Source organism: Halorarum halophilum, assembly GCF_013401515.1.
Lineage (GTDB): Archaea > Halobacteriota > Halobacteria > Halobacteriales > Haloferacaceae > Halorarum > Halorarum halophilum.
Genome location: NZ_CP058529.1, coordinates 1,663,010 through 1,774,203, shown reverse-complemented (window position 1 = coordinate 1,774,203; position 111,194 = coordinate 1,663,010). Strand labels below are relative to the sequence as shown.

At 68.5% G+C, this 111,194-nt stretch carries 114 protein-coding genes, 1 tRNA gene and 2 pseudogenes (2 of these 117 running past the window's edge); 59 read left to right on the top strand and 58 right to left on the bottom strand.

The genetic code is table 11. The annotated features are described in order from the left end of the window. The 4 genes from HUG10_RS09040 to pstB form a co-directional block, all read left to right on the top strand. Positions 1–145, top strand: the 3' portion of a protein-coding gene (locus HUG10_RS09040; protein WP_179169262.1) for a PstS family phosphate ABC transporter substrate-binding protein. 869 nt of this gene lie to the left of the window's left edge; the window shows 145 of its 1,014 coding nt (coding positions 870–1,014); the start codon falls outside the window, past its left edge; the stop codon is at positions 143–145. Positions 146–247: 102 nt separating this feature from the next. Next, positions 248–1,222: a phosphate ABC transporter permease subunit PstC gene (pstC, locus tag HUG10_RS09035; RefSeq protein ID WP_179169261.1), complete on the top strand. Its 975-nt coding sequence runs from the start codon at positions 248–250 to the stop codon at positions 1,220–1,222. Next, positions 1,219–2,826, top strand: a complete 1,608-nt coding sequence (gene pstA / locus HUG10_RS09030) for a phosphate ABC transporter permease PstA (protein WP_179169260.1) — start codon at positions 1,219–1,221, stop codon at positions 2,824–2,826. Before pstC ends, pstA begins: the two co-directional genes overlap by 4 nt. 71 nt (positions 2,827–2,897) lie before the next feature. Continuing rightward, positions 2,898–3,692: a phosphate ABC transporter ATP-binding protein PstB gene (gene pstB, locus HUG10_RS09025; RefSeq protein ID WP_218780695.1), complete on the top strand. Its 795-nt coding sequence runs from the start codon at positions 2,898–2,900 to the stop codon at positions 3,690–3,692. Positions 3,693–3,793: 101 nt separating this feature from the next. Here pstB and HUG10_RS09020 read toward each other — a convergent pair whose 3' ends face one another. Beyond that, positions 3,794–3,994 carry a hypothetical protein gene (locus HUG10_RS09020; protein WP_179169258.1) on the bottom strand — a complete coding sequence of 67 codons (201 nt, stop codon included), beginning with the start codon at positions 3,992–3,994 and terminating at the stop codon, positions 3,794–3,796. 160 nt (positions 3,995–4,154) lie between these two features. Here HUG10_RS09020 and phoU point away from each other — a divergent pair, with 160 nt between their 5' ends. Further along, entirely contained in the window at positions 4,155–4,829 is a 675-nt protein-coding gene (phoU, locus tag HUG10_RS09015; protein WP_179169257.1) for a phosphate signaling complex protein PhoU, read from the top strand. Positions 4,830–5,064: 235 nt separating this feature from the next. Here the strand turns inward: phoU and HUG10_RS09010 are convergent, their stop codons facing one another. Together HUG10_RS09010 and HUG10_RS09005 are read right to left on the bottom strand one after the other, a co-directional pair. Continuing rightward, positions 5,065–5,466 carry a double zinc ribbon domain-containing protein gene (locus HUG10_RS09010; RefSeq protein WP_179169256.1) on the bottom strand — a complete coding sequence of 134 codons (402 nt, stop codon included), beginning with the start codon at positions 5,464–5,466 and terminating at the stop codon, positions 5,065–5,067. A 304-nt stretch (positions 5,467–5,770) separates the two neighbouring features. Then, the gene (locus HUG10_RS09005) at positions 5,771–7,996 is read right to left on the bottom strand and encodes a CDC48 family AAA ATPase (protein WP_179169255.1); all 2,226 of its coding nucleotides are present in this window, start codon (positions 7,994–7,996) and stop codon (positions 5,771–5,773) included. Positions 7,997–8,305: 309 nt separating this feature from the next. On the opposite strand from HUG10_RS09005, the gene larC reads away from it, so the two are divergent. After that, positions 8,306–9,733, top strand: coding sequence for a nickel pincer cofactor biosynthesis protein LarC (gene larC / locus HUG10_RS09000; RefSeq protein ID WP_179169254.1), 1,428 nt, complete (start codon positions 8,306–8,308; stop codon positions 9,731–9,733). Positions 9,734–9,746: 13 nt separating this feature from the next. Next, positions 9,747–9,908: an FmdB family zinc ribbon protein gene (locus HUG10_RS08995; protein WP_179169253.1), complete on the top strand. Its 162-nt coding sequence runs from the start codon at positions 9,747–9,749 to the stop codon at positions 9,906–9,908. Here the strand turns inward: HUG10_RS08995 and HUG10_RS08990 are convergent, their stop codons facing one another. Then, positions 9,909–10,658, bottom strand: coding sequence for a hypothetical protein (locus HUG10_RS08990; protein ID WP_179169252.1), 750 nt, complete (start codon positions 10,656–10,658; stop codon positions 9,909–9,911). Between the two features lie 87 nt (positions 10,659–10,745). On the opposite strand from HUG10_RS08990, the gene radB reads away from it, so the two are divergent. Both radB and HUG10_RS08980 read left to right on the top strand, forming a co-directional pair. Further along, positions 10,746–11,438 carry a DNA repair and recombination protein RadB gene (radB, locus tag HUG10_RS08985; RefSeq protein ID WP_179169251.1) on the top strand — a complete coding sequence of 231 codons (693 nt, stop codon included), beginning with the start codon at positions 10,746–10,748 and terminating at the stop codon, positions 11,436–11,438. A gap of 130 nt (positions 11,439–11,568) precedes the next feature. Beyond that, positions 11,569–11,946: a 30S ribosomal protein S8e gene (locus tag HUG10_RS08980; RefSeq protein ID WP_179169250.1), complete on the top strand. Its 378-nt coding sequence runs from the start codon at positions 11,569–11,571 to the stop codon at positions 11,944–11,946. Positions 11,947–11,991: 45 nt separating this feature from the next. Here HUG10_RS08980 and HUG10_RS08975 read toward each other — a convergent pair whose 3' ends face one another. Then, positions 11,992–12,321 carry a cupin domain-containing protein gene (locus tag HUG10_RS08975; protein ID WP_179169249.1) on the bottom strand — a complete coding sequence of 110 codons (330 nt, stop codon included), beginning with the start codon at positions 12,319–12,321 and terminating at the stop codon, positions 11,992–11,994. 226 nt (positions 12,322–12,547) lie between these two features. Continuing rightward, a complete protein-coding gene (locus tag HUG10_RS08970) occupies positions 12,548–13,342 on the bottom strand; it encodes a hypothetical protein (protein WP_179169248.1) in 795 nt (264 codons plus the stop codon). A 235-nt stretch (positions 13,343–13,577) separates the two neighbouring features. Here HUG10_RS08970 and HUG10_RS08965 point away from each other — a divergent pair, with 235 nt between their 5' ends. Next, complete coding sequence (locus HUG10_RS08965) at positions 13,578–13,937, top strand: hypothetical protein (RefSeq protein ID WP_179169247.1); 360 nt, start codon at positions 13,578–13,580, stop codon at positions 13,935–13,937. On the opposite strand, the gene HUG10_RS08960 is transcribed toward HUG10_RS08965, so the two are convergent. The 3 genes from HUG10_RS08960 to HUG10_RS08950 all read right to left on the bottom strand — a co-directional run bounded on the left by HUG10_RS08960 (position 13,938) and on the right by HUG10_RS08950 (position 17,461). Further along, positions 13,938–14,267: a DUF7126 family protein gene (locus tag HUG10_RS08960; protein WP_179169246.1), complete on the bottom strand. Its 330-nt coding sequence runs from the start codon at positions 14,265–14,267 to the stop codon at positions 13,938–13,940. It lies immediately after the preceding gene. A gap of 618 nt (positions 14,268–14,885) precedes the next feature. After that, positions 14,886–15,803, bottom strand: a complete 918-nt coding sequence (guaA, locus tag HUG10_RS08955) for a glutamine-hydrolyzing GMP synthase (RefSeq protein ID WP_179169245.1) — start codon at positions 15,801–15,803, stop codon at positions 14,886–14,888. Beyond that, entirely contained in the window at positions 15,803–17,461 is a 1,659-nt protein-coding gene (locus HUG10_RS08950) for a CTP synthase (RefSeq protein ID WP_179169244.1), read from the bottom strand. Before HUG10_RS08950 ends, guaA begins: the two co-directional genes overlap by 1 nt. Positions 17,462–17,676: 215 nt before the next feature. On the opposite strand from HUG10_RS08950, the gene HUG10_RS08945 reads away from it, so the two are divergent. From HUG10_RS08945 to cofC, 4 genes are all read left to right on the top strand, one after another. Beyond that, positions 17,677–18,615, top strand: coding sequence for a complex I NDUFA9 subunit family protein (locus HUG10_RS08945; RefSeq protein WP_179169243.1), 939 nt, complete (start codon positions 17,677–17,679; stop codon positions 18,613–18,615). Between the two features lie 327 nt (positions 18,616–18,942). After that, the gene (locus HUG10_RS08940) at positions 18,943–20,124 is read left to right on the top strand and encodes a tubulin/FtsZ family protein (protein ID WP_179169242.1); all 1,182 of its coding nucleotides are present in this window, start codon (positions 18,943–18,945) and stop codon (positions 20,122–20,124) included. Then, the gene (locus tag HUG10_RS08935; RefSeq protein ID WP_179169241.1) at positions 20,093–20,881 is read left to right on the top strand and encodes a hypothetical protein; all 789 of its coding nucleotides are present in this window, start codon (positions 20,093–20,095) and stop codon (positions 20,879–20,881) included. Before HUG10_RS08940 ends, HUG10_RS08935 begins: the two co-directional genes overlap by 32 nt. Before the next feature lies 1 nt (position 20,882). Continuing rightward, complete coding sequence (gene cofC / locus HUG10_RS08930) at positions 20,883–21,506, top strand: 2-phospho-L-lactate guanylyltransferase (RefSeq protein ID WP_179169240.1); 624 nt, start codon at positions 20,883–20,885, stop codon at positions 21,504–21,506. Between the two features lie 170 nt (positions 21,507–21,676). Here cofC and HUG10_RS08925 read toward each other — a convergent pair whose 3' ends face one another. Both HUG10_RS08925 and HUG10_RS08920 read right to left on the bottom strand, forming a co-directional pair. Continuing rightward, complete coding sequence (locus HUG10_RS08925; protein WP_179169239.1) at positions 21,677–22,318, bottom strand: alpha/beta hydrolase; 642 nt, start codon at positions 22,316–22,318, stop codon at positions 21,677–21,679. Continuing rightward, a complete protein-coding gene (locus tag HUG10_RS08920) occupies positions 22,311–23,303 on the bottom strand; it encodes a ring-cleaving dioxygenase (RefSeq protein ID WP_179169238.1) in 993 nt (330 codons plus the stop codon). The genes HUG10_RS08925 and HUG10_RS08920 overlap by 8 nt, the downstream gene beginning before the upstream one ends. A 508-nt stretch (positions 23,304–23,811) precedes the next feature. Between HUG10_RS08920 and cofG the strand changes: the two genes are divergently transcribed. From cofG to uppS, 5 genes are all read left to right on the top strand, one after another. Then, a complete protein-coding gene (cofG, locus tag HUG10_RS08915; RefSeq protein ID WP_179169237.1) occupies positions 23,812–24,960 on the top strand; it encodes a 7,8-didemethyl-8-hydroxy-5-deazariboflavin synthase subunit CofG in 1,149 nt (382 codons plus the stop codon). 173 nt (positions 24,961–25,133) lie between these two features. Next, positions 25,134–26,825 carry a nitrite/sulfite reductase gene (locus HUG10_RS08910; RefSeq protein WP_179169236.1) on the top strand — a complete coding sequence of 564 codons (1,692 nt, stop codon included), beginning with the start codon at positions 25,134–25,136 and terminating at the stop codon, positions 26,823–26,825. Then, the gene (locus HUG10_RS08905) at positions 26,818–28,581 is read left to right on the top strand and encodes a Coenzyme F420 hydrogenase/dehydrogenase, beta subunit C-terminal domain (RefSeq protein WP_179169235.1); all 1,764 of its coding nucleotides are present in this window, start codon (positions 26,818–26,820) and stop codon (positions 28,579–28,581) included. Before HUG10_RS08910 ends, HUG10_RS08905 begins: the two co-directional genes overlap by 8 nt. A gap of 117 nt (positions 28,582–28,698) precedes the next feature. Next, positions 28,699–29,568 (top strand): mechanosensitive ion channel family protein, encoded by an 870-nt coding sequence (locus tag HUG10_RS08900; RefSeq protein WP_179169234.1) that lies wholly within the window; start codon positions 28,699–28,701, stop codon positions 29,566–29,568. Between the two features lie 97 nt (positions 29,569–29,665). Then, entirely contained in the window at positions 29,666–30,598 is a 933-nt protein-coding gene (gene uppS, locus HUG10_RS08895; RefSeq protein ID WP_179169233.1) for a polyprenyl diphosphate synthase, read from the top strand. Position 30,599: 1 nt separating this feature from the next. Here uppS and HUG10_RS08890 read toward each other — a convergent pair whose 3' ends face one another. From HUG10_RS08890 to HUG10_RS08880, 3 genes are all read right to left on the bottom strand, one after another. Then, on the bottom strand, positions 30,600–31,244 hold the full coding sequence (locus HUG10_RS08890; RefSeq protein WP_179169232.1) for a hypothetical protein: 645 nt from the start codon (positions 31,242–31,244) through the stop codon (positions 30,600–30,602). Between the two features lie 68 nt (positions 31,245–31,312). Further along, the gene (locus tag HUG10_RS08885; RefSeq protein ID WP_179169231.1) at positions 31,313–31,978 is read right to left on the bottom strand and encodes a hypothetical protein; all 666 of its coding nucleotides are present in this window, start codon (positions 31,976–31,978) and stop codon (positions 31,313–31,315) included. Positions 31,979–32,075: 97 nt separating this feature from the next. After that, entirely contained in the window at positions 32,076–32,684 is a 609-nt protein-coding gene (locus HUG10_RS08880; RefSeq protein ID WP_179169230.1) for an undecaprenyl diphosphate synthase family protein, read from the bottom strand. Between the two features lie 125 nt (positions 32,685–32,809). Here HUG10_RS08880 and HUG10_RS08875 point away from each other — a divergent pair, with 125 nt between their 5' ends. Together HUG10_RS08875 and HUG10_RS08870 are read left to right on the top strand one after the other, a co-directional pair. Then, positions 32,810–34,159, top strand: a complete 1,350-nt coding sequence (locus HUG10_RS08875; protein WP_179169229.1) for a DUF92 domain-containing protein — start codon at positions 32,810–32,812, stop codon at positions 34,157–34,159. Then, entirely contained in the window at positions 34,156–34,629 is a 474-nt protein-coding gene (locus tag HUG10_RS08870) for a GNAT family N-acetyltransferase (RefSeq protein ID WP_179169228.1), read from the top strand. The genes HUG10_RS08875 and HUG10_RS08870 overlap by 4 nt, the downstream gene beginning before the upstream one ends. Here HUG10_RS08870 and HUG10_RS08865 read toward each other — a convergent pair. Then, positions 34,602–35,267: a TVP38/TMEM64 family protein gene (locus HUG10_RS08865; RefSeq protein WP_179169227.1), complete on the bottom strand. Its 666-nt coding sequence runs from the start codon at positions 35,265–35,267 to the stop codon at positions 34,602–34,604. The two genes, HUG10_RS08870 and HUG10_RS08865, sit on opposite strands and share 28 nt — an antisense overlap. Positions 35,268–35,593: 326 nt before the next feature. Here HUG10_RS08865 and HUG10_RS08860 point away from each other — a divergent pair, with 326 nt between their 5' ends. Further along, positions 35,594–35,968 (top strand): DUF5830 family protein, encoded by a 375-nt coding sequence (locus HUG10_RS08860; RefSeq protein ID WP_179169226.1) that lies wholly within the window; start codon positions 35,594–35,596, stop codon positions 35,966–35,968. 56 nt (positions 35,969–36,024) lie between these two features. Here HUG10_RS08860 and HUG10_RS08855 read toward each other — a convergent pair whose 3' ends face one another. Further along, complete coding sequence (locus HUG10_RS08855) at positions 36,025–37,083, bottom strand: DUF7115 domain-containing protein (protein ID WP_179169225.1); 1,059 nt, start codon at positions 37,081–37,083, stop codon at positions 36,025–36,027. 126 nt (positions 37,084–37,209) lie between these two features. Here HUG10_RS08855 and HUG10_RS08850 point away from each other — a divergent pair. Next, a tRNA-Met gene (locus HUG10_RS08850) sits at positions 37,210–37,357 on the top strand. A gap of 614 nt (positions 37,358–37,971) precedes the next feature. Here the strand turns inward: HUG10_RS08850 and HUG10_RS08845 are convergent. After that, positions 37,972–39,078 carry a Gfo/Idh/MocA family protein gene (locus tag HUG10_RS08845; RefSeq protein WP_179169224.1) on the bottom strand — a complete coding sequence of 369 codons (1,107 nt, stop codon included), beginning with the start codon at positions 39,076–39,078 and terminating at the stop codon, positions 37,972–37,974. Between the two features lie 146 nt (positions 39,079–39,224). Next, positions 39,225–39,401 carry a hypothetical protein gene (locus HUG10_RS21660; protein ID WP_218780670.1) on the bottom strand — a complete coding sequence of 59 codons (177 nt, stop codon included), beginning with the start codon at positions 39,399–39,401 and terminating at the stop codon, positions 39,225–39,227. A 203-nt stretch (positions 39,402–39,604) separates the two neighbouring features. On the opposite strand from HUG10_RS21660, the gene HUG10_RS08835 reads away from it, so the two are divergent. Then, positions 39,605–40,456 carry a CPBP family intramembrane glutamic endopeptidase gene (locus HUG10_RS08835; RefSeq protein WP_179169223.1) on the top strand — a complete coding sequence of 284 codons (852 nt, stop codon included), beginning with the start codon at positions 39,605–39,607 and terminating at the stop codon, positions 40,454–40,456. Positions 40,457–40,700: 244 nt separating this feature from the next. Here the strand turns inward: HUG10_RS08835 and HUG10_RS22165 are convergent. Further along, positions 40,701–40,817 (bottom strand): annotated as a pseudogene (locus HUG10_RS22165) (alpha/beta fold hydrolase); the annotation flags it as partial. Between the two features lie 73 nt (positions 40,818–40,890). Between HUG10_RS22165 and tuf the strand changes: the two are divergent. Next, entirely contained in the window at positions 40,891–42,162 is a 1,272-nt protein-coding gene (tuf, locus tag HUG10_RS08830; RefSeq protein WP_179169222.1) for a translation elongation factor EF-1 subunit alpha, read from the top strand. Between the two features lie 46 nt (positions 42,163–42,208). On the opposite strand, the gene HUG10_RS08825 is transcribed toward tuf, so the two are convergent. After that, on the bottom strand, positions 42,209–42,865 hold the full coding sequence (locus HUG10_RS08825) for a trimeric intracellular cation channel family protein (protein WP_179169221.1): 657 nt from the start codon (positions 42,863–42,865) through the stop codon (positions 42,209–42,211). Positions 42,866–43,115: 250 nt separating this feature from the next. Between HUG10_RS08825 and HUG10_RS08820 the strand changes: the two are divergent. Beyond that, positions 43,116–43,274: pseudogene (locus HUG10_RS08820) on the top strand (site-specific integrase); the annotation flags it as partial. 294 nt (positions 43,275–43,568) lie between these two features. On the opposite strand, the gene HUG10_RS08815 reads toward HUG10_RS08820, so the two are convergent. Beyond that, positions 43,569–43,727, bottom strand: a complete 159-nt coding sequence (locus HUG10_RS08815) for a hypothetical protein (protein WP_179167594.1) — start codon at positions 43,725–43,727, stop codon at positions 43,569–43,571. Between HUG10_RS08815 and HUG10_RS08810 the strand changes: the two genes are divergently transcribed. Beyond that, positions 43,704–44,366 carry a glycosyltransferase family protein gene (locus tag HUG10_RS08810; RefSeq protein ID WP_246310242.1) on the top strand — a complete coding sequence of 221 codons (663 nt, stop codon included), beginning with the start codon at positions 43,704–43,706 and terminating at the stop codon, positions 44,364–44,366. The genes HUG10_RS08815 and HUG10_RS08810 overlap by 24 nt on opposite strands. Positions 44,367–44,473: 107 nt before the next feature. On the opposite strand, the gene HUG10_RS08805 is transcribed toward HUG10_RS08810, so the two are convergent. Next, positions 44,474–45,118, bottom strand: a complete 645-nt coding sequence (locus HUG10_RS08805) for a helix-turn-helix domain-containing protein (protein WP_179169220.1) — start codon at positions 45,116–45,118, stop codon at positions 44,474–44,476. A gap of 74 nt (positions 45,119–45,192) precedes the next feature. Continuing rightward, positions 45,193–45,615 (bottom strand): ester cyclase, encoded by a 423-nt coding sequence (locus HUG10_RS08800; protein WP_179169219.1) that lies wholly within the window; start codon positions 45,613–45,615, stop codon positions 45,193–45,195. 489 nt (positions 45,616–46,104) lie between these two features. Here HUG10_RS08800 and HUG10_RS08795 point away from each other — a divergent pair, with 489 nt between their 5' ends. The 3 genes from HUG10_RS08795 to HUG10_RS08785 are packed head-to-tail and all read left to right on the top strand — an operon-like array spanning position 46,105 to position 50,316. Continuing rightward, the gene (locus HUG10_RS08795; protein ID WP_179169218.1) at positions 46,105–46,731 is read left to right on the top strand and encodes a TetR/AcrR family transcriptional regulator; all 627 of its coding nucleotides are present in this window, start codon (positions 46,105–46,107) and stop codon (positions 46,729–46,731) included. Continuing rightward, on the top strand, positions 46,724–49,450 hold the full coding sequence (locus HUG10_RS08790) for a PEP/pyruvate-binding domain-containing protein (RefSeq protein ID WP_179169217.1): 2,727 nt from the start codon (positions 46,724–46,726) through the stop codon (positions 49,448–49,450). The genes HUG10_RS08795 and HUG10_RS08790 overlap by 8 nt, the downstream gene beginning before the upstream one ends. Further along, the gene (locus HUG10_RS08785) at positions 49,447–50,316 is read left to right on the top strand and encodes a hypothetical protein (protein WP_179169216.1); all 870 of its coding nucleotides are present in this window, start codon (positions 49,447–49,449) and stop codon (positions 50,314–50,316) included. The genes HUG10_RS08790 and HUG10_RS08785 overlap by 4 nt, the downstream gene beginning before the upstream one ends. Before the next feature lie 163 nt (positions 50,317–50,479). Here HUG10_RS08785 and epsC read toward each other — a convergent pair whose 3' ends face one another. After that, positions 50,480–51,352: a serine O-acetyltransferase EpsC gene (gene epsC, locus HUG10_RS08780; protein ID WP_179169215.1), complete on the bottom strand. Its 873-nt coding sequence runs from the start codon at positions 51,350–51,352 to the stop codon at positions 50,480–50,482. 382 nt (positions 51,353–51,734) lie between these two features. Next, positions 51,735–52,406 carry a cupredoxin domain-containing protein gene (locus tag HUG10_RS08775; protein WP_179169214.1) on the bottom strand — a complete coding sequence of 224 codons (672 nt, stop codon included), beginning with the start codon at positions 52,404–52,406 and terminating at the stop codon, positions 51,735–51,737. Positions 52,407–53,382: 976 nt separating this feature from the next. Between HUG10_RS08775 and HUG10_RS08770 the strand changes: the two genes are divergently transcribed. Then, a complete protein-coding gene (locus HUG10_RS08770; RefSeq protein WP_179169213.1) occupies positions 53,383–53,775 on the top strand; it encodes a hotdog fold thioesterase in 393 nt (130 codons plus the stop codon). A gap of 25 nt (positions 53,776–53,800) precedes the next feature. On the opposite strand, the gene HUG10_RS22020 is transcribed toward HUG10_RS08770, so the two are convergent. The 4 genes from HUG10_RS22020 to HUG10_RS08755 all read right to left on the bottom strand — a co-directional run bounded on the left by HUG10_RS22020 (position 53,801) and on the right by HUG10_RS08755 (position 56,842). Beyond that, positions 53,801–54,130 carry an FAD-binding oxidoreductase gene (locus tag HUG10_RS22020; RefSeq protein WP_281375730.1) on the bottom strand — a complete coding sequence of 110 codons (330 nt, stop codon included), beginning with the start codon at positions 54,128–54,130 and terminating at the stop codon, positions 53,801–53,803. Further along, on the bottom strand, positions 54,060–55,184 hold the full coding sequence (locus HUG10_RS08765; protein WP_218780669.1) for an FAD-binding oxidoreductase: 1,125 nt from the start codon (positions 55,182–55,184) through the stop codon (positions 54,060–54,062). Before HUG10_RS08765 ends, HUG10_RS22020 begins: the two co-directional genes overlap by 71 nt. Before the next feature lie 38 nt (positions 55,185–55,222). Further along, positions 55,223–55,438, bottom strand: coding sequence for an acyl-CoA synthetase family protein (locus HUG10_RS08760; RefSeq protein ID WP_179169212.1), 216 nt, complete (start codon positions 55,436–55,438; stop codon positions 55,223–55,225). A gap of 405 nt (positions 55,439–55,843) precedes the next feature. Beyond that, on the bottom strand, positions 55,844–56,842 hold the full coding sequence (locus HUG10_RS08755) for a TatD family hydrolase (protein WP_179169211.1): 999 nt from the start codon (positions 56,840–56,842) through the stop codon (positions 55,844–55,846). Positions 56,843–57,016: 174 nt separating this feature from the next. On the opposite strand from HUG10_RS08755, the gene HUG10_RS08750 reads away from it, so the two are divergent. The 4 genes from HUG10_RS08750 to HUG10_RS08735 all read left to right on the top strand — a co-directional run bounded on the left by HUG10_RS08750 (position 57,017) and on the right by HUG10_RS08735 (position 60,519). After that, on the top strand, positions 57,017–57,847 hold the full coding sequence (locus tag HUG10_RS08750; protein ID WP_179169210.1) for an alpha/beta fold hydrolase: 831 nt from the start codon (positions 57,017–57,019) through the stop codon (positions 57,845–57,847). Positions 57,848–57,980: 133 nt separating this feature from the next. Then, positions 57,981–59,150 carry a thiolase domain-containing protein gene (locus HUG10_RS08745; protein ID WP_179169209.1) on the top strand — a complete coding sequence of 390 codons (1,170 nt, stop codon included), beginning with the start codon at positions 57,981–57,983 and terminating at the stop codon, positions 59,148–59,150. Further along, complete coding sequence (locus HUG10_RS08740) at positions 59,147–60,106, top strand: hypothetical protein (RefSeq protein WP_179169208.1); 960 nt, start codon at positions 59,147–59,149, stop codon at positions 60,104–60,106. Before HUG10_RS08745 ends, HUG10_RS08740 begins: the two co-directional genes overlap by 4 nt. After that, positions 60,106–60,519: a Zn-ribbon domain-containing OB-fold protein gene (locus HUG10_RS08735; RefSeq protein WP_179169207.1), complete on the top strand. Its 414-nt coding sequence runs from the start codon at positions 60,106–60,108 to the stop codon at positions 60,517–60,519. Before HUG10_RS08740 ends, HUG10_RS08735 begins: the two co-directional genes overlap by 1 nt. Before the next feature lie 78 nt (positions 60,520–60,597). On the opposite strand, the gene HUG10_RS08730 is transcribed toward HUG10_RS08735, so the two are convergent. Together HUG10_RS08730 and HUG10_RS08725 are read right to left on the bottom strand one after the other, a co-directional pair. Beyond that, positions 60,598–61,557 carry a VOC family protein gene (locus HUG10_RS08730; RefSeq protein WP_179169206.1) on the bottom strand — a complete coding sequence of 320 codons (960 nt, stop codon included), beginning with the start codon at positions 61,555–61,557 and terminating at the stop codon, positions 60,598–60,600. Between the two features lie 273 nt (positions 61,558–61,830). Then, on the bottom strand, positions 61,831–62,046 hold the full coding sequence (locus HUG10_RS08725) for a hypothetical protein (RefSeq protein ID WP_179167593.1): 216 nt from the start codon (positions 62,044–62,046) through the stop codon (positions 61,831–61,833). Positions 62,047–62,357: 311 nt separating this feature from the next. Between HUG10_RS08725 and HUG10_RS08720 the strand changes: the two genes are divergently transcribed. The 5 genes from HUG10_RS08720 to HUG10_RS08700 all read left to right on the top strand — a co-directional run bounded on the left by HUG10_RS08720 (position 62,358) and on the right by HUG10_RS08700 (position 65,975). Continuing rightward, positions 62,358–62,708, top strand: coding sequence for a hypothetical protein (locus HUG10_RS08720; RefSeq protein ID WP_179169205.1), 351 nt, complete (start codon positions 62,358–62,360; stop codon positions 62,706–62,708). Positions 62,709–62,754: 46 nt separating this feature from the next. Further along, positions 62,755–64,521 (top strand): nitrite/sulfite reductase, encoded by a 1,767-nt coding sequence (locus HUG10_RS08715; RefSeq protein WP_179169204.1) that lies wholly within the window; start codon positions 62,755–62,757, stop codon positions 64,519–64,521. A gap of 9 nt (positions 64,522–64,530) precedes the next feature. Then, positions 64,531–64,812: a DUF6360 family protein gene (locus HUG10_RS08710; protein WP_179169203.1), complete on the top strand. Its 282-nt coding sequence runs from the start codon at positions 64,531–64,533 to the stop codon at positions 64,810–64,812. Positions 64,813–64,906: 94 nt separating this feature from the next. Beyond that, positions 64,907–65,143, top strand: a complete 237-nt coding sequence (locus HUG10_RS08705) for a hypothetical protein (RefSeq protein WP_179169202.1) — start codon at positions 64,907–64,909, stop codon at positions 65,141–65,143. An 85-nt stretch (positions 65,144–65,228) separates the two neighbouring features. Further along, positions 65,229–65,975 carry an HpcH/HpaI aldolase family protein gene (locus HUG10_RS08700; protein WP_179169201.1) on the top strand — a complete coding sequence of 249 codons (747 nt, stop codon included), beginning with the start codon at positions 65,229–65,231 and terminating at the stop codon, positions 65,973–65,975. Positions 65,976–66,046: 71 nt separating this feature from the next. Here HUG10_RS08700 and HUG10_RS08695 read toward each other — a convergent pair whose 3' ends face one another. From HUG10_RS08695 to HUG10_RS08685, 3 genes are all read right to left on the bottom strand, one after another. After that, positions 66,047–66,223 (bottom strand): hypothetical protein, encoded by a 177-nt coding sequence (locus HUG10_RS08695; protein WP_179169200.1) that lies wholly within the window; start codon positions 66,221–66,223, stop codon positions 66,047–66,049. Between the two features lie 83 nt (positions 66,224–66,306). Next, positions 66,307–66,858 carry a DUF1684 domain-containing protein gene (locus tag HUG10_RS08690; RefSeq protein ID WP_179169199.1) on the bottom strand — a complete coding sequence of 184 codons (552 nt, stop codon included), beginning with the start codon at positions 66,856–66,858 and terminating at the stop codon, positions 66,307–66,309. A gap of 80 nt (positions 66,859–66,938) precedes the next feature. Continuing rightward, entirely contained in the window at positions 66,939–67,565 is a 627-nt protein-coding gene (locus tag HUG10_RS08685) for a DUF7282 domain-containing protein (protein WP_179169198.1), read from the bottom strand. A gap of 606 nt (positions 67,566–68,171) precedes the next feature. Between HUG10_RS08685 and HUG10_RS08680 the strand changes: the two genes are divergently transcribed. Beyond that, positions 68,172–68,822, top strand: a complete 651-nt coding sequence (locus HUG10_RS08680; protein ID WP_179169197.1) for a helix-turn-helix domain-containing protein — start codon at positions 68,172–68,174, stop codon at positions 68,820–68,822. Positions 68,823–69,327: 505 nt separating this feature from the next. Here the strand turns inward: HUG10_RS08680 and sucD are convergent. From sucD to HUG10_RS08645, 7 genes are all read right to left on the bottom strand, one after another. Beyond that, complete coding sequence (gene sucD / locus HUG10_RS08675; protein WP_179169196.1) at positions 69,328–70,197, bottom strand: succinate--CoA ligase subunit alpha; 870 nt, start codon at positions 70,195–70,197, stop codon at positions 69,328–69,330. Next, the gene (sucC, locus tag HUG10_RS08670; protein WP_179169195.1) at positions 70,194–71,339 is read right to left on the bottom strand and encodes an ADP-forming succinate--CoA ligase subunit beta; all 1,146 of its coding nucleotides are present in this window, start codon (positions 71,337–71,339) and stop codon (positions 70,194–70,196) included. Before sucC ends, sucD begins: the two co-directional genes overlap by 4 nt. Positions 71,340–71,469: 130 nt before the next feature. Further along, positions 71,470–73,050, bottom strand: a complete 1,581-nt coding sequence (locus tag HUG10_RS08665; protein ID WP_179169194.1) for an HAD-IIA family hydrolase — start codon at positions 73,048–73,050, stop codon at positions 71,470–71,472. 234 nt (positions 73,051–73,284) lie between these two features. Next, on the bottom strand, positions 73,285–74,136 hold the full coding sequence (locus tag HUG10_RS08660; protein WP_179169193.1) for a glycerophosphodiester phosphodiesterase: 852 nt from the start codon (positions 74,134–74,136) through the stop codon (positions 73,285–73,287). Positions 74,137–74,280: 144 nt separating this feature from the next. Continuing rightward, complete coding sequence (locus HUG10_RS08655) at positions 74,281–75,465, bottom strand: CDP-glycerol glycerophosphotransferase family protein (protein ID WP_179169192.1); 1,185 nt, start codon at positions 75,463–75,465, stop codon at positions 74,281–74,283. Further along, on the bottom strand, positions 75,456–76,244 hold the full coding sequence (locus HUG10_RS08650; protein ID WP_179169191.1) for a sugar phosphate isomerase/epimerase family protein: 789 nt from the start codon (positions 76,242–76,244) through the stop codon (positions 75,456–75,458). Before HUG10_RS08650 ends, HUG10_RS08655 begins: the two co-directional genes overlap by 10 nt. Positions 76,245–76,387: 143 nt before the next feature. Beyond that, positions 76,388–76,681, bottom strand: a complete 294-nt coding sequence (locus HUG10_RS08645; RefSeq protein ID WP_179169190.1) for a hypothetical protein — start codon at positions 76,679–76,681, stop codon at positions 76,388–76,390. Between the two features lie 144 nt (positions 76,682–76,825). Here HUG10_RS08645 and HUG10_RS08640 point away from each other — a divergent pair, with 144 nt between their 5' ends. Together HUG10_RS08640 and HUG10_RS08635 are read left to right on the top strand one after the other, a co-directional pair. Beyond that, the gene (locus HUG10_RS08640; protein WP_179169189.1) at positions 76,826–77,791 is read left to right on the top strand and encodes an NADPH:quinone reductase; all 966 of its coding nucleotides are present in this window, start codon (positions 76,826–76,828) and stop codon (positions 77,789–77,791) included. Positions 77,792–77,890: 99 nt separating this feature from the next. After that, positions 77,891–78,595, top strand: a complete 705-nt coding sequence (locus HUG10_RS08635; protein WP_179169188.1) for an SDR family NAD(P)-dependent oxidoreductase — start codon at positions 77,891–77,893, stop codon at positions 78,593–78,595. An 80-nt stretch (positions 78,596–78,675) separates the two neighbouring features. On the opposite strand, the gene HUG10_RS08630 is transcribed toward HUG10_RS08635, so the two are convergent. Together HUG10_RS08630 and HUG10_RS08625 are read right to left on the bottom strand one after the other, a co-directional pair. After that, positions 78,676–79,176 (bottom strand): SHOCT domain-containing protein, encoded by a 501-nt coding sequence (locus tag HUG10_RS08630; protein WP_179169187.1) that lies wholly within the window; start codon positions 79,174–79,176, stop codon positions 78,676–78,678. 70 nt (positions 79,177–79,246) lie between these two features. Continuing rightward, the gene (locus HUG10_RS08625; protein ID WP_179169186.1) at positions 79,247–79,393 is read right to left on the bottom strand and encodes a DUF7563 family protein; all 147 of its coding nucleotides are present in this window, start codon (positions 79,391–79,393) and stop codon (positions 79,247–79,249) included. Between the two features lie 806 nt (positions 79,394–80,199). Between HUG10_RS08625 and HUG10_RS08620 the strand changes: the two genes are divergently transcribed. Next, positions 80,200–81,663, top strand: a complete 1,464-nt coding sequence (locus tag HUG10_RS08620) for a sulfatase (RefSeq protein ID WP_179169185.1) — start codon at positions 80,200–80,202, stop codon at positions 81,661–81,663. A 1-nt stretch (position 81,664) separates the two neighbouring features. Here the strand turns inward: HUG10_RS08620 and HUG10_RS08615 are convergent, their stop codons facing one another. Further along, the gene (locus tag HUG10_RS08615; protein WP_179169184.1) at positions 81,665–83,089 is read right to left on the bottom strand and encodes a sulfatase-like hydrolase/transferase; all 1,425 of its coding nucleotides are present in this window, start codon (positions 83,087–83,089) and stop codon (positions 81,665–81,667) included. A gap of 141 nt (positions 83,090–83,230) precedes the next feature. Between HUG10_RS08615 and HUG10_RS08610 the strand changes: the two genes are divergently transcribed. Next, positions 83,231–84,295, top strand: a complete 1,065-nt coding sequence (locus HUG10_RS08610; protein WP_179169183.1) for a Gfo/Idh/MocA family protein — start codon at positions 83,231–83,233, stop codon at positions 84,293–84,295. 24 nt (positions 84,296–84,319) lie between these two features. Here the strand turns inward: HUG10_RS08610 and thiD are convergent, their stop codons facing one another. The 3 genes from thiD to HUG10_RS08595 all read right to left on the bottom strand — a co-directional run bounded on the left by thiD (position 84,320) and on the right by HUG10_RS08595 (position 87,766). Continuing rightward, complete coding sequence (thiD, locus tag HUG10_RS08605) at positions 84,320–85,687, bottom strand: bifunctional hydroxymethylpyrimidine kinase/phosphomethylpyrimidine kinase (protein ID WP_179171033.1); 1,368 nt, start codon at positions 85,685–85,687, stop codon at positions 84,320–84,322. Further along, positions 85,687–86,709: an AIR synthase family protein gene (locus HUG10_RS08600; RefSeq protein WP_179169182.1), complete on the bottom strand. Its 1,023-nt coding sequence runs from the start codon at positions 86,707–86,709 to the stop codon at positions 85,687–85,689. The genes thiD and HUG10_RS08600 overlap by 1 nt, the downstream gene beginning before the upstream one ends. A gap of 133 nt (positions 86,710–86,842) precedes the next feature. Then, positions 86,843–87,766 (bottom strand): A/G-specific adenine glycosylase, encoded by a 924-nt coding sequence (locus HUG10_RS08595; protein WP_179169181.1) that lies wholly within the window; start codon positions 87,764–87,766, stop codon positions 86,843–86,845. A gap of 156 nt (positions 87,767–87,922) precedes the next feature. Between HUG10_RS08595 and HUG10_RS08590 the strand changes: the two genes are divergently transcribed. Both HUG10_RS08590 and HUG10_RS08585 read left to right on the top strand, forming a co-directional pair. Further along, a complete protein-coding gene (locus HUG10_RS08590; RefSeq protein ID WP_179169180.1) occupies positions 87,923–88,075 on the top strand; it encodes a hypothetical protein in 153 nt (50 codons plus the stop codon). A gap of 36 nt (positions 88,076–88,111) precedes the next feature. Next, positions 88,112–88,432 carry a hypothetical protein gene (locus HUG10_RS08585; RefSeq protein ID WP_179169179.1) on the top strand — a complete coding sequence of 107 codons (321 nt, stop codon included), beginning with the start codon at positions 88,112–88,114 and terminating at the stop codon, positions 88,430–88,432. A gap of 222 nt (positions 88,433–88,654) precedes the next feature. Here HUG10_RS08585 and HUG10_RS08580 read toward each other — a convergent pair whose 3' ends face one another. Together HUG10_RS08580 and HUG10_RS08575 are read right to left on the bottom strand one after the other, a co-directional pair. Beyond that, on the bottom strand, positions 88,655–90,004 hold the full coding sequence (locus tag HUG10_RS08580) for an aminotransferase class III-fold pyridoxal phosphate-dependent enzyme (RefSeq protein WP_179169178.1): 1,350 nt from the start codon (positions 90,002–90,004) through the stop codon (positions 88,655–88,657). 113 nt (positions 90,005–90,117) lie between these two features. After that, positions 90,118–91,404, bottom strand: a complete 1,287-nt coding sequence (locus tag HUG10_RS08575; protein WP_179169177.1) for an MgtC/SapB family protein — start codon at positions 91,402–91,404, stop codon at positions 90,118–90,120. A gap of 117 nt (positions 91,405–91,521) precedes the next feature. On the opposite strand from HUG10_RS08575, the gene HUG10_RS08570 reads away from it, so the two are divergent. Continuing rightward, positions 91,522–92,691, top strand: coding sequence for an AI-2E family transporter (locus HUG10_RS08570; protein ID WP_179169176.1), 1,170 nt, complete (start codon positions 91,522–91,524; stop codon positions 92,689–92,691). A 17-nt stretch (positions 92,692–92,708) separates the two neighbouring features. On the opposite strand, the gene HUG10_RS08565 is transcribed toward HUG10_RS08570, so the two are convergent. Further along, on the bottom strand, positions 92,709–92,993 hold the full coding sequence (locus HUG10_RS08565) for a PadR family transcriptional regulator (protein WP_179169175.1): 285 nt from the start codon (positions 92,991–92,993) through the stop codon (positions 92,709–92,711). A 204-nt stretch (positions 92,994–93,197) separates the two neighbouring features. On the opposite strand from HUG10_RS08565, the gene HUG10_RS08560 reads away from it, so the two are divergent. Then, a complete protein-coding gene (locus HUG10_RS08560) occupies positions 93,198–93,473 on the top strand; it encodes an amphi-Trp domain-containing protein (RefSeq protein ID WP_179169174.1) in 276 nt (91 codons plus the stop codon). A 259-nt stretch (positions 93,474–93,732) separates the two neighbouring features. Here the strand turns inward: HUG10_RS08560 and HUG10_RS08555 are convergent, their stop codons facing one another. Both HUG10_RS08555 and coxB read right to left on the bottom strand, forming a co-directional pair. Beyond that, a complete protein-coding gene (locus tag HUG10_RS08555) occupies positions 93,733–93,879 on the bottom strand; it encodes a hypothetical protein (protein WP_179169173.1) in 147 nt (48 codons plus the stop codon). Positions 93,880–94,001: 122 nt separating this feature from the next. Then, the gene (gene coxB / locus HUG10_RS08550) at positions 94,002–94,922 is read right to left on the bottom strand and encodes a cytochrome c oxidase subunit II (RefSeq protein ID WP_179169172.1); all 921 of its coding nucleotides are present in this window, start codon (positions 94,920–94,922) and stop codon (positions 94,002–94,004) included. A gap of 379 nt (positions 94,923–95,301) precedes the next feature. Here coxB and HUG10_RS08545 point away from each other — a divergent pair, with 379 nt between their 5' ends. The 3 genes from HUG10_RS08545 to HUG10_RS08535 all read left to right on the top strand — a co-directional run bounded on the left by HUG10_RS08545 (position 95,302) and on the right by HUG10_RS08535 (position 97,696). Beyond that, a complete protein-coding gene (locus HUG10_RS08545) occupies positions 95,302–96,699 on the top strand; it encodes a heme o synthase (RefSeq protein WP_179171032.1) in 1,398 nt (465 codons plus the stop codon). A 2-nt stretch (positions 96,700–96,701) separates the two neighbouring features. Beyond that, complete coding sequence (locus tag HUG10_RS08540) at positions 96,702–97,379, top strand: DUF7546 family protein (protein ID WP_179169171.1); 678 nt, start codon at positions 96,702–96,704, stop codon at positions 97,377–97,379. A 74-nt stretch (positions 97,380–97,453) separates the two neighbouring features. Next, positions 97,454–97,696 carry a SelT/SelW/SelH family protein gene (locus tag HUG10_RS08535; RefSeq protein ID WP_179169170.1) on the top strand — a complete coding sequence of 81 codons (243 nt, stop codon included), beginning with the start codon at positions 97,454–97,456 and terminating at the stop codon, positions 97,694–97,696. 22 nt (positions 97,697–97,718) lie between these two features. On the opposite strand, the gene HUG10_RS08530 is transcribed toward HUG10_RS08535, so the two are convergent. Continuing rightward, a complete protein-coding gene (locus HUG10_RS08530) occupies positions 97,719–98,429 on the bottom strand; it encodes a class I SAM-dependent methyltransferase (protein ID WP_179169169.1) in 711 nt (236 codons plus the stop codon). A gap of 71 nt (positions 98,430–98,500) precedes the next feature. After that, positions 98,501–99,496, bottom strand: coding sequence for an aldo/keto reductase (locus HUG10_RS08525; protein WP_179171031.1), 996 nt, complete (start codon positions 99,494–99,496; stop codon positions 98,501–98,503). 687 nt (positions 99,497–100,183) lie between these two features. Here HUG10_RS08525 and HUG10_RS08520 point away from each other — a divergent pair. The 3 genes from HUG10_RS08520 to HUG10_RS08510 all read left to right on the top strand — a co-directional run bounded on the left by HUG10_RS08520 (position 100,184) and on the right by HUG10_RS08510 (position 103,312). Further along, positions 100,184–101,200 carry an ABC transporter ATP-binding protein gene (locus tag HUG10_RS08520; RefSeq protein WP_179169168.1) on the top strand — a complete coding sequence of 339 codons (1,017 nt, stop codon included), beginning with the start codon at positions 100,184–100,186 and terminating at the stop codon, positions 101,198–101,200. Continuing rightward, on the top strand, positions 101,197–101,976 hold the full coding sequence (locus HUG10_RS08515; RefSeq protein WP_179169167.1) for an ABC transporter permease: 780 nt from the start codon (positions 101,197–101,199) through the stop codon (positions 101,974–101,976). The genes HUG10_RS08520 and HUG10_RS08515 overlap by 4 nt, the downstream gene beginning before the upstream one ends. A gap of 73 nt (positions 101,977–102,049) precedes the next feature. Beyond that, complete coding sequence (locus HUG10_RS08510) at positions 102,050–103,312, top strand: FAD-dependent monooxygenase (protein ID WP_179169166.1); 1,263 nt, start codon at positions 102,050–102,052, stop codon at positions 103,310–103,312. A 41-nt stretch (positions 103,313–103,353) separates the two neighbouring features. Here HUG10_RS08510 and HUG10_RS08505 read toward each other — a convergent pair whose 3' ends face one another. After that, positions 103,354–104,397 (bottom strand): S1C family serine protease, encoded by a 1,044-nt coding sequence (locus HUG10_RS08505; protein WP_179169165.1) that lies wholly within the window; start codon positions 104,395–104,397, stop codon positions 103,354–103,356. 96 nt (positions 104,398–104,493) lie between these two features. Between HUG10_RS08505 and HUG10_RS08500 the strand changes: the two genes are divergently transcribed. Continuing rightward, positions 104,494–105,153, top strand: a complete 660-nt coding sequence (locus HUG10_RS08500; RefSeq protein ID WP_394354988.1) for a bifunctional 4-hydroxy-2-oxoglutarate aldolase/2-dehydro-3-deoxy-phosphogluconate aldolase — start codon at positions 104,494–104,496, stop codon at positions 105,151–105,153. 36 nt (positions 105,154–105,189) lie between these two features. Here HUG10_RS08500 and HUG10_RS08495 read toward each other — a convergent pair whose 3' ends face one another. Continuing rightward, on the bottom strand, positions 105,190–105,369 hold the full coding sequence (locus tag HUG10_RS08495; RefSeq protein ID WP_179169163.1) for a hypothetical protein: 180 nt from the start codon (positions 105,367–105,369) through the stop codon (positions 105,190–105,192). Positions 105,370–105,579: 210 nt separating this feature from the next. On the opposite strand from HUG10_RS08495, the gene HUG10_RS08490 reads away from it, so the two are divergent. Further along, complete coding sequence (locus tag HUG10_RS08490) at positions 105,580–106,488, top strand: DUF4349 domain-containing protein (protein ID WP_179169162.1); 909 nt, start codon at positions 105,580–105,582, stop codon at positions 106,486–106,488. 67 nt (positions 106,489–106,555) lie between these two features. Here the strand turns inward: HUG10_RS08490 and HUG10_RS08485 are convergent, their stop codons facing one another. Next, complete coding sequence (locus HUG10_RS08485) at positions 106,556–107,044, bottom strand: DUF3237 domain-containing protein (RefSeq protein WP_179169161.1); 489 nt, start codon at positions 107,042–107,044, stop codon at positions 106,556–106,558. Between the two features lie 444 nt (positions 107,045–107,488). Between HUG10_RS08485 and HUG10_RS08480 the strand changes: the two genes are divergently transcribed. Both HUG10_RS08480 and HUG10_RS08475 read left to right on the top strand, forming a co-directional pair. Continuing rightward, positions 107,489–109,645: a S9 family peptidase gene (locus tag HUG10_RS08480; RefSeq protein WP_179169160.1), complete on the top strand. Its 2,157-nt coding sequence runs from the start codon at positions 107,489–107,491 to the stop codon at positions 109,643–109,645. A 159-nt stretch (positions 109,646–109,804) separates the two neighbouring features. Then, on the top strand, positions 109,805–111,037 hold the full coding sequence (locus HUG10_RS08475; RefSeq protein ID WP_179169159.1) for a digeranylgeranylglycerophospholipid reductase: 1,233 nt from the start codon (positions 109,805–109,807) through the stop codon (positions 111,035–111,037). A 66-nt stretch (positions 111,038–111,103) separates the two neighbouring features. Here HUG10_RS08475 and HUG10_RS08470 read toward each other — a convergent pair whose 3' ends face one another. After that, on the bottom strand, positions 111,104–111,194 hold the end of the coding sequence (locus HUG10_RS08470) for a formate/nitrite transporter family protein (RefSeq protein WP_218780667.1). Its footprint extends 755 nt past the window's final position; only the last 91 of its 846 coding nucleotides appear in the window; the start codon falls outside the window, past its right edge; the stop codon is at positions 111,104–111,106.

Here is a 111,194-nt window from a genome sequence, read left to right as displayed (position 1 = left end):
GCACATCGCCGAGTTCGCACGCTTCTACGTGAGACAGAGCGCGAACCGCGAACTCATCGCCGAGAGCATCGGCTACGTGCCCAACACGGACGAGCAGATGCGGGAACAGCTCGACCAGCTCAACCAGTTCATCCAGCAGGCCTGATATGCACGAGCGACCGACGAGCGGGAACGCGTCGTTTTTTGCACCGTCCGCCAGACCACCCACCCATGCACCGGCCCACCGAGCCGCTCACACCCACGCTCCATGAGTGCTGAACCGGCAGATCTGACCGGGGGAACGGAGGCCCGTTCGCTGCGCGAACGGCTCGTTCACGCCGCGTTCCTCCTGTGCGCGATCGTCTCCGTCCTCACCACCGTCGGGATCGTCGGCGCGCTCCTCGTGGACGCCGTCGGGTTCTTCACGAACTACTCGCTGGGCCGGTTCCTCGGCGGGACGAACTGGAGCCCGGGCATCCACCCGGTCTCGTTCGGGGTCCTCCCGCTCGTGTTCGGCACGATCGTCGTGACGATCACATCGGCCGCCGTCGCGCTGCCGATCGGCGTTCTCACGGCGATCTACCTCAGCGAGTACGCGAGCGACCGGGTTCGAACCTACCTCAAGCCCGCGCTCGAGATCCTCGCGGGCGTCCCGACGATCGTGTACGGTATACTCGCGCTCGTCTACCTCACGCCGTTCCTCAAGGCGACGCTGTTCCCGTCGATCTCGACGTTCAACGTCCTCTCGGCGTCGCTGATGGTCGGCATCATGATCGTGCCGATGGTCGCGTCCATCAGCGAGGACGCGATGAACGCGGTGCCGGACTCGCTCCGCCAGGCCGGCTACGGGCTCGGGGCGACGAAGTTCGAGGTGTCGACCGGCATCGTCGTGCCCGCGGCGATCTCCGGCATCGTGTCGTCGTTCATCCTCGCGCTCTCGCGGGCCATCGGCGAGACGATGATCGTCGTCGTCGCGGCCGGGTCGAACGCCCGGCTCCCGTCGGTGCGCTACGACGAGCTCCTCGGGCTCTCGATCCCGTACGTCCACCCGGCGGACGTGTTCCTCGAACCGGCACAGCCGATGACCTCCGCGATGGTCCAGCTCGCGAGTTCGGACATCACGGGCGGATCGCTCGGCTACAACGCGCTGTTCGCCATCGGCATCACCCTGTTCGTCATCACGCTCGCCATGAACGTCGTCAGCGAACTGATCGTCAGGCGCTACCGGGAGGAGTACCAATGACAGCCGCCGAATCCGCCGAGTCACGCGACACGGAGTTCGGCTCGGTCAGCCAGGTGAAGGGCGTCGCCTTCGAGTACCTGACGCTCGCCGCCTCGCTCGTCGGCATCGTCGCGCTCGCGGTGCTGCTCGGCTACGTCTCGGCCGACGCGTTGGGCGTGGGGCCGGCCGAACCGGCGTGGTTCCTCGTGTTCCTCCTCACGCTCGTCGTCCCGGCGATCGGGTTCGTCTGGTACGCGGCGCGGACGCCGGGCGTCGCGGACGTGCTCGAGCGGCTCGTCGTCAGGGTCATCGGCGGCGCCGAACTCGCCGTCGCGCTCGTGGTGCTGTTCATCGTCTCCGACGTCCAGTTCTGGTTCCTGCTCTATACGGTCGGGGTCGTCCCCGCCGCCGCTCTCGTCCTCTACGGCCGCGTCGCGGACGACCCGCGGGTCGAATTCCCGGTGCCGCTGGTCGTCCTCGTCGTCGGCCTCCTGGCGGGGTACCTCCTGAAGGGCCCCGTGGACACGTTCCCGATCGACGTCCTCATCGCGCTCTGGATGCTCGGCGTCCCCGTCGCGTCGTACTTCGGCCTGCGCTGGCGGGCGCGCGCCGGCACCGTCGCCGGCGTGCTCGTCGGCCTCGGGATCCTGGCGGGTGCGACCGCCGCAGGGTTCGGGCTCGCCGCCGTGTCCGGGCTCGGCCCCGAAGCCGGCTTCGTGGTCGCGCTCACGCCCGGCGTGCTCGTGGCCTCCTACGCCGCGGAGGTCGCCCTGGACGAACCGGTCGGTCGTCGCGGGCTGCTGTTCCCGGTCGTCCTGCTCGTCGGCGCGCTCCTGGGCCAGGCCGTCGTCACGGCCCTCGGCCTCGCTGGCCCGGAGCCGTGGCTCGACGCGCAGTTCCTCACGAGCGCGCCGTCGCGGTTCGCAGAGCAGGCAGGGCTGTACCCGGCGATCATCGGCTCGGTGTTCATCATCTCGCTCGTCGCGGTGTTCTCGTTCGTCTTCGGGGTCGGCTGCGCGGTGTACCTCGAGGAGTACGCGCCCCAGTCGGGGTACGGCGGGATGGCCACGAACGTCGTGCAGGTGAACATCGCGAACCTCGCGGGGGTCCCGTCGGTCGTGTACGGCCTGCTCGGCCTCGGCATCTTCGTGAACCTCATCGGGCTCGGGTTCGGTATCGTCCTCGTCGCGGCGATGACGCTGTCGCTCCTCATCCTCCCCATCGTCATCATCTCCTCGCAGGAGGCGATCCGTTCCGTGCCCGACTCGCAGCGGCAGGCCGCCTACGGCATGGGCGCGACACGATGGCAGACCGTGAAGTCGGTCGTCATCCCCGAGGCGGTCCCGGGCATCCTGACGGGCTCCATCCTCGCGCTCGGGCGGGCCATCGGGGAGACGGCGCCGCTCATCATCATCGGGCTCCCGACGACGGTGTTCAACGCGCCGACGGGGCTGTTCGGGAAGGGGTCGGCGATGCCGATGACGATCTACGGCTGGGCGTTCCTCCCGGACGAGGCGTTCCGGGAGGGCGTGCTCGCGGCCGGCGTGGTGACCCTGATGGTCATCCTGCTGTCCATCAACTCGGTCGCCATCTACGTGCGGAACAACTACCAGCGGGGCTCCTGAGAACCATGAACGACGACACGACGACGACCAGCGTGGCAACGGACGATCAACTGATCGAGACCGACCCCGGGATGGGCGGACTCAGCGAGCGCGAGGAGTCCACGCCCGTCACGGAGTCGACGGTCATCGAGAGCCGGCACCTGAACGTCTGGTACAACGACACCCAGGCGATCCGGGACGTCTCGATGGAGATCCCCGAGAACCAGGTGACGGCGATGATCGGGCCGTCGGGCTGCGGGAAGTCGACGTTCCTCCGGTGTATCAACCGGATGAACGACCTCATCGACGCCGCCCGCGTCGAGGGCGAACTGCTGTTCAACGGCAAGGACGTGTACGACGAGGACGTCGACCCGGTGGCGCTCCGACGACGCATCGGGATGGTGTTCCAGCAGCCGAACCCGTTCCCCAAGAGCATCTACGACAACGTCGCGTACGGCCTGCGCGTCCAGGACCGAACGGACAATCTGGACGAGCGCGTCGAGCGGGCGCTGAAGCGGGCGGCGCTGTGGGACGAGGTGTCCGACCAGCTCGACGAGTCGGGGCTCGAACTCTCGGGCGGGCAGCAACAGCGGCTCTGCATCGCCCGGGCCATCGCGGCCGACCCGGAGGTCATCCTGATGGACGAGCCGGCGTCGGCGCTCGACCCGGTGGCGACCTCGAAGATCGAGGACCTCATCGACGATCTCTCGGAGGAGTACACGGTCGTCATCGTCACCCACAACATGCAGCAGGCCGCGCGCATCTCGGACAAGACCGCGGTGTTCCTCACGGGCGGGGAACTCGTGGAGTTCGGCAACACGAACGAGATCTTCGAGAACCCCGAGTCCGACCGCGTCGAGGACTACATCACCGGGAAGTTCGGGTAGCCGTCGTCGTCCGGCCACAGTCCGGGGACGGCCGCGGATCGGTCACTGATTCTCCGTCCACGCGATGTCTCGATCGCGTCCCGTCTCCGCTCGTTCTCGGTTCACGTTTCCTCCGCCGTCGTAACGCCAGTTCCCTCCAGCACACGCGCGGTCACGTCGATGCCGTCGGCGTCGCGTTCGGCGCGGGCGTCGTGGCGGGCCAGGGTCCCGGTTTCCCCCGGAGGTTCGTCGCGACGGTGGGGGAGGCGTCGCCGCCGCTCCCGCATCCGGCCGTCACCAAGAGGGAGTCGCGAGGAACGCACGTCTGTCCACGCCCGACCGTCGGGTGGACGGTACAAAGAACCAACACGTGAACCGCAGCCGCCGCCGACTACTGTTCGCTCCCGAGTGCTCGTGTGGGTTCCGTACCCCAAGGAGGTGTCCGAGGGTAACGCTTACCCGCCGTCCGATGCCATTTCCGGTATGCCCAGGAAACAGTACCAGGAACGCCTCGCGGAGCTCCGTGAGGACGTGCTCTACATGAGCGAACTGGTCGCAGAGCGCCTCCGCATGGGGATGGACGCGCTCGAGCAGAAGGACGAGGAGCTCGCGCGGACCGTCATCGAGAAGGACTCCGAGGTGAACCAGATCTACCTCGAACTCGAGCAGGACTGCGTCGACCTGCTGGCGCTCCAGCAGCCAGTCGCGGGGGACCTCCGGTTCATCGCCGCCTCGTTCAAGATCATCACCGACCTCGAACGGATCGGCGACCTCGCGACCAACCTCGGCGGGTACACGCTCGACGCCGAGCACGACGTGTTCCCCGACGTGGACGTCCAGCGCCTCGGCGATATGACCCTCGACATGCTCGAGAACGCGATGAACGCGTACGCCGACGAGGACACCGACGCCTGCTACGCGGTGGCCGAGTCGGACGACGACCTCGACGCGATGTGCGAGACGGCGAGTTCCGCGGTCGTCCGCGACCTCATCCAGCGCGAGGGCGTCGACACCGAGGAGGACGTCGAGGAGATCATGGCCGACGTCTCGCGCCTCCTGCTCACCATCCGGGACCTGGAGCGCGTCGGCGACCACGCGGTCAACATTGCCGCGCGGACGCTGTACATGCTGGAGAACGACGACGAGCTCATCTACTGAACCTCTTTTGTGGAGGTCCTCCTCGCTCGCTCCGCTCGCTCGTCGAACCCCCGCAAAACCCGTTCATGCTGTGGGATTCCTTCGGAATCCCACTGCTGACGGGAAATCGAAGATTTCCCGTAATGCCAAAAGGCCGCGACCTCGGGCCTTCGGCCCTCACTCGCGGTACAGTCACTGGTGATTCCGCCGCGGCGGACGGTAGATCAACGAACTCGGTGTTCCCGATCGACTACGTTCACGAGAGCTCCCGCCCGCAGTCCGGACACGACTCCGACTCCTCGGGGACCGTGTTCCCACATTTGTCGCAGTAGTACACCTCGCCGTTCGACTTCTTCCGTGCGGGGTTCTCGGGCTCGGCCGTCTCCAGTTCGACGCCGCAGTTCTGACAGTAGTTCGCCGACCGGACGTTGTCCGCTTCGCACTCCTGGCACGACACCTGGTCGGGTTCCAACTCCTCCGTTCGCGTCCGTCTCTGGTCGGCTGTAGCAACGTACACCCCGAATAGTCCGCCGAGCATCGCCCCGAGGGGTCCGAGGAAGAGGAACCCGAACGCGGCGGATGAGAAAATGATGATGACTGCTACGAGCGCCTTCAGAAAGCCGTGGAAACCGCTCTTCGTCCGGGAGGGCCTGGACATGAACGCAGGCTCATGGCGTACGATAATAACCTCTCGGTCGACTCGGCGACCGAATCCCGCCGAGTTCCGTTATTCCGTGACCAACGTCCCGTGGCGGTTGCGGTGGCGGTTCACACCAGCGTTAGTACCGCGAGCGAGGGCCGAAGGCCCGAGGTCGCGGCCTTTTGGCATTACGGGAAATCGAAGATTTCCCGTCAGCAGTGGGATTCCGAAGGAATCCCACAGCATGAACGGGTTTTTGGCGGGGGTCGACAAGCGAGCGACCGAAGGGAGCGAGCGAGGAGGCCCCCGCGAAAAAGAGGTTCTATTGGAACCCGATCCGACCGCCCTTGTCCCTGCGAAGCGAGTCGGTGCCGCCGCCCTTGAACTGCTCCTCGATGCCCTCGTAGTAGCTCATGATGTCCTCGGAGATCGTCGGCCGGACGTTCTCCATCGCCTGGCGGAAGTGGCGCATGCCGACCTCCTCGGCGTCGTCCTCCTCGCGAAGCGCCTCGATGGCGGCCTCGCGCGCGATGGACTCCAGGTCCGAGCCGACGTAGCCGTCTGTGATCTCCGCGAGTTCGCGGAGGCTCACGTCGGCGGCCAGGGGCGTGTCGTCCGTGTGGATCTTGAGGATCTGCTCGCGCCCCTCCTCGTCCGGCTGTGCGATCATCACGAGCCGGTCGAACCGGCCCGAACGGATCAGCGCCGGGTCGATCATGTCCGGCCGGTTCGTCGCGCCGATGACCATCACGTCGCCCATCTCCTCGAGCCCGTCGAGTTCGGTGAGCAGCTGGTTCACGACGCGCTCGGAGACGTTGTTGCCCATCTCCTGTCCGCGGCTCGGCGCGAGGCTGTCGAGCTCGTCGAAGAAGATGATCGTCGGCGACACCTGGCGGGCCTTCCGGAACGTCTGCCGGATGGCCTTCTCGGACTCACCGACCCACTTCGAGAGCAGCTGCGGGCCGCGCACGGAGATGAAGTTCGCGTTCGTCTCGTTGGCGACGGCCTTCGCCATCAGCGTCTTGCCCGTGCCGGGCGGGCCGTACAGGAGGACGCCCTTCGGCGCCTCGACGCCCATGCGCTGGAACTTCTCCGGGTCGGACAGCGGCCACTCGACGGCCTCCTTGACCCGCTGCTTGGGGTCCTCGAGCCCGCCGACGTCGTCCCAGGTGATCTTCGGAAGCTCGACGAGCACCTCCCGCATCGCCGACGGCTCGACGTCCGCGAGCGCGCCGTGGAAGTCGCTCCGCTTGACGATCATGCGGTCGATGAGGCTCGGCGGGATGTCCTCCTCGTCGAGGTCGATCTCGGGGAGGTACCGGCGGAGCGCCTTCATCGCGGCCTCCTTCGTCAGGCTCTCGATGTCGGCGCCGACGAAGCCGTGGGTCTCGTCGGCCAGGCGGTCGAGGTTCACGTCGTCCGAGAGCGGCATCCCCCGGGTGTGGATCTGCAGCACCTCCTTGCGGCCGGACTCGTCCGGGACGCCGATCTCGATCTCGCGGTCGAAGCGGCCGGGACGGCGGAGCGCCGGGTCGACGGAGTCGACGCGGTTGGTCGCGGCGATGACGATGACCTGGCCGCGGGTCTCGAGCCCGTCCATCATCGTCAGCAGCTGGGCGACGACGCGGCGCTCGACCTCGCCGGTCACGTCCTCGCGTTTGGGCGCGATGGAGTCGAGTTCGTCGATGAAGATGATGGAGGGCGACTCGTCCTTCGCGTCCTCGAAGATCTCCCGGAGCTGCTGTTCGGACTCGCCGTAGTACTTCGAGATGATCTCGGGCCCCGCGATGGAGAAGAACGAGGCGCTGGTCTCGTTGGCGACGGCCTTCGCGAGCAGCGTCTTCCCGGTGCCCGGCGGGCCGTGGAGGAGCACGCCCTGTGGCGGCTCGATGCCGAGCTTCTGGAAGATCTGCGGGTGCTTCATCGGGAGTTCGACCATCTCCCGGACCCGCTGGATCTCGCCCTGGAGGCCGCCGATGTCCTCGTAGGTGATGCCGCCGCCGGTCTTCTCGAACCCGGAGATGGGCTCCTCGCGGAGCTCCACCTCGGTGTCCTCGGTGATGAGGACGACGTTGTCGGGTTCGGTGTCGACCGCGATGAGCGGGATTGCCTGGCCCGGCGAGCGCATGAACGGGTGGTTCGTGCTCGACATGACCGGCACGATGTCGCGCTCGACGACCGGACGCTTGAGGATCTGCCGCTTCACCATGCCGGCGGCGTCCGAGCCGAACTGGACGGACGCCTCCTCCGGCGGCGCGAGCGTGAGGCTCTCGGCCTTCTGTGCCTCCGCTTTGCGGATCGTGACGCGCTCACCGATACCGACGTCGGCGTTCTGGCGCGTGAACCCGTCGATGCGGACGGTGTCGGTGTTCCAGTCCTGCCGGTCGGCGCGCCACACCTTCGCCGCCGTGGTCTCGGCGCCCTCGATCTCGATGATGTCGCCGGGGGAGAGCTTCAGGTGGAGTAGGGTGTCGGGGTCGAGACGCGCGATACCGCGCCCCGAGTCGTTCGGGTACGCCTTCGCGACTTCGAGTTGAACTTCGTTCATGTGTTAGGGGACGGGGGTGTTCGTGTGGGGAATCTCCGGGTCGTCCGCGGTTAAGTGCTTTGCTACCTCGTCTCGTTGTCGGTTTCCGACGAGGTGTGATACGACATACCACGGTACGCGACGGGGCCTGAAAACATCACCGGGTGCCCGGATGACGGGTGGCGGACGCGAGTCGGTCGGACGACGGTCGCCGACGGGAGACAAGTAGGATCGCCGATACGTGTCGCGGATCGACGTCTCGTCGGTCGGCGGTTCCCCGACGCACCGGCGACGGTACCGACTTTTACCCCGGCCCTCGTCGGTGGGAGTATGCGAACGCTCGCCTTCGACGGTCGGATGGGCGCCGCCGGCGACATGCTGCTCGGCGCGCTCGTCGCGGCCGGCGCCGACCCCGCCGTCCTCGATCCCGTCGAGGAGGTCCTGCCCGTCACCTACGAGTTCGACACCGTCGACAAGCGTGGCATCGCCGCGACCCGTGCCCGGGTCGTCCACGACGAGGCTCGGACCGAGGGAGGGGACGACGGTGAGGACGGTCGTGGCGGTCACGACCACTCACACGACCATCATCACGGCCACGATCACGCCGACTCCCACGATCCTCACGACGACGGCCATTCACACGCCGACGGACACGGCCACTCACACGACCACGAAGACAGTCACACTCACGGTCACGAACACGACCACGGTGCGGAGGGCCACGGCCCGCAACGAACCTACGCCGAGGTGGTCGAATTCGTCGAGGACGCGGGGCTCCCGGCGGGCGTCGAATCGGACGCGCTCGCCGTCTTCGAGGTCCTCGGCGAGGCGGAGTCGTCCGTCCACGGTCAGCCCCTCGGGGACACGCACTTCCACGAAGTCGGCGCCGACGACGCCATCGCCGATGTGGTCGGGTGCTGTCTCCTGTTCGCCGACCTCGCGCCCGATCGCGTCGTGACGACGCCGCTCGCGACCGGCGACGGCGAGATCGAGTTCAGCCACGGCGTCTACCCGGTCCCTGTCCCGGCGGTCGTCGAGATCGCGGAGCGCGCCGGCTGGTCGCTCCGCGGCGGCCCGGTCGACGCCGAACTGCTGACGCCCACCGGCGCGGCGATCCTCGCACACTTCGCCGAGGGCGTGAAGCGACTACCGTCGCTCCGCGTCGAGCAGTCCGGCTACGGCGCGGGCGGCTACGACTTCCCGGACCGCCCGAACGTCCTCCGGGCGATCGTCGGCGAGACGCGGACGGACGGCGGCGAGGCGGTCACCCCCGGGGAGACGGCGGCCGAATCGGGGCTCGTCCGCGACGACGTCGCCGTGCTGGAGACGAACCTCGACGACGCGACGCCGGAGGTGCTCGGCGGCCTCTACGAGGCGCTGGGGGAGGCCGGTGCCCGCGACGTCTCGATCCTGCCCGCGACGATGAAGAAGTCGCGACCGGGCCACCTGGTGAAGGTGATCTGCAAGCCCGAGGACGCCGGGGCCGTCGCGCGCCGACTCGCGGAGGAGACCGGCACGCTCGGCGTGCGGGAGGGCGGCGCGCGCCACCGCTGGATCGCCGAGCGCGCGTTCGAGACTGCCGAACTCGAGATCGACGGGGAGGCGTACGAGGTCACCGTGAAGGTCGCGTCGGATGCGGACGGCACGGCGTACGACGTGAGCGCGGAGTACGACGACGCCGCGGCGGTCGCCCGCGAGACTGGCCTGCCGACCCGCGAGGTGCTCCGCCGCGCGGAGGCGGCCGTGCGGGAGGACTGAGCGGCGGGCACGGATGACCGACGAGTACGAGTGTCCGACCTGCGGCGAGCGGTTCACACGGGCGGAGGCGATCCGCTCGGAGACGACGGGCGGACTCGACCCACGGGCGTGGCAGACGCTGAACTGCCCGGCCTGTGGCAACCGGGTGAGGACGGTGTTCGTCGGCGACGAGTAGTCACTCCTCCTGCTGCTCGGCGAGCGCCTCCGCCATCGTGAGTTCCCCGAGCGCGACCCGTCGAGCCAGCGACTCGCCGATGGTCACCTCACCGTCGGAGCGCTCGCGGGACTCGTTCTTCACCCGCTGTATCTCGCCGGCCGTCGGGTTCACGTCGCGCGTCTCGACGCGGTCGCCCTCACGTCGGGCGATGTTCACCGCCGCGAGCACGTCCGCCATGCCCTTTCCGTTCGCGCCGGCGCCCAGCACGGGCGTCGTCCCCGTCTCGTCGACGAGTTCCACGGTCACGCCCTCCAGGTCGTTCACGATGCGCGCGCCCTGGAGCCGGGCGCCGTCGCCGACGCGGACCAGCGCGTCCGGCTCGCCGTCGACTTCCCGGCGGACCGCGTCGACCGCGTCCGCGACCGGAACGTGGTACGCCGCGACGACCGTCTCGCCCGAGAGCACGGCGATGCCCGGCCGCTCCCCGGGGTCGACGCCGACGACGAGGCGACCCTCGCCCCCGCGGACCACGCCGAGCGCCGTGGCGACGCCGGCGCGGGCGTCCTCGGCCGTCGTGGTGACGCGCTCCACATCCTCGGTCCCGTCGACGTCGTCTGGGACGCGATCGGACGGGGCGGAGATGACGACCTCCGCCCGATCGGGCAACTCCGTGCCCGGTTCCTGGGTCGTGAAGGTCGCTCCGCGGTCGCGGAGTTCGCCGACGACGGCGTGATAGAGTGCGAAGTCCTCGGTGGCGACGACGATCACTGGCCGGGAGTAGGTCACGGGACCGGCTTTACGGTGTCGCCCCCGCGGTCCGGGGGGTTCTTAACCGATGGCGCCCCAGCCACGCCCGTGTCCGACCCGCTCACCACCGGCTCCGACGCCCTCGACGACCTCCTCGGCGGCGGCCTCGAGCGCGGCGTCGTCACGCAGTTGTACGGCCCGCCGGCGGCCGGGAAGACGAACGTCGCGCTGACCGCCGCGGCCGAGGCGGCCGCCGCCGGCGACACGGTGCTCTACATCGACACCGAGGACCTGTCGATGGAGCGCTTCCGGCAGATCGCCGAGGCGCGTTCCGAGGAACCGGTCGAGGAGGTCGCCTCGCGACTCATCGTCACCGAGGCGCTGTCCTTCGAGGAGCAGGCGGAGGCGATCCGGGACGTCGAGGGGTTCGCCGAGGAGGCGGACCTCATCGTCCTCGACTCGGCGACGGGGTTCTACCGGCTGGAGCGAGGCGAGGACCAGCAGGGCGGCGACTCGCTCCGGACGGTCGCCAAGCAGATCACCCACCTCCTCTCGCTGGCCCGCAAGCGCGACCTCGCCGTCCTCATCACGAACCAGGTGTTCACCGACCCCGACGCCGACCGGGTCCGGCCGCTCGGGGGGAACACGCTCGAGCACTGGACGGGCGTCGTCGTCCGCCTCGATCGCTACCGCGGGGGGAACCGCCGCGCGACCCTGGAAAAGCACCGCTCCCAGCCCGCAGGGGGGACCGCGCGGTTCCGCATCACCGGATCGGGGATCGAGGACGGCGACGAACCCTGAGCGGATGCCGTCCGACCGTCCGTTCCGCTGGTTTCCGGGTCTCCACCCGCCGAAACGCCCGTAGCAGACCGTCAGGACTCCCGAGACGGGAGTCGAGCGATTCAAGTAGCCGCCGGCGGTTCTTCGGGGTATGAAAGATCAGAGCGGACGTCAGAAGCGAAAGCGTACCGGCGGTCGACGCCGCACGTTTCGGAACAAGAAGCGACACCAGCTCGGCCGCGAGCCGGCCGAGACGACCGTCGGCGAGCCCCGGTTCCAGGTCGTCGCCTCCCGCGGTACGGGCCAGAAGGTCCGCGCGCTCTCCACGAACGTCGCGCAGGTCACCGAAGGCGGCGACACGACCGAGGCCGAGATCGAGGACGTCGTCGAGAACCCCGCGAACGTGAACTACGTCCGCCGGAACATCATCACGAAGGGCGCCGTCATCGAGACGAGCGCCGGCACCGCGCGCGTCACCTCCCGTCCGGGTCAGACCGGCCAGGTGAACGCCGTCGTCGTCGACGAGTAACCCGGTTCGCGTTTTCCGAATCTCCGTTTTACGCGATAGCGACGCCTACCCTCCGCCGGGAAGCGGGCAGAGGCTCGCGGTGAACGCGACGACCTCGTCGGTGTCGTTGCGCGCGCCGTGGACGTCGCCGCGCTCGTGGAGCACGACGCCCGGCGCGTCGACCGCCGCCTCCTCGCCGTCGCGGATCACCGTGACGGTGCCGCGGACGACGTGGAAGACGTTTGTGCTGTCCGCGTGTTCGTGGGGCGAGAGTTCGGCGCCGGGGCCGAGCGCGAACGCCTTCACGAGCACGTCGTCGGTCACGACCACTTCCGCCGACTCGACCGCGCCGTCGTCGGGGTCGAGTTCTGAGAGGACGTCTGCGAGTCGGTCCATGGTGTGACGTTCTCCCGCTGGACAAAAAGCGTGTGTGGGTGCCCGAATCAGTGCCCCCCGATACCGCCGCGGGCGGTCGGCGCCCACCCGTCGCGTGCCTCCGAGTCGCGCCCCCGGCGAGGCGCGTCCGCGTTCAGTTGCCGTCCGTCGGTCGGCGGCGACCTGCGGTCGGTTCCGGTCGCGCCCGCGGACGCCTCATCCGCGTCCGACGGGAACGAACTCGGGCCTACGGTCGACCGTTACCGTTTCCGTTGCCGCGGTTCCCGCGGTCGTCGCTCTTCCCGTTCGAGTCGTCCTCGTCTTCCTCATCGTCTTCGTCCTCGTCATCTTCATCGTTCTCCGCGTCGTCCGACTCCTCCCCGTCGTCAGCGTCGTCGGACGGGCCGACGTCGTCGGGCTTTCCAGCGTCGTCGGGCTTCCCGGCGTCGTCGGGCGCGCCCCGCTCGGACGCGTCCTTCTTCTGGGAGACGATGTCGCTCAGCGCGGCGCCGAGGGTCGTGTCCTCGTCGAGGTTACCGTCGAGGAAGGCGTTGATGATGCCGTGGATCTGGGAGACGCGGTCGTTCGCCTGCGGGGGCATATCCGTCGGCGGCCCGCGCGCCTCGTCCTCCGCTCCGTCTGCGTACTCGAACCCGCCCTCGACGAGGGTGAGAGTGCCGTTCTCGAGCGCGTACTCGAACTCGCCAGTGACGTTCTCGCCCGAGACCTCGATCTCGATCTCCGACTCGTTCGAGTCGAACGTCACGGTCCCGTTCGCGTCGGTCGTGCCGACCGACTCGTTGTCGACGCTGACGTCCAGCCCGTCGACGCCGGAGCCGCTCTCGGCGACGACGAACGTCACCGTGCCGTTATCGTAGCTCGCGTCCGCGTCGTAGTCGACGGGTTCCGTTTCGGTCCCTGTCTCCGTCGCCGTCTCTGTGGTCGTCGTGTCCGTTCCCTCCGCCCCTGTCGCGGCGGCCCCGGCGCCGGCACTCACCATGAGCGCGACGACGAAGACCACCAGCAGTCCATGTGCGTTCATCGCGATTTCCCCCTGGACCCCACACTACATGAATAGGGGAAACGCCGAACGCGAGTTCCCCGATTTGAAGCGCTCTGAACCCGAATTAAGCCCGATTAAGGGACGGTTCGGTGCGGCAGTCGCCCGGTCCGACCGGTCGCGGGTGTTCGAGCCTCGCCCTCCCCGCGGGCGACGTGGGCCGTCGTCGGTCGGCGTCGGCCCCCGCGCTTAGGTGTCTTCCAGCCGAACTGGTACCATGGTCGGATCCGACACTTCGGACGACGAGAGCTTCCCGGTGGGCTGGTCGGAGGCGGAGAGCATGGAGGCGATGCCGTCGACCGACGACGCCCGGGCATCGGTCCTGTACGAGCGGGAGGGCGCGGAGGTGGGACTACGAGTGTTCCCCTCGGAGCCGAACGTCCCCCACGCCGACACCGATCGCTGGCGGGTCGGCGTCGTCCAGGGGTCCTTCGACAACCCGGACCGCATGGACCCGATCGCCGACGTGGAGGGCCGGGACGAGGCGCTCGACGTCGCGCGGTCGTTCATGGAGGCGTACGAGGACGCCGAAGGGGCGGACAGGATCGAGCGGGCGATGGAAGCGGTCTCGCAGTAGCTACGCCGCGAGTTCCTCGGCGACCACGTCGGCGGCGAGGAGGTCGGGGTCGACCGCGAGGTCCGCCTGCGCCTTCGCGAACTCCGGGAGCGAGTCGTGGGCGTACGCGACCACGCGGACGTCCGGGTTCAGTTCCTTCGCGACGGCGATGCTCGTCGCCTCCTCGAGGTCCGTGAGGACGAACAGCGCGGCGCCGTCGATACCCGCTTCGCGGAGGGTCTCGCCGGAGACGACGTCCTCGATGCGGGTGACGCCGAACCCGTGGGACTCGAGGGCGTCCGCGAGGCGCTCCTCGTCGGGACCGGCGACGATGGCGGTTTTACTCGTCATGGCTTGCTGGAGCGCCCCGGCGGTGAAAAGGGGTTGTATTCGCGATTTGGTTCTCGGATGTTCGTGTTGACGTGTATTCCGTCCGCAGTGCGAATTGGAACGCCTCGGAAGCGCCCACGGCTCTCGGCTCCCGCGCCCCACGCTGCGCTCCTCGGCCTTCGGCCTGCGGTGCTTGCGGGGTCGGGGTTCGCCGAGCAACTGGACAGCAAGCTCTCCTGAGTTCACGGGCGCAGCGCGCCCGTGAAAGCCGTGGTCCCTTCCATCCCCACCCTGCCGAATCTCGGCCCAGGGACACGACCCGACTACCGAACGAAAACGCCGTCGGTAGTCCTCCCGAGCGTTCGCCGGCCAACTGTCGGGGGGATGCGTGCGGGCGCCACGCGAGCGGCCCCGAAGTTCTCGTGAGCGACCGGAGGGAGCGAACGAGAGCGCGCAAGTCGAACGAGGTGAGTCTCGCGGAGGGCCGGGAGCCGCGCCCGCCGGGGAGGCGTGGGGAGGACACACGACGCTCGCCTGACCGTCCCCAGGGCGGGACTGAAAGCCAGTCGTGATCCAGTTCACAGCTCGCGCTCGAGAACTCACGAACAGAAAGAAGTCGCCAGAATATCCGAACCGAACCTACTCGTACTCGATCGTCGCGGGCGGCTTGTGCGTCACGTCGTACACGACGCGGGCCACGTTCTCGTTCTCGCCGGTGATCCGCGACTGGATCCGCTGGAGCGTCTTCCACGGCAGTTCCTGCGCGCGGGCGGTCATCCCGTCGCGCGACTCCACGGACCGGACGCTGACGACCCAGCCGTGGACGCGGTTGTCGCCCTTCACGCCCGTCGCCTTGCCGAGGACGGCGGCGAACGCCTGCCAGGGGTCGTGCTCCTCGGTCTCCTCCTCGACGACGTGGCACGCCGCGCGGGCCACCTCGACCTTCTCGCGGGTGACCTCGCCGACGACGCGGACCGCGAGGCCCGGGCCCGGGAACGGCATGCGCTCGGAGACGACCTCCTCCAGGTCGAGCGCCCGGGCGACCTCGCGGACCTCGTCCTTGTACAGGTCGCGGACGGGTTCGACGATGCCCTCGAAGTCGACCACGTCGGGCAGGCCGCCGACGTTGTGGTGGGACTTGATGTTCCCCTCGCTCTCGATGCGGTCGGGGTAGATGGTCCCCTGGACGAGGTAGTCCGCGTCGGCCTCCTTCGCCTCGCGCTCGAACTCGCGAATGAACCCCTCGCCGATGACGTTCCGCTTCTCCTCGGGGTCGGTCACGCCCGACAGCGCGTCGAGGAAGCGGTCCTGCGCCTCCACGACCCGCAGCGAGTCCATGAACGAGAACGTCTCGCGGATGGCGTCCGTCTCCCCCTTCCGCATCAGCCCCGTGTCGACGTACACCGGTGTGAGTCGGTCGCCGAGCGCGCGGTACGCGAGCGCCGCCGCGACCGAGGAGTCGACGCCGCCCGAGAGCGCGATGACGGCGTTGGCGTCGCCGACCTCGTCGCTGATCTCGGCTGTGGCCTCCTCGATGAAGGCGTCTGCGTCCACCATCAGAGGGTCACCCCCTCTTCGTCCGCTCCTCCACGCGGGTCGGTACGCTCCAGGACCGCGTCGAGCAGGCCGACGAACGGCGGGCTGGCGCGGTCCGGGCGCGAGCGGAACTCGGGGTGGAACTGCGTGCCGAGGAAGTACGGGTGGTCCGCGCGCTCGAGGATCTCCATCCGACGGCCCGCCCGGCCGGAGAACGCCAGGTCGCCGGCCTCCAGGTCGTCGATGTACTCGGGGTTCACCTCGTAGCGGTGGCGGTGGCGTTCGACGCAGACATCCGCGCCGTACACCTCGTGGGCGAGCGTGCCCGGCAGAATCTCCGTCTCGTGGGCGCCGAGACGCATCGTCCCGCCCATGTCGTCCTCGTCGGCCTGCTCGGGGAGGAGGTCGATGACCGGGTGCGCTGTGTTGGGGTCGAGTTCGGCCGAGTGGGCGTCCTCGAGCCCGAGCACGTTCCGCGCGTGCTCGACGACGGCCATCTGGAAGCCGAGACAGAGCCCCAGGAACGGGACGTCGTGCTCGCGGGCGTAGCGGATGGCCTCGATCTTCCCGGCCGTCCCCCGCGAGCCGAAGCCGCCGGGGACGACGACGCCGTCGGCCTCCCGGAGGCGCTCGTCGTGGTGGTCGAGCATCTCGTCGGAGTTGACCCACTGGACGTTCACGTCGACGCCGCGCTCCAGTCCGGCGTGCTTCAGCGACTCGTGGACCGACATGTACGCGTCCTCGAGGTCGTACTTGCCGACCAGCGCGATGTCGACCTCGCCCGTTCGCTCGCGCGTGACGAGGTTCCGCCAGGTGTTCTCGCGCTCGCCCTCGGGGAGCGCCTCGCCGGCGAGGCCGAGTCGCTCCATCACGTACTCGTCGAGCCCCTCCTCCTCGACGACGAGCGGGACGTGGTACACGTCCTCGACGTCGGGGTTCGAGAACACCGCGTCCGTCGGGACGTCGCCGAACAGGGCGATCTTCTCCTTCGTCGCCGGGTCGAGTTTGTCGTCACAGCGCCCGACGACGATGTCGGGCTGGAGGCCGATGCTCCGGAGCTCCTTGACCGAGTGCTGGGTCGGCTTCGTCTTCTGCTCGCCGTTCTTCGAGTACGGGACGAGTGTGACGTGGGTGAAGAGGACGTTGTCATCGGGCTCCTCGTGGGCGAACTGGCGGAGCGCCTCGAGGTACGGCATCCCCTCGATGTCGCCGACGGTGCCGCCGATCTCGACGATGCAGACGTCGGTCCCCTCGGCGGCCTCGCGGATGCGCCGCTTGATGTCGTCGGTGACGTGCGGGATGACCTGGACCGTCTTCCCGAGGTAGTCGCCGGCGCGCTCCTTGTCGATGACGTGCTGGTACGTCTTCCCCGTGGTGACGTTGTGGTCGGAGGTCATGTCGACCCCGAGGAAGCGCTCGTAGTTCCCCAGGTCGAGGTCCACCTCGCCACCGTCCTTCAGTACGTACACCTCGCCGTGCTGGTACGGGTTCATCGTCCCCGCGTCCACGTTCAGGTAGGGGTCGATCTTCACCGCCGTCACGTCGAACCCGGCGTTGGCGAGGAGGCGGCCGGTAGACGCGGCCGTGATGCCCTTTCCCAGCCCGGACATGACACCGCCGGTGACGAAGATGAATTTGCGACCCAGTGTCGGGTCGTACCCCGTTTCCTCTGTCGGCATACTGACCGTGCGTCAGGCCCGTGGAAAACCGTTTCGGAGGGACGCGGAGTGGTCGGTTCGATGACGTCCTCCGGGCGGTACTCGGTCGGTCTGCACACGGGACGGACTCGGACTGACGGAGGAAACCTCCCGGTCGCTACCTCGCTCTCACCACACGAACAGCTCCGGTCACGGCCCCGCAAGGTTATGTCACGGCCGCGTCAACACCTGTACGTATGCAGGTCCTCATCGCGGGCGGCGACGGTTTCATCGGGCGGTACCTCTGCCGGGAACTCGACGAGCGGGGCCACGACGTGACGGCGATGGCCCGCTCGCCGGACGACGCAGACCTCCCGGACGGCGTGGAGACGGTCCGGGGCGACGTGACCGACTACGACTCAGTCCGCGACGCACCCGCGGGCGCGGACGCGGTCGTCAACCTCGTCGCTCTCTCCCCGCTGTTCACGCCCGACGGCGGCAACGAGATGCACGACAGGGTCCACCGACTGGGAACCGAGAACCTCCTGCGGGCGGCCGAGGAGGCCGACGTGGGGCGGTTCGTCCAGCAGTCTGCGCTCGGCGCCGACCCGGACGGCGACACCCACTACATCCGGGCCAAGGGCCGCGCGGAGGCGGCGGTCCGCGACAGCGACCTGCCCCACGTGATCACCCGGCCCTCGGTCGTCTTCGGCGACGGGGGGGAGTTCGTCTCGTTCACGAAGCGCATGAAGGGGATGTTCGCCCCGGGCTTGCCGGTGTACCCGCTGCCGGGCGGCGGGGAGACGCGGTTCCAGCCGATCTGGGTCGGCGACCTCGTGCCCATGCTCGCGGACGCGGTCGAGGACGACGACCACCTCGGGGAGACGTACGAACTGGGCGGCCCCGAGGTGCTCACGCTCCGGCAGATCACCGACATGGTGTACGAGTCCGAGGGGAAGTCCGTCTCCGTCGTCGGCCTCCCCATGGGACTTGCGAAGGTCGGATTGACGGTGCTGGGGACGCTCGGGTTCCCGATGGGGCCCGATCAGTACCGCTCGCTCGAGTTCGACAACACCACGCGCGACAACGCCATCGGGGCGTTCGACGTGCGGGAGGCCGACCTCACGACGTTCGCGGAGTACCTGGGGCTGGAGGGGAGAGGGGGAACGGCTCGACGGACCGGTACGCCGGCGTAAGCTCACCCCGGCCCACTGAACTCTCCAGACCTACAGATAGTCCAACTTCTCGAGGTAGTACGACCGAGACGACTGGTAAGGGACGGTTACCACCGGAGTTATGGCGGGAGTAACTAATGCGGATAGCCTCCCGAGACGAGACAGAACGATGGCAAGTCAGACAGCTGTCGGACGCTCGACCGGTGCCGGAAAGGAGAGCTTACCTGGACGCAGTCGTGCGGTTTCCGGGCCAGCACGGGGGCCCGGCGGCTCTCAGAATCGATACCCCCAACACAAACCTTTTATCCACGCTGAAACTGTTTCTCGGCTAATGAGGAGGGGAGACGCATGAAACTCGCACTCATCGGTTTCGGACAAGCAGGGGGAAAGATCGTCGATACGTTCGTCGACTACGACCGTCGGACGGGGAGCGACATCGTTCGCGCCGCGGTCGCTGTGAACACGGCGAAGGCCGACCTCATGGGACTGGAGAACATCCCACAGGACCAGCGCGTGCTGATCGGACAGTCGCGCGTCAAGGGTCACGGGGTCGGCGCCGACAACGAGCTCGGCGCGGAGATCGCCGAGGAGGACATCGACGAGGTGCAGGGCGCCGTCGACTCCATCCCGGTCCACGAGGTCGACGCGTTCCTCGTGGTCTCCGGGCTGGGCGGCGGCTCCGGGTCGGGCGGTGCGCCCGTGCTCGCGAAGCACCTCAAGCGCATCTACACCGAACCCGTCTACGGACTGGGAGTCCTGCCTGGCTCGGACGAGGGCGGCATCTACACGCTCAACGCGGCGCGTTCGTTCCAGACGTTCGTCCGTGAGGTGGACAACCTCATGGTGTTCGACAACGACGCGTGGCGCAAGACCGGCGAGTCGGTGTCGGGCGGCTACGACGAGATCAACGAGGAGATCGTCAAGCGGTTCGGCATCCTCTTCGGCGCCGGCGAGGTCGAGGCCGGCCAGGAGGTCGCGGAGTCGGTCGTCGACTCCAGCGAGATCATCAACACGCTCAGCGGCGGCGGCGTGTCGACGGTCGGCTACGCCAGCGAGGAGGTCGAGGAGAAGTCCTCCGGCGGCCTGCTCTCGCGGCTCACCGGCGACGACGGCGGCGACGAGGGGCTCGACACGGCCCACACGACCAACCGCATCACGTCGCTCGTCCGCAAGGCGGCGCTCGGGCGGCTCACCCTGCCCTGCGAGATCGAGGGCGCAGAGCGCGCCCTGCTCGTCATGGCCGGCCCGCCCCAGCACCTCAACCGCAAGGGCATCGAGCGCGGCCGGAAGTGGCTCGAAGAGCAGACCGGCTCGATGGAGGTCCGCGGCGGCGACTACCCCGTCAGCGGTTCGGGCTTCGTTGCGGCGGTCATCCTGCTGTCGGGCGTGACGAACGTCCCGCGCATCAAGGAGCTCCAGCAGGTCGCCATCGAGGCGCAAGACAACATCGACGAGATCCGGCAGGAGAGCGACGACAACCTGGACAACCTGGTAAGTGATGACGAAGACGAGCTCGAATCGCTGTTCTAGGCTCGTCCAGGTCCTCATCGTACTCTCGCTCCTCGTGACGGCCGTCGCGCCAGCGGCTGCCGTCTCGGTCGGCGAGCAGGACCTGCCCGACACCGCCGAGGTCGGCGAGGAGGTCACGGCCACGTTGACGCTCGCCGAACTGTACGGCGAGTACGACAGCTGGCAGCTCGCCGGCTCGACCGGCCTCGGGAACGTCACCTGGACGGTGACGTACTACGACCAGGCGGGCAACCAGGTGGACCAGGAGTCCTACGACGGGGAGTCGTTCGAGGGGGCCTCGGTCTCCATCGACGACGGCCACGACGAGGTCCGGGTCCGCGTGACCGGCACCGTCCCCCCGATCGAGGCGTACGACTACGAGCGGCAGGCCGAGTTCCGGCTGGTCGAACTCCAGCAGGTGCGTCAGGGCGGGGACTCCAACGAGATCGTCGCGGAGAACGCGACCCAGTACACCCAAGAGAGCCGCGAGGCGCGCGAGGCGCTCGACTCGGCGGCGGCCGCCATCGACTCGGCCGGCAACCCGACGAACGCGGAGGAGACGTTCGACAGCGCCGTGAACGCCTACGAGGCCGGCAACTTCGACAACGCGGTCACGCTCGCCGAGCGATCCGAGCGCGAGGCGAACCAGGCCTCCAGCGATCAGCAGCGGAACCAGCTCATCATCTACGGCGTCGCGGGCCTGCTCGTGCTCGCGGTCCTCGTCGGGGGCGTCCTGTACTGGCGCTCCGGGCAGGACAACTACGATCGACTCGGTTGAGATGCGCGCGATCGTGCCGTTCGCGGCCGAGCGGCCGAAGACGCGCCTCGCGGACGTTCTGACGGCGTCCGAGCGCCGATCCTTCGCCGACGCGATGCTGAGCGACGTGCTCGACGCGCTTCGGGCGGCCGACTTCTCGCCCCACCTGCTCGCCACCGAGCGACAGGACCGCGACGTCGCTCAGACGGTGGACGACCGGCCGCTGACCGAGGCGGTGAACGACGCGCTCCGCGAGCACGGCGCCTCCGACGACGAACCGGTCGCCGTCGTGATGGCCGACCTCGCGCTCGCCACGCCCGCCGCGCTCTCGCGACTGACCGCCGGCGGCGACGTGGTGATCGCGCCGGGGCGCGGCGGCGGGACGAACGCGCTCGTCGTCCGACACCCGGAGTTCCGGGTGGACTACCACGGCGCCTCGTACCTGGACCACCTCCGGGCCGCGCGGGACGTCGGCGCGAGCGTGCGCGAGGTGGACTCGTGGCGGCTCGCGACCGACGTGGACGAACCCGAGGACCTCGTGGAGGTGCTGCTGCACGGGGAGGGCGCGTCGCGGGACTGGCTCGTCGACGCGGGGTTCGAACTGGATACGAGCGACGGCAGGGTTGGCCTTACTCGGTCGGAATAGAACTCATTCGGACTGCCTTCGTTCGATAGTGTCTCCCCCATTACTTCTAGAGCATTACGGTCACAGGGACGACCGCGAAAGTCTCGCGACTCCTTTTACTCCCACTGATTCCTGTCCAGAAGAGCGACGAGCCACGGAAAGTCAGCGTTCGACCTGCTTGCCGACTGGCCTTACTCCCGCTCCAGGCTCGTCACGATGCCCTTCGCGGCGGCGAGTTCCTCCTCGTTGACGCCGTGGCCCATGCCCTCGTAGATGCGCTCGTCGACCTCGGCGCCGAGGTCCTCGAACACGTCCCGGGTCTCGTGGACGCGCTCCAGCGGGATGTGGGGATCGACGTCCGAACAGCCGAGGAACGCCGGCGTCCCGTCGAGGTCGCCCTCGTACTCCCGGGGGGTCCCCTCCGGACCGACGAGTCCGCCGGAGAACGCGACGACGCCGCCGTAGCGCCGGGCGTTCCGGGCGACCCACTCCGAGGAGAGGCACGCGCCCTGCGAGAAGCCGAGCAGGGCGACACGATCGTGACCCACCGCGTCGGCAGCGCGTTTGACCGTCTCGCCGAGGAACTCGAGCGCGGAGTCCAGGTGGGGCTGGTTCTTCTCCGTCTCCTCCAGGAACGAGTGGGGGTACCAGGTGTGATTCGCCGCCTGGGGCGCGAGGTAGGCGACGTGGTCGGTGCCGAACTCGCTGGCCATCCCGAGGATGCTCCGAGCGGTCGCGCCGCGGCCGTGGACCATCACCACCGCCGCCCGTGCGTCCGCCAGGTCGGCGCCGGCCGTGACGACCTGCTGGTCGGCGTGGGGACCCTCAGTCATCCGCCCGAACCTCCCCGTCGACGTCGGACGACCCGTCGGCCGCGGACAGCGGCGGCAGCGCCGACTCGATCCGCTCGCGGTCGTCGGCCAGCCACTCCGGCAGCTTCAGCTCCTCGCCGAGCGCCCCGACCGGCTCGTCGATGTCGAACCCCGGGCCGTCGGTGGCGAACTCGAACAGCACCCCACCGGGCTCGCGGAAGTAGATGGATCGGAAGTACTGGCGGTCCTTCACGGGGGTCGCGTGCTGGCCGCGCTCGCGGAGCGCCTGCTGCCAGGCGAGCTGGGTCTCGTCGTCTGGCACGCGGAAGGCCACGTGGTGGACGGACCCGATGCCGCCGCCGGCGGGACCCGCGTCGGGCCGTTCGACCAGGTCCACGACGGCCGCGCGGTCGCCGGCGCCGCGGAACCGGGTCCGGTCGCCCGTCTCGTCGACCCACTCGTAGCCCATGAACTCGAGCAGGTCGGCGGTCGCGTCGACGTCGCCGAGCTTGAGCGTGACGCCGTGGAAGCCGCGGATCTGGTGCTCCTCGGGGACCGGCGAGTCGGCCCACGGTTCGATGCCGCCGAACTCGTCGGTCCCAACGAGTTCGAGTTCCTGCCCGTCGGGGTCGGTGAAGGGGAGCACGCGCGCGCCGAACCGGTCCTCGGGTTCTCGCACCTGGGCACCTTCGGATTCGAGGCGGTCGCGCCAGTAGTCGAGGCTCCCCTCCGGCACCGCGAACACGGTGGCCGACACCTCGCCGGTGCCGTTGCGGCCGCGGCGCCCCTCGCCGAACGGGAACACGGTGTAGACGGTTCCGGGCGTGCCGACCTCGTCGCCGTAGTAGAGGTGGTAGGTGTTCACGTCGTCGAAGTTGACGGTCCGCTTCACCAGCCGGAGGCCCAGTGTCTCCCGGAAGAACCGAACGTTCTCGTCGGGGTCGCCGGACATCACCGTCACGTGGTGGATGCCCTCGATCGGGTCCAGATGGTCGGGTTGCGTCATGCCATCGCGTTGGTGAGCCGGCCGGATAAGGACTCGCGAACGGCGGGGTCACCCGGTTACGTCGGTGTCACTGGGCGCTCGATGGGCTGGTCTGTGACTTTTCGACTTCGGGTCCGATGGTTGATGGAGTACCACTACGTACGAGTTACAGAAACCCCATCGTGTTTCGCCCGCAGTGCTCGCCCCTTCCACGAGCGGTCGGGCAGAGGGCGTGGCTGCCGCGCGCCACGTGGATTCAGGATCTGCAGTGGCGCGTGCCGGCTGGCCTCCGTGCCAGCCGGACGCGCGCGAGGGACGAGCGAGCGTCAGCGAGCGAGTCGGCTGGGGAGGGTGTGGCTGCGGCGCGGTTGGGTGGGACTGAAAGGGGCCGCGGGGGCTTTCCCGGTCGCCTCCCGGTCCTCAGCCCTGCAGGTCGCTGACGGACTGGGGGTCGAAACACCACCCTTCGCTACAACCACCCATCGCCGCGACCGACTCCCTTTTGGGGACTCCGGAACCACGTGTTCCCGTGTTCCCCGGCGCCGCGGAGTACGACGTCGACGTGTCGGTCGACGACGACGCCGTCAACGACCTGCTCACAGTGACGCCCGACGACGTCGAAGCGGCGCCGGCACTCACCTTCGCCCGCAACGTCTTCCTCCCGCTCACCACCGCCTGCCGGTACACCTGCACCTACTGCACCTACTACGACGTGCCCGGCGAGGCGAGCCTCATGTCGCCCGAGGAGGTGCGCGAGCAGTGCCGGATCGGCGCCGACGCCGGCTGTACGGAGGCGCTGTTCACCTTCGGAGACAAGCCCGACGACCGCTACACCGCCATCCACGACCAGCTCGACGAATGGGGCTACGACGACATCGTGGACTACCACGTCCGCGCCTGCGAGATCGCGCTGGAGGAGGGGCTGCTCCCGCACTCGAACCCGGGCGACCTCTCCCGCGAGGAGTTTGAGCGCCTGCGCGACGTGAACGTCTCGATGGGCGTGATGCTGGAGACGACCGCCGAGGTCGCGGCCCACAGCGGCGCCCGCCGGAAGACGCCAGGCCAGCGGCTCGACACGATCCGGGCCGCCGGTGAGGCGCGCGTCCCGTTCACGACCGGTATCCTCGTCGGCATCGGCGAGGGCTGGCGCGACCGCGCCGAGTCGCTGTTCGCCATCCGGGAGCTCCACGAGCGGTACGGCCACGTCCAGGAGGTAATCGTCCAGCCCGTCGTCCCGAACGAGCGCTCCGACTACGACGCCCCCTCGACGGGGACGATGCGGCGCGTCGTGGCGATGGCCCGCGCCGCGCTCCCCGAGGAGGTGTCGGTGCAGTCGCCGCCGAACCTCGCGCCCGTGCGCGACCTGCTCGACTGCGGCGTTGACGACCTCGGCGGCGTCTCGCCGGTGACGGACGACTACATCAACCCCGACTATGAGTGGCCGGCGCTCCGGGAACTCGAGGATGTCGCCGACCACGGCGGCGTCCCGCTTTTCGAGCGGCTGCCGGTGTACGACCGGTTCGTCCCCGACGAACTCGGCGGGTCGGCCGGGACGTCCGACGCCCCCGACGACGGCTGGATCGCGGACCGTCTGAGGGATGCCATCGGCGACGACGGTTCGGCGGGGCGACGGTTCCGTTCGGTGCTCGAAAGGGGCAAGAATCCCCTCGAACCGTGACGCCGGTCTCGTGGATGTTCTGGTCGAGCCCCCATACGGGGTGTGGGATTCCGTGACGCGGCACGCTGTGTCGCGTGTCACCACTCCACACGAATGCTGCCCGTAGCCGGGAGCAGGTGCAGAACTCGCCCGGTGACGAACCCGCATAACAGTTCGTTACGTACAGGCCGCGTATGAACTCAGTCGAACGGTGGAAGCAGGAGAAACACCCCCTCGACGTCGTCGACGACGTCCGCGAGTACGCGGAGGAGGGGCTCGCGTTCGACGAGATCGAGGCGCGGGCCGGCGACGGGGAGTGGGAGCGGCTCAAGTGGGCCGGGATGTACGCCCACGGGCGCCAGGACGGCTACTTCATGATGCGGACGAAGGTGCCCGGCGGCCGCCTCACCCCCGAGCAGGCCGAGGTGATCGGCGAGGTCGCGGACGAGTACGCGACCGCACCGCCGGAGCACGGCGGCGCAGAGCAGAACGAGATCTGGGGCGACGCGTTCCTCGATATCACGACGCGCCAGGACGTCCAGATGCACTGGATCGAGGTCGAGGACGTGCCCGCCATCTGGGAACGGTACGACGAGGTCGGACTCACGACGATCCAGGGATGCGGCGACTCCGCCCGCAACGTGCTCGGCTGCCCGGCCGCCGGGCTGACCGACCACGAGTGCTTCGACGCCCAGCCGGTGGTCGACGCGGTCTCGGACTTCTTCACGGAGAACCGGGAGTACGCCAACCTCCCCCGGAAGTTCAAACTGACCATCACGGGCTGTCGCGAGGACTGCGCGCAGTCCCAGATCAACGACGTGGGGTTGACGCCGGCGCGAAAGGAGGTCGAGGGCGAGGAGCTCTACGGCTTCCACGTCCGGGTCGGCGGTGGCCTCTCGGACGGCCCGCGGATGGCCTCGCCGCTGGACGTGTTCGTTCCGCCGGAGGACGCCGTGGAGTTCTGTCGTGCGGTCGCCCAGGCGTTCAAGGAACTCGGCGACCGGAACAACCGGGGCGTCTGCCGGATGCGCTACCTCGTCCAGCAGCTCGGCCCCGAAACGTTCGAGGAGGCCGTCCGCGACCGCTGCGACGTCGACCTCCCGACGAGGGGGACCGACCGAACCGTGGGGTACACCGGCGACCACGTCGGCGTCCACGAGCAGAAGCGGGACGGCCTGTGCTACGTCGGCTTCAACGTCATCGCGGGCCGGATGGGCGGCGACGAGTTCGCCGCGGCCGCCCGCGCCGCCCGGGAGTACGGCACCGACGACGCCACGGTCAGGCTCGCCACCGACCAGAACTTCCTGATCACGCACGTCCCCGAGGGGAACGTCGACGACCTGCTCGCCGAACCCTTCGCGGCCGACTACCAGCCCGACCCGGGGCCGTTCTCGCGGGGCGCGGTAGGCTGCACCGGCTCGGAGTTCTGCAACTACGGCATCATCGAGACGAAAAAGCGCGTCCGCCGCTGGGCGAGGGAACTGGACCGGCGCATCGACACCCCGGACGACCTTGAGGTCGTGCGGATGCACATGTCCGGCTGCTCGGCCTCCTGTGCCCAGCCGCAGATCGCTGACATCGGCTTCCGGGGGGAGACGGTCAAGGTCGAAGAGGACGGCGAGGTCGGCGATATCGTCGAGGGGATGGACTTCGGTCTCGGCGGGAGCCTCGGGACGGATAACGAGTTCCTCGACTGGGTCGAGACCGCGGTGCCCGCCGGATCGGTCATCCCGGCGCTGGCGGAACTGTTCGCGGCGTACGCGGACGATCGACGTGACGGCGAGCGGTTCTACGAGTGGTGCCGCCGCGTCGACGACGACGATCTTCGGGCGCTCATGCAGCGTGCGGAGGCAAACGTCGCGGGAGGTGTCGCGGCCGATGACTGACGGGCAACACCGGGAGGAGTGTGGGGTGAACGCGCCCGCCGACGCAGCGCCCGAACTCGTCGAGGATGCTGTCCCGAACACCGCCTCCGACGAGGACGAGACCGCGGACCAGCCACTCCCGCGAATCCCCGAGTCCGGGGGGACGGGCGACGAGGCCACCGTGCCGCCGACGAGCGGCGGTGGCGGCCGCGGGGGTCGAACCGATCACTCCGGTCACGAGCGGACGGACGCGAAGCCCATCCGGTTCTACCGGGGGGAAGCGGAGCGCGACGGTGGCGAGCGTGGCGACGAAACCGGAACGGCTGATGGTGCTAGCGTCTGCGGCTGTGGCGGCAGCTGCGGCTGCGACGGTGCCGACGAGCGTGCTGGAATCGACGACGGTAGGCGAACTGCCGCCCCGGACGGCGGCGCGCGCCCCGCGAACGTCGACGGCGAGGGGAACCTCGGCGACCTGTCGTTCACCGAGCCGGGCGAGGGGAGGAGCCAGGACCTCTCGACGGACCGGCCGGACAGGCGGGTCGGGGTCCCGGACGGCATCGACCTCGACACGCCCGGCTACGCCATCCGGGACGAGATGAACGACATCGAGACGCCCGACGGGAAGACGTGGTTCATGGAGCTCGACGCGGCCGTCATCGACGAGGGGCGCTGTATCCAGTGCGGAACCTGCGTCGCCTCCTGCCCGTCCGACTCCATCGGCATCGGCGACGACGGTCTTCCGGAACTGGTGAAGATGTGCACCGGCTGCTCGCTCTGCTGGGACTTCTGCCCGCGCGGCGGCCTGCGCTACGAGCGCCAGTGGAAGATCACCGGCGGCGAGGACAACGTGAAGGGCGCCGGCGACCCCATCACGGAGTTCTCCGCGAAGGTGGAGGAGTCGTGGCGCGAGAACGCCCAGGACGGTGGGCTCGTCACGTCGGTCCTGATCCACCTGCTGGAGGCCGGGGAGATCGACGGCGCGCTCGTCGCCACCGAGTCCGAGGAGGAGCCCTGGAAGGCCGAGAGCTTCCTCGCGACGACGCCGGAGGAGCTGATCGCGAACGCGGGGAGCTTCTACAACCAGACGATGGCGCTCGGGAACGTCGACGTCGACCAGTGGGCCGAGAAGCTCCCCGAGACGGACCCGGAGGACCTCTCGCTGGCGCTCGTCGGCACGCCCTGCGAGATCGAGGGGATCCGCGCCCTGCAGGACTTCGACTGGGACTACGCCTCTCAGGAGGCGGGCGTCCGCGCCGCCGACTACACTATCGCGCTGATGTGCACGAAGAACTTCAATTACGAGCGCCTCGTCGGCGAGCAGCTCGCCGAGAAGCGGGACATCCAGCCCGAGGAGATCGGGAAGCTCGACGTCCTCCACGGGGACATGATCGTCTACGACGACGACGGCGACCTCCTGCTGGAGGAGGACATCGAGGAGTTCCACGGCGCCGCGCTGAAGGGCTGTGACGAGTGCGCCGACTTCACCGGCTACTGCGCGGACCTCACGGTCGGTTCGGTCGGGTCGAGCGACGAGTACTCCAGCGTCATCGTCCGCACCGAGCGGGGGCTGAAGGCGTGGGAGCTGACGGAGCCGGACCTCGACTACCACGACCTGGAGGACCGCTCCGCCGTCGGCGGCCTCCAGTCGTGGGACAAGAAGAAGGCGTTCGAGTCGCTGGAACGCCCGTTCGACCCGGACGCCCCGCGGTTCATCGAGTACACCGAACACGCCGAGCGGTACGGGACGGAGCTGAACCCGCACGAGGCCGATCACTGAGGGGCGCGAGTTCGGTCAGCCTCCACGACCGGGCCCCAGTCCCCCCAGTACGACCGATAACACCCGCGTTCTCCGGCGTCACCAGTTTATTTATATGCCCGTCCGAAGCCGATGCCGATGGACCCAGTCGCGCTACAGGTCGGAATCGACGTCGGTGCTGTGTTCGCGGACGCCGAAGTGTACCTGCGACAGCTCGTCAACTTCGTCGTCGCGTTTCTCCTGGTCTACATTGTCGGTCGCCTGGCGTTCGTCCCGCTGGTGAAACGGGCGCTCTCGGCCCGCGGGTTCGACGAGGGGGTGCTGGGCTTAGCCGACAGCGTCGCTGCCGGGATCGTCCTGTTCGCTGCCGTTGCGGTGGCGTTCAGCGTCGCCGTCCCCGGCGCCTCGTTGACCGCGTTCGCGGCCCTCGGCGGCGCGCTCGCGCTGGCGATCGGCTTCGCCGCGCAGGACCTGATCGGCAACTTCGTCGCCGGCGTGTTCATCCTGAAGGACGAGCCGTTCCGGGTCGGCGACTGGATCGAGTGGAACGACACCGCCGGGCGCGTCGAGGAGATCGACCTCCGCGTCTCGCGCGTCCGGACCTTCGACAACGAGCAGATCACCGTCCCCAACGGGGAACTGGCGAACAACGCCGTGAAGAACCCCGTCGCGTACGACACGCTCCGCCAGAAGTTCGTCTTCGGCATCGGCTACGACGACGACATCGACCAAGCGACCGACATCCTGGTCGAGGAGGCCGAGGCCCACGGGGAGATCCTCGACGACCCGGCGACGTCGGTCCGCCTGACCGAACTCGGCGACTCGGCAGTCGGCCTCCAGTCGCGCTTCTGGATCGACGATCCGGACCGCTCGGACTTCGTCCGCGTTCGCTCGGAGTACGTGCAGGCGGTGAAGGAGCGGTTCGACGCGGAGGGGATCGACATGCCGTACGTGCACCGTCAGCTCACCGGCGAGGTCGAGGTCGTCGAGGAGTTAGCGGAGCCGTAACGAAGGCCCGTACGCCGATGGAACGGACGATGACGCACCGTCGACGCTGGCGGCTCTCACAAGACACATATTCTCCGGGGTTCCAGGTGGGGGCAGCGTGAACGTCCCCGATCGGCTCCGGGCCGCCTTCGATCGCTCCTACGAGGGGCTCCTCCGCCGTGAGATCACCGGCGCACCCGAACACGTCGCCATCATCCAGGACGGCAACCGGCGGTACGCGCGCTCGCAGGGCGAGGACGCGCCCGACGGCCACCGAGCCGGCGCGGATACGACGGAGCGCGTGCTCGACTGGTGTGCCGACCTCGGCGTCGAGGAGCTGACCCTCTACGCCTTCTCGACGGAGAACTTCGACCGCCCGGACGAGGAACTGGCCCCCCTGTTCGACCTCCTCGAGTCGAAGCTCCGAGAGTTCGCCGACGCCGACCGCGTCCACGACCAGGAGGTGTGCATCCGCGCGCTCGGCGACGTGGCGATGCTCCCTGACCGGGTCCGCGCGGCCGTGGACTACGCGGAGCGCCGGACCGACGGCTACGACGGCTTCACCCTCAACATCGCGCTGGCGTACGGCGGCCGGAACGAACTGCTCGGCGCCGTCCGGGAGGTCGCCGGCGACGTGGCCGACGGGAGCCTCGCCGCGACCGACGTCGACGTGGACGAGGTGGAGTCCCGCCTCTACCGCAGCCCCGTCCGCGACGTGGACCTCATCATCCGGACCGGCGGCGACGAGCGAACCTCGAACTTCCTCCCCTGGCACGCCAACGGCAACGAGGCGGCGGTGTTCTTCTGTACGCCGTTCTGGCCGGAGTTCTCGAAGGTCGACCTCCTCCGGGGCATCCGGACGTACGAGGCCCGCGAGGAGTCGTGGCGCCGCGCCCGCACGAAGCGCGCGGTCGCGCTCGTCCGCTCGCTCGCGGCGACCGAGACGGAGGCGGCCCGGGCCGTGGCGACGCGCCTGCGCGAGACGCTCCCCAGCGGCGACGCCGCCGAAGTGGAGGAGGCGCTGGAGTCGAAGGGCGGGACGGCGGACTGAATCAGGTCGTCTCGGTCGTCCCTTCTCCGGCGTCTCCCTCCTCGTCGGCGGCCTCGATCGCTTGGACGCGTTTCTTCGCCAGAACTCCGCCGAGCGCGCCGAAGACGACCGGGTAGACGAGTGCGGCGAACAGGCTGGGGATACCGGCAGGCCCGGCGGCCACGTGCTCCGCGGCGGGGGCGGTGATCAGGAACGCGCCGAGCACCAGCAGCGGCGTGTAGCCGACCGCGACGCTCGCACCGCCGCTGACGGCCATCGAGAGCCCGATACCGTCGGAGCGGACGAAGGCGTACCCCGCGGCGACGAGCAGGACCGGGGGAACGAGGTAGAGGAGGAACGCGACCCCGCCGACGGCGTTGAGGAAGTTGACGTTCGTCAGCGTCGCCCGCCCGGCGAGCACGTCGGTCGTCGGCACCGACGTGGGTACGAGGTGGGCGTTGTACCAGAGCCACCCGGCCGCAGTCGCGGTCCCCGGTTCGAGCACCTCGCGCATCGGTGCCGGGTCGCGGAGGTCGCCGGGGAGTTCGACGGCCAGCATGGCGGATCGTCGGAGCGTCGCGAGGGCGAACGCGGGGAGGTAGCCGAGGAGGGCGGCGGCGAGGCCGAGCGCGGCCGAGCGCCGGAGCGGGACGTGGGTGAACGCCATTAATTCGGCTCGCACGAGCCCGTATGTAGTTCTTCCGTCGCCCGTGAGATTCGAACGGGATCGACACCTCACTCCCACCGCCGTTCCTCGTCGGTTCGCAGGTTGTCGTACTTCCAGAGCTCCTCGGGCGGTATCTCGTGTGTGATGCCGAAGTACGACTTGACCCGCTTCCCGAGAAGCCCGCCCAGCCCGCCGAACGCGACCGGATAGAGCAGCCCGGCACGGTACGCGCTCGTCAGGAGGTCCGGCCCGTCCGTCGGCACCTGGTCCGTGCAGAAGTACACGCTGCCGGCGTAACAGCAGAGGAAGAAGCCGAGGACCGTCGTCGCGCCCGTGTAGAACTCGCATCTCGGTTTCGGCGTCCACGAGACGAGCACGACCACGAACCCCGCGACGAACAGGTGCGCCGGCGCGAGCGCGAACAGGTACCAGTGGGTGTCCGCGATGCCCGCCATCGGGTTTACGTTCCACGTCCCGCCCATCGCGGGGTAGTGGGTCGCCATCGGGGAGAACAGGCTCCCGTGCCAGAGCCACGCGAGCACCTTCCACCGCGGGACGTCCGACGGAACGCTGGCGGCCAGGGGCGGGAGTCGGTGGCCCGTCGTGGCCGTCGTCGTCGCCATCGCCCGCCGGACGGTTCCGGGCCGGAGCGTGAACATCGCGAGGTAGCCGGCGAGATAGCACGCGACGCCGGCGACCAGGCCCCGTTTCCACCTGACGTACGTGAATACCACGAGTGGGATGGCTCGTCATCCCTGAAAAACCTCGACCTGGCCGCGCGACCATCGACCGGCCGTGAGCGGGACCGGGGCGACTCGCGAGTGGCCCTCGCTACCGCCCGAACCGCCGCTGTCGGTTCTGGTAGTCCAGCACCGCCCGCAAGTAGTCGCGAAGCCGGAAGTCGCGCCAGTTCACGTCGGTGAAGTACAGTTCGGAGTACACCGACTGCCAGATCAGGAAGTCGGAGAGCCGCTCGGCGCCCGTCTTGACCACCAAATCGGGCTCCTCCGGGAAGACGAGTCGCTCCTCGATGTCCGCCCCGTCGACGTCCTCGGGCGACAGTTCCCCCTCCTCGACGGCCTCGGCGATCTCCCGGACCGCGGCGGCGAACTCCCGTTTCCCGCCGAGGCCGATGTTCACCCGGACCGGCGCGTCCGCGCGCTCGGTGTCGTCCGGGGTCCGGACCGCGACGGGGCGGGGCGACTCCACCTCGGCGAGTTCGCGTGCGAGGGTGTCGACGACCGCCTCGTCGAGCACCGAGACCGAGACGGTGACGCGCTCGGCGCCGTACTCGAACGCCCAGCCGAGCACGTCCTCCAGCGTCTCGTAGGCGCCCTGCTCGAGGAGGTCGCGCTCGGTGATGACGAGCGCGACGTGCCGCGGCGGGTCGGCGCCGAGGCGCCGGTGACGGAGCGCGAGATAGGTGTCGTAGATGCCCACTGATTGCCACCTCCGCGAGCGTTCGGCAAAAACCTGTCCGGTCGTCGTCGCTCCCTCCGGAGCCGAAATCACCCGCGAGGTACCATGTCGGGAGCGTTAAGTGCGCGTCCGCGATACCGGTCCACGTGACTCACCGACTTCGGCGTGCCGGGGCGTTCGCCGCCGTCGCGACGCTGGTGCTCGCCGCGCCCGCGCTCGGGCCGGCCGCCGCCGCCCCCTTCGCCGCAGTCGCCGTCCTCGCCGCCTTCGTCATCGAGGACGGACCCGTCTTCGAACTGTTCGCCCGCCCCGGCGACCACGAGGACCGACGGCTCAACGGACTGGCCGGGTTCACGCTCGCCGCCGCCGCCCTCGGCATCCTCACGGTCGACTACCCGCAGGCGCCGCCGCTCCCCGGCACCGTGTTCGCCGCCGCCGTCCTCACGCTCGCGTACGGCAACCTCGGCCGCGAGTTCGTCCGCGACGTCACGACCGACGAGTTCGCCGTCGTCGCGGGATTCGTCACCGTCGGCACCGTCGCGGGCACCCTCGGCCAGGCGTTCGTCGCGGCCGCGGCGAGCGAGTTCGCCGTCGCGGCGCTTCCGAAGTACACCTTCCTCGCGGCCGTCGGGTCGCTCATCGCCGCGCTGCTCCGCTCCATCCTGTTCGGCCGTGACGACCCGCTCGTGATGGTCTCGGTCGGCTTCATCCTCTGGCTGTTCGCCGCGCTCACCGGGACCGTACCGGCGCGGCTCGTCGCGGTCGGCCTCGGCCTCGCGGTCGCGCTCGGCTGGGTGTCCTACGCGCTGGACGCGGCCTCGGTCCCTGGGATGCTCACGGGCGTCCTGCTCGCGGCCGTCTCGGTCGTCCTCGGCGGCTACGGCTGGTTCGCCGTGCTGATCTCGTTCTTCTCGGTCGGCGCGCTCGCGACGAAGTACCGCTACGAGGAGAAGGAGGCTCGCGGCGTCGCCGAGGAGAACGACGGCGCCCGCGGCACAGGGAACGTCCTCGGGAACGCCTCGGTCGCGCTGTTCACCGTCGTGGGCTACGCGGTCGCCGTCCACCTGCTCGATCCCGGAATCCCGCTCGCCGACGTCGCGCCGACGCTGCTCGCGTTCGCGTTCGCCGGCTCGGTCGCGGCGGCGATGGCCGACACGCTCTCCTCGGAGTTCGGCGGCCTGTACGACGACCCGCGGCTCGTCACCACGTTCGAGCGCGTCGAACCGGGCACGGACGGCGCGGTCACCTGGCAGGGCGAACTCGCCGGCCTCGTCGGCTCGGCGCTCGTCGGCGGCATCGCCGCGCTGTCGATGCCCCTTGGGGACCCGATCCTCGCGCTCGCCGTCGTCACCGGCGGGGGTGTCATCGGGATGACCGTCGACAGCCTGCTCGGCGCGACAGTCGAGGGCAGCAGGCTGACGAACCAGACCGTCAATTTCCTCGCGACGCTCGCCGGAGCGCTCGCCGGGAGCGCGCTCGCGATCCCCCTCGCGTGACCCGCGTTCGACAGGGTCGACCGGCCGACGAGCCCGCGCTCGCGGGGCTCCAGGCGCACCTCCACGAGCCGAGCTCCGAACTTCTCTCCCACGGGCTCCGGACCGGCGACGTGCTCGTGAGCGTCGCGGACGGGACCCCAGTCGGCTACGTCGTTCCGGTCGGGGGCGACGGCGTCCACGTCGCGGAACTGGTCGTCCACCCCGACCACCGCCGCGAGGGCCGCGCAGCGGAACTGCTCCGCCGCGTCGTCGACGACGCGGACGAGACCGTCACCCTCCTCGTCGCCCCCGACAACGAGCCTGCGCTCGAACTGTACCGGAAGCTCGGCTTCGCGGTCACGGGTCGAAGGCCGGGCTTCTACGACGACGGCGACGCGCTCGCGATGGCTCGCGACCCCGACGAGAACTCGGGCCGTGACCACGAGGACGCAGGGGAGCCGACTCAGGACTCCGGGTGGGACGACGAGTAGCGCCGGACCGCCGGCCCCGCGAGCAACAGGAACGCGGCGAGCGCCGCCGCGGCGACGAGTCGCGCGTCGACCACCGCGCTCACCCCGCCGCTCGCGAGTCGCCCCGCCGAGGCGCCGGCGACGGTGCCGGCGATCGCCCAGGGGACCTCGCCGACCGCGGTGCCGGCGAGGTACGGCCTGGGACGAACGCCCGCGAGGCCGGCGGCGACGCTGACGGCGTCAGACGGCGTCGGGACCAGCCGCGAGGCGGCCACCGACCGGAAGCCGCCGGCGACCGAGACGGCGCGCTCGCCCGCGTCGGCCGCCCGCCGAGTCAGCGCCGAGGCCCGGCCGTCGCCCCAGCCGTCCCGGCCGCGCAGCGCGAGCAGGTACGGCGGGACGCTCGTGGCGGTGATGAGCAGCAGCGCGAACGGGGCGCCGGCGAGCCCGTAGCCGTAACCGGCCAGCACCGCCAGCAGCGACGTCGGCCACGCGAGCAGCGGGCGGACGACGGCCAGCAGGCAGAGCGCGAGCCCCAGCCGGACCGGGTCGGCGGTGAGCCACTCGAGCCGCGAGAGGAGGAGGTCCGGCGAGGAGAGCCACGCCAGCGCCACGACGACGAGCGCCAGCAGGCCCGCGGCGAGGGCGCGACGGTTCACGCTCTCGGGTGGGTGTGGCGGGGCAAAAGGGGTACGGTCGATCGTTCGTTGATGTTCGACGGGTAGCAGGGGAGGGTCGACGATAGCGGTGGCCTGGAGAGCCCCCGCGGCGCTCGACTCCCGCGCCTTCTGAGCGGCCGCCGCGCGCCTGCCGGCTGATTTCCATCGTCACGCGTCCGGAATCAGGACCGCGTCGTTCGACCCGATCGACCGCCGGGTGGGACTTTCGAGGTCGTCGAGATTCGCCTCCGCGCCGATTCCGCGAATCGGACCTCCGCGTTCGGCGCGACGTTTAAGCCGTCCCTCGAAAACATCGGTACGAAACCGTGCCGCCGAAGCGAACCCGCGCCGAGACCGTCGAACTCGGCGTCGAACTCCTCGAACACCTCGAGGACGACGAGCTCTCCCTCGCGGACGCGATGGACCGCATCGAGGCGGTGACGACCGAGCCGACGCTCACGCGGGACATCCTCGACGAGGCGGACGACCGGGGCGTCATCGACCGCGACGGCGCGACGGTCCGGACACGGCGCGGCGGGTCGTTCGTCCGGTTCGGGTCGCAGGTCGTCACGAGGGAGGGCGACTTCTCCTGTCGACGCTGCGGGACGGGCATCTCGACCGGCCACTTCGTGACGTTCGAGTCGGGGGAACTGGGACCCTTCGGCTCCTCGTGTGTCAGGAAGGTGCTGGGCCGGGAGTGAGTCGGCGCGAGGCGGTTGCTGAAGAGTAGTCGGGGGACGCCGGTTGCCGGGTCCCGTTATCGACCGCGGCGGAGCTCCTCGATGAGCTGTTCGATGAGTTCCGACTGGCGGTCGAGCCGGTCGTTCTGCTCCTCGACCTGCTGGCGGAGCGCGGCCAGTTGCTCGGCGGCGTCGTCGGTCGGCTCGGCCACCTGGAAGCCGCTCTCCTCGAAGGCGTCGTCCTCGGCCCGCGGCTCCGTCGCTGCGGTCGTCGCGGTCGTCGCGCCCACCGTCGGACCGCTCCCGACGTCCGTGGGGTCGTCCTCCGCGGGTTCCTCGGCGACGCCGGCCGGCGAGTCGCCGCCGACCGGTTCGTCCAGCGGATCCTCCCGGGTCGCGTTCTCGGGGCTGTCGATCTCGGCGGGCTCCGCGGAGAGCGGGTCCGGCCCGTCGCCGAAGTCGACCTCGCCGCGGGGCTCCTCATCCTCGCCCTCCGCGTCGGCCGAGAGCGCGCGGAACGCCTCCAGCGAGTCCACGCCGTAGAACGTCGTGATGGCGTCCGTGAGCGTCTCGCGGACGGCGCGGGCGTCCTCGGCCGGCGCCTTGAACCGTTCCTGCCGGCCGTTCACCGAGAGCACGATCGAGGTGGCGACGCTCCCCTCCTCGAAGGTGAGGTCGGTCACGTCGTCGTACGGGAACTCCTCGTACTCCTCGTCCCAGACTGCCGCGCCGATGTGCTTGACGACACGCGCGCTCGTCACGACCAGCGTCAGGTCGGAGAAGCGGAACGTGCGCTCGACGGTCTCGCCGGCCTCCGTGATGTCGGACGCGGCGAGGACACCGGCGATGACGGGGTGGAGCACGCCGTCGAGTTTCTTGCGCGGGATGTTGAACGACTGCTCGCCGTCGAGGCCGTAATCGAGGGTCAGTTTCGCCTTGCGTCGCGACTCGGACACCGCGACGCGTTCTGCGCTGTGGGGGTACTCGTCGACGGTCTCGTCGGAGAGGAGCCCCTCGCCGCGGTAGATGAGCGTCCGCGTGGGGGTGACGAACAGCTCGTCGTCCCCCCCGAGGGAGACCCGGGCGACGGGGTCCTCCTCGCCCATCTCCCGCTGGACCAGTTCCGGAAGACTCATGCCTCGGATTGACCGGGGCCACGGCTTAAAACCGGTGGGTCGGCGGGGGCGGGGCGGAGGCGGCGCCGTCCCGCGGTCGGGGGAGATGGGAAGCTTAAAGGGTCTCACCGCGCCAACTTCGAGTGAGCCGGGGTGGCTTAGCTGGACATAGCGCCGCACTCATAGGGTTTCGAGATTCGGTGCGGACCGCCTTGGAAGCCTCCGCCCCACGAGGCCCGCCGAGCCTCGTACCTGGGATATGCGGAGATCGCGGGTTCGGAGCCCGCCCCCGGCACTCTTCGGACCCTCTATATGCCGATATAATCACACCCCAGAGTCACCGCTCCGCACTTCTCTTTAGTAGCGATACGAGGGGGTGTTTAGCTTGAACGGCGAGCATTCGGAAGACGAAACCACCGCCGTGCAGCTAAGAAAGAGCGCGATCGAGGACGGCAGGCGAGGGCGTCGGCGGACCGTGAGGAAGCCGGGAGGGCGCTCCAGCACCCGAACGTCGACCGGACGACCATTTACGACGATATGCGCAGAGCAGCGCGGCTCGTCGGGAATGATGATGTCGTTACGTACGGTAGTACGTCCGGCGGCGGGAGCCGTCTCCAGTTGAACCTCGAAGCCGGCGACCTTCCGATCAGGATCGTGGGGCTACGGTCGAACAACGGTAGGCGGTAACTGTGGAGGCTCCACGATACACGTTCAGGGAGAAGCCCCCTCCGGGAACGTCCGTCTTCCGCAAACCCGTCTGAACCTGAGGAACTTGCAGGATAGGACGGTTGTGAATGTTACCTTGCAAGAACGACAACCGCGTCGAGTCGATCCTACAGTTGAACAGTGAGGACACTGCCCTCGTGACTGGTTTCACTTGGCCATCGAGACTTCGACTCTAGAGGTCGTCTACCCCTCCGAGGGGTGCGGCGGCCGATCGTCGGACACCGTCGGTTCGACCTCGCCAGCCTCGATGAGCGACTCCAGCGGGTGGTCGTCTATCTCCAACGGAAGGTCGACTCGGCCACGCCGCCGCGAGGACTCGTGGCCGGCGAACAGGATCTCCGTCGTGTTGAGCGCGTGCTCGGCGCGAAGCTCCGTCTCCGCACCGGAGGAGAGGGCCCGAACCACGTCGTCGATGGCGAGGTCGACCCGGCCGTCGAACTCGTCCTCGACCTCGATGGCCGTCCAGCTTTCGCCGTCGCGCCGGTAGCGCAGCGACGGCCCCTCGAACCGGCCGAGTTCGATGACCCCCTCCGTGCCGACGAGCCGGTGCCAGCAGTCGTAGAAGTCGAACGGCCCACCCGAGAGCGGGACGTCGTCGCCGGTCGCGGCGATGCCGTGGACGCCGTTCTCGTACTGCCAGGAGACGAACGCGTGGTCCGCCGTGGGCACGCCGTAGCGGACGTGCTCCTTCGAGTAGTCGACCTGGCCGATCACCCACTCGGCGGGGGACTCGTCGTTGAACATCGCCGCGAGGTCCAGGGTGTGTGTCCCGTTGTCGAAGAAGTTCCCCCAGGAGATCTCGATGCGCTCCAGTTCACCCACGGCGCCATCGTCGAGCAGCTGTTTCGTCCGTCTGAACGGGTCGCCGAAGCGCCGCTGGTGGCCGAACGTGAGCTGGACGCCCCGTTCCTCGCAGGCCGCGACCATCGAGCGGGCCTCCCCCCACGTGCGTGCCATAGGCTTCTCACAGTGGACGGCCGTCACGCCCGCCTCGGCACAGTCCGAGACGATGGGCGCATGGGTCGGGATGGGCGTACAGACGCTGACGACGTCGAGCTCCTTCTCGGCCAGCATCGGTTCATGGTCCTCGTAGATGCCGTCGGGGGGAACGCCGAACTCCCCGGCGAACCGCTCGGCGTACTCCCCCACGATATCCGCGCAGGCGACGAGTTCGCAATCCTCGCGCGCGTGGTAGGCGTCTGCGTGTTCGTAGCCGAATGCGTGGCTCTTCCCGCTGATGTCGACGTCCCTCCCCGGACCGGTGCCGACAACTGCGACTCGGTAGGTCATCGCTCAACCTGCCCGCCGGGGCAGAAAATAGCTTTGGGGGCTGGCTCCCGGGAGCGGGTGAGGGTGTTCAACGGGACTCCAGTTGGAGTCCACCACATCGCTCTCACAGTGAAGACAGAAGGTGACAAGACGTAGTCTTCATCCATTCAAGTCCAGAGACCCGTCGAACCGTAGAATCCGATGCTCAGTTCTGGAAGTTCTCGACACCGATTCCGAATCGTGAGCGTCGTTACGTCAGCGGAGTCTGCGAGCGCCTGCTGGGTCACGAAATGGACGAGTTCGCGTGCCTCTCCCCCATCAGCAGTCCCCAGATCGGTGCTCATACTGCTACCTACGCAGTGGCGCCGCTATTAGGTTACTCTTGAATAAATTACTCGCGAGTACATCAGACAACGAATTCGTGCTGGAACTTCTAATCAAGTCCATCTCACAACTCGATGGGAGTGCTGCGGAATCAGGTCGCAAGCGTGTTCACCGAATCGATAGGTAATAGTATTTTTACACGTACCCGTCGGACTTCGATGAGATGTTGCGCACTGACACGGACCCGCCGACGTTCGAGAGCGGGTCTCTGGTACCCGTCGCAACGTACCTCCTCGTCATCGCCGTCCTATCCGGACTGACGCTTGTATCCGCGGGAACACCGCCGCCACCCCTCTTGGCAGTGGGCTGGAGTGCGTTCCTCGTCGTGCTCGCCATCGGTGTGCTCAAAATCGAGGACGTCTCACCACGCTCGATCCTTCCGCCCGCCCGAACACTAATCCCCGTGATCGGGGTTCTCGTCGCGTTCTGGGCGCTATACAACCTAGTCGCGTTCGCCCTCGCATTGGGTGGTGTTCACGGATTCGAAGCCACGAGGTCACGGACCGCTATCCATCCGCTCTCGTACCTCCTGGCCCTCCTCAGTTCGTTCTTGATCACCGCGATACCGGAAGAACTCGTCTTTCGCAGCTATCTCCAGCAGAAACTCATCGCGCTGATCGGCGGCCAAACCCGCCACGCGGTCGTCTCGAGTATCGTGATCGTGGCGGTCCTGTTCGCTCTCTTTCACCTCCCGAGGTGGTTTCTCGCATCGGGTCACGGGGTCAGCGTTGCGCTAGTGGGGCGGCTCGTTGGCTTGACTCTCATGGGCCTGACCTACGGGGTTGTATACGCGTTGACGCGTAACCTCTGGCTGGTCGCCCTGTTCCACGCGACGATGAATCATCCACCAGTCTTAGTCACGGTGAGTATCCCATCCGACCTTCACTTAGTAGCAGCTGTCATCGAGTACGCCGCCATCATCTCGGTAGTGTACCTGACCGTGCGTGTAACCGAACCTGACAGGACTACTCTCGTCTTGCCCCGACAAGCGACGGCGTCCTCGATGGACGACTAATATCGATGACCGACGTGGACAGTCGCTGACCTATTGTTTCCATCGTGATTCAAGAGCGTTTGAGACGCCCTTTTCAAGGCAAATGCCCGATCCTCCGAGGATGTGGTCGACCTCAGCCGCCTCGAGATTGGCCTGGTGGATGTCGCCTACTCGACGTTCGTGGAACAAACCGATGAATCGTTGCTGGCGTCTATGAAAGGTGACGGAGCAGCGCTTCAGTTACTGCCTTACGCTCGTGATGTACTCAATGTGATGTATCAGGGAACATACGTAGCTAACCATCTTCACAGTAGTCGACGCTCTTTTCGGCCATCGAGGGGACGAGTGTTATGTCATCTTCTCCCCAGCAAATCAGCGTCGGCTACTGTTGGTCTAATGCATCGTGTCAGTATCCCGTCCCCACCACTATACGTCGTCCAGACAATCACTCTCATATGAGCCAAGACAAACCCCACCAGAACCTGGCCATCATTGGCCACGTCGATCACGGGAAGTCCACGCTCGTGGGTCGCCTGCTCTACGAAACGGGGAGCGTCCCCGAGCACGTCATCGAACAGCACCGGGAGGAAGCTGAGGAGAAGGGCAAGGGTGGCTTCGAGTTCGCTTACGTCATGGACAACCTGGCGGAGGAGCGAGAGCGCGGTGTCACCATCGACATCGCCCACCAGGAGTTCTCGACGGACACGTACTACTTCACCATCGTCGACACCCCCGGGCACCGTGACTTCGTGAAGAACATGATCACGGGCGCCTCGCAGGCCGATCACGCAGTCCTCGTCGTCGCGGCCGACGATGGCGTTGCACCCCAGACTCAGGAACACGTGTTCCTCGCACGGACCCTCGGGATCGATGAGCTCATCGTCGCGGTCAACAAGATGGATATCGTCGACTACTCGCAGGACACCTACGACGAGGTCGTCTCCGAGGTCAAGGACCTCCTCAACCAGGTCCGCTTCGACACGGACGATGCGGAGTTTATCCCCGTGTCCGCCTTCAAGGGCGACAACGTCGCCGAACACTCCGAGAACACCCCCTGGTACGACGGCGAAACCGTCCTCGAGGCACTGAACAACCTGCCGGAGCCGTCTCCGCCGACGGACGCGCCGCTCCGCCTGCCGATCCAGGACGTCTACACCATCTCCGGCATCGGGACCGTGCCGGTCGGCCGTGTCGAAACGGGGATGCTCAACACGGGCGACAACGTCAGCTTCCAGCCCTCGGACGTCGGTGGCGAGGTAAAGACGATCGAGATGCACCACGAGGAGGTGTCCGAGGCCGGCCCCGGCGACAACGTCGGGTTCAACGTCCGCGGCGTCGGCAAGGACGACATCCGCCGCGGCGACGTCTGTGGGCCCGCTGCCGACCCACCGACGGTCGCCGAGACGTTCCAGGCTCAAATCGTCGTCATGCAGCACCCATCCGTGATCACGGCGGGCTACACGCCGGTCTTCCACGCCCACACGGCGCAGGTCGCGTGTACCATCGAGTCGCTCGACCAGAAGCTCGACCCGGCCTCGGGTGAGGTCGCCGAGGAGAACCCGGACTTCATCCAGAACGGCGACGCCGCGGTCGTCACCGTCCGCCCGCAGAAGCCGCTCAGCATCGAGCCGTCGAGCGAGATCCCGGAACTCGGGAGCTTCGCCATCCGCGACATGGGTCAGACCATCGCGGCAGGCAAAGTGCTGAAGATCAATGCCCGGACTTGATGAGCCAACGCCTCATCTGTCTCCTCTCTTTTGGCCGTTGAGCCCCCTACTCGCGTGTTAACCCCAGTCCTTGTGCTGACGGGACCGACCAACCGTAGATGAGTGCACCCGTTCGTGTTCCAATGACCACTGCTGCGCACAGTGCTGCAGCGGTTCCGTCCGAGCCGCCGGCGGTGACGACGAGCCAGTACGTGCTGCCACCCAGCACGGCACAACTGGCGTAGAAGTCGACGAGCAGGATGAACGGTGAGCGATCCAGCAGGATATCCGCAACGGCACCACCCCCAACCGCGTTGACCGTCGCAATCGCGACGATGCCGAAGGCCGGGATATCGGCCTGCGTTGCGACGATGGCGCCTGCCGTGGTAAACGCGGCAAGCCCAATCGCATCCGAGAGCAACGTCAGTGGATGGGTGTCGGCTGATTCGAGTGTAGCACTCACCCCGATCGCCAGCCCGACACCGAGCACCCCGAGACCGATCTCGATAGGGGAGCTGAGTGCGAGCGGAATCCGATCGACGAGGAGGTCACGGGTCATCCCGCCAGCAAATGCTGTGGCGAGCCCGACCACGGTGACCCCGAACATATCGAACTCCTCGCGTATCGCCTTCGTTGCGCCAACCAGCGCGAACGCGACGAGCCCGATCGTGTTCATCACGGCGAATGGATCACCGAACAGTGCGTCGACGATCTCCTGTGTCACTGGTGTACGCCAGGAGAGCGGCTCTGATGAGCACTTCGCCTCCGGGCTCTCTCCCCGTCTCGCTACCGCGTCGCGCTTCACACGAAGGTCGGGGGTGAAGCCCGTCACGGGGTTTCAGGCATATAAATAGATCCTGGAACGAAACAGGTCTGTGTCTCTGACCATGCGCGAACGGATTCGCGACATCAAGGAGCGCAGCCGCGCCGGTGGCGCCGCCCACTACTACGACGACGATTCCTACACTGGGAACACAATCTCCGACGACTTCCGCTACGTGAGCTCCCACGATCTTCGCCGCCGGTTCGCCCAGCGGCTCCTCGTCGACCGACAGATGAACCCCGGTGTCGTGATGGCTGTCGGCGGCTGGGACTCCTTCCAAGCGATCGAACCGTATCTGAACGTCCCATAACAGCTGACGATGATGAGACACTGCGGCTTGATATTTGTGAGCACGATATCGAGGCTCACAACATCCAGAAGGGGAAGCTGGACCTCTCCAACCCAGAACAGGGCCGGGGTCGAGTCGGGCTTCGGATGAGGTCGCCTATCGACGATAGTCAGCGGTGTACAGACCGCAGGAAGCGAGCGGAGCGAGGACCGCACTGAGCTGCCCGAGTTGAGCGGGCGGGGGCTTCCGTGAGTCACCGATTGTGCCCGCTGATCTCCGCTTTTTAATTACCCAATCGACGAACGATCGGGCGCTTCAGCGATCGGTGGTACCAACGTGGAGCGACGAGAACACGGTCGCCTCGATCTTCCGGAGGTGCTCTCCGACGGTCGTCTCGGAGAGCCCGGTTGCCGCCGCGATCGCGTTGTGGGTCGCCAGCACGACCAGCTCGTGTGGACCGACGACGACTTCCACCACCCGCCGGACTGGCTGGCGACCCTTAACTCGGACTACGAGGACCACGGGTCGGTATCGGAGGTGCCGTACTTCGTCGGGCGGGACCCCCTGTCGGTGTTGCTCGAACCGTTGTACGCATCGGCTGGCTCGCTACCCCTCTCCCTCGGCGACCAGATCTGGGGCGGCTCGGTTATCTTCGAACGGGGCGACATCGACGAGGCCGCGTTTCTCGACGAGCTTCGGCGGACCGTCAGCGACGATGGGCTCCTCATGGAGTACCTCCAGGTGACGAACGTCGGCCGGACACACATCGTCCCCATCGGAGGGTCCATCCACGAGGCGGTCGAACGCCCGGTTCGGTGGACGCAAATTCTCCGGTGGCACTTTCACGGGGCTATCACCGGGACGTGGTTCGTCTCGCTGCTCGTCCTTGCAGGGGCGGTCCTGGCCCCAGTCCCTGCGGTGGTGGCCTTGACGGTGCTGCACCTCGGCGTCAACGAGGTCCTGGGCGTCCGCCGGTGGACGGCCGTATTGGCGTATCCGGCGCTGTTCGTGTTTGTGCCCCTCCTGCTGTACGCGTTCGTCCGCCGGACGTTCGTCTGGGGCGGTCGGCGATACCGCTGGCGCGGGAAGTTCGACGTGGCGGTGGTCGAGTAGCGACCCGGCGGAAGACGACACCTCAAACGAGGCGTATTCGCGACCCGCTCACCTCATTCGAAGGACGGTGAATGATGGAACTGCTGGAATGGTGGGGCCCTCTATAGCTAATTCGCAGGTGATCGTGAATCGGTTTCCGCCGGCCTATACGCATTGATGATCTTCCCCTCGGCCCGATGAAGCACGCGACTCACGGCGGATTTGCTCACGTCGAGGTGCTCAGCGAGCGTCGTAAGCGTACAGTCACGGGGTGAATCGTAGTATCCGTGCACCAGGGCGACATCGACGACCTCTCGCTGACGGTCAGTAAGCAGGGGAGACTCCGCCGGCGTCGCGGAGACCTGCGTGATCCGATACTCGATTCCGGCCGAATCCAGTTCGTCGCAAAACACCGAGAGCTGGTCTTGCGACGCGACGAGGTCACCGACGAACCACCCGTCTTCGAGGTGCAACGGAAACGACGGAACGATACCCGAGTCCGCCATTGCACCGTGTGGTTCAGGTGTCGTCGTGGTAACCTCGAAGAGAACCCGGTCGGAACCCCCGTAACGGATCTCGAAACCGGTAACGGCGGAAATCACCCCAAGCGTCTCGATGAGCGGGTCAACTCCGAGCGCGTCCGTCTCGACGAGCAGGCGAAGCCCCTCCTCGTCGGGCCACGCTCCAAGAACTTTGAATACCGCGTCGGGATGGGCTTCGGATAGCGCGACGAGCCCGTCGTTCGACTTGGTTTTCAGCGTTGCCCGGGGCATGGTTCGTCTCTCGTGGGTCGTCGGCAGCGACCGCGATGCATACAGGCAAGAAACAATCCTTCCCTATCAAGCTGTCAGTCGGTCGGTTGCACTGCACCGACCTGTTCCATGAGGCCTAACTGGTCGCTTTGCGTCCAGGTCTCGATTAGTTGACCATCCTCGAACCGATTGATCTCGATTGCAGTCAGTTCGACCTGCTCTCCGGTGGGTTCGACCCCGAACAGCGGCCCATCGTGCGTTCCCACCATCGTCCATCGGAGGGCGACCGCGTCATCCGCGGCGACCACGTCTTCGATGGTGAACGTCAGATCCGAGAACAACTCACGCGTCGACGACGCGAGCGCGTTGTAGAGTTCAGGCCCCTGCAACTTCTCGGCGAGTTCCCGGTCGTGGATGACGTATGCGTCGTGTACCAGTTCCTCGGCCGTGTTCGGGTTCTTGCCGTTCCAGACGTCCTCATACAGCCGCTCGATCACCTGGCGGTTGGTGTCGACCATCGGGAGTAGATAGCAAGGTGACGAACGTAGCCATTATCGTGAACATGTTGACGTAACGGAGGTCGCCCCTTGAGGTGCGAGCGAGAGCGCGCCCAGGGGAGGCTATAGTGCCAGCACAGCGCGCTGATCTGGCCGGCGCGAGCGGCCACCACATAGGTCGGTTTCGTGTCCGTCGAACGAGCGACGGAGGAGCGAGCCGCACGCCCGGACTGGTCGGTCGCGAGCGACGCGGAGGGCGGCAGCGGCGAGCGGGCCGTAACGACGCACCCGTTCGGCCGAGTTCGACGCTCAGCGTACTAATCGACAGCCTGTCGGACTCAGAACGGGCGAGGCTGTCTCGGTCGTCCCCCGACCCCGCAAGCACACCGACAGTTGTGGAGCGGGCTCGAACATTGACTATCTGAACGAAATATTCAAATATTCATATCGTGACAGAGAAACAGAGAGGTCGGTGACTGCGCAGTCGACACAGCACCGCACCAGCAACACATGCCCACATTTACAGACGAGAAGCGAGCGAAAGTTCGCGAGTCGCTTCGAGAATCCGGCCGCGAACTGTTCGCTCGCCACGGGGTGCGAAAGACGACGATATCGGAACTCACGGAGTCGGCTGGAATCGGTACTGGGACGTTCTACCGGTTCTACGACTCAAAAGAGGACCTCTACGTCGACATCGTCGAGAAGCAAACCGAGGCGTTGATTCCTCGACTCCTGCGCGAGTCCGTCCAAAAGTACGACGATCCAGAGCAGGCCATCGCGGCGCTGCTCGATGCAACGTTCGACGAGTTCGAGTCGAATCCACTGCTCCGGCAAGTGATCGCAGAGGACGAGGTCAGCCACCTCCGTGACAGCGTTCCAGACGAGGAACTCACGAAGAAGCGTGCTCACTCGATGGAGTTCGTCCTCCCGCACATCGAGAACTGGTACGACGAAGGGAAGGTCATCGGTCCAGACCCCGAGACCATCGCGGAGACGATTCGCGCGGTCAGCCGAATCGTCCTCCAGAGGGAGCAGATTGGCGAGGAACGGTACCCGGAGGTTCGGGATACGCTCGTCGCCGCCGTCGCGGCGGGGTTGACGGACGTGTCCGGTTCTCCGGGGGTCTCGGATGAGTGATATCGGGGTCCCGGAATCCCTCGAAGCGGACCGCCCGTACGTCGTCTCCCTGGACGACCCAGCGGCGACCGACCTCGCTCTGGTCGGTGGGAAAGGGGCGAACCTCGCTCGGCTCGTCGAGGCAGGACTTCCGGTACCCGACGGATTCTGTGTAACGACCGTCGCCTACCGAGAACTCGTCAGCGACGAGTCTGTCGACGCATTGTTCGACCGGCTCTCGGATCTCGACCCAACGAACACTGAGTCGATCGCCGACGTCGGGGCGTCCCTTCGCACGAGCATCGAAGCACTCGACCTCCCACCAGCAGTCCGAGACGCTATCGAAACCGCCCTCGCCGACCGAGCGACCGAAGCCGGCTCCGAGACGGCGTATGCAGTGCGCTCATCGGCGACAGCCGAAGACCTGCCGGACGCCTCCTTCGCCGGCCAGCAAGAGACGTTTCTCAACGCCCGAGGCGTCGAGGAGATCATCGACAGTGTCCGAGCCTGCATGGCGAGCCTGTTCACCGACCGTGCCATCGCGTACCGCGCGAAGAACGGGATTCCGCACGAGGACGTCGCGCTCTCGGTCGTCGTCCAGCGGATGGTCACACCGGAAGTGTCCGGCATCATGTTCACCGCCGACCCGACGAGCGGTAATCGTCGTATTACCGCGATCGAGGCCGGACTCGGCCTCGGGGAGGCGTTCGTCTCGGGAGAGGCCGCCGCCGACTCGGTTCTGGTCGACGCGCGAACCGGTGAGATACTCGACTACGAGGTGGGCGTTCAGCGAACTGCGATTCGCCCGCTTCCCGAGGGTGGTGTCGAGACGGTCGACCTTTCAGCTGACGAGCGTTCGGCTCGTGCGCTCTCAGACGACCAGGTTCGGACGCTGGTCAAAGTAGGTGCCGAAGTCGAAGCACTGTTCGGACACCCGCAGGACGTAGAGTGGTGTCTCGAGGACGGTTCGGTCCGAATCGTCCAGTCGCGGCCGATTACGACGCTGTTCCCTGTACCCACGCCTGAACCGTCGGACGACCGACTCCACGTCTACTACAGCTTGGGGCATGCGCAGGCGTTCGCCGAGGCGTTGCCGCCACTCGTGCGGGACATCTGGATGTCCTACACGGAGACGACGTTCGAGGAGTTCGGGTTCGACGGTCGCGGGCCTTGGGCGGTCGAAGCGGGCGGGCGGGTATACATGGACGCAACGAACCTCCTGCGGGTCGGCATCCTCAGAGGATTGGTCCCTACCCAGCTCGCGGCCACGAGCGAACCGATGGGTGCCGCGATGGAGGCCATCCTCGAGCAACGAAGCGAGGAGTTCCACACCGACCGGTCGGTTGCCGAGACGCTGGCAGCGACACCCGCACTTGCCCGAGGGATGTGGAGAGGGCTGTCGACCAGCCGACCACTCCTGTCGACGATGATGGACGGCTTCCCTGGTGCGTTCATCGGGACGCCGACGCCGCCAGAGTGCGAGGAAGCGAAGTGGACGGCGTGGGGGCGGAACATCGCATCGCAGGTTCGAGACGCAGAGACGCCCACCGAGCGAGTGCGTGCCGTGTTTGACTTGCTGGGCGACGCTATCGACTTCCCGCCCGCCGGCCCGCTGCTCGCCGCACTCGCAGCCGGTGAGGTGCTCGAACGGATGTTCCCGGACGCACCAGAGGACGTCAACGCGGTCGGACGGGGATTTCCGGAAGAGGTGGTGACACGGATCAACCTCGGACTCGGGGACCTCGCGGACATCGCCCGTGACACCTCCCCGGTCGCGACCGCGCTCCGTCAGGGGGCGGCGCTCGATGACATAGAGTCGCTCGACGGTAGCGAAGAGTTCCTCACCGAACTCGACGAGTTCCTTGACGAATTCGGACACCGTGCGACCGGCGAAATCGATGTAAGCCGTCCTCGATGGCGAGAAGATCCGTCGGCGTTGCTCGCGACGATTGGCGCGAACCTCGAACATGGTGAGGCAGGCGAACACCGAAAGCACGTCCGTCGGATGGAACGGGAGGCACTCGCGGCTGCAGAACGGTTAGAACGGAGAGCTTCCCACGGCCCCCTCGGCCCACTGCGGCGACGAGTCGTACGGCGACTGGTCAGAACGTACCGCGGGTACATCCAGACCCGAGAGTATCCGAAGCAGGGGGCCGCGCACATGTTCACAGCATGGCGCGACGCGTTCTGCGATGCTGGCGAAGTACTCGTCGCCGAGGGCCATCTCAGCGACCCGTCGGACGTCTGGTTCCTGCGCGTCAGTGAACTGCTCGCCGCACTTGACGGCGAGTCGATAGACGTTGATGTCGCCGCCCGCCGAGCGGAGTTCGAGCGCCACAAGACGATGGACGCCCCACCTGTGCTGACGAGCGAAGGCGAGGCACCCGCTGGTCGCGTCAACCGAGAGGACGTGCCCGAGGGCGCGCTCGTCGGCACCGGCGTCTCGGGTGGCGTTGTCGAAGGCGTCGCACGAGTCATCCGTGATCCCGCGAAGGAAACCATCGAGAACGGTGAGATCCTGGTCGCACCATCGTCGGACCCCGGCTGGACACCGCTGTTTCTGAACGCGGGGGGGATGGTTGTCGAAGTCGGAGGTCGGATGAGCCACGGCGCACTCGTCGCTCGAGAGTATGGGATTCCGGCCGTCGTCTCGGTACCTGAGGCGACCACCGTGATTGAAACCGGCCAACGAATTCGCATCGATGGGACGCGTGGTATCGTCGAAGTGCTGGACTCTTGAAACTCGAGCCTCGGGCGTCACTCGTCGAGATACGTCTCGAGTGGAAGCCGTTCAAGGCCGACGATGTCGACCGAGACGACATCCCGATCTGCGAGCTCAATCTCAGACTCTCACCGGACGAGCGTCGAGAGTCCGAGTGGTCTGATCGCCAGCTCATGTTCCTCCAGGCGGTGTACAACGGCCAGCAACTGCGGTACGACTCGCTTGAATACAACCTGCTCCACGACTCGATGATCCGCCTTCAGGATACCGTCGGGGTCTCATCAGACGCAGTACGTGACCTCATCGATGCGGACCTACTTCGAGACGACACTGACCACCCCTACCGCCTGTACACGGTGACGCCCGGTGGACGGTCCGTCATTGGCGAAAGCTATCGCCAGGGCGTCGATTGTAGGCATGGCGCGGGCGATCTGAAGGAGTCCAGCGAACACGTCCTAGCAGTGGAGGTTGCCCGGCTGTATCTCGAACAGGAATACGTCGCGAATCCGGAGTCACCGGTCTCGACGGTCGTGCCGTATTTCGACATCGACGAGGGCCGCCGCCTCGACATCGCTGCGCTCGACGAGTCGGGGGACGTTCGCATCGCAGTTGAAGCAGAACGGGTCAACAACGACATCGCGAGGGCGGTGCCCGACGACTACGACAAGATGGCTGCGATAGATCCCGACGAGGTCATCTGGGTCGTCATGACGATTGACGATGCTCACGATGTGCTCGAGGTGCTGAACAACCCGTTGGAGGGGTCTCCCCGGGTCGAGAAGTCGTACGCTCGGACGACACTGCCTCAGCAGTTCAGGCTTGATGCACCTGGAATGGCCGATATCATCCCCGTTGACCGGCTGCGGAATCAGCCCGGGGAGTAGTATGTGGTGGCCTTGTCGAAGCCCTCAAGCGATGGATCGGTTTCTGGAGCTGCGCTGCATACAGAGTGCGTATCCCACAAGACAGTCACGACGAAAGTGCCGGTAACCAGACAGCGCTTTGTAACCGCATGGTTCCGGGTACCGTCCGAGATTCCACAGCCAGCTATCTGTTCGATTTCCGCTCCTGGTCGGGGTGATCGCTGATGAATACACTCGTGTTGTCCGGAACGTCGTCGGTCACCCACGAGTTCGCACCGATGCTCACATGGTCGCCGATCTCTACCGGCCCAAGTACGTTGCTTCCGGCGCCGATGACGACGTGATCACCGATGTCGGGATGGCGCTTGTAGTCCTTCGCCAGCATATGGTTCTCGCCCTCCTCCTCCTCGAAGTGGAGGGCGCCGAGAGTGACGTTCTGGTAGATCCGGACCCAGTCGCCGACCGTCGCCGTCTCGCCGATGACGACCCCGGTCCCATGATCGACGAAGAAATACTCGCAGATCTCCGCACCTGGATGGATGTCGATTCCCGTCTCAACCTTCGAGTACTCAGCGAGTTCACGGGCGTACTTGAAGCGGTCCTCCTCGTAGAGGATGTGCGCCACTCGGTGAGTCAGGATGGCGTGAAAACCGGGATACGATCGGATGATCTCACAGTAGCTCTTCGCCGCGGGATCGCCCTTGTACGCGGCCTCGACATCCTTCTTGAGGTGACGTCGAATCGCTGGCAACTGGTCGAGCGTCCTGTCGACGGTCGCGGTCAAATCGTCCGCGTCGTGACCCGAATAGGCCGTGATGCCCTTGTGTATGCAGATTCCGAGCTCGGTCAGGCGGGCACGAGTTTCGTCAGGATCGTCCAGCAACTCAGTCGCGTTCCAGCACTGGGGAAACAGGAGCTGTTTGAGTAAAGGTGGTTCGTCACGCAGAGAATCGCGCCGAGGATAGTTCCTGGAGGTGTCCGTCGGGAAGGGCGGTTCGTCTGCTCGATAGGACTCGACGAGTTCTCCGTGGGCGTCGCCGCTATACTCGTACCCCATCCGTTTGGGTGTTGACGCTCTCGAGTAAAGTTAGTTCTTCTACTTCGCACCCGGACGATGCCTTCACTTGCCTTCAGAAGTCCGTCTATTCCGTGATTTGCGTGGTATCTCGAATGCCCCGTGATCTCTCGGGAACGCTCTACTGCGCGTATCCCCTATAGTCAGTACGCTCCTTTGATAGATGTCGAGTAGATCGTCAAGAGCATGCTGAATACAGGGCGCGACTACAGCACACTTCTCACACCGGGTAACGGAGCGGTCTATTGCTAAGTACAGGGGAATGATGTACCTCGCAGTTTAGCAATCCACCCAGCTTGTCGGACGTGTCTGCGCTTGGGACCACCAGCTGAGCTTCCGGACATTTCTGGTTTCCTTGTGAGACTCAGTTCTCGGATACGACGACACGGCCGGGTTCGACCATGTACGGGTGGCCGTACCCGCAGTAGACCGTGCAGACGAACCCGAACGACCCGGTCGTGTTCACCACGAACCCGAGTTCGGTGGGCACCGTCGAGTGGTGCCAGAGGTACGCTGGCGGGGCGAGCGTTCCGCCGCACACGCCACCCCAGCACGACCCCGGCATTCCGGGGCCGTGGCCGCCCCCCGGCCCCTGTCCCGGTCCGCCGCCACCGGGTTCCTGGCCTGGTCCCCGTCCGTTCCCGGGGCCGGAGGGTCCGCCATGGGGACCGTGGTGGCCGCCCCCCGGTCCCTGTCCGGGACCGCCGGGCCCGTTCCCCAGAAGCTCGTCGTCGAGGATGGCGAGACTGTGGTCCGGATACGCGGCCTCGGCCGCGTCGTGCAGGGCGTCGAGGGTCGTCCCCCGTGGAACCTGGACCGCCTGTTCGTTTCGCCGCGCGCGTTCATCCGAACTCGGAACGTTCGTTCGAACTGCCTGCGGGAGGGCCTCGACCGCGGCGTCGGCTTCCACGTTGAAGAGGGTGAGCCGCAGTTCGTCGCCCGACGAGAGCGTCAACTGGTCGAGTTCCTCGCCGTCCTCGTCCAGCAGGAAGTATCCCCAGTGGTACGATCCGACAAAGGCCCGAACGGTCTCCATCTGTTGTGTCCCGTCTTCCTGGGTGGTGTCTTGGCGCGGTTGATGCGTTCTCGGAGTCGCTCTCGAACGCCCAGCCAGGGCGGCTGCGCCGGTGAGTGCGAGCATCCCACGACGAGTAACCGATGGCCTCTGTTCCCGCATAGCCAGTAGATAGGCGATGTGTGCAAATTGCTGCTCTTACCACATTATTCCGCATACTGCCCACTTCGAGGTCAAGATTGCGTACGTGGTCGTGTGGTTCGAGAAACTCGACTCCGAGAGGACGCAGAGAGACAACAATCGCTCTCCAAACGGACCTGTCTCCACTATATCCGACGTAATGGATGTATTCGTAGCTACAGGTTTGCAGACTTACGTAGCGGCTGTTCCGTCGCTGCTGGCTCGAAACGAACGCCGACCGATTACTGCATCCATCTGCTGTATGCAGCACGCTCTTACTGCTGGACTACTGGAAGATCGATATTCGGCTCGGTATCTACGCACTCCATACGTACCGATCCATTCCTCACTATTCGACCCGACGCTACACCAAACTCAGTCCGCGCCCGAGTTTTTGGGTATGTGCCCCTGCACCTCACTCGCGATTGCCCCCGACGTTCTCATGAGACTGTTCGACGCCCGACCAGCAGAAGAAGTATGGTTGGCCCGAATCGGGTGACGGCCCCACGAACCCGGACACCGATGGGGACAGCCTTTCCGACAGAATCGAGCACGAGACGTACGACACGGGCCGATCAACACGGATTCCGATTACGACGGGATGCCAGACGGAGAGGAGGTCGAACGGGGTCGATACCTGGATCGGCGCCAACCGGTCTGCGAGTTCACGGGTTGGATGAGGGAGGTCTTCCGGAACCTGCGGACGTGATCGACGCCACACGTTCTACTTCACGAGAACCGAAACCGAACGGGAACCGCACTGTTCAGACCCACCCGAGGCGAATCCTTACACTCGACGCCCGCGCACCCAACGGACATGGCGGAGCGCCCGGATTCGGCGGACGACCCGTTCCGTGAGCGCGTGGGCGTCGACCTCGTGCGGGCGTCGGACGGCGCCGCGACGGCGGAACTGACGCTCGCCGAGTCACATCTGAACGTCCACGGGACGCCGCACGGCGGGGCGCTCTACACGCTCGCAGACGCGGCGTTCGACGCCGCCGAGAACGCCGCCGACGTGGATGCCGTCGCCCTCGAGACGTCGATGTCCTACCTCGAAGCGTGCGGGGTCGGGGAGACGCTCGCCGCCAGCGCCGAGCGGCGACACGACCGAGGGCGCACCGCCCTCTACGCCGTCGCCGTGCGGGACGAGGCGGGTGATCTCGTCGCGGAGTTCCCCGGCCGCGTCTACAAGGTCGAGTCGTCGGCCTGAGCGGCGCGCTCACGCGGCAGTGAACTCACTCCTCCGGGAGGACTTTTCCGGGATTCAAGACGCCTTCGGGGTCGAGCGTGTCCTTCAGATCGCGCATGACGTCGACAGCAGCGGCGTGTTCCTCCCGCATGAACTTTCGCTTCCCGATGCCGACGCCGTGTTCGCCAGTGGACGTGCCGCCGAGGTCGAGAGCGGCCCGCACCATGCGGTCGTTGAGTTCCATCGCGCGGTCGCGTTCCTCGGGGTCGTCGAGGTTCGCGACGGGGAGGAAGTGGAGGTTGCCGTCACCGGCGTGGCCGACGCAGGGCGCGGTGACGTCGAGTTCGTCGGCGAGCCGGGCGGCGCGCGCGACGATGATCCGGGTAGCGTGAGACGGGGACGACCACGTCCCCGATGAACGCGACGGTGGCGTCCTCACGGTAGTCACAGGCAGCGGGGTACACGTCGCGGCGGGCCGCCCACAGACGGTCGATCTCGGCCTCGGTCGCAGTCTCGAACCCCGTACAGCCCGCGTCCTCGCATGCGTCCCGGACGACGTCGAGGTCGGCTGCCACGCCGTCGTTCGTCCCGTGGAGTTCCACGATCAGCTGGGGAGCGTCCGGGAGGCCGGCATCGTTCGTTTCGTCGAGGAGGCGAGCGGCCGCGCTGTCCAGGTACTCGAGCGCGCCGGGGGTGAGCGGGCCGGCCATGACGTTCGCGACGGCGTCTCCCGCGGCTTCGCGGGTTGGGAAGGTAGCGAGCGCGGCGCGACGTTCGATGGGCCGGGGTTCGAGCGCGAGCGTCGCCTCGGTAACGACGCCGAGGGTGCCCTCGCTCCCAACGAACACGTCCTTGAGGCGGTAGCCGGACGCCGACTTTGCGACACTGCGCCCGAACTCGATGATGCTGCCGTCGGCGAGCACGACTTCGAGGTGGCGGACGTGGTCGGCGGTGACGCCGTACTTCACGGCATTCAGACCGCTTGCGTCGTTCGCGATCATCCCGCCGACGGTGGCGAGGTTGCCGGCAGCGATACCGGGCGCGAACCGGAGCTCGTAGGGCGCGAGGTGGTCGTTCAGGTCGTCGTAGACCACGCCCGGGCCGGTGACGGCGAGGCGGTCCGCGGGGCGGACGTCCACGTCGTCCATCGGGTACGTGTCGAGGACGACGCCGCCGGCGACGGGGATGGGGTTCCCCTCGATGCTCGATCCGCCACTACGAGGCGTGACGGGAACGTCGCGGTCGTGACAGGCCGCGAGGACGGCGGAGACGTCGTCGGTGCCGTGCGCGTGGACGACGGCGTCCGGCCGGCGAGCGGGGTGCGGGCCCTCGTCCCCGGCGTACGCGTCGAGAGCGTCAGGGTCGGTCTCGACCTGGTCCTCGGGGACGACGTCCGTAAGAAAGGAGACGTCCGTGAAACGTGATGACATACCAGTGATTCGTGGGTGGGATAGAAAAATGCCGCCCGCTAGCGGCGGTCGAAGACGCGCTGGACCTTCCCGACCTCGGTACGCTCTATGCCGCCGGCGTCGACGGGCGTGAGGTCGTCCGGGGTGAACGAGGGGACGTTCGAGAGGCGCTCGTGGATTTGCCGTCGGAGGCGCTCCGTGCTCCCGTCGTAGTCCTCGGCGACCTCGGCGGTGATCTCGACGGTATCGAGGCCGTCCTCGCAACCCACTTTCATATATTAACGTAGTGAACTAATACTTCATGACATCACCGCTAGTGGAATCAGTCGGATCAAATCGAATCAGTGCAGCCGGAGGGACGTTGCTCATCGGGGCTGGACTGATGGCCTTCCTCTTCGTAGTGAGAGGGGACGAGGGCGGTTCGATCGTGGGCATAAACATCTGGCTATTGATGTGTTTGGGGTTCCTGATAGCTGGCTCGCTCATGACGTGGCGGAGCGTTCGATGAGGGCGGAACCCGAAGGGACCTCCCGAAGCTGGCGGGGTTCGACCTCATCGACTACGACCCAGACGCGAACCGGATCGACTCGTGTCCCGTCGGCTTCGATCTGCCGGCCGAATAGACGTTCTCAGTTGTCGTCGGTCCGCCTAGGCGCGTTCGGAGGTGGCGGTGGGAGATCTCACGAGAGGAGTTCCATCGGGTTCTCGAACGCGACGGTCCGGATGGTGTCGAGGTCGAGTCCCAGCCGGTACAGTTCGAACAGCGTCCGCTTGAGCGCGAAGATGTCGTTGCGGAGGACGCCGGCGCTGTCCGTCTCGAGCAGCACGCGCTCGGGGCCGTACTCCTCGATCACGGCGGCGACGTCCCGGGGCGTCACGTCGTGTAGCCACGGGTAGCTGACGGTGAAACTCAGGTGGCAGTCGGTGTGGTCCATGACGAACGGGGCGACCTCCCGGCTCGCGTGCGAGAGGACGACCCGGTCCTGGTCGAGCCCCGCCTCGTCCGCGAGTTCGACGTCGATCTCGACCGCTGCGCGCTTGACGTCGTCGGCGTCGAGCACCGGCGACTGCTGGAGGTCCAGGTCGAGTTCGTAGCCCGGGACCGTCCCGCGCGCTCGGAACGGGATGTCGATCCCGCTCGGGTCCGAGGGCGTGTGGAGGATTGCCGGCAGATCGTAGGCGCTCGCGACCTCGAGTTGTCGTCGGACGACCTCCCGCTGGCCGTCGAGGTCCCACCGCTCGACGTGCTGCGTGGAGGTGATCCCGGTCTCGCCCACGACCGCGACCTCCTCGAGCGCGCAGTAGTCGTCCATGAGGTCCACGAGCTCCTCCCAGCCCTCGACGCGGACGCCGGTGTGGACGCCGATTCCCAGTTTCGCGTCGAAGATGTGCGAGCGCTCGATCTGGTCGAGTCGGTTGAGCGCGTCGTCCCAGAGGTACCGGACGTCCGATGGCTCGACCGGCCTGTACGGCGTCCAGTAGTACCCGGCGGCCATCATCACCATCGCGTGACAGCCGCTGAGGGCGAACCGCTCGCGGTCGTTCCACGAGAGCGTGTGCGCGTGGTTGTGGACGTCCACCCACGGCAGGTTCGTCAGCTCCGGGGGGAACTCGGGGCGGTCCTCGTCGTCGACGAACTCGGGGTCGATCGGACGCGCCGACGGATAGCGTCGGTCCATACGTAACCTCCGGGTCGTCCCCTGAAATAGGTTAACTCGGCCCGCGTTCTCGGGTCGTTCGGGCCGGAGGTGTGCGCGTCGACGCGGGCCGCTGCGGTGGGGGCACGTGACCGACCATCGGTCCACACATCACCCGAACACCGATGGCGCTTCGGCGAGTGTGCCACCGTACCGATGCGTTCACACACAGTCCGGGGAGGCGGCGACGTCGACCTGCACGTCGTCGAGACGGGGCCGAGCGACGGCGAGCCAGTTCTCTTCGTCCACGGCCTCTCCCAGTGCCGACTGTCGTGGACGAAACAGCTGGAGTCCGACCTCGCCGACGACTACCGGCTGGTCGCGTTCGACAACCGGGGACACGGCCGCTCGGACAAGCCCCGCGACGGGTACGACGACCCTGACCTGTGGGCGGCGGACGTGCGGTCCGTCCTCGAGTCGCTCGAACTCGACGACGTGGTGCTGGTCGCGTGGTCGTACGCGGGTCTGATCGCCCTCGACTACGTCGACCGCTACGGGACCGACCGGCTCGCCGGGCTGAACCTGGTCGACGCCGTCTCGAAGATCGGCACCGAGGAGGCGACGGCGCTGCTGGACCCGGGCTACCTCGACCTCCTCCAGGGAATGGGCTCGACGGACGCCGAGGAGAGCGTGGCCGCCCTCGAGTCGTTCGTCCGGCGGTGCGTGCACGACGAGCTTCCACCCGACGATCTGTACTTCATGCTGGGGTTCAACGTCGTCGTCCCCCCGTACGTCCGGAACGCGCTCCGCGACCGGACCGTCGTCCACGACGACGTGCTCGCGACCGTCGACGTGCCGGCGCTCGTCACCCATGGCGCCGAGGACCGGATCGTGACGCCGGAGGGTGGCGAGGCGCTCGCCGACCTCCCCCCCGGGGACCTGACGTCCGTCTCCGTCTACCCGGACGCCGGCCACACGCCGTTCTGGGAGGCGCCGGAGCGGTACGATCGGGAACTGCGGGAGTTCCTCCGTGACGTCCACGGGTGAGACCTGGGCGCCCGTCGGGGACACGTCCGAACTCGCCCGAACGCACCCGATCGCGCCCGACGGCGTCCGAACGCGGACGGAATCTGCCGAAGTAAGGGAAACAGTGAACAGCCCGCTCCCTCTTCTGACGCGCATGCGAGAGGTGTACCTCGTCGGGGCGGCCCAGTCACCCTTCGGCGCCTTCCCCGAGGAGTCGTACCGCTCGCTGTTCGCCACGGCCCTCGAGGGCGCGCTCGACTCGGTGGACGGCGAGCTCGATCGGACGAGCATCGACGAGGCGTACGTCGGCACCCTCGGCGTCGGCGGTCGGCAACTCGGGCTCGCCGGCCCGAGCGTGACCGAGTACGCCGGGCTCGACGGCGTCTCCTGCACGCGCGTCGAGAACGCCTGCGCCGCGAGCGGGACGGCGCTCAGGCAGGCGACGCTGGCCATCCGCGCCGGCGCGGCGGACGTCGCGCTCGCGGGCGGCGTCGAGGTGATGACCGACACGAGCGGGGATCGGACCCGGTACTGGCTCGGCGTCTCCGGCGAGACGGAGTGGGAGCGGATGGCCGGCACGACGTTCGCCGGCGTCTACGCCCAGATGGCCGACGCCCACATGGCCGAACACGGCACCACGCGGGAGGACCTCTCCCGCGTCGCCGTCAAGAACCACGCCAACGGCGCGCACAACCCCGACGCCCACCTGGGGTTCGAGTGCTCGCTCGAGGACGCGATGGCCGCGACGACCGTCGCCGACCCGCTGAACCTCTACGACTGCTGTCCGACCTCCGACGGCGCGAGCGTCGCCCTCCTGGCCGGTCGCGAGGCCGCCGAACGACTGACCGACGACCCCATCAGGGTGACCGGAAGCGGGCAGGCGAGCGACCGGGTGGGCCTGTTCCAGCGCAGCACGCTGACCGGCATCCCCGCTGCGCGGGAGGCCGCGGAGGGGGCGTACGCCGAGGCGGGCGTCGGACCCGACGACGTCGACTTCGCCGAGGTCCACGACTGCTTCTCCATCGCCGAGCTGATGGCCTACGAGGACCTCGGCTTCTGCGAACGCGGCGAGTCGGGCGCGTACGTCCGACGCGGCGCGACCGAACCCGACGGCGAGCGCCCGGTCAACCTCTCGGGCGGGCTGAAGTCGAAGGGTCACCCCATCGGCGCGACCGGGACGGGGCAGGTCGTCGAGGTGTTCAAACAGCTCCGGGGGGAGGCCGGCGACAGGGGGGTCACCGGCCTGGAGTGCGGCCTGACGCACAACGTCGGCGGGTCGGGCGGCGCCGTCGCCGTCCACGTCTACGAGGGGGGATGGGCGTGACGGACCCGAACGCGATCGAGAGCGCCGCGGCGTACGTCCCGCGGTATCGGATCACCGCGGACGAGGTTCGGGAGGCTCTGGGGGGCTTCGACGCCCGCGGGGTCGAGGAGAAGCGCGTCGCCGGATACGACGAGGACGCGGTCACGATGGCCGTCGAGGCGGCCCGCGATGCCATCGACGACTCGACGCACGGGCGGGAGGAGATCGGGACGCTCGCGCTCGGGACGACGACGCCGCCGGTCGACGAGGGCGACGTCGGCGCGCAGGTCGCGGAGATCCTCGGCCTGGACGGGGGCGTCGAGGTCGCCGTCCACACGCAGTCGACCCGGGCTGGGACGCGTGCGCTGCTGTCGGCGCTCCGGGCCGACGGCCCCGCCCTCGCGGTCGTGTCCGACTGCCCCCGTGGGTCGCCCGACGACGCCGTCGACCACGCGGCCGGCGCCGGTGCGGTCGCAGTCGTGACGAGTGCGACTGGCGCCGTGGATGTGACGGGCGTCGCGACCTACACTCGGGAGTACGCCGGGACGCGGTTCCGTCGCCGTGGGTCCGTGACGGTCGAGTCGTACGACGCGACCGCCTACGAGCGCGACGCATACACGACGACGGTCGCCGGCGCGGTCGAACGGCTCCACGGGTCGCCGACGGCGCTCGCCGTCACCGCACCCGACGGGAGCCTCCCGCACCGGGCGGGACGGTCGTTCGACGGGCCAGTGTACCACCTCGCGGACGAATTCGGGAACACCGGTGCCGCGAGCGCGCCCTTCGCACTGCTGGCCGCGTGGGACGCCGGCGAGGAGTCGGTCGCCCTCGTCGGCTACGGCGACGGCGCGAGCGCGGACGCGCTCGCCGTCGAGGGATCGCTTCGGGTCGACTGGGGGCGGCCGGCCGAGACGGTCTCCTACTCGGAGTACCTGCGAAAACGGGGTCTGCTCCTCCCCGAAGGGGGTGAGCGCTGATGGGCGCCTACGTCAGCCTACCCACCTGGTGGCGGAGTCTCGACAGCCGGTACCGCCTCGTCGTCGGTCGGTGTTCCGAGTGCGGCGCCCACACGTTCCCACCGGAGGGGGCCTGCGTCGGGTGCAACGCGGTCGGCTCGCTCGTCGAGGTCGAACCCGAGGGGACCGGCGAGATCCTCGCGCACACCGTCATCGAGAGCGGCGCCCCGCCCGAGTTCTCCGACCTGCTCGACGCGGAGGGGGCCATCGGCGTCGTGCTCGTCGAACTCGACGAGGGGGCTCGCGTCCCCGGGATGTTGACCGACTGTGACCCCGGCGAGTTCGGCCGCGGCGATCGGGTGGAGGCGGTGGTTCGGCGGATCTACAAGCAGGAGGGGGTCTTGCGGTACGGCGCGAAGTTCCGCCCGCTGTAGGCGACACCGGTTGTCGGTGCTCGTTCGACGGAAGGATTTAGACGGGAACCCGGTTCACCCGCCGCTGACGGCGGGCGGTCAGTCCGTGTTCAGCGGCGGCAGTTGCTCCTCGATGTACTCCAGGTCGGCGTCGAGCCAGTCCGGAACTTTCAGCTCCTGGCCGAACTCCGAGGGCTCCTGGTCGAGCGTGAACCCCGGCCCCATGGTCGCGTACTCGAAGACGGCGCCGCCGGGTTCCGTGATGTACTGCGAGTGGAAGTAGTCGCGGTCCTTCCGGGAGGTCGTGATGTACCCGTTCGCCCGGAGTTCGTCGCTCCACTCCGTCTGCTCCCACTTGTTCGCGACCCGGAAGGCGACGTGGAGGTACGTTCCGATCCCCATCACGCCGTTCGGGGCGTTCGGTCGGATGAGGACGTCGACGACGTCGGCGCAGGGGCCCTCGCCACCCGACTGATACCGGACGAGGTCGCCGGCCTGCGGGTGGTCGGAGCGCCCGACGCGCTCCCAGCCCATCGTCTCGAGGATGTCGAAGGTCCCCTGGGGGTCAGCCGAGTGGATCGTGACGCTGTGCATTCCGCGGACGCCGTGTTCCTCGGGGACGTCGCTGCCGTCCCAGGGTTCGATGTCGGTGTCGTCGTTCGTCACGAGCACGTAGGGCGTGCCGTCCGGGTCGGTGAACGAGATGCGGGTCTGGCCGAACCGCTCCTCGACTGTGTGCTCGACGCCGTGCTCCTCGAACCGGTTCTGCCAGTAGTCGGCCGATCCCTCGGGGATGTTCAGGCCGGTCGAACTCATCTGCCCCTTCCCGACGACCCCCTCCTCCATCGGCATGTTCGTCATCGGGAAGTAGGTGATGACGGTCCCCGGCGTCCCCCCCTCGTCGCCGTAGTAGAGGTGGTAGATCTTCTCGGGAACGTCGAACCGCACGGTCCGCTTGACGAAGCGGAGGCCGAGCACGTCCGTGAAGAAGTCGTAGTTCTCCTGCGGTTCGTCGGCGAACGCGGTCACGTGGTGGATTCCGTCGATAGCGGTTGGCATGCTAAGTCGTACCTAGGGTTCGTTGCTCCTGGGATATAATTTTCGACGGGTCACACTTTCGGCCCGACGCTGTCCGTCGGTCCCGCCCGCGCAATCCGCCGCGAACGTGTACTCGCGTCCCGGGACTGGTCTCGGGAAGCGGGCCGACCGACGAACGGTCGAATCGACACTGAGAGCGGATTACCGGTCGACTCCGAGTCCACGAGTAGCGCCGCAGAAATCGCGTTGTTTCGTCAGTGGATCGTCCCGCCGTAGTCTGGCCTGAAGAACGGGCTACTCCGCGCCGGCGTCGTCCGCTTCGGCCGCCGCGGCCTCGCTGCTCGTGTGTCGCTTCGCTCCCGCTCGCCCGTCCGAGGCCTCCTCCCGGTCGGCCTCGCGCTGCTCGCTCAGCTTCTCCCAGATCTCGGTACATCCCGCGCCCGACGGGACGTCTTCGAGGTGTGCGCCGTCGTCGTCGACCTCGTCGGCGTCGGCCACCTTGCGGCTCATTCGTTCCCCCCGTCCTCGCGGTCGCCGAACAGTTCCGGCGCCGCGTCCGCGGACGTGTGTTCCCGCGGCTCCTTCTCGGCCAGTCCATCCCTCATCACGCACGACTACACGCCACGTCCGGATAAGGGGGTCTGCGTAGACAATCGCTACCGACGCTCCCCGGTACCGGAACCGATTGCCGTCATCACGGTCGCCCCATCGACCGCGTATTGTCCCGCAGTCGTGCGGTTATCGGACGTGAGTCCGTCACCGGACGCGACGAGGGTTGCGCCCGCCGACGGGGCTACACGCGAGGGGCGCGTTTGTCCGGTATGGCCGTCTCGTTGCGCACGCTGGACGACGGCGCCTGGGTCTCCGTGGAGGACGAGCGACGCGTCGGGGCGAGCGAACTGTGGTACGTCACGGGGGTGTGCGATTGCGAGGTCGCCGACTTCGTCGTCGAGGGCATCACCGACGTCGACGTCGACGGGCGGACGATCGCCGCGGAGACGTACGGGACCTGCATCCGCTGTGGCCGGTCGGTGACCACCGACCCGGTTCCGGTCGGACGCCTCGTCGACGGCGCGTTCGAACCCCTCGCGGCGGAAGCGGTCCGGATCCCGTGGGGTGACTCGGTGGGGTGGCAAGTATCTCCGGTATCGGGAACTTCCGGGGACGATTGACGGCGGGGGTCGCTTTAGGGACGTGGCGGTCCGAGTGGGAGCAAGAATGCCCACGGACGTCGAGAAGTGGAAGTCGGAGACGTACGGCAACGAGATACGGGAGCACCTGATGGAGTTCGCCGAGGGGGGCTGGGAGTCCATCCCCGAGGACGAGCACGACGCCTGGTTCGAGCGCTTCAAGTGGTGGGGGCTGTACCACCAGCGGAACGGCCAGGAGAGCTACTTCATGATGCGGATCGGCACGCCGAACGGGGTGCTGACGCCCGGACAGCTCCGCGTCGTCGGCGAGATCGCCGACGAGTACGCGCGCGGTCCCGGCGAGAACCCCGAGTTCGGCGCGGCCTACTGCGACTGGACGACTCGCCAGTCCATCCAGCTCCACTGGATCCGGCTGGAGGACATCCCCGACATCTTCGAGAAGCTGGAGGCCAACGACCTCTCGACCCAGCAGGCCTGCGGGGACTCCTGGCGAAACATCGTCGGCTGCCCGGTCGCCGGCAAGGACAGCAACGAGTTCGTCGACGCGCTGCCGGTGGCCATGAACCTCCACGACACGTTCAAGGGCGACGACGACCACACCAACCTCCCCCGCAAGTGGAAGGTGTCGGTGACGGGCTGCCGCGAGGGCTGCGGGCAGGGCGACATCAACGACCTCGCGTTCGAGCCGGCCGAGAAGGACGGACGCAAGGGGTTCAACGTCCGCGTCGGCGGCGGCCTCGCGCGGAACGAGCCCCGCCTCGCCCGCGACATCGACGTGTTCGTCGAGCCGGAGGACGCCAACGAGGTCGCCGGCGGCATGTCCGCGCTGTTCCGCGAACACGGCAATCGCGAGGACCGCTACTCCGCCCGCATCAAGTTCCTCGTCGACGAGTGGGGCACCGAGAAGATCCGCGACGTCCTGCAGGAGGAGTTCGTCGACTTCGAACTGGAGACGGCGGGCGAGGACCTCCGCGACGAGTACACGTACAACTCGGGGCGCGCCACCGGGGGTCACCACGACCACGTCGGCGTCCACGAGCAGAACGACGGCAACTACTACGTCGGCCTCAACGTCCTCGTCGGTCGGATGGGCGTCGACGACACCCTCGAACTCGCGGACCTCGCCGACGAGTACGGCTCCGGCGAGGTGCGGCTCACCCAGCGCCAGAACGTCCTGGTGACGGACGTGCCCGAGGAGGACCTCGACGACCTGCTCGCAGAGCCGCTGCTCGAGGATTACTCGCCGGACCCGCACCCGTTCATGCGCGGCTCCATCGCCTGCACGGGCACGGAGTTCTGCTCGCTCTCCATCGTGGAGACGAAGAACCGCCAGGTGCGTTACGCCCGCTGGCTGAAGGAGAACGTCGAACTCCCCGACGGCGTCGAGAACTTCCACATCCACCTCTCGGGCTGCACGGCGTCGTGCGCCCAGCCGCAGATCGCGGACATCAGCCTCCGCGGGATGAAGACCCGCAAGGACGGCGAGGCGGTCGAGGCGCTCGACATCGGCCTCGGCGGCGGCCTCGGCGAGGACCCGCGCTTCGCCGACTGGGTCGGCCAGCGCGTCCCCGCCGACGAGGTGCCCGGCGCCATCGGCAACCTGCTCGCGAGCTTCGAGGAGCGCCGCGAGGGCGAGGAGTCCTTCCGCGACTTCGTCGAGCGCAGCGACGAGGAGACGCTGGAGGTGCTCATCGAGCCCGAGGAGACCTCCTACGAGGACCCGTACATGCACAACACGAAGCTCACGTGGTACCCGTACGCCGAGGAGGACTCGATGGACGACAGCCCGGCGCCCGCCAGCGCCGACGGAACGCCCATCACCTCGGACGACTAAGCCCCGCCCATGCCCGACCGACTCATCCGGGTGAACGCCTACACCACCTTCGACATGCTGGACGGGGAGGCGCGGGGACACGGGTTCGAGGAGTCCGGGCTGGCGGTGCTCAACGTCACCGCCCCGCGCGAGAACCCCGACCACGTCACGCTCGAACTGGAACTGGACAACAGCGACCTCGAGGAACTCCCGGCACACGCGGATCGGGTGACGCTCTCGGCCGCGCAGGCGCGCGAACTGGCCGACGAGCTAGAGTCGTACGCCGACCGGGTCGACGCCGCGTCGGAGTGACGCCCCCGGACGGGAAACCGGGGTGACAGGAAGGTTCTCGCGGCTGAGAACCCGGGGCGAACCCTTTTCCCCGCACTCGGCCGACCTCCCGCCAATGTGGGCCCGTGAGCGGGACGTCGTCGACTACGCCGTGGTCAGCGCCGTCACGCTGCTGCTGTATCTGCAACTCCCCTTCCGTCCCGAGATCCGCGAGACGCTCCGGTGGACCGCGACCGAGCTCCAGCTTCGGATCGAGGAGTCGCCGGAGGCCGTCGTCGCCGCGTTCATCATCTTCGTCGCGCTGTTCGGGGGCGCGTTCGTCCTCGGCATGGTTCGCCACGCTTCGCAGTGAGCGGTTCCGGGGGGCGCCGTCCGGAACCTGCAATCGCGACCGACCGATACCTCGGTTTTTCCCGTCCGGGCGCGAGTGACGACACGTGACCCCTTCCATCGGAGACGCGTTCGGGGAGGACCGACCCGCCGGCAGTTGGTTGTCGATCCCGCACCCGCAGGTGGCAGAACAGACCGCAGCCGCGGGGTTCGACTTCGTCGTGATCGACACGGAGCACGCGCCGACGACCGTCGAGACGGTCGAGTCGATGGTCCGCGCCGTCGACGCGGCGGCGGGTGAGACGGCGCCAATCGTCCGCGTCGCGTGGAACGACCACGTCAGGATCAAGCGCGTGCTCGACACCGGCGCCGCCGGGGTGATGGCGCCGCAGGTGAACACGCCCGAGGAGGCCGAGGCGTTCGTGGCGGCGACGCGCTACCCGCCGGAGGGGAGACGCGGCATGGCCGCCGCGCGTGCGTCGAACTACGGCCGGGACTTCGGGGAGTACGTCGCCTCCGCGAACGACGAGATAGCGACGATCTCGCAGGTCGAGTCGCCCGAGGCCGTCGAGAACGTTGCGGCTATCGCGGACGTCGAGGGGATCGACACGCTGTTCGTCGGGCCGGCGGACCTGTCAGCGTCGCTCGATGTCTTCGGGGAGTACGACTCCGAGGTCTACACCGACGCCGTCGAGACGGTGCTCACCGAGAGTTCGGTCCCGGTGGGGACGCTCGCCACGACCCCGGACGAGGTGGACCGCTGGAACGACGTCGGGTTCGACTACCAGATCGTCGGGACTGACGCGGGGTACCTGGCGACCGGCGCGGCGGAGTCTCTGTCCCGGTATCGGTAGCCGGGGCTGGGAGCGGGTCGGGTTCGGCGGGAGAAACGGGGTCGGGTTTCGGTCGGTCGTCGCTGTCGCGTTCAGACGGGGCGGCCGCCTTCGCTGGTGCCGACGAGGTACGTCCCGTAGGTGAGCAGCGCCGCCGCGGCGACCAGCACGACGTTCGGGACGGTCGCCGTTCCCGGTGTCACGCCCGGCAGGAAGAGGAGGGTCCCGACGACCATCAGGGCTGCACCGATGAGGGTCTGCTGTGACATGGCCGGGAATGTGGGCCCGTCCGTAATGAGGTTTGCCTTCTACCCCGGCGCAGTCGTGCGATTTTGTGCCCTGTTACCACTCGTCAGGGGGCCCGCTCGCCGGCTCGGACGGCGGTGTCGAGCCAGTTCTCCGAGGGTGCGAGCGGACAGGCGAACGCGTCCGCAAACGCACAGAAGGGGGTGTACGCGAGGTTGAAGTCGAGGACGACCTCGTCGCCGTCGGCGAGTTCGCCGTCCGGGTGGAGATCCATGTACCGCCCGCCGTCGTACGTCTCCTGCCCGGTGGTCTTGTCGCGGAACGGGACGAACAGGGCCTCGTCCCCCGGCTGTCGGTACCCGGCCAGGGTCGATTCCTCGGGCTCGCCGTCGTCCCGCGGCAGGGCGAACGAGAACGTGACGGTCCGCTCGTACCTGACCGCCTCGCCGTTCCGAACCGTCAGTTCGACCGGGTCGGGGTCCTCGTGGACGGTCGCGGTCGCGGTCACCCGGTACGCCGGGTCCGGCGGGAAGTAGTCCAGGCCGTCGAACGACTCCCGCTCCTCGGGCGGGAGCGGCGACTGCCGGTGCTCGGCGAAGAACTCGTCCTTCTCGGCGCGGTTGGCGCGCACCTGCGCGGCCCACTCGTCGTCGGTCACGCCGCGTACTTCGCGACCCGGCGGTTTGAGTGCCGCGACTCCGGGTTGTCGGAAAACGGGAACGGGTGATCGACGGTCGCTTACCGGCGCGCGAGGAGCGCGGCGCCGAGGATGGCGACGAGCGCGAGCGCGGCCGTGAAGCCGGGCACCGACGTCTCGGTCTCGTCGGTCTCGCCGTCCTCCTCGGCGTTCGAGTCGTCGAGGCTCGTCGTCGTCTCGCCGGCACCGTCGGTGGTCGTCGCGGTGGACGTGCCCGTGGCGGTGCGCGAGGAGTCGCCCGAGGTGAGGTACGCGCTGTCGCTCACGGTGGCGTTCGTCTCGGTCCGGTACGTGGTCTCGTTCCCGACTGCGAAGGACTCGTCGCCGTCGTCCGTGTACGCCTGGGCGTAGGAGACCTGGTCGCGCGCGAACTCGCGTTCGAGTTCGACGGTGACGTTCTCGTGCGTGCCGGCGTCCAGGTAGTCGCTGCTGCCTACGTACCCGCCGGACTCGTTGTACACCGCGACGAACCCGCCCTCGGGGAGGGTGGCTTCGGAGACGGTCACCGAACTGGCGATCTCCTGGTCCTCGTATTCGACGTTCGCCGTCCCGCTCGCGGTCCCGTTCTCCGTCCCCGTCGTCTCCTGGGCGGCGACTGGGCCGGCCAGGGCGAGGCCGGCGACGGTGGAGAGCAGTACGACAGCGGAGATGAGTGTGCGTCCGTTCATGGGTATCGTCTCACGACGCCGACAGACGCCGTGGTCGCTCGACTATTCAGAAGGGTGGGAAAAGAGTCCGTCGTTCGAGAACGGGGATCGTTGGCACACTGCGGGGCGATCGTCAGTTCTGAAACCGGTCGGGATCGAGGAACGAACTCGGTCATTGCCGAGCACTGAACGGTTCCGGCAGGCCGAAATCTACGCTTTTCAGACAGGTGTTCGAAGAGGTACTGGTTCTCGCCCGACCAGTCGGCCGTCGAGACAGTCACGAGCACGACAGGACGCGTGCAGCGTCGAGCGACGGGGACTCGGCCACTCGAGGGGTCGAACGGGCGGAATTCCGGGCGTCGCGTCGGTTCCCCTGCCGGCCGGCGTCCACTTAGCTTCGACGGGCAGCAGGGGGGGATGGCTTCGCGTCCACGGTCGTCGCGCTTCGGTTTCGAGCCGGTTGGTCGGAATAAAGACGGCAGATTTACGGTATCCGTCGTCAAACGGGAAGATGTTCACGAGTGGGTGCCCCACACGTGAACGCCTCTGACAGCGGACTCTCCCCCCTTGTCCGCTTTTGTATCATTCCACCGAACCAGTTTTACCCCCGAGCGGTGTCGCTCGGATGTGAGCCTCGTAGCGGAGTTCCGCCTCTCGCACCCGGACATCCCCCTCTCGGCGTCGCTCGACCGCGCGCCGGGGTTCTCCCTGTGGGCCGAGCAGTTGCTGGCCAACGATCCGACCGCGCCGACGGTGTTCTTCTGGGCCGAGGGGGAGGCCTTCGAGCGGTTCGAGTCCGCGATGGACGACGACCCGACGGTCGACCGCTGGGAGCGCGTCGAATCGCTGTGCGACCGGCGGTTCTACCGCCTCGACGTCGACGCCGAGGCGTCGGTGGTCCTCTACCCGACGGACCTCCGGTTCGGCGTCTCGCGGCTCGGCTTCTCGGAGACGGTCGAGGGGCTGGACGTGCGGACGCGGTTCCCGGACCGGGACACGATGTGCAGCTACTTCGAGGCCTGCCGGGAGAAGGGGATGGACGTCACGCTCCGCAGGCTGTACGAGGGCGCGGACGAGGACGAGGGTCCGGTCGACGTCTCTGACAAGCAGTGCGAGGCGCTCCGACGGGCCGCCGAACTCGGCTTCTTCGCGGTCCCCCGGGACGCGGGCCTGGGCGACGTGGCCGAGTCGCTCGGCGTCTCCCGGCAGGCCGCCTCGGAGCGGATCCGGCGCGGGACGGAGGCGCTGGTGTACGAGTCGTTCGATCTGGAGGACTGATTCCGACTCGACCGATTCGGTTTCGTCGGCTTCGTTCAGGTTACTCTAGGAACGGCTACATAGGAAGCCCCCGCGGCCCCTTCCATTCCCACCCTTCCGGTTATCCAGCCGAGCGGTGCGACCCTGACTACCGAATGCGCACGCCGTCGGTAGTCCCTAGTCGTTTTTCCGGCGGACGGTCGGGGGGATGCGGCGGGCGCACAGCGAGCGGCCCGAAGGGCCGGGAGCCGCGCCCGCCGGGGAGGCGTGGGGACATCCACGACGCTCGCCAGACCGTCCCTCTGGGTGGGACTGAAAGGGGCCGGCTTCTGCGCGAACCCCGGCGAAGCAAGCACCGTAGCCGAACGAGCGGAGCGAGTGAGGTGAGGAGCGCAGCGAGCCGCGGGAGCGCAGAAGCCGGGGGCTTTCGAGGGAGTGTTGTCGGTGGTTCCGTAGACGATCAATGAGACGAGGGTTCCGAAACGAGAGAAGCAGGAGAATAGCCCAGAACCCGAACTAATCGCTCCTACAGGTAGTCCTCGATGTAGTCGGCGACCTCGTTCGGGGTGTCACCGACCGGGACCCCGGCGTCGTTGAGGGCGTCGATCTTCGACTCCGCCGTCCCGGTCCCGCTCCCAGAGACGATGGCGCCAGCGTGGCCCATGCGCTTGCCCGGCGGCGCGGTCCGCCCGGCGATGAAGCCCGCGACGGGCGTGTCCATGTTCTCCGCGATGTACCGGGCGGCCTGCTCCTCGTCCTCGCCGCCGATCTCGCCGCACATCACGACCGCCTCGGTGTCCTTGTCGGCCTCGAACGCCTCCAGCGCGTCGACGAACGACGTCCCGATGATGGGGTCGCCGCCGATGCCGATGGCGGTCGTCTGGCCGATGCCGCGCTCGGTGAGGTTCGAGACGACCTGGTAGGTCAGCGTGCCCGAACGGGAGACGAGGCCGACGTCGCCCGACTCGAAGATGTTGCCCGGCAGGATGCCGAGCTTCGACTCGCCGGGCGTGATGATGCCCGGGCAGTTCGGCCCGAGCAGTCGGGTGTCGACCTCCGAGAGCCGCTTGTTCACCTTCGCCATGTCCTGGGTCGGGATGCCCTCGGTGATGGCGACGACGAGGTCGAGCGGCGAGTCGAGCGCCTCGAAGATGGCGTCCCCGGCGAACGCCGGCGGGACGAACACGACCGAGGCGTCGGCGTCCTCCTCGCGCGCGGCCTCCGTGACGGTGTCGTACACCGGGACGCCGGCGACCTCCTGGCCGCCCTTTCCGGGCACCGCGCCCGCGACCACGTTCGTGCCGTAGTCGAGCATCTGTTCGGTGTGGAACTTCCCTTCCCCGCCGGTGATGCCCTGCACCACCACGCGGGTGTCGTCGTCGACGAATACGCTCATTGGTTGACCTCCTTCGCGTTCGCGACCGCACGCTGGACGGCGTCCTCCAGCGTCGATTCGACCTGCACCAGGTCGGTGTTCAGGATCTCCATCCCCTCCTCGGCGTTCGTGCCCGCGAGGCGGACGACGACCTGCTTGGGGATCTCGTCGAACTGTTCGAGCGCCTCGTTGATGCCCTTCGCCACCTCGTCGCCGCGGGTGATGCCCCCGAAGATGTTGAAGACGACCGCATCGACGTTCTCGTCGGAGAACACCATATCGAGCGCGTTCGTCACGCGCTCGGCCTTGGCGCCGCCGCCGATGTCGAGGAAGTTGGCGGGCGACCCGCCGTAGTGGTCCACGAGGTCGAGCGTCGTCATCACGAGGCCCGCGCCGTTGCCGATGATGCCGACGTTGCCCGAGAGCCGGACGTAGTCGAAACCGTAGTCGTTCGCCTTCGCCTCGAGGTCGTCCTCGGCCGCCTCGTCCTCCATCTCGGCGAGTTCGGGCTGTCGGAACAGCGCGTCCTCGTCGATGTTCATCACCGCGTCGGCAGCGACGACCTCGCGGTCGGCGGTGACCATGACGGGGTTGATCTCGATGTCCGCGGCGTCGCGCTCCTCGTAGAGGTCGTACAGCGTCGAGACGATCGAGGCCACGTCGCCGGCCACGTCGCGCTCGATGCCCGCCTCGTAGACGACCTTGCGGGCCTGGTACGGGTGGAGGCCGAACGCGGGGTCGATGTGTTCCCGGGCGATGGCCTCCGGCGTCTCGGCGGCCACCTCCTCGATGTCGACCCCGCCCTGGGTGGAGACCATTGCGACGGGCTCGCCCTCACCGCGGTCCATCGTGATGCCGACGTACAGTTCGTTCTCGAAGTCGACGCCGGCCTCGACGAGCACCTCCTCGACCGTGTACCCCTTCAGGTCCATGCCGAGGATGTCCTCGGCGGCCTCCCGCGCCTCCTCGTCGCTGGTGGCGATCTTGATCCCGCCGGCCTTCCCGCGCCCGCCGACGTGCACCTGCGCCTTGATGGCCGCCGGGTAGCCGATGTCCTCGACCGCGTCCATGACCTCGTCGACGCTGGACGCGAGCCGCGAGTCGGGTACCGGGATCCCGGCGTCGGCGAAGATCCCCTTCGCCTGATACTCGTGGAGTTTCATCACGCAGAATCGCGGCCGGGAGGCGCTTAAATCCCGCCATCTCCGGCCGTGCTTGCTCGGGGGGACCGCGCCGTACCGTCCGGTAGTCTCCCTCCGGAGCGCCGACCTCGGACGGTTCTCGCTTCGTTCCCTACTGGGACGCCCCGGAGGCGCCGGACGCCTCGGACGGAACCGACTGCGTGCCGTCGTGCTCGACGAGCAGGCCCGGCCGCCGCAACTCGCCGACGTTCTCGACGACGAGCGTCGGCCGGATGCTGGCGGTCTCGACCGACGCGCGGTCGGCGTCGCCGGTCAGCACGCAGACGGACTCGCAGCCGAGCGCCTCGGCGAGCGCGATGTCGGTCCCGATCCGGTCGCCGACGACGGCGACGTCGTCGGGGTCGAGCCCGCTCGTCGCCATCGCGGTCCGTACCATCTCCGGGTTCGGCTTCCCGAAGACCCGATCCGGTTCGCGGCCGGCGGCCGTCTCGACGAGCGCACCGATGGAGCCACAGTCGGGGACGAGTCCCTCGCCCGTCGGGCAGACGAGGTCGGGGTGGGCGAGGAGGAAGCTCGCGCCGTCCCGGATCGCCAGCGTCGCGCGCCGCGTCTTCTCGTACGTGAGTTCGGTGTCGAAGCCCACCACCACGACCTCCGGGTCGTCGGCCTCGGGATCGACGTCCGCCCGCTCGACGGCCGCCCGCATCGCCTCCGTGCCGACGACGTACGACGACGTCACGCCCTCGTCGTCGAGGTAGTCGAGCACCGCGTCCGTCGAGAGGATCACCTCGTCCTCGTCCGCGGGGATGCCCATCCCGGTGAGCGTCTCCGCGTAGTTCGTCTTCCACTTCGACGAGTTGTTCGAGAGGAAGAACACCTCGGTCCCCGCCGCCCGGAGGTCGGCGACGAGGTCGGCCACCCCCTCGACGGGTTCGTCGTCGACGTAGACGGTCCCGTCGAGGTCGAAGAACACCGCGTCCTTCGTGGCGAGCGGCGCCATCGACGCGAACGACCGGTCGGCCGCGAGCAGGTCCGCGAGGTCGTCCACCTCGACCCACGGGACGTCCCCGACGTCGACCGGTTCGACGTCGTGCCCGTCGCGGGAGACGACGTCGTCGATGGCCAGCTCCGTCCAGTGGTCGTACGCGCCCTCGACCTCGACCCGTCGCCGGATCGCCTCGAACAGTCGCGCCGAACACGAGGCGGAGAATCGATACACGTCAAGCGAGGTCGCGTGCGCCTCGCTCCGCGGGACGTCCTTGGCGATGTGGTCGACAAGCCGGTCGTCGTCCACGGTCACCTTCATCGCCTCCTCCTCGTACACCGACGCGTTGCACGCGATAGCGCTCCCGTCGCTCCGGGAGGTGAGCTCGCTGAAGATCGCCTCGTCGCACGCGACGTCCCCGTTGCTCAGGAGGAACGGCTCGCCCCCGACCTGTTCGCGGACGATGGACAGCGAGTACATGTTGTCGGTGTTCGCGTACGTCTCGTTCTCGTGGACGGTGACCGTCACGCCCGGCAGGTCACTCGCCACCGCCCGGCCGAGCGTTCGAACCTGGTCGGCCAGGTAGCCCGCGACCACGTGTACCTCGTCGACGCCGGCCTCGGCGTACCCTCGCAGTTGCCGTTCCAGGATCGGAACCGAGTCGACCGTCACGCAGCACTTCGGTCGGTCCAGCGTGATAGGTCGGAGGCGAGACCCAACGCCAGCGGCGAGAATTACTGCTTTCATCGTACGATGCGGACCGCCACGCAAGCGGATAAGAGCGGGGTTGGAAAGCGCGACGTACCCGAACGTACGTTCGCGCTATTCTATATCACGTTCCCTACCTCGGGAGACGTAGGGACTTCTATAGTAACGTTTGGTGTCCGGGTCGCTCCGTTCCCCCGCTCGAAGACGTCCAGAAGCCGATGGGTTACTCACCACTTCGTCGAGCCCGAGCACGCGCGCACCCCGGCCGGCGGGTCAGTCGTCGCTCCCTGCGACGTTCACGCCGCTCCGCCCCGGGTCGTACCGCAGCAGGCCGGGGTAGTCCGCGATGATGGCGTCCACCCCGGCATCCGCGAGTTCCGCGGCCTGCCGCCAGTTCGTGACCGTCCACGCGTGGACGGCGCGTCCCTCCCCCCGGGCCGCTGCGACGACGTCGACCCCCTCTCGCCACCCCTCGACGTGATAGTCCGCGCCGTAGAAAGAGGTCCCCTGCACGGCGGTACGGGGCACGTGGAGCGCCTCACAGTCGTGCCGGCGGGCGATCGCCAGGCCGTCGGCGAGCGAGTCCCAGACGACGCTCGCGACTGGGACCGACGGGTCGACCGCTTTGATCGCGGCGATCGCTCCCTCACAGAACGAGGAGACGAGCACGTCGTGCCCCGTGACGTCGACCGCGTCGAGGACGCGCTCGGCGAACGGAGACCATCGCTCCCGGGCGCGTTCGAGCGCGCGCTCGCCGAGACACTCCGCGAAGCGGACGTCCGCGCTCCCGGGGTTCTTGAACTCGATGTTGACGGGGACGTCGGTCGGGACGGCGTCGAGGACGGCCGGGAGCGTCGGGATCCCCCGTCCCGTGCCGAGCACGTCGAGATCGCGGAGTGTGTCGTACGGCGTCTCCCAGATCGGTCGGTCCGCCAGGTCGCCGGGAACGCCGGTCACGCGGGCGGGCGTCTCGTCGTGGAAGGCGACGACCCGGCCGTCCGCGGTCGGCATCACGTCGATCTCGACGGCGTCCGCGGCGTCGCTCCCGACGGTCGCTCGCTCGACGGCGTCCACCGTGTTCTCCGGGTACAGGCCGCCGAACCCCCTGTGCGCGATTACGGTCACTCCACGCTCCCCACGTCGGTCGTTCCGCGGCAGTACCGGGTTCGCGTTCGTCATCTACAGTTCGTGCCGCACGACGTCCGCGGCTCGTTCGCCCGCTAAGCAAGCGGGTTATTAAAGGTTGCTTACCGCCGACCAGTCCGGCGGTCAGCGCCGCTCCCGGACCGCTTCGACCACCGCCGCGGAGTAGCACCGCTTGGGGTCGCGCAGGAAGTGGTCTCGCACCGCCCGGCGTTCGGCCGCGAACTCGTCGCCGTCGCGGATCGACCGCAGTGCCGCGCGCAGTTCCTCGAGGTCGGTCGCGACCGGGCCGGGAGTAACCTCGTCGTAGTCGAAGTAGAAGCCGCGGTCCTCGCGGTAGTGCGCCAGGTCGTACGCGTAGAAGGCGACCGGCCGGTCGAGGAGGAGGAAGTCGAACAGGACCGAGGAGTAGTCGGTCAGCAGCGCGTCCGCGCGCTTGAGCAACGGGTAGACGTCGACCGATTCGGGGACGACGGTGACCCGATCGAGCGTCTCCCCGACCGCGATCGGCTCGTCGGGGTGGAACTTCACGACGAGGTGCGCGTCGATCGACGACATCGTCCGGTCGAGCGCCGCCAGGTCGAGGTGCTCGTCGAGCGGCGCGCCGTCGCCGCCGCGAAACGTCGGCAGGTAGTAGAAGACGAACGCGTCCTCCGGAATCCCCCGGTTCGCGTCCGTCCCACCGGCGTCGTCCATGTCGGGAAGCCGTCCGAGCAACCCGTCGTGCCGCGGGTAGCCGGTGACGGCGATGCGCTCGGGGGGCACCCGAAGCCCGGTCGCGAACGGGGTTCGGAGCGCCTCGGCGGTGACCGTGACGACGTCGATCGAGTCGGCGAGGAACGCGTGCGCGGCTCGGACCGGCAGCGTGTGCTCCGCGATCTCGGCGTCCCACCCGATCGTCTTCAGCGGGACCCCGTGCCAGAGCTGGACGACGAACGCGCCCGCCAGACACGGCAGGTTCAGGTCCCTGAGTCCCTGGGTGAGGAAGGCCGTGCCGGCCCGCAGGTTCAGCCACACCCCCCGGAGCGACCGGGCGCGGTACGCCTCGTACCCGGCGCGCTGCAGCGACGCGGCGACCTCGGGGTTCTTCGTGAGCCAGACGGCGCGAACGTCCGGTTCGGCGGCGTTCACGTACGTGAACAGGTACTTCGCGTTGTCGACGAAGTCCGCGCCGCCGCGCGCGCCGAACACCCAGAGGTCGTCCCGGCGCGGCCAGAGCGGCGAGAGGACAGCCAGGAGCGCGTAGAGGAGCGTCCCGAGCAGGAACGACGCGGCCTCGAGTACGTCCTCGAGTCGCTCGCTCAGAGCCACGCTTCCAGTTTCCGTCGGCTCGTCGCCACGTAGTCGAAGTCGAACGTGAACACCTCCACCGAGAGCGTCCCGTCCCAGTCGCCATCGCGGACGGGCCGGAACGCCCGCTCGAAGTCGATCGTGCCGGAGCCGACCGGGACGTGCTCGTCCTCCGGGACCCGCGAGTCGTTGACGTGGACGTGCGAGATACGGTCGTCGAACTCCCGGAGCGCGTCGGCCATCTCCGCCTCGTCCAGCCCGTCGACGCGCGCGTGCCCCGTGTCGAGGGTGAGCGACGCGTCGGTCTCTGCCGTCAGGACGTCGAAGTCGTACGTCGAGAACAGCCGACCGGGCAGGTTCTCGACGCAGACCTCGACGCCCGCGTCGTCCGCGTAGGCGTCCAGTCGCTCGATCGACTCGAGCGCGTGCGGGAGGACCGACTCCCGGCCGAACTCCGGCGGCGTCGCGTCCGTGTCGGCGTGGAGGACGGCCTTCTCGGCGCCCATCTCGGCCGCCGCGTCGAGACAGGCTTCGAGTTCGCGCCGGGACGCCTCGCGGACCAGCGGTCGCGGCGATCCCAGGTCGAGGTCGACGAACGGCAGGTGAACCGCGAGATCGAGCCCGTGCCGTTCGTGCAGCGTCTCGATCCTCTCCGGATCGAGGGCGCGGCGCTCCGTGGCGCCGTCCATGTACAACTCGACGAAGTCGAACCCCTCCGTGGCGCCCGCGGCCACGAGGTCGTCGTACTCGACCGCTCCCGTGTGCGTCTGTGCGACGAATCCGAGCCTCGGTGCTGACATCGTTTCGACCCCTCGTACCATCTACCACCGCCCCACGAGCGGATGAAGGCGTTGTCCAACTGAATACCCGGTCGTGTCCGAGTAGGGTCGTCAGCGTCGGGGAAACCTGCACCAGTGCGGCCGGCGTGCCGGGCGGACCATGCTCAGGACGACCGGCGGGCCTCCAGCACGTGGCCCGCGGCGGCGACGACGAGGCCGACCAGCGCGAGGAGGAACGCCACCGCGAACGACGGGTCGAGCGCCACGTCGGTACAGGCGTTCGAGTAGAACACGCGCGGCGGCCAGAACTGCACGCCCCGGAACACGAACCCGGCCAGCGGCACGCGTCCCGGACACGACCCGAACGCCGGGGAGACGAACGGACTCAGGACGAGCAGGATCGTCCCGACGAACAGTCCGATGGCGAACGTCGTGAACCCGACCCGTCGGAGGGACATGGTACGTCCCTCTCGTGCCCGGAAAATCAGTCCGTCGGTCCGCGGCGACTCGCCGGCCCGTCTCGAGCCCCCCACATCGCACCGAATCCCCCCTCGATTGCCTCGCCGGCCGACTTTATGCCCCTCGACGCGGTGGCTCCCCGTATGCGCGCAGTCAGATTCCACGAGCACGGCGGACCCAACGTACTGCGAGTCGACGAGGTCGACCGACCCAACCCGGGAACCGACGAGGTGCTGGTCGAGGTGGCAGCGGCGGGCGTGAACCCCGTGGACACCTACTTCCGCGAGGGGTCGTACACGCCGTACGACATCCCGGCGATCCCCGGCGTCGACGCGGCGGGTGAGGCCGCGACCGTCGGCGACGGCGTCGAGGACGTGGCCGAGGGTGACCCAGTCTACGCAACCGGGTTGAGCATGGCGATGCCCGGCGGCTACGCCGAGTACGTCGCGGTCCCGACCGACAGACTCGCCGTGCTCCCCGATGGCGCCGATCTCCGCGCGGCGGGCGCCGCCGGCGTCGCCGCCGTCACGGCCTGGCGGGCGCTGATCGACCACGGCGGCCTCCGACCCGCCGAGACCGCGCTCGTCCACGGCGGCTCCGGCGGCGTCGGCCACGCCGCGGTCCAGGTCGCCGCGGCGACCGGCGCGCGGGTCGTCACCACCGCGTCGCCCGACTACCACGACCGCCTCGAGGAACTCGGCGCCGACGTCGTGCTCGACTACGACCGCGACGACCTCGCGGACGCGGTGGCGGAGGCGGCGGGCGGCGACGGCGTCGACGTGATCCTCGACCACCGCCTCGACGACTACCTCCAGTTCGACGCGGACGTCGCCGCGCAGGGCGCGCGCGTCGTCGGCATCGGCGAGAACGACCCGGCGATCGGGCTCGACCGTTCCTCGGACGCCCGGTCGAAGGACCTGCAGGTGACTCTGATGTCGATGTTCAATACGCCGCGGCTGGCCGACCCGCTCGCCGACCTGGCGACCCTGTGGAGCGACGGGAACCTGGAAATCGACGTCGCTCGGAGCTACGACCTCGAGGAGGCCGGGGAGGCCCAGCGCGCGGTGATGGAGGACAGCTTCCTCGGGAAGCTCGTCGTCGAGCCGTAGGAACCCCGGCGCGCCGGACCTCGGCGGGTCGCGACGACCGCCGCCGACCGCACCCTCGCCGACGGTACCTTTGTGACGCCCGGTACCGAACCCCTCACCATGCACGCCGAGTTCGACTTCACCGATTCCGTGGTGCTGGTCACGGGTGCCTGCGGTGCGCTCGGGAGCGCCGTGGTGGACGAGTTCGCGGACGCGGGCGCGACCGTCGCCGCCTGCGACGTCGTGGACGTGGACGACGAGGACAGCCTGCTCGACCCCGGCGAGGGCGTGCGCTTCCGTCGGGCGGACTTCACCGACGAGACGGAGGTGGCGGAGACGGTCGAGGCGGTCGTCGACGAGCACGGCCGGCTCGACTGCCTGCTGAACATCGCGGGCACATGGCGCGGCGGCGACCCGGTCCACGAGACGGATGCCGGCCAGTTCGGCCTGCTCTTCGACGTGAACCTGAAGACGGCGTTCCTCGCGACGAAGCACGCGCTCCCCCACCTCCGGGAGTCGGAGGGGGCGATGGTCGCCGTGTCGGCCCGGTCGGGGCTGGAGGGCGGCGAGGGGGACGCGCTCTACCGCGCGAGCAAGGCCGGCGTGCGCATATTCACGGAGTCCGTCGCCGAGGAGAACCTCGGGACCGTGCGGGCGAACTGCGTCATGCCGTCGGTGCTCGACACGCCGATGAACCGCGAGATGATGGAGTACAGCGACGAGTGGGTGATGCCGGCCGAGGTGGCCCGGGTGATGCTGTTCCTCTGTTCGGACGCGGCGACGCCGACGAGCGGGGCCGCCGTGCCGGTGTACGGCGAGGCTTGATCCCCGAGTTTCGGCTCGCATCCGCTCGCCGGGTTGGGAATCGAGCCTCGATGAAGCGTCGGTGCCACCCGGTCGAACGACTACCGGGCGGACTCCATCTCGCGTTCCCGCTCGCTCGTCGTCCGGCGTCGCCCCCGACCGCGTCCCAGTTCGCCAGCGTCGAGTAGGGCGTCGAGGCGCTCCTCGAACTCCTCGCGGGTGATGTCGCCCTCCGCGTACCGCCGCTTCAGCGTCGCCTCGGGGTTCGCGTCCTCCTCGTAGTCTGACCGGCCGGTCGGACGGTTCGTCCCCGGGTACGCCTCGGGCGATTCGAGGTTCCCGATGAGCGAGAGGTACACGGGCCAGAGGCAGACCACCCCCAGGACGAGGCTCGGAGGGGATGCGAGGAGGAAGACGAGTCCCGTGACGAACACGAGGAACGACATCGCGCCGGTGACCATGGCGAAGCCGCCGAAGAACAGCACCGGCGCGAGTACGAGAAGCGGGCCCCCGAGCAGCAGTCGCCCGAGCGTCCCGTCGGGCGTGTAGTGTTCGAGGAGGCGGTGGAGCCGGCGGAGGGGGGACGTATCGAGACCGGTCATGCGCCGAAGGTGTCAGACCGAGAGACAAAGAGGTTGCGGTCGCCCCGACCGCGTCCGACCCACCTGCCGTTCAGTTCTTCTTCGCGCGGACGGTCTTCCCGCGGCGGACCATGTCCTCGCAGTGGGGGCACGCACGGGGGCTGGTGATCCCCTCGGGTTCGAACACCTTCACGTAGCGTTCTGTGACGAACGACTCACAGTTCTGGCAGGTCGGCATACTACTCCCGCCGGACGAACCGGATAAACAGTTTGTGGTCCACAGCGGGGGTGTGACGGCCTCTCTTGGGGGCGATTGACACGAGCGCGTCCGCGAAAATTGCCGATACATATCACGAATCTTTTGTATCGTCGCGACGGGAGGGTCCGCGCAGAGTCGGGACCGTCTACGCCGCGCCACTCGACGGGTCGAGCGGGGCCCTTCTCGAACGCTCTCGTCGGTCAGCGCACCGTGGATTGTGGCCACCACGACTTCCGCGACGACTCCGGGTCGACCTCGCGGAACGTCCCGGCCTCGACCCGTCACGGACGATACCCAACTGTCCCGAGCAGGTGATTTCGACCGAACCCGCGAGTGGCAGGGCCGAACCGCTGAGTGATCGGGGCAGTGGGTTCGAGGCTTCCGCGAGACCCCACTGACCGGCGGATCGGCGCGGTATAGTCAGAAGTTGGCCATATAGGCGGAGGCTAGATCCGCTATGGGCCTAAAACCGCCGAAATGGTGGGGTAAGGGCGGGGAAACGCCTCGAATCAGGTGATAGAATCATGATGTTACCTTCACCCCCCGGCAAATGTGAGCAACGCCCCCTTCCCCTTCGACGGAGTATTCGGGGTCATGGCAGCGTCACCGCACGCCCTGTCGGACGAAGGTCTGAGTCGGATTGTAGGTCCCCGTACGACTGCCGTCCGCCCGGCAACTCCCCTCGCTCCTCCTCCTGCCGCCGGCCCTCCTCGTCGCGTCCGATCCCCGACCTCCACCGCAGTCGATCCTAGCGCGAACCGCCGAGCGTCGCGTCGGAGCGTCCGATGACGGGACGGCCCAACGTCGTCCTCGTCGTGATGGACACGATGCGCGCCCGCGACGCGAGCGAGGACGTCGCCCCGACGTTGACCGCGCTCGGGCGCGAGGGGACGCTGTTCGCGAACGCGTTCAGCAGCGCCCCGTGGACGGTCCCATCCCACGGCTCCTTGTTCACTGGAACCTACTCGTCGAAGCACGGCACGCACGGCGAGAACCCCGCGCTCGGCACCTCGTTGCGGACACTCCCCGAGTGTTTCTCGGACGCCGGCTACGAGACGGTCGGCTTCTCGAACAACACGTGGATCACCGACGAGTTCGACTTCGACCGCGGCTTCGACCGGCTCCACCGCGGCTGGCAGTACGTCCAGTCGGACGTCGACCTCGGGCCCGTCGTCCGGTCGAAGTCGCTCTCCGGAACGGTAGAGGCCGCGAGGGAGCGGCTGTTCGAGGGGAGCCCGCTGGTCAACGTCGCGAACCTCCTCTACAGCGAGGTGTTCCAGCCGGCGGGCGCCGACGGCGGGGCCCGGACGAACGACCACGTCCGGCGTTGGCTCGGCGGACGCGACGACGACCGCCCGTTCTTCCTCTTCCTCAACTTCCTGGAGCCGCACGTCCCCTACGACCCGCCCCGGGAGCACGCGGAGCCGTACCTCCCCGACGGGGTGAGCTACGAGGAGGCGACGGAGATCCGCCAGGAACCGCGCGCGTTCGACGTGGGCGAGTACGACCTGAGCGACGAGGAGTTCGCGGCGCTGCGAGGGCTCTACAGGGGGGAGATGTCGTACGTGGACGAGCACCTCGCCGAACTGCGGACCGCGCTCGCCGACGCGGGGGAGTGGGACGACACCGTGATCGCCGTCTGCGGCGACCACGGCGAGAACGTCGGCGACCACGGGCTCTTCGGCCACCAGTACAACGTGTACGACACCGCGTTGCACGTCCCGCTCGTCGTCTCCGGCGGGTCGTTCGACGGTGACTGCCGCCGCGAGGAGCTGGTGCAGCTCCTGGACCTTCCCGCGACGCTCCTGGACGCGGCTGGGATCGACGCGCCGGCGTTCCGCGACCAGCAGCAGGGTCGGTCGCTCCACTCCGGCGCCACGAGCGAGCCTCGCGAGGCAGTGTTCGCGGAGTACCTCGCCCCGCAGCCGCCGATGGAGGCGCTGGAGTCGCGGTTCGGGGAAGCTGCCGCCAACGTCAGCGACTACTACCGAACCCTCCGGACGGTCCGGACGCGCCGGTGGAAGTACGTCCGCGGGGGCGACGGTGAACGGGAACTGTACCGGGTCGACCGGGACCCGTACGAGACGGTCGACAGGAGTGCCGAGGAACCCCGGGTGGTTCGGCGGCTCGACGACCGGCTCGACGAGTGGCTGGCGTCGTTCGAGCACGCCGACCCCGACGCCGGAGCCGGCGACGACGACATCGCCGACGCGACGCTGGACAGACTGGCCGAACTCGGCTACCGCTGACTCACCCGAGGGCCTGCGCCCCCCACTGTCGCAGGGGGTCGTCGGTCCCGTGCATCCAGTCGACGAGTCGCTCGCGCAGGTCCCGACGGACCGCCTCGAAGTCGGGATGTTCGATCAGGTTCTGTAGCTCCGCGGGATCGTCGCGGAGGTCGTAGAGCTCGTCGACGTCCGGCGAGTTGAAGACGTACTTGTAGTCGCCGGTGTGAATCATCCGCTGGGTGTAGAGCCCGAACTCGTCGCCGTGGTACTCCGAGACGACGGCCTCCGGCCAGTCGTCGGGCCGGTCGCCCTCCAGCAGCGGTCGGAGGCTCCGGGCGTCCAGCCCGTCCGGAATCGGGGCGTCGCAGACGTCGAGGAACGTCGGCATCAGGTCGTGGAGCCGGACGGGGACGTCGTCCACCGACCCCGACTCGACGACGCCGGGCCAGCGTATCTGGAGCGGGACGTGGTAGGTGTCCTCGTACATCAGTGGCCCCTTGTTGAACTGGCGGTGCCCCCCGACGAAGTCGCCGTGGTCGGACGCGTGCGCCACGACCGTGTCGTCGGTCAGGCCCAGGTCGTCGATCGCGTTGAGTACCCGGCCGACCTGGTCGTCGATGAGTGTCATGAACCCCCGGTTGGCGGCGATCACCTCGGCCCACGTCTCCCGGCCGAACTCCCTGACGCCCCGGTAGTCGACGTAGTTCTCGTGGACCTGGGGCTTGCCGTCGAACGTCTCGGCGTACGAGTTCGGGAGCTCGATCTCGTCCGGGTCGTACATCGAGGCGTACGGCTCGGGGACGACGTAGGGGTGGTGCGGGCCGAGGAAGTCCGTCCGGTGGAAGAACGGGGCGTCCGCGTCGGCCGCCCGGCGGAGTTCCTCGATCGTCCGCTCCGCGAGGAAGTACGGCCGCGTCGCCTCGACGGGGACGGGGTCGGTCGCGGCCACCAGCGACCCGTCGTCCGTGTATATCGGGTCCTCCAGGTCCGCCTCGTCCACCTCGACCCCCATGTCAGCCCGGTACTCCCCGAACGCACTGTCGATGTTGTCGTGGTGCGCGTCGCTACCGCCGAGGTACGAGAAGCCGAAGTCGTCCGGCGTCTGGTCGCGGCCGACGTGCCACTTGCCGAGATAGGTGTTGCGGTAGCCGACGTCGGCGAGTCCCTCCCCGAACGTTGGGAGGTCGGGCGGCAGGTTCGGCTGGATGGCGTCGGCCTCGTGCGTGTTGTTCACCATCCCGTGGTTGTGGGGGTAGAGCCCCGTCAGCAGCGACGCGCGGGCGCTGGAGCAGATGCTCGTCGGCGTGTACGCCCGCTCGAACCGCACCCCGTCCCGCGACAGCCGGTCGAGTTCGGGCGTCTCGACTGGCGGCCCGTCAGGGGCCGTGTAGTCGTACCGCTCCTGGTCGGTCAGGACGAAGAGGACGTTCGGGCGACTATCGGCCATCGGGTGCCTTTCGGGCCCGGGACGGTAAAGTCGGGCGGCGGACTGGGACGTCGCATCTCCTCGCGTCCGCGAGTCGGTCGTCGGCCGGATCGGAGGGTCAGGGCCACAGCGCCTTTTGAGCTTCTCGAACTCGTCCCCACTATGGTAGAGACCGCGGTAGACAGCGAGACCGCCCATGCCGGCGAGGCAGACCCACTCCGGGTCGGCGTCGTCGGCGGTGGGTACATCGGAACGACGGTGGGCGGGGAGTTCGTCGAGCACGAGGACGCGCGCGTCGACGCGCTCGTCGACATCGACGAGGGGGTCCTCGAAACGGCCGGCGTCGAACTGGGGGTCGACGCCGACTCCAGGTACACCGACTACGCGGCGATGCTCGACGCCGAGGCGCTCGACGCGGTGCTCATCGGGACGCCCCACACCCTCCACTACGACCAGGTCCTCGCGGCGTTCGAGCACGACCTCCACGTGCTCTGCGACAAGCCGCTCACGACCGACCTCGACGACGCGCGCGCCCTCGTGGAGCGCGACCGCGAACGCGACGAGGTGCTGATGGTCGGCTACCAGCGTCACCTCTACGAGGCGTTCGTCGAGGCACGCGGGGTGTGGGACGAGGAGGGACGCGAGCCCCGCTGGATCACCGCCGAGGTGTGTCAGGACTGGGTCGACCGCTTCGAGGGGACCTGGCGGCAGAATCCGGACCTCTCCGGCGGCGGCTACCTGTACGACACCGGGAGCCACCTGCTCGACTGCGTGCTGTGGAGCACCCGGCTCACCCCCGAGTCCGTCTCGGCGAGCATGGAATTCGTCGACGACGAGGAGCGCGTCGACGGCCGAGCGAACGTCACCGTCCGGTTCACGAACGGCGCAACGGCCTCGTTCTCGCTCTCTGGCGAGACCCCGTGCATGCGCGAGCACGTGCGGATGTGGGACGGGCAGGGCGCCGTCGCGCTCGACAGCCAGGACTGGGAGCCGAGCGAGTACGCCGAGATCGACGAGGAGAGCGGCGAGTACCGCCCGCGGATCGAGTACGAGGACCAGCGGACGAAGGCCGACGCGTTCGTCGACGCGATCAGGACGGACGAGAAGCCCGTGGCGACCGCCCTCGACGGCCTTCGGGTGACCGCCGTCACCGAGGCGGCCTACGAGTCGGCACGCGGCGACGGGTCGTTCGTCGCCGTCGACCCCGACGACGTGGCGCTGGAGTAGCGGCTCCGCGCGTGGGGGACGGCCTCAGCCACCGGCGGCCACCGCCCCGAGCAACGACAGCGTCCGCTCGCGCAGTGTCTCCGCGTCGTCGGCCAGGAGCTTGACGATCGCCTCCTTCCCGACCTCCCCGCGGTCGACCACCGCGACCGGCGTGCCGTCGACTCGCTCGAACGACCGACGGGCGCCCCACCCCATCGTACTCCCCTCCTCGGCCTTCACGTCCTCCGGCTCCTCCGCGCGCTCGAACTCGCTCACCGGCCCGTCGAGCGCGGGGAGCGCCGCCTCGACCTCCCCGTCGAAGCGGCAGTTGACGGCGAACCGCAGGCTCGGGTCGCGCTCGCGCGTCGCGAGCAGGAACCGCGCGACGTGGCTGGAGGCCCCGAACCGGACGCCGCGGTTCGGATGCACGCCGTCCAGCGTACGCGTGATGCGGCCCTCGACGGCGGCGGTCTCGCCGACCGACTCGGCGTACGGGGTCGCGCCGACCACGTTCATCCCCACCTCGGGGACGAGCGGGCCGACGTCGGCGTCGACGAACGCGCGGACGACCGCCTCGACCCGCTCGGCCGTCGGCTGGCGGGCGGCCCGCTCGCGGAGTTCGGCCAGGTGGTGGACCGATCCGGAACCCGCTCCGACGTCCAGCGGGTAGCGGACCGCCCGCTCTGTGAACTCGACGCCCCGCTCGACGGCCGGCTTCAGCGACTCCCCCTGCGCGAGGTTCGCGGCGATGGCGCTCGACAGGGTACAGCCGGAGCCGTGGGTCGCGTCGGTTGCGATCCGCGGGTGGACGAACTCCTCGACGTCGTCGCCGGTCACGAGCACGTCCCGGACCGACTCCCCCTCGACGTGACCGCCCTTCACGAGCGCCGCGGTCGCGCCGCGGTCGACCAGCACCTCGCCGGCCTCCCGGGCCGTTTCGGCGTCGACCGGCCTGACGTCGGTGAGTACCGCCGCCTCGTCCGCGTTGGGCGTGACCAGCGTGGACTCCCGGATCAACGCCTCGTAGGCGTCCTCGCCCGCGGGTTCGAGTAGTCGGTCGCCGGAGGTCGCGATCATCACGGGGTCGACGACGACGGGAGCGTCGACGTCGGCCGCCCACTCCGTCACGCGCTCGACGACCGGCGCTTCGGCGAGCATGCCCGTCTTCACCGCGCGCACGTCGAAGTCGGAGACGACCGCCTCGTACTGCGCCTCGATCTCCTCGAGCAGGAGCGTGTACGCGCTTCGCACGCCGCGCGTGTTCTGTGCCGTCACGCTCGTGATCACGCTGGTCGCGAACGCGCCGCGGGCCTCCATCGTCTTGATGTCGGCCTGTATCCCCGCGCCGCCGCCCGAGTCGCTCCCGGCGATCGTGAGCGAAACAGGCCGGAGTTCGGGCGCCGACGTTCGGATCACGAGCTCTCCTCCAGTTTCTCCATGTTCTCCTCGAAGGCGCCCCAGAAGGGGTCGACGCCGGGGTGTTCGATGCGGTCGCCGTCCACGTACACGCCGTCGCCATCGCTCGCCGTCCCGACCTCGGCCGCCGGGATCCCCTCGGCGTCGAGCGCGTCGAGGACGTCCCCGACGTTCCCCGGCGCGACGGTGCAGAGGAGCGTTCCCTCGCTGATCGCCGCCCACGGGTCGATATCGAAGAAGTCGCAGATCTCCCGGACGCCCGGGAGCACCGGGATCTCGTCGCGTTTGACGTCGAGTCGGACGCCGCCGGCCCGCGCCAGTTCGAAGAGCCCGCCGTAGACGCCGCACTCGGTGGCGTCGTGCATCGCGGTCACGTCGCCGGCCGCGGCCGCGGTCAGCGCGTCGCGCACGGGGCTCATGTCCGAGAAGCGCTCCTGGGCGGCCTCGACGGTGTCGGCAGGCAGGTCGAGTAGCTCCTCGAACTGGATGGAGAGCAGTCCGGTCGTCTCGATCGCCGGTCCCTTGGTGACGACGACGGCGTCACCCGGCCGCGCGCCGTCGGGGCGGACGACGTCGTCGGGGTCGCCCACGCCGAGGACCGTCGCGCCGCCGACCATCGGGTAGTTACAGCCGGCGTAGCGGGCGGTGTGGCCGGTGACGACGCCGACGCCGAGATCGCGTGCCTCGCGGTCGAACGTCTCCCAGAGGGTGCGGAACTGGTCGTCGGTGATCTCGGGCGGGAGGTTGAAATCGATCGAGAGGTGGGTGGGCGGCAGACCGCTCACGGCCACGTCGCTCATCAGGATGTGGAACGCGAACCACGCCGCACGCTCGAAGCCGAGCGACGGCATGACGAACACCGGATCCGTCGCCAGTACGACGCTTCGCCCGCCGACGGCGATCGCGCCGAAGTCGACGCCGTGCTGGGGTTCGAGCGTCACGTCCTCCCTGTCCGCGCCGAGGTTCGGGTAGATCAGTTCGTCGAAGAACTCGCGGTCGACCTTTCCGAGGTTGGCCATACCCGGGTGTACAACTAGGTTGTACATATGGGTGGTGACCAGCTGCGCCGGTTCGCGCTGACGGTGCCGGGACTACGGTACGTGCTGGACTCGAAGAGCAAAGGAGTTCGCGACGGGTGGACCGATCGCCGACTTACCGCCGAAGCCGCGCGACGGTCTCGCCGTCGCCCGCCTCGACCTCGACCAACCCGTCGTCGGCCAGGTCCGCGAGCAGCCCGTCGAGCCACTCGCGACCGTACTCGCCGCCTGGCGCGTAGTCCACTCGGATTCGGGGGCCGAGCTTCGACAGCGGGAGTTCGTCGTACTCCTTCAGCGTCGAAACGACGCGGCCGCGGAACTGGCGCCGGCTCCCCTCGAAGCTCGGCTGCTCGGGGACGTCGGGCGCCGTGAAGTCGCCGGTCCTGTAGGCGTGACACCAGCGCCGCCACGGACAGCCGGCCTCCTCGCACCGAGGCGTCGTGCCGCAGGCGACGCCGCCCAGTTCCATGATCGCGTTGTTCCAGACCCGCGACTCGCCCGCGGGCATCAGGGACGACGCGGCCTCCTCGAACGCCGCGTCGTCGTCGGGAACGCCGAACGCGCGGTGGAGAACCCGCTTGACGTTCGTGTCCACCACGGCGTCGCCGTTGTTGAACGCGAACGAGGCGACGGCGTTCGCGGTGTACGGGCCGACGCCCATCAGCTCCTGCAGCTCGTCGGGCGACTCCGGGAACGAGCCGTCGTACTCGTCCACCACCTGGTTCGCGGCCTCGTGGAGGTACTTCGCCCGGTTGTTGTACCCCAGCGAGTGGGCCGACCAGAACGCGACGACGTCGCCGCGCTCGGCCGCCGCGAGGTCGGTCACCGCCGGCCAGCGGTCGAGGAAGTCGGCGTACGCCTCCTCGACCCGCGAGAGCTGGGTCTGCTGGCTCATCACCTCCGAGACGAGGATGCGGTACGGGTCGTCGGTCCGGCGCCACGGGAACTCCCGGTGGTCCGCCTCGTACCACGAGACGAGCGCCTCGCGGGCGGCTTCGACGTCCGCGTCGGCGGCCAGTTCCGGGAGGCGGTCCGTCATCGATAGCACCTGCGACGGGCGGGCGTTTATCGGTCACGGTCGGGGGCGACGGGTGGGGCGAACGGCCGCCCCGCACGGCCCCCTCCTGAGACTCGTCCCCGACCCCCATCCAGTGCCTGCAGAAGGTTTACAACCGGCGCTCGGTTTCGATTGTGTGTGTCGAACTCCGCCGTCTGGCTGGGTGCCGGGGTAGGACTTCTCACCGTCCCTGTAACACTGCTCGCCGGGAACTCCTACGGTCCCGTCGCGGCCGTAGTCGCAGTCGCGCTCGTGGGGATCGCCGTCGCGATGGCCGTGAAGACCGCGTAGCGTAACTGGTATCCGGCCCTCCGCCCTCTTCCGGCCATGGGACTCGACAAACTCGAGGCCGACCTCGGCGACGCGTACGGCGACCTCGACGACGAGGTGACGGTCGAACTCGACCGGGAGACGCGCAACGAACTCGCGATGCTCGCGGCGGCCTTCGACGCCGACCGCGACGAACTGATCCGACGGGGCGTCCACGCGCTGTTCCGCGCATCGGTCGACACCGGCGATCTCGACTTCAACCTCCGGCAGGGGTTCGACGTCACCTACGACGAGTACCTCGCCGGCATGACCTACGACGAGATGACCGGCCGGGACCAGTACCCCCAGCGCGACGACGAGCGCAGGTACCAGATGTAGGAACGAACCGCTTCCAAGGAACCTCTTTTACCGGGGTCCTCCTCGTTCGGGCGGCGAAGCCGCCCTCGCTCGTCGAACCCCGGTAAAACCCGTTCATGCCAAAACACCGCGAGCGCGGTCGGCACGGCTTCGCCGTGCCTCCCTTGCTCGCGGTACGACTGCTGGTGACACCGCAGTCGGTTGCTCGAAATCGTCGCAGGAGGAGTTTCGTACCGGCCGTTTCTACGCCGCTTCCTCGATCGCGTCGAGGAGCATGTCCGTGCCGATGCCGATCTCGCGTTCGGTCACGTCGAGCGGCGGGAGGATCCGCAGGACGTCGTAGCCACAGGAGAGGGTGAGCAGGCCGTCGGTGAGCGCCTCGTGCTGGACGTCGTCGCGCAGTTCCTGCGACTCGAACTCGACGCCGAGCATCAGCCCCTTGCCGCGTACGTCGGCGACGCCGTCGGGATCGGCGTCGGTCAGCGTCTCCTGGAACTGCTCGCCGCGGGCGACCGCGTTCGCTAGCAGGTCGTGCTCCTGGATCGCCTCCAGGGTGAACACGCCCTGCATCGAGGCCACGATGTCCCCGGCGCCCCACGTCGAGGAGAGCCTGGCCCGCTCGTCGGGGAACAGGTCCTCGCGGCCGATGGTCGCGCCGACCCGTGCGCCCTTCGCCGCCGTGATGATGTCGGGTTCGACGGCGTAGTGGTCCGAGCCCCACATCTCGCCCGTGCGGCCGAGCCCCGACTGGATCTCGTCGGCGATCAGGGGGATGTCGTACTCCGAACAGAGGTCGGCGACCTCCCGCATGAACGCCTCGCTCGGGAACCGGTAGCCCCCCTCGCCCTGGATCGGCTCCATGATGAGGTAGGACACCTCCTCCGCGTCGACGTGCCCGCGCTTCGGGTGGAGCTTCTCGCGCAGGACGGAGGTCTCGCCGCCGTCGACGAAGAAGCCGCACGAGCACGCGGCCGGGTCGTCGCCGGCGTCGTCGCAGAACGGGACGTCGTGGACGCCCGGAATTTCGGGGAAGTGCTTGCGGTAGACCGACTTCGAGCGGTTGAGCGACAGCGCCCCGAGCGTCCGGCCGTGGAAGGCGCCGTCGAACGTGATCCCGTACTTGCCGCCGCCGGAGTTGTCGTAGCACACCTTGATGGCGTTCTCGACCGCCTCCGCGCCGGAGTTCGAGAGGAACACGGTGTCCATCCCGTAGTGGGAGGTGACGTCCGTCAGGAGGTGCATCAGCTCAGTGGGGCCGGGGAGTGACGACTCGCCGGGGTCGCTGCCGTCGGAGAGGTAGAAGTCCTGGCCGGCGATCTTCGTCGGATCGACGAGGTCGAACTCCGCCATGCGGTCCATGATCTTCGGGTTGTTGTACCCGAGCGGCGCGGCGGCGACGTGGGAGGTGAAATCCAGCAGGACGTTGTCGTCGACGTCGGTGACGAACGGCCCCTCCGCGTCGTCGGTGATGTCCCAGACGAAGTCGTAGACGTACGTGCTCGTCGCGGCCACGTCACGGTGGTACTCGGCCCACTCCCGTGCCCGCTTCCCGGGCATCGTCGTGACGCTGGGTTCGACGGTGTCGCGGTCCATGTCGCCCGGTCGGCGGGTCGACGAATAAAGCCGACGTAATCCTTTCCGTATCGACACACCTTGCCGACCCCTGAGCCGTCGCCGCCCCCTCTCACGCGATCCGCCGGTCCGCGTCAGGCGACGGCCAGCGCGGCCGTCGCCCCGCCGGCGGCGACGAGGAGCGCGGCGCTCCAGCCGGCGACCCGCCGGGAGAACCCGCTCGGCCCCGCCGCGGCCAGTCCCACCTTGACCGCCACGCTGGCGGCTGTCGCGAGCAGCACCGCGATCACCGCGCTGTTCTCGCCGATGGTGCCGGCGCGGTACAGCAGGACGGCCGACGTCGTCGCGCCCGCCGAGGAGACGAGCCCCGAGAGGAGCGCGGTGACGTACAGCCCGGCGGTGCCGAACTCGCTCTGGGCGACCGAACTCACCGCGAGGATGAGCAGGAACACGACGCCGAACGCGAGGGCGTTCCGCAGCGAGAACGGGTCCTCGATGTCCACGTCGACGTGCGTATCCCAGTCCGCCGTCACCCCGGCGATGGCGAAGCTCCCGACCACGAGGATGCCCAGCGGGACGAACACGCCTGTGAGCATCCGTCCGTCGTGGCCGATCGTGAACGCGACGGCGATGGCGAGGTTCCGGAGCGCCATCGCAGCGTTGGCGAGCAACACCGCCGCGACCGCGTAGGAGATCCCCTCCTTGCGCCCCTTCACGTAGTCCAGCATGGTCCCGACGACGGCGGTCGAGGACGCCAGCCCGCCGAAGAAGCCGGTGACGGCGATGCCCCGGCCGCCGTACGTCCGCACGAGCGCGTAGTTCGCCATGCCGATGCCGGCGACCGTCACCACCATCAACCACGCCACGCGCGGTTCGAAGCCGATGCCGTAGACGTCCTGCTGGCCCGCAGGAAGCAGCGGGTAGATGACGAACGCGAGGATGGCGAACTCGATCATCGACCGGATCTCCTCGCGGGAGAGTTCGCCCGCGAACGAGTGGAGTTCCCGCTTCAGAACGAGCAGCGCCGAGGAGACGAACGCGACGGTCACCCCCTCGAGGATGTAGCCCCCGGCGACGAGCGCGCCGACGCCGTAGGCCGCCATGAGCGAGACGGAGGTCGTGAGCGCGAGCGAGTCCCCCTCCACGTCCTGGCGGAGCCCCCTGATGGCGAGCAGGACCCCCTGGACGATGACGAGCACGCCGCCCACGGCCAGCAGCGCCTGCCCGAGTTCGCTCTGCTCGGCGAGGAGCGTGAACACGGCGGCGACGAGGCTCGTGAGGGAGAACGTGCGGATGCCGGCCGACTTCTGCGACCACTCGCGCTCCAGGCCGAGAAAGAGTCCGAGCGCGGCGGCGAGCACGAGGCGGACCACCGGGAGCGAGAGGGGGCCCGCGAGGGCGTCGCCCTGTAGCGGAAACATGATAGTTCTCCCCTACTCGACTGCGGTCCTTTAATGTCTCCCCTGCCTATGATTCGGTTCCCGAAAGCCCTCCCACCCCGCGACACGCTTTTGTCGGTTCCGCGACCGGTGGACTGTATGTCCCTCTCGGAGGTCGACCGCGGTCGCGCGACGTGGTGGGGAGTCGGCGCGATCCTCGGCATCGCCGTGCTGTACGTCCTCTACACGTTCATCGGCACGTTCGTGTTCAGCTTCTTCATCTACTACGCGACGCGACCGGTGTACAAGCGTATTCGCCGTCGCATCCCCCAACCGAGCGTGGCGGCCGGCGTCGCCATCTTCGCGCTCGCGCTCCCGGCGCTGCTCCTGTTCACCTACGCACTGCTCGTCGTCGCCACCCAGCTCGCCGAGCTGGCCGAGGAGGCCGACGGGGCGGGCGTGTTCGACCCCACGCAGATCCCGGGCGTCGACGAGGAGCTGCTCGGGAGCGTCACCAGCCCGGAGGCCCTGCTGGCGCTCGACTGGGGTCGGTTCCTCACGTTCGAGACGGTCGGCACGGTGATCGGCTCGTTCTCGGGCGCGTTCGACACCGTGGCGGTCCTCGGCACCGCGCTCATCCACCTGTTCGTGATGCTCGCGCTGGCGTTCTACCTCCTCCGGGACGGCGGCAGGCTGAGTCGGTACTTCGTGCGGTACGCCGACGAGGGGGGCGTCATCGAGGCGTACGGGCGGGCCGTCGACGCCGACTACAAGAGCATCTTCTTCGGCAACATCCTCAACGCCATCCTCACCGGCACCATCGGCGTCATCGTCTACTCGCTGTTGAACGTGTTCGCGCCCGAGGGTGCGGCCATTCCCGCCGCGGCGCTCGTCGGCCTGCTCGCCGGCGTCGCGAGTCTCATCCCCCTCGTCGGCATGAAACTCGTCTACTTCCCCGTCGCGATCTACATGGCCGGGCGGGCGGTCGCGCTCGACGCGACCGGGACGCTGTGGTTCGTGCTCGCCTTCGCGCTCGCCTCGTTCGTGGTCGTCGACACCATCCCGGACCTCGTGCTCCGGCCGTACGTCTCCGGGCGGTCGCTCCACGTCGGGGCGGTGATGCTGGCGTACACGCTCGGGCCGCTCATGTTCGGCTGGTACGGGATCTTCCTGATGCCGATGCTGCTCGTGCTCGTCGTCCACTTCGTCAGGATCGTCCTGCCGGAACTGATCAACGGGACGGAGATCAAGCCGTACGCGGTCGACCCGTCGTACCTCACGGTCGGGGGGCCGTTCGTGTACGGGCAGAACGAGACCGACGAGGAGTGACTCCCCGCGGCGGGTGACTACTCCTCGGTGACGTCGACGTACTGGTCCTCCCAGTCGCGGCGCGCCTCGATCTCACGGCGCCCGCGGCGGGTGAGCGTGTAGTAGTTCGTCCGCCGGTCGCGCTCGCCCTTCTCGACGAGTCCCTTGTCGACGAGCGTGTCGAGGTTCGGATACAGCCGCCCGTGGTGGATCTCCTTCTCGTAGTAGTCCTCGAGTTCGTCCTTGATCGCCAGTCCGTGTGGTTCCTCCTGTCCAGCGATGACGTAGAGCAAGTCGCGCTGGAACCCGGTCAGGTCGTACATCGGTAAGTTCTCAACGAGGATTATTGTCGGTTCGAAATAAAGATATCGGCCTGCCCCCGCAAGTCAGCCGTCGACCGTTGAATTCGACCGGCTTTCCCCAGCGAGAACGAGTAAGACGACTGTGATGTCCGGGCGAACGACCATATCCGACGGCCGACACGCCCGGGCGTCCACTTTATGCCCGTTCGCGGCCTACGGGGGCGTATGCCGGAGGAAGTCCTCTTCGAGACGGAGCGGCGCCAGAGCAGGAGCGACGTCGCGGCGCTGCTTCGCGACGTGGCCGACAAACTCGACTCGAGCGACGAACTCACGCTCTCGGCCGGCGACAACACGTTGACGCTCGAGGTCCCGTCGGAGGTGACCTTCGAGGTCAAGGCCGAGCGCGAGACCGGCGGCGCCGAGGACGAACTGAGCGTCGAGTTCGAACTGGAGTGGGACGAGGGCGACCAGACCTCGGACGGCGCGCTCAGCATCGAGTAGCGCTCTCGGTCGACGCGAGAACCGACGCGAACCGATCAGTGGGAAGGACCGTTCGTTTTTCTCGCTCCTGCCGCGCCCGCAGCGTCGGTCGACGGGCGGCGTCGGCACTCGGATACGTAGAAACCAGGGGCGCCAGGCCGTAAAAACACGGCGTGGCGCCCGTGAATTGGTCCCCGCTGACGCTTCGGCCCTCCAGACGAAGCGTCGCATTCGCCTACCGGGTATTGTGACTTAAAGGTACCGGGCTATCATGGTTCCCTTATATGTACTCCTCCTCGAGCACCCAGCCCAGCGCCCGCTTGTAGTAGGTGAACATCTGCCTGATGCTCTCGTGGCGCATCTCCTCGGAGTCGAGCTGTTCTGCCAGGAACTCGTACTGCTCACGGATTTCCTCCTCGTCGCGCATACCGGGGTATACGCGGCTGGGAGTTGAAAGGAAACGGGGTGATGTGACAACGAACGGCCTGGTCGTTCCGAGCGAACCGAGGAGGGTGGACCGGACTCGGGACCGTGGTCAGCGTGCCGGATTCAGGCGGAACCGGTCGGCGTAGCAGTGCCGGTCGATGTGGCAGTGCCGGCTGACGTGGCAGTGCCAGTCGACGTGGAAGCCCCGGTCGGCGTGGCAGTGCCGTTCCCTGACGCGGAGCCGTTCGGGGTGGCGGTGCCGTTGGCCGATCCTGCGCCGTTCGAGGAATCGCCGCCCTGGTTCCCCTGGTTCTGCAGGAACTGCTGGTAGTCGTCCTGGGGGACGACGACCACCGTGAAGTACATCTGCGAGTGGGCGACGCCACAGTACTCGGCGCAGTAGCCCTGGTAGACGCCCGTCTCGAGCGTGTGGGTCTTGATGGTGTTCCGCTGGCCGGGCACCGCGTCGTGTTTCAGGCCCATGTCGGGGACGTGGAGCGCGTGGATCACGTCACGGGAGGTCACCGTGATGTACACGTCCTGGTCGACCGGGAGGACGATCAGCGGCCCCTCGACGTCACCGGCACCTTCGAGGTTCACGTCGCTCGCGGTCACGCCACTCATGTTCTCCTGGGGGTAGTTCATCTCCCAGTTCCACTGGTACGCAATCGCCTCGACGTGGACGTCGCCCTCGTCGGGCCCGGAGTTCGCGCCGGCGACGTACGTCACGTCCGGGTTCGCCAGGACGCCGTAGGAGGCGACGCCGACGAACAGCAGGATGATCGCGGTGGCGACCGTCCAGGTGATCTCCAGCCGACGGTTCTCGCGGGTCGGCTTCGCCTCGTCGGAGTCCTTGAACTTGAGGACGGTGTAGATGAGGATGACCTCCACCAGCAGCGTGATGGGGATGCCGATGTAGAGGAGCCTGTCGTTGAGCTGGTTGATCAGCCCAGCGGTCGTGGACGGCTGTGCCGCCGCCGTTCCGGCGAACAGCGCGAGACCGCCCAGGGCTGCCAGGAGGGTCCCGAGACGCTTGCCCTTCATGCTATCACGAGATTTGAACAGGCGACGTAAATACCTGCTGTCTTCCGTCGATTCCGCCCGCAGCGTTGCGGTTTCGCCCGCATCGTCGGGACGGCAATTCGACACGTCGCCGCCGTGGGCGTTCGTCGTATCGGCGGCACCGACGTTCGGCCAGTCGTCGGCAGGTCTGGGGTTCCGGCGCCTCGTTCGACCGGACGGCAGAATCCGGTTTCGGTCCGGTACGGGACGTCCTTCGAGCGCGAAGGGGCACGCCACGATACGGCCACTGGGACGGGGAAGTAGGCCGCCGTGGCGTGAAGCGGGGGGTTGATATGCCACGCGCCGATACCCCCCGCTAGTGCATACGAAGCGGCTCCCCGCCCTACTCGCCGCGACGGCGATGGGCGTGTACCTCCTGCTCGTCGTCGGCGCCACGACGGCGGTGACGGACGCGGCGGCGGCCTGCACGGCGTGGCCGGCCTGCGGCGACGGCTTCACCACCCCGGCCTCGCTCGCCGGGTGGGTCGCGCTCGGGCACCGGGCGGTCGCGTTCCTCGTCGGCCTGCTCGCGCTCGCCACCGTCGTCGTCGCCCTCCGCGAGCGACCGTCGCGACGCGTCGCGGCGTCGCTCCTCTTCGCCGCCGTCCTCTACCCGGTCCAGTCGACGCTCGGCGCGTCGATCGCCCTCGCGGGCGGCCGCGGCCCGGTCGGGACCGTCGCCGGCGTCTCGATTGCCGCGTCCACGCTCCACCTGGTCGTTGGCCTGCTCATCTTCGGCGGACTGCTGGCTGCGCTCGCCTGGCAGCTCGAGGCCGAGACGGGCGACCCGACCGAGGACCCCGCGTCCGGATCCGGGGGTCGGGACGCCCCCGCGGAACCCATCGCTCCGGGTCCCCGTCCGACCCCGCCGACTTGGCGCGAGGAACCCCTCCTGCGCGCGCGGCTCACCGCCGGAGCCTACTTCCGCCTGATGAAGCCCCGGCTGATGTGGCTCCTCTGTCTCGTCGCCTCGGCGGCGATGGCGCTCGCGGGGGGTGCGAACCTCTCGTCGCGGATCGTCGCGACGACGCTCGTCGCGGGCGCGCTCTCGATCGGCGCGTCGGGGACGTTCAACCACGTGCTCGAACGCGACGTGGACCGGAAGATGCAGCGCACGAGCGACCGCCCGCTCGCGGTCGACCTCGTCTCCGTCCGCAACGCGGTCGCGTTCGGCCTGTTGCTGTCGGCCGTCTCTGTCGGCCTGTTCGCCACCGTGAACCTCCTCGCGGCGGTCCTCGGCCTGACGGCGATCCTGTTCTACTCGGTCGTCTACACGCTGATACTGAAGCCGAACACGGTCCAGAACACCGTCATCGGCGGGGCGGCCGGGGCGCTCCCGGCGCTCATCGGCTGGGCCGCGGTCACCGGGTCGGTCGGCCTCGGCGGCATCGCGCTCGCCGCGCTCATCTTCCTGTGGACGCCGGCGCACTTCTACAACCTCGCGCTGGCGTACAGGGACGACTACGAGCGCGGCGGCTTCCCGATGATGCCGGTCGTGCGCGGCGAGACGGCGACCCGGCGCCACATCGTCTGGTACTTCGCGGGCACGCTCGCGGTCGGCGCGGCACTCGTCGGCTTCGCACGCCTCGACTGGCTGTACGCGCTCTCGGGGGCCGCCGTGGGCGCGGTGTTCCTCTGGGCGATCGTCCGCCTCCACTACGAGCGGACCGAGGCGGCGGCGTTCCGGGCGTTCCACGCGTCGAACCTCTACCTCGGGACGGCGCTGCTCGCCGTCGTCGTCGACGCGCTCGCGGTGTGACGATGGCGGCCAGCGTCGCCGGCCGCGACCTGACCGTCTCCAGGGAGTCCATCCTCCTCGGCACCCTCGCCGTAAACGTGGAACTCGCGTTCGTCGTCGGCTACTTCGCGTTCACGGACGCGACGCTCACCTCGCCGCTGTTCACCATCTACGGGCTGCTCTGGGTGAACGTCGCGTTACTCGTCTTCGCCCGCTACTCGCCGCCGAACGGGTCGCCGTCGGCCCGCCGCCGGGCCGCCCTCGTCTCCGTCGGCTACCTCGGCCTGCTCTCGGTGTTCGGCGGCATCGTCGGCCCGCCCACGCCCACGACGCCGAGCGGCCTCGGTATCGCGTTCCTCCCCCCGGGGTGGGGACCGGCGCTCGTCTACGGCGGAAACGTCGTCGCAGCCGTGCTCATGCCGGCGAAGGTGCTCGGTTACGCGGCGCTCGCGTACCTCCTCTACGGGACGCTCGTCGAGACGGCCGGTGCCGGTCTCGCGGGCCTGCTCGGCCTGTTCTCGTGCGTCTCGTGTGCGTTCCCCATCCTGGCCGGGATAGCGGCCTCGCTGTTCGGCGGCGGCGGCGCGCTGCTCGCGGCCGCGACGGGCATCGGCTACGGTCCGTCGACGCTGGTCTTTCTGGTGACCGTCGCGCTGCTGTGGTGGCGGCCTGGGTTCGAGACGTTCGGCGCGTCGCGATGAATAGAGCCGTCCGGCCACGCCACCACCTCGGTCGTCACCGGATTTACGTCGTCACGGGACAATCGTGAGCCGGAATGACAACCGTCGAGATCGAGTACTGCGTCCCCTGCGGGATGCTCGGCCGTGCACAGGACGTCCAGGCAGCGCTGCTGGAGGAGTTCGGCGAGGAACTCGACCGCGTCGCGCTCGTCACCGGCGACACCGGCGTGTTCGAGGTCCGCTCGAACGACGAGGTCGTCTTCGACAAGGAGCGCGACGAGTACGACGAGGACGCCATCGTCGACTCGGTCCGCTCGCACGTCGGCGCGACCGCGTAGGTCCCGCCGACGTATCGGCGGATCACTCGCCCCGTTTTTCCGCGGTCAGGAAGAGCCAGCCCCCGTCGTCGTCCTCGGCCAACTCGTCCGGCACGAACCGTTCGTCCGTCACGGTGAAGCCAGCCTCGCGGAGGGACTCGCGAGTCGCCTCGACGTCGGGGAACGACCACTCCATTCGCACGCCGCTGTCCAGCCAGTCGTCGTTCGCGCCCGCCCAGGCGTCCGTTCCCGCGGTGAGCAGCAGACGCGCGCCCGGCCGGGTTATCCGGGCGAACTCCGCGAACACCGCCTGGTGCTGGTCCGTGGGGACGTGGATGAGCGAGTGGAGCGCGGTCACGGCGTCGACGCACGCGTCGGCGACGGGCAGGGCGGTCAGGTCGCCGCGGACGAGCGCGGCGTCGGTCACCTCCCCCGCGCGGCGGAGTTGCTCGCCGGAGAAGTCCAGTCCCACCGCGTGGATGTCGGCCGGAAGGCGGTCGAGCACCGGCGTTCCCTGCCCGCATCCGGCGTCGAGCAGTCGACTTCCGGGCGGCAGGTCGGCGAGGAACGATTCGACGAGGGACCCCTCCGGCGGGTCGCGAGACTTCCCGTAGTCGTCCGCCAGCGCGTCGTAGCCGTCGCGGACGGCGCGCCGCTGCGCTCGTTCGTCGTCGCAGGCCGTCCGGTCGTCGCCGCCGGTCGCACGCTCGCCGTCGCCGCAATCCCAACGCCCGCCGTCGCCGTCGTCCGTCACGGGGAAGGGTCACGGAACGCCGGAAAGAAACTTGGGGTCGCACGTCACCCGGTCTCGTCGGGGCGGCCGCGTTACTCGCTCTCGTCCTCGAACTCCCGGGCCTCGGTGATGCGTCCGCGCTGGTCGTCCGAGAGTTCGATCTCCACGGCGCCGAGGTTGTCCTCCAGTTGCTCGACCGTCCGCGCGCCCACGATGGGAACGCAGGTGAACTGCGGACGCTCGATGAGCCACCGGAGAGCGACCTGCGGGGGGGTCGCGTCGAGTTCGTCGGCGACCGACCGGATCTCGTCGAGGACGCGCCAGCTCCGCTCGTCGACGTAGTAGTCCTGGAAGTGGTCGACGAGGTCCGCCCTGGAGCCCTCGGGGCCGACCGCCGAGCCGTCCTCGGCGCGCTCGTACTTGCCCGTGAGGAAGCCGCCGGCGAGCGGCGAGTACGGGCAGACCGCGAGGTCCTGGTCGGCGCAGACGTCGAGGTACTCCTCGGTGTCGCGGTACGCGGCGTGGAACAGCGGCTGGGTCACCTCGAAGCGTTCGAGGTCCTCCACGTCGCTCTTCCAGAGCATCTTCGTGAGCTGCCAGGCCGCCATCGAGGAGGCGCCGAGATAGTTGACCCGGCCGTCCTCGACGAGGCCGTTCAGCGTCGAGAGCGTCTCCTCGACGGGCGTGTCCTCGTCGAAGCGGTGGATGTAGTAGAGGTCGAGGTAGTCGGTGCCGAGGCGGTCGAGGGTGCCCTCGATCTGCCGGCGGATGTGGCCCCGCGAGAGCCCCGAGCCGTTGGGGTTGTCGGGGTCGAAGCCGAAGTACACCTTCGAGGCGAGCACGTACTGCTCGCGCTCGCGCCCGGCGAGCCAGTCGCCGATGTACTCCTCGGCGGTGCCGTTCGGGTCGCCGTACACGTTCGCCGTGTCGATGAAGGTCCCGCCGGCGTCGGCGAACGCGTCGAGGAGATCGTGCGCGTCGTGCTTGTCCGTCTCGACGACACCGTTCGATCGCTTGCCGAAGCGCCAGGTGCCGAAACAGAGGCTGGAGACCTGGGTTCCGGTGGAGCCGAGCCGTCGGTATTCCATGTCGGTCATCGGTTGTACGGTTGTGGTGGGAGCGACTAAAACGCGGGTGCTCCGACACTCGTGACTGTGTGAGTTAGGGGCGCGAACGCTGGCTCAGCATACCCGGTCGTCAGGTGGGTTGTGAAGAGGTAGATCTCTCCACCCAAGCGTCATGAGGGCCACGTCCCCCTTACCTCGGAGAACGCTCCTCGGAAGTCACCCTCGCTCGCACGCTCGCTCGCGTGACCAGCCGATTGCGATGCTCGCTCGCTTACGCTCGCTGTGCTTCTCATCTCTCGCGCGCGTCTGCTCGCCTTCGGCTCGCAGTCACGCGCGCCACCCGCTGGAATGTGCTACCACCGCACCGCTGCTGCCACCACTCGCCTTCCGCCGGGCGAACGTCCTCGGTGGACTACCGACGGCATCCACACGCGGTAGTCAGGTGGCATCGCTCGGTAACACCTCCGACGGGTGGGACTGAAAGGGGCCGCGGCTCTCGGGGAAGCCCGGCACCTCAAGCACCACAGCGAGACAACGGCGAGCGAGGAGCGCAGAGCGTGCCGCGCGAGCCGAGAGCCGCGGGGGCTTTCGAGCCAGTAGCAGTCGTCGGTAGGACGTCCGTTCCATCGAGACCGAACGCCCCGTCGAACCCAGTCCGTGATTCCCGCTTCGGAACCCTTACGCCGGCAACCACCGGAACCCGAACCAATGAGCGAGGGCCCAGTGGTCACCGCGACGGACCTCCGCAAGTCGTACGGCGACACCGTCGCGCTCGACGGCGTCTCCCTCTCCGTCGACGCGGGCGAGGTGTTCGGGCTCATCGGCCCGAACGGCGCGGGGAAGACGACGCTCGTCCGGGCGCTCACCGGGACGACCGCCGTCGAGGGCGAGGCGCGGACGTTCGGCGTCCGGCCCGCCGACGCGGACCGCTCGCGAGTCGGCCTGCTCCCGCAGGAGTTCTCCCCGCCCGAGCGACTCACGCCCCGCGAACTGCTGGCCTACTACGGCGGGCTGTACGACGAATCGCGCGACGCCGAGTCGGTGCTCGCGGACGTCGGCCTGAGCGACGACGCCGACACCTGGTACGAGGAGCTCTCGGGCGGACAGAAACGACGCGCGTGCGTCGGCGTCGCGCTCGTCAACGACCCCGACCTGCTGTTCCTCGACGAGCCGACGACCGGCATCGACCCGGCCGGCCGGCGCGACCTCTGGGAACTCCTGGAGGGCCTCGCTGCGGGCGGCACGACCGTCTTCCTCACGAGCCACTCGATGGACGAGGTCGAGGCGCTGGCTGACCGCGTCGGCCTCCTCCGCGACGGCCGACTCGTCGCGGTCGGCACGCCGGCCGACCTGATCGGCGAGCACGGCGGCCCCGCGCGACTCGTCGTCGGGACGGCGGACCCGGCCGCGACCGACGCCGGCGCCGAGGCAATCCGGGTGGCCGGGTTCCGGGTCGAACGCGGCGAAGGGGAACTCGTCGTCGAGGGCGTCACCCCCGCAGACCTCGGACGGGCGGTCGCCGCGCTGGACGACGCCGGCGTCGCCTTCGAGTCGCTGACATGGACCGAACCGACCCTGGAGGACGTGTACCTCCGGCTCACGGGCGAGCAGTTCGAAGGGGCGTTCACGCCCGGCGCGAGCGTCGTCGACGGCGAGGAAGCGGGGACTGAACCGGGGGAAGGGGAAGTGGAGGACGTCGTCGCCGGATCGGAGGTCGACGGATGAGCCGCCTCCGCCGCGTCCGCGCCGAGGCGACGGCCTCGTACCGGTCGTTCCTCCGCCGGAAGACGGCCGTCTTCTTCACGTTCTTCTTCCCGGTCATCCTCGTCGTCATCTTCGGCGCGCTCGTCCGGACCCGGCCGGGCGGCGGCGGCCTGTTCGCCGAGCCGGCGGCGTTCTACGTCCCGGGCTACCTCGCGACCGTCGTGCTGTTCACGCCGCTCTCGCGGGTCGGCTCCGAGATCGCCCGGCACCGCGACGACAACCGGTTCGAGAAGCTGGCGACCACGCCGCTCACCCGCGCCGAGTGGCTGCTCGCCCACACCGCGGTCAACGTCGCCATCATCGGCGCCGCGTCGGCGCTCATCCTCGCGCTCACGCTCCTGCTCACTGGCGCGACCATTCCCGTGACTCCGGCGCTCGCCCTACTCGTCCCGCTGGTCGTCCTCGGCGTCGTGCTGTTCTGCGGCTTCGGCGCGGTGCTCGGCCGGCTGGCCGACTCCCAGGACGGCGTCATCGCGGCCTCGAACACCATCGCGCTCCCGCTGCTGTTCCTCTCGGACACGTTCGTCACGACCGACCTCCTGCCGGGCTGGTTCGCCCCGGTCGTGAACCTCTCGCCGCTCACCTACTTCGCGCGGGGGGTGCGGGGCGTCACCTACGCCGTCGACGGCTCGCTCTACGTCCCGCCCCTCGGCGTCGTCGGGAACCTCGCCGTGCTGGCGGTCCTGGCGGCCGCCTTCTTCGTCGCCGGGGCGTACGCCATCCCGCGGACTGACTGAGATTCCCACTTTCCACCTCCGGGCCGCAACGAATCCGGCGTAGCTTCTTGACGGCACGCGCTCATCCGGACCCATGAGCGAACACGAGCCGGACGCCGACGTGGTCGTGGTCGGCGCCGGCCCGGGCGGTGCCGTCCTGAGCTACCTCCTCGCGCGGAGCGGCGTCGACGTGACGCTCGTCGAGCGCGAGCGCACCTTCGAACGGGAGTTCCGGGGATTCGGCTGGAGTCCCGGCGTCATCGAACTGTTCGACCGGATGGGCCTGCTGGAGGACCTGAAGGGACTCGACCACGAGATCGTCACGCAGGGGGCGGCGACGCTGTACGGCGAGCAGGTGGACCTGTTCGACGTGGGAACGCTCGACGCCACCCACCCGTACGTGATGATGATGGAACAGCCGGCGCTCCTCGAACTGGTCGTCTCCCGCGCCGACGGGTACGACGGCTTCACGTTCCAGCCGGCGACGACCGTCGAGGGACTCGTGACCGAGGGCGGGCGCGTCGCCGGCGTGGAGGCGCACGACCGATCGACCGACGAGGACGTGACGTTCCGGGGCCGCCTCGTCGTCGGCGCGGACGGCCGGTACTCCCGAGTTCGGTCGGCCGCCGGCATCGACGCCGGGCTGTTCGACCCGGTTCTCGACCTCGTCTGGTTCAAGCTCCCGGTCGAGGACGTCGATCCGGCCGACGACACGCAGGTCCGCATCGGCCGCGACGGCGTGCTCGTCTCGTTCGGCATCGGCGGCGGCGAGTTCCAGGTCGGCCTCCCCATCCTCGCCGGGTCGTACCCGGAGCTCCGGGCCGCGGGAATCGGGGCGTTCCGCGACCGCGTGGCGGCCATCGACCCGACGCTCCGGCCCGCCCTGGAGGAGCACATCGACGGCTACGACGACTGCTCGCTGCTGGAGGTCGCCCCCGGCCTCGCCCCGGAGTGGGTCCGGGACGGCCTCCTCCTGCTGGGCGACGCGGCCCACGTCGCCTCGCCCATCGGCGCGCAGGGAAACCCGCTCGCCGTCGCGGACGCGGTCGCCGCCCACTCGACCATCGCGGAGGCGCTGGACCTGCCGGAGACGCCCCTCCCCGCCGCGTCGCTCGCGCGGTACGAGACCAGACGCCGACCGGCGGTCGAGGAGACCATCCGGCTCCAGCGTCGCGCGGAGCGCGGGCTCGGACTGTTCCTCCGCTACGGCCGGTACGTCCCGCCGTCGCTGGCGCTCACGGGGGCGCGAGCCAGTAACTCGCTCCTCTCCAGTTCCCGATTGCTCCGTCGGGGCATCGAGCGCATGGCGCTGGGGGCGGCCGACGAACCCGTCGACACCGAGCGCTTCGTTGACTGAGGGTGGGACTCATCCCTCCCGTAGTCCGTGTTACCGACCGACTACCTGATCGGCACGCTGTCGGCGGTGCCGGGCCGCTCGCGGAGCTCCACCGGGACGGTGACGTCGCCGAAGACGCCCTCGCGGAGCACGGTCACGTCGACCGAATCGCCCGGTTCGGTGTCGACGATGAGCAGCCGGATCAGCTCCTCGCCCGACTGGACCGGCTCCCCGTCGATCGCGACGACGACGTCGCCGCCGACGGGCACCTCGCGGCCGCCGACGCGGGCGGTGCGGTCACAGCCCCGGAGCCCATCGTCGCCGGCGTCGACGACGAGGACGCCGCCGGGTTCCGGGAGCCCGTTCGCCTCCGCGATGGCGGGTGTCGCGTCGAGCGTCCGAGCGCGGAGGTACGAGTGGCGGTAGACGCCGTCCTCGACGAGCGCCGGGACGACCCGGTTCACCAGCCGCGAGGAGATCGCGAAGCCGATGTTGTCGCCACCCTTCGCGCGGTTGACGCCGACGACCTCGTAGCTCGCCTGGGGGTCCGTCTTGGCTTCGCCCGTCGACGGGTTGTCGTCCTCCGCCAATCCGACGTCGCCACCCGCGTCGGTCGATCGCGCGACCAGCGGCCCGCCGCTGTTCCCGGGGTTGATGGGGGCGTCGGTCTGCACGACGTCGGGGATGGCGAAGCCCCCGCGCGTCGCCATCGACCGGTTCACGCCCGAGACGATGCCGGCCGAGACGGAGCCGTCGAGCCCCATCGGATTCCCGAGCGCGGCGACCGGGCGGCCCGGTTCTGGGACGTCGGCGGCGACAGTCAGCGGCGGGGCGTCGTCCGGCAGGTCGGGAACCCGGACGACCGCGAGATCGGTGTAGGCGTCGGTGCCGACGACGCGGCCGGCGCGCCAGCGGCCGTCCGCGAGGCGGACGTGGACCTCCCGCTCGTCGCGGACGACGTGGTCGTTCGTCACGACGTGGCGCCGGTCGTAGACGAACCCGGAGCCGGCGCCGCGGGCGCCCGAGGAGGAGCCGACGTAGACGGAGACGACCGAGGGGGCGACGGCCTCGTAGAGCAGTTCGAAATCGAGGGAGTGCGTCCTCATCCCTCGACCTATGCGCTCGACTCGCATACCCCGCTCGCGGTCTGGACCCCGCGGCGCACGACCGGAGCCGACGTCACGGCCGATTCCCCCGTGTTTATGGACGCCGCGAGTGTTCACTCGCGCATGAGTACGCTCGAGGTGCTGCGGGAGAGCGGCGTCGTTGCCGTCATGCGAGGTGCGGAGCCTGAAACGGTCGTCGACACCGCAGAGGCGCTGGTCGAGGGCGGCGTTACGGCGCTCGAGGTGACCGCCGACACGCCCGGGTCGACGGAGATGATCCGCACGCTCTCCGAGGAACTCGACGACGAGGTGCTCGTCGGGGCCGGAACCGTCCTCGACGCGGCGACCGCGCAGTCGGCCATCGCCGCCGGCGCGGAGTTCGTCGTCTCGCCGTCGTACCACGAGGACGTGGTGGAGACGTGCAACCGCTACGGTGTCCTCGTCGCGCCGGGCGTGATGACGCCGACGGAGGCGGTCGAGGCGTTCGAGGCGGGCGCCGACGTGGTGAAGGTGTTCCCGGCCAAGACGCTCGGCCCGGACCACCTCGCCGCGATGAAGGGGCCGCTCGCGCAGATCCCGATGATCCCGACCGGCGGCGTCTCCACGGACAACGCCGGCGACTACATCGAGGCCGGAGCGGTCGCCGTCGGCGCCGGGTCCGCGCTCGTGGACCGGGCCGCGGTGGAGTCGGGCGACTTCGACGCCATCACCGAGCGGGCACGGACCTTCCGGTCGGTCATCGACGAGGCGCGGTAGTCGACGGGCGGAAGGAGGGCGCTGCCCGTCCGGGCGTCACCGCTTGGCGACGGGGTCCAGCCAGCGGGTCGAGTGGACCCACTCGGTCTCGGACGGTCCGTCGCCGTCGTACGCGAATATCTGGACGGCGAGCTGCCCGTTCAGCGGGCGGTCGCGACAGCGCTCCTTGATGGGGGCGGGCCGGAGTCTGGATTCGAACTCTGTTACGTCCGTCACTGCTGGTTCGAGAACACCACCGTCTCGTGGGTGCATTGTTAATCGCCGCCGACCCGCCTTTCGGCCCGTTTACGAGGTTCCTACCCGAGCAGGGACGTCGAGAACGCTCTCCCTATCGGTCGCTTGGGCGGGGTCCCGCCGAGGACGGATGAGTCAAACGACTCTTTCATATTCCCGAGGTATTACGACGACCCACGGAGATGGCGGGGTATGCGTCGGAAACACCTCCTCGCGGTCGTCTGCGCGCTCGCGGTCGTCCTCGCCGGCTGCTCGGGCGCGGGCGGCGGCGGCGACGGCGGCGACGGTGGCGGACTCGCCGCGGATCAGGGTGCCACTGGCGTCCCCGAGTCGACCCCGTCCGGTGGCGACAGCGCGGGCGAGCGCGGCGGGGACGACGCCGGCGGCAGCGCCGGCATCCAGGCCAGCGTCCAGAACAGGGAGATCATCTACACCGCGGAGGTGACCCTTCAGGTCGACGATTACGGGGAGGCACGCCGGCAGCTCACCGAGGCCACCACGCGGCGCGGCGGCTACGTCGGCGACGCCAGCCGGCGGGTCCGCGGCAGCGGGAACGAGACCTGGGTGGTCGGCACGATGACCCTCCGCGTCCCCTCGGGCAACTACTCCGGGGCGATGACGGCCGTGAACGACACGGGGACGGTGCTCCAGGCCACCGAGAACACGGACGACGTGACCGACCAGGTGGTCGACCTCCGCGCCCGCCTCGACAGCCTCCGGGCCGAGCGCGACCGGCTCAGGGAGCTGTACCAGCAGGCGAACGACACCGAGGAGGTGCTGGCGGTCCAGCGGGAGCTCTCGGACGTGCAGACGGAGATCGAGCGCACCGAGGCGAAGCTCCAGAGCTTGGAACGCCGGGTCGCCTACAGCACCATCACGGTCCGGATCGAGGAGCCGCGCCCGGACTACGGGCCGGTCGAGCGGACGCAGTTCCACGAGACGCCGCTGCTCGAGGCGTTCATGGAGTCGGTCGACGGGGCGATCGTGCTCGTTCGCTCCGCCGTGGTGTTCTCCGTGTACGCGCTGCCGTACGCGTTCCTCGTCGGTATCCCGGCGGTGGCGGTGGCGCTCCTCTACCGGCGCGGGCCGGACCTCCCGTAGCGGGAATCGACGGTCGGGGGTCGGCAGTCGAGGACCCGCAGTCAGTCTTTTTCGCCCTCCGAACCCTTCAGCCGACGCGGTAGACGGCCAACTTCACGCCCTTCGGCTGGCGGGTGCCGGCGGCCACGAAGACGCTCTCGGTCAACCAGGAGAGCTCCGGGTCGGCGGTCTCGAACTCCGGGACCGAGCGGAAGTAGACGTCGTCGGGGTCGACGGGGAGGCCGTCGCGCAGGCGCTCGCTGTCCTCCGGCGAGGCGAACCGGATGCCGCGGTTCTCCACGTACACCCGTGACCCGTCGTCGGTCTCGAAGGCGTACTTCGCGACGAGTTCGCTCGGACGCTCGGTACGGAACAGCTGGTAGTCCGCGCCGCCGGACAGGACGTGCCCCTCGATCCGGCCGGACACCGTCCCGTCGAGGATACGGATGATGCGGCGCTGCCCGTCGCCGGTCTCGCCGATCTCGATGGGCTCCTCGACCTCGATGTCCAGGTCGAAGGCGTGTTCGAGGGTGGGTCTGAGGTGCTCGTTCTCGTGTTCTTCGGGGTCGTTACTCATGCCTTCGGTAGTTGCGTGGGAGGGCAAGTAGTTGGTGCAGGGTTGGGGCGTACGACTCGAATAGTTTGGCGGCTGGTCCGGCCTGCGACGGAGTGTTCGAAAGCCCCCGTGGCTCTCGGGTCGGTGCGGCCGCTGCGCTCCTCACTTCGGTCGCTTCGCTCCCTCGGTTGCGGTGCTTGTCGGTCCACTCCTTCCCCGAGAGCCACGGCCCCTTTCAGTCCTACCCGACCGCGACCGCCACATCCTCCCCAGCCGATTCGCGCCTTCCCTCGCTGTCGCTCGGTCAGTCGCTCATCCCTCGCGCAATTCGGCCGCGCACAGGGCGCGGCCGCCGCGCGCCGAACAGGTGGTTTCCACCACGACGTTCGACCCACCCGACGTCATACTCCGGCCGTCGCGGCCGCTTGGGGAAGCTATTTCGGCCGCCGGCGGCACCGACGGTCGATGAGCGAACTCCCCATCGACGCCTACTACGACCTCACGCAGGTCCTCGACGTCGCCCTCTCCCCCGACGACTCCCGCGTCGCCTTCCTCGCCGACGAGTTCGACGCCGACGAGGACGAGCGAGTCGCCTCGATGTTCGTCGCCCCGACCGACGGCTCGCGCGACCCGCACCGGCTCACCCGCGTCGCCGACGCGGGGAGCCCGAAGTGGGGGCCTGACGGCGACCGCCTGGCGTTCCTCGCCGCCCGCGAGGAGGACAACGCCCGCAGGGTCGGCGGCGACGACGCCGACACCGACGACACCGATGACGATGGTGACGCCGATGGCGACGGTGACGACGAGGACGGGACCGCCGGAGGCGACGACGAACCGAAACGGCAGGTCTGGCTGTTCGACCTCGCGCTCGGGGGCGACGCCCGCCAGGTGACCGAATTCAACGAGGGTGCGGCGGAGTTCGACTGGAGCCCCGACGGCGACCGCCTCGTCGTCGCCGCGCGCGACCCGACCGAGGAGGAGCGAGCGTACCTCGACGAGCGGGAGGAGGGCGGACCCGTGGAGACCGAACGCCTCCAGCACAAGCTCGACGGCGTCGGCTACACCGACACCGTGCGGACGTACCTCCACGTCGTCGACGTCGACTCCGGCGACGCCGAGACGCTCGAGGACGCCCACGACGGCGGCGCGTTCGCGGACCTGAGCGGCCTCCAGCCGGCGTGGGGGGCGACCGACCGCATCGCCTTCTGCGCGTACCACGGCGACGACGGGGACGCGACGCTCGTGACCGACGTGTTCACCGTCGCGTCGGACGGAACCGGCCTCCGGAAGCTCACCGACTCCGACCTCTCGGTGAACTCGCCCGAGTGGTCCCCCTCGGGCGACCGCGTCGCGTTCGCCGCCGGCGACCCGGAAAACTGGTGCGTCCCGACGCAGGTGTACTGCTACGAGGACGGCGAGTACGAGTCACTGACCGCCGACCTCGACCGGACGCTCGCCCGTGGCGCGACCCTCCACTGGGCCGACGAGGAGACCGTCTACACCACGATCGGCGACGAGGCCCGGACCCGGCTCGTCCGCGTCTCGGCCGACGGGACCGTCGAGCGCGTCTTCGAGGCCCAGGGGACCGACCGCGCGCTGGAGAACGTCGACGTCGGCGACGGGCGGACCGCCCTGGTGTTCTCGCACCCGAGCGACGGGCAGGACGTGTACGCGGTCGACACGGCCGACCTCGACGCCCGTCCCGGCGGCGACTCGGATTCCGACTCGGACGCCGGGGCAGAACCGGATTCGCTCACCCGCCTCTCCGAGGTGAACGCCGACCTCACCGCCGAGTACGCGATGCCCGAGGTACGGCGCGTCGAGTGGGAGAGCGACGGCGAGTCCATCTCGGGGATCGTCTACCACGACCCCGACGTGGACCCCGAGTCGGGCGACCACCCGCTGGTCGTCGCCATCCACGGCGGCCCCGTCAGCTATGACGAGCCGACCTTTTCGTTCGACCATGCGGTCCTCACGTCGCGGGGCTACGTCGTCCTGCGACCGAACTACCGGGGCGGCTCCTCGTACGGCCGGGACTTCTGCGAGGCGCTCCACGGCCAGTGGGGAACCCACGAGGTGACCGACATCGCCAACGGCGTGGAGTCGATGGTCAAGCGCGGCTGGGTCGACCCCGAGCGCGTGTTCGGCTACGGCTTCTCCTACGGCGGCATCGCCCAGGGGTTCCTCGTCACCCAGGAGCCGGAGCTGTTCGCGGCCGCCGCCCCCGAACACGGCATCTACGACCTCCGGTCGGCGTACGGTACCGACGACTCCCACCTCTGGATGGAGAACGAGTACGGCTACCCGTGGGAGGTGCCCGAGGAGATCGACGCCTCCTCGGCCATCACCGACGTGGGGAACCTCGAGACGCCGCTGCTCGTCACGGCCGGGAGGGAGGACTGGCGCTGCCCGCCCTCCCAGTCCGAACAGCTGTACGTCGCCGCGAAGGCGCGGGGCGTCGACGCGCGGCTGGTGCTCTACGAGGACGAGCACCACGACATCGGGACGCCGGACCGCGCCGTTCACCGGCTGGAGGAACTCGTCGCGTGGTACGAGCGTCACGACCCGGCCGTCGGCGACGACGCGGGAACCGACCCGCACGGACGCTCGGAGTCGGCGTAGTCTCGACTTCGCCGGTCCCGGACCGGCGGTATTCCGCGGCCCCCGGCGGTGGGAGTGACTCGGTATCATCCGTCCGGTCAAATGGGAATACCTTACAGGCACGACACCGAACACACCGACAATCCAGCGCGGCGGACTATCCGTCCGCATCTACTACACATGAGCCAACCATACGACGCGGTGATCGCAGGCGCCGGCCCGGCGGGGGCTCAGTGCGCCCGCGACATCGCCGCACGAGGGTACGACGTGGTCGTCCTCGAGACGGAGACGGAGGAGGAGTTCCCGAGCAGGAGCAACAAGTCGACGGCGGGGACGTTCCCCTCGACGATGTCCTCGTTCGGCATCCCCGACGACGTCGTGATGAACTTCACCGACAGCGTCGTCATCGAGTCGCCGAACCACCACTACGAGCGGACGCAGTCCGGGGCGGTCCTGGAGTTCGCCGACTTCAAGAACTGGCTCGTCGAGGAGGGGCGCGCCGACGGGGCGGAGTACTGGTTCGACGCGCGGGTGTCGAAGCCCCTGATGGAGGACGGGGAGATCGTCGGCGTCGTCTACAACGGCGACGAGGAGGTCCGCGGCGAGGTCGTCATCGACGCGACCGGTCCGAGCGCCCCGCTCGCGAAGAAGCTCGGCGTGGCCGATCTGGAGCGCGAGAACCAGGCGATCGGCATCGAGTACGAGTACGAGGGCGTCGACGTCGACGCCGACGGCTACGCGGACCTGACCGACGCGATGATGCTCCGGCTCGACCACCGGATGGCGCCCGGCGGCTACTCGTGGCTGTTCCACACCGGCGAGGACACCGCGAAGGTCGGCGTCTGCTACCTCCAGAACGAGGGCCACCGCGAGAACGCCCGCGACGGCTTCACCATCGACGACTACCTCACGAACTGGGTCGACACCGATCCCCGGTTCGAGAACGCCGAGCGCATCGCGGGGAAACAGCACCGCGGCTCCGCGCACATCCAGCTCCCGACGGGCCTGTCGACGGACAACTTCATGGCCATCGGCGACACCGTGCCGTCGATCGACCCGCTCTGGGGCGAGGGGATCGCCAAGTGCATGCGCTCGGGCCGGGCCGCCGCCGCCACGGTCGACGCCTGTCTCACCCCCGACGAACCGGACACGAGCGCCGAGGCGACGTCCGTCTACGACAGGCTCTGGCACGAGGACGTCGCGCCCAAGGCGCGCTACCGGCTGATCATGACCGAACTGCTCTACCTCGGCTCGAACGAGCGGTACGACCGGCTAGTGTCCGACCTCAACCGCCTCGGCGAGGACACCCTGAAGCGCGCCAACGAGGGGAACCTCCGGGCGCTCTTCGGCCTGCTGAAGGCTCGAGACGTTCCACTGGTCGCGAAGTACACGCGGAACCAGCTGTCAGGGTAAGTCGTCGGTCCGTCGTCCAAGGATACGTCTACGTCCACGGCCGCTCTGCAGCTGCCGCAGCGGGACCTACCCCCCGTCCTCGGGCTCCAGTTCGACGTCCCGTCCGACGAGCGCGACGTGACCGTAGTTGAGCAGGCCGACGAACACCGTCCCGCCG

Coding starts and splice junctions, on each gene's coding strand:
- HUG10_RS08515 (WP_179169167.1), top strand. CDS start 101,197: ATGAGCCGCCTCCGCCGCGTCCGCGCCGAGGCGACGGCCTCGTACCGG.
- HUG10_RS08600 (WP_179169182.1), bottom strand. CDS start 86,709: ATGGCCAACCTCGGAAAGGTCGACCGCGAGTTCTTCGACGAACTGATC.
- cofC (WP_179169240.1), top strand. CDS start 20,883: ATGCGCGCGATCGTGCCGTTCGCGGCCGAGCGGCCGAAGACGCGCCTC.
- HUG10_RS08775 (WP_179169214.1), bottom strand. CDS start 52,406: ATGGAGACCGTTCGGGCCTTTGTCGGATCGTACCACTGGGGATACTTC.
- HUG10_RS08970 (WP_179169248.1), bottom strand. CDS start 13,342: ATGAACGCACATGGACTGCTGGTGGTCTTCGTCGTCGCGCTCATGGTG.
- HUG10_RS08620 (WP_179169185.1), top strand. CDS start 80,200: ATGACGGGACGGCCCAACGTCGTCCTCGTCGTGATGGACACGATGCGC.
- HUG10_RS08735 (WP_179169207.1), top strand. CDS start 60,106: ATGGGCGCCTACGTCAGCCTACCCACCTGGTGGCGGAGTCTCGACAGC.
- guaA (WP_179169245.1), bottom strand. CDS start 15,803: ATGGTGGACGCAGACGCCTTCATCGAGGAGGCCACAGCCGAGATCAGC.
- HUG10_RS08950 (WP_179169244.1), bottom strand. CDS start 17,461: ATGCCGACAGAGGAAACGGGGTACGACCCGACACTGGGTCGCAAATTC.
- HUG10_RS08555 (WP_179169173.1), bottom strand. CDS start 93,879: ATGCGCGACGAGGAGGAAATCCGTGAGCAGTACGAGTTCCTGGCAGAA.
- HUG10_RS08715 (WP_179169204.1), top strand. CDS start 62,755: ATGCCCACGGACGTCGAGAAGTGGAAGTCGGAGACGTACGGCAACGAG.
- HUG10_RS08795 (WP_179169218.1), top strand. CDS start 46,105: ATGCCCACATTTACAGACGAGAAGCGAGCGAAAGTTCGCGAGTCGCTT.
- HUG10_RS08855 (WP_179169225.1), bottom strand. CDS start 37,083: ATGAGTCTTCCGGAACTGGTCCAGCGGGAGATGGGCGAGGAGGACCCC.
- sucD (WP_179169196.1), bottom strand. CDS start 70,197: ATGAGCGTATTCGTCGACGACGACACCCGCGTGGTGGTGCAGGGCATC.
- HUG10_RS08845 (WP_179169224.1), bottom strand. CDS start 39,078: ATGACCTACCGAGTCGCAGTTGTCGGCACCGGTCCGGGGAGGGACGTC.
- HUG10_RS08765 (WP_218780669.1), bottom strand. CDS start 55,184: ATGTCATCACGTTTCACGGACGTCTCCTTTCTTACGGACGTCGTCCCC.
- HUG10_RS08490 (WP_179169162.1), top strand. CDS start 105,580: ATGCGTCGGAAACACCTCCTCGCGGTCGTCTGCGCGCTCGCGGTCGTC.
- HUG10_RS08610 (WP_179169183.1), top strand. CDS start 83,231: ATGGTAGAGACCGCGGTAGACAGCGAGACCGCCCATGCCGGCGAGGCA.
- HUG10_RS08890 (WP_179169232.1), bottom strand. CDS start 31,244: ATGGCGTTCACCCACGTCCCGCTCCGGCGCTCGGCCGCGCTCGGCCTC.
- HUG10_RS08755 (WP_179169211.1), bottom strand. CDS start 56,842: ATGGACCGACGCTATCCGTCGGCGCGTCCGATCGACCCCGAGTTCGTC.
- HUG10_RS08805 (WP_179169220.1), bottom strand. CDS start 45,118: ATGCCCCGGGCAACGCTGAAAACCAAGTCGAACGACGGGCTCGTCGCG.
- larC (WP_179169254.1), top strand. CDS start 8,306: ATGCGAACGCTCGCCTTCGACGGTCGGATGGGCGCCGCCGGCGACATG.
- HUG10_RS08945 (WP_179169243.1), top strand. CDS start 17,677: ATGCAGGTCCTCATCGCGGGCGGCGACGGTTTCATCGGGCGGTACCTC.
- HUG10_RS08910 (WP_179169236.1), top strand. CDS start 25,134: ATGAACTCAGTCGAACGGTGGAAGCAGGAGAAACACCCCCTCGACGTC.
- HUG10_RS08635 (WP_179169188.1), top strand. CDS start 77,891: ATGCACGCCGAGTTCGACTTCACCGATTCCGTGGTGCTGGTCACGGGT.
- pstA (WP_179169260.1), top strand. CDS start 1,219: ATGACAGCCGCCGAATCCGCCGAGTCACGCGACACGGAGTTCGGCTCG.
- HUG10_RS08650 (WP_179169191.1), bottom strand. CDS start 76,244: ATGTCAGCACCGAGGCTCGGATTCGTCGCACAGACGCACACGGGAGCG.
- pstC (WP_179169261.1), top strand. CDS start 248: ATGAGTGCTGAACCGGCAGATCTGACCGGGGGAACGGAGGCCCGTTCG.
- HUG10_RS08630 (WP_179169187.1), bottom strand. CDS start 79,176: ATGACCGGTCTCGATACGTCCCCCCTCCGCCGGCTCCACCGCCTCCTC.
- HUG10_RS08790 (WP_179169217.1), top strand. CDS start 46,724: ATGAGTGATATCGGGGTCCCGGAATCCCTCGAAGCGGACCGCCCGTAC.
- HUG10_RS08705 (WP_179169202.1), top strand. CDS start 64,907: ATGTGGGCCCGTGAGCGGGACGTCGTCGACTACGCCGTGGTCAGCGCC.
- HUG10_RS08520 (WP_179169168.1), top strand. CDS start 100,184: ATGAGCGAGGGCCCAGTGGTCACCGCGACGGACCTCCGCAAGTCGTAC.
- HUG10_RS08645 (WP_179169190.1), bottom strand. CDS start 76,681: ATGTCCCTCCGACGGGTCGGGTTCACGACGTTCGCCATCGGACTGTTC.
- phoU (WP_179169257.1), top strand. CDS start 4,155: ATGCCCAGGAAACAGTACCAGGAACGCCTCGCGGAGCTCCGTGAGGAC.
- HUG10_RS09005 (WP_179169255.1), bottom strand. CDS start 7,996: ATGAACGAAGTTCAACTCGAAGTCGCGAAGGCGTACCCGAACGACTCG.
- HUG10_RS08685 (WP_179169198.1), bottom strand. CDS start 67,565: ATGAACGGACGCACACTCATCTCCGCTGTCGTACTGCTCTCCACCGTC.
- HUG10_RS08940 (WP_179169242.1), top strand. CDS start 18,943: ATGAAACTCGCACTCATCGGTTTCGGACAAGCAGGGGGAAAGATCGTC.
- HUG10_RS08905 (WP_179169235.1), top strand. CDS start 26,818: ATGACTGACGGGCAACACCGGGAGGAGTGTGGGGTGAACGCGCCCGCC.
- HUG10_RS08900 (WP_179169234.1), top strand. CDS start 28,699: ATGGACCCAGTCGCGCTACAGGTCGGAATCGACGTCGGTGCTGTGTTC.
- HUG10_RS21660 (WP_218780670.1), bottom strand. CDS start 39,401: ATGAGCACCGATCTGGGGACTGCTGATGGGGGAGAGGCACGCGAACTC.
- HUG10_RS08760 (WP_179169212.1), bottom strand. CDS start 55,438: ATGAAAGTGGGTTGCGAGGACGGCCTCGATACCGTCGAGATCACCGCC.
- HUG10_RS08615 (WP_179169184.1), bottom strand. CDS start 83,089: ATGGCCGATAGTCGCCCGAACGTCCTCTTCGTCCTGACCGACCAGGAG.
- HUG10_RS08770 (WP_179169213.1), top strand. CDS start 53,383: ATGGCGGAGCGCCCGGATTCGGCGGACGACCCGTTCCGTGAGCGCGTG.
- HUG10_RS08835 (WP_179169223.1), top strand. CDS start 39,605: ATGTTGCGCACTGACACGGACCCGCCGACGTTCGAGAGCGGGTCTCTG.
- HUG10_RS08565 (WP_179169175.1), bottom strand. CDS start 92,993: ATGTACGACCTGACCGGGTTCCAGCGCGACTTGCTCTACGTCATCGCT.
- HUG10_RS09010 (WP_179169256.1), bottom strand. CDS start 5,466: ATGTCCAGGCCCTCCCGGACGAAGAGCGGTTTCCACGGCTTTCTGAAG.
- HUG10_RS08570 (WP_179169176.1), top strand. CDS start 91,522: ATGTCCCTCTCGGAGGTCGACCGCGGTCGCGCGACGTGGTGGGGAGTC.
- HUG10_RS08750 (WP_179169210.1), top strand. CDS start 57,017: ATGCGTTCACACACAGTCCGGGGAGGCGGCGACGTCGACCTGCACGTC.
- HUG10_RS08535 (WP_179169170.1), top strand. CDS start 97,454: ATGACAACCGTCGAGATCGAGTACTGCGTCCCCTGCGGGATGCTCGGC.
- HUG10_RS08510 (WP_179169166.1), top strand. CDS start 102,050: ATGAGCGAACACGAGCCGGACGCCGACGTGGTCGTGGTCGGCGCCGGC.
- HUG10_RS08800 (WP_179169219.1), bottom strand. CDS start 45,615: ATGGTCGACACCAACCGCCAGGTGATCGAGCGGCTGTATGAGGACGTC.
- HUG10_RS08975 (WP_179169249.1), bottom strand. CDS start 12,321: ATGGACCGACTCGCAGACGTCCTCTCAGAACTCGACCCCGACGACGGC.
- HUG10_RS08965 (WP_179169247.1), top strand. CDS start 13,578: ATGGTCGGATCCGACACTTCGGACGACGAGAGCTTCCCGGTGGGCTGG.
- HUG10_RS08560 (WP_179169174.1), top strand. CDS start 93,198: ATGCCGGAGGAAGTCCTCTTCGAGACGGAGCGGCGCCAGAGCAGGAGC.
- HUG10_RS08720 (WP_179169205.1), top strand. CDS start 62,358: ATGGCCGTCTCGTTGCGCACGCTGGACGACGGCGCCTGGGTCTCCGTG.
- HUG10_RS08545 (WP_179171032.1), top strand. CDS start 95,302: ATGGGCGTGTACCTCCTGCTCGTCGTCGGCGCCACGACGGCGGTGACG.
- HUG10_RS08580 (WP_179169178.1), bottom strand. CDS start 90,004: ATGGACCGCGACACCGTCGAACCCAGCGTCACGACGATGCCCGGGAAG.
- HUG10_RS08525 (WP_179171031.1), bottom strand. CDS start 99,496: ATGGAATACCGACGGCTCGGCTCCACCGGAACCCAGGTCTCCAGCCTC.
- HUG10_RS08665 (WP_179169194.1), bottom strand. CDS start 73,050: ATGAAAGCAGTAATTCTCGCCGCTGGCGTTGGGTCTCGCCTCCGACCT.
- coxB (WP_179169172.1), bottom strand. CDS start 94,922: ATGAAGGGCAAGCGTCTCGGGACCCTCCTGGCAGCCCTGGGCGGTCTC.
- HUG10_RS08925 (WP_179169239.1), bottom strand. CDS start 22,318: ATGACTGAGGGTCCCCACGCCGACCAGCAGGTCGTCACGGCCGGCGCC.
- HUG10_RS08595 (WP_179169181.1), bottom strand. CDS start 87,766: ATGACGGACCGCCTCCCGGAACTGGCCGCCGACGCGGACGTCGAAGCC.
- pstB (WP_218780695.1), top strand. CDS start 2,898: ATGGGCGGACTCAGCGAGCGCGAGGAGTCCACGCCCGTCACGGAGTCG.
- HUG10_RS08500 (WP_394354988.1), top strand. CDS start 104,494: ATGGACGCCGCGAGTGTTCACTCGCGCATGAGTACGCTCGAGGTGCTG.
- HUG10_RS08995 (WP_179169253.1), top strand. CDS start 9,747: ATGACCGACGAGTACGAGTGTCCGACCTGCGGCGAGCGGTTCACACGG.
- HUG10_RS08725 (WP_179167593.1), bottom strand. CDS start 62,046: ATGAGCCGCAAGGTGGCCGACGCCGACGAGGTCGACGACGACGGCGCA.
- HUG10_RS08485 (WP_179169161.1), bottom strand. CDS start 107,044: ATGAGTAACGACCCCGAAGAACACGAGAACGAGCACCTCAGACCCACC.
- HUG10_RS08505 (WP_179169165.1), bottom strand. CDS start 104,397: ATGAGGACGCACTCCCTCGATTTCGAACTGCTCTACGAGGCCGTCGCC.
- HUG10_RS08745 (WP_179169209.1), top strand. CDS start 57,981: ATGCGAGAGGTGTACCTCGTCGGGGCGGCCCAGTCACCCTTCGGCGCC.
- HUG10_RS08695 (WP_179169200.1), bottom strand. CDS start 66,223: ATGTCACAGCAGACCCTCATCGGTGCAGCCCTGATGGTCGTCGGGACC.
- tuf (WP_179169222.1), top strand. CDS start 40,891: ATGAGCCAAGACAAACCCCACCAGAACCTGGCCATCATTGGCCACGTC.
- HUG10_RS08710 (WP_179169203.1), top strand. CDS start 64,531: ATGCCCGACCGACTCATCCGGGTGAACGCCTACACCACCTTCGACATG.
- HUG10_RS08640 (WP_179169189.1), top strand. CDS start 76,826: ATGCGCGCAGTCAGATTCCACGAGCACGGCGGACCCAACGTACTGCGA.
- HUG10_RS08540 (WP_179169171.1), top strand. CDS start 96,702: ATGGCGGCCAGCGTCGCCGGCCGCGACCTGACCGTCTCCAGGGAGTCC.
- HUG10_RS08920 (WP_179169238.1), bottom strand. CDS start 23,303: ATGACGCAACCCGACCATCTGGACCCGATCGAGGGCATCCACCACGTG.
- HUG10_RS08980 (WP_179169250.1), top strand. CDS start 11,569: ATGAAAGATCAGAGCGGACGTCAGAAGCGAAAGCGTACCGGCGGTCGA.
- epsC (WP_179169215.1), bottom strand. CDS start 51,352: ATGGGGTACGAGTATAGCGGCGACGCCCACGGAGAACTCGTCGAGTCC.
- HUG10_RS08960 (WP_179169246.1), bottom strand. CDS start 14,267: ATGACGAGTAAAACCGCCATCGTCGCCGGTCCCGACGAGGAGCGCCTC.
- HUG10_RS08935 (WP_179169241.1), top strand. CDS start 20,093: ATGACGAAGACGAGCTCGAATCGCTGTTCTAGGCTCGTCCAGGTCCTC.
- HUG10_RS08730 (WP_179169206.1), bottom strand. CDS start 61,557: ATGCCAACCGCTATCGACGGAATCCACCACGTGACCGCGTTCGCCGAC.
- HUG10_RS08480 (WP_179169160.1), top strand. CDS start 107,489: ATGAGCGAACTCCCCATCGACGCCTACTACGACCTCACGCAGGTCCTC.
- HUG10_RS08475 (WP_179169159.1), top strand. CDS start 109,805: ATGAGCCAACCATACGACGCGGTGATCGCAGGCGCCGGCCCGGCGGGG.
- HUG10_RS08625 (WP_179169186.1), bottom strand. CDS start 79,393: ATGCCGACCTGCCAGAACTGTGAGTCGTTCGTCACAGAACGCTACGTG.
- sucC (WP_179169195.1), bottom strand. CDS start 71,339: ATGAAACTCCACGAGTATCAGGCGAAGGGGATCTTCGCCGACGCCGGG.
- HUG10_RS08575 (WP_179169177.1), bottom strand. CDS start 91,404: ATGTTTCCGCTACAGGGCGACGCCCTCGCGGGCCCCCTCTCGCTCCCG.
- HUG10_RS08585 (WP_179169179.1), top strand. CDS start 88,112: ATGGGACTCGACAAACTCGAGGCCGACCTCGGCGACGCGTACGGCGAC.